Raw genomic sequence first — 115,343 nt, 5'->3', positions numbered from 1 at the left:
GGCTGCATTTCTTGTACACCACTCATTCGCATCATTTGATGGCCTTTTTTCATTTGCCCATTCCCATGACTGCGCTTGCCAGTGCCACACCAAAGGTCGCATAAAATATTGGTTCCTTCCGCACTCTTCAGCCAAATACCCGTACAGCCTAGCCACCACATGGAAACTGTGCCTTCTTTCACAAGCTCATTTTCAATCTCTTCGTTCAAATAGGTCCCCCATTCTGGAAACGTATTTAAAAGCCAACTCTCTTTCGAAACATCATTTACATGTGCCATTCTTATTCCTCCCTTGCTTATTTACACTTTGATTCTAACATATAGAAAAACGCTTTCAATCTAATTTTATGTTAATTTAGCTTATTATATGTTAATTAACCCATAAATAAATGTGATTATTTAATATATATGGTAATGTATAGGGGATATGTTAAAATGAGTTCGAAAGAAGAAACAACAAACACATCGTTGCTTCTCAACAAGTGGTGTGGGATCATCACTTGAACTTGCGAGAAGGAGGCGAGAAGGTTTTTGCTATGCAAAGGCAATCGCAATCTGGATAAACGATGAAAGACAAGAATAGAATAAAGCGCATGTAAGGAGGAAGTATCGTGAAACGTTCCAATGAAGAAGTGAGGCAAAGGAGAAAACAATTGATCGATCTGATAAAAACATCTGGTTTTTCTGATGTGAAGACCCTCAGTCATCAGTTGGGAGTATCAGAGATGACGATCCGCAGAGACTGTACCGTACTGAGTGAGATGGGTCAGATCAAACAAACCCACGGAAAAATCGAATACTGTGAAGCTTATGAAGATGAAGCGCATCCCACCGACTCGATCGAGTACATCAAAGATCGACTGGCCAAAGAAGCGGCTCGCCAAGTAAAAGATGGCGATACCCTTTTCGTCAATACGAGTACTAGCGCCGCTCAAACGTTGCGCCATCTCACAGACAAACGAATCAGTTTGTTGACGAACAATACAAGTGTGATCCAAATGGAACACCATCCAAAATCAACGATCGTTTTAAGTGGCGGCGAAATACGCTATCCTAAAGCGGCCTTGTCAGGGGATATCGCCGTGGAGTCGTTTTCTCATGTTCGTTCTGATGTTACGATCATTGGTTGTAGTGGGTTAGATTTACAGACCGGCATTTCCACTTCAGTGATCCACGAAGCCAAAGTCAATGCGAAAATCATCGAAAATTCTGGCAAGTTGATCGTTATCGCGGATTATCGCAAAATCGGTAAGCAATCCAATTTTACGATTGGCGCAATTGCGGCTATCGATCTGCTGATTACCGACCATTATTCTGATCCCAAAGTCATCGACTTGATTGAGCAACAAGGTGTTCAAGTCATCCAAGTCCCCGTCTAACCATCTTTGTCGCTAAAAAAAGCCCGACAGTTGATCTGAAAAGCCACGCCCTGCTGCCTCTTCCAACAGAAACAGCAAAGCGTGCCCTTCGATCAACCGTCGTGGCTTTTTTCGTTAAACAATCGTACGCTTCAAACGTGCTTTATGGGATGTGCCTCGTGTGAATCAGAGCCGCAGCAACCAAATCAACGCAACAGCACCCACGGTTTGGACGGCTCCAACGGAAAGACCATAGAATAAAAAGCGCGGTCCTTCTTTTAAAAACTTGCGGAAATCCAGGCGCAAACCGATGGCTGCCAACGCCGTTGTTTCAAACCACGTACTGATAAAATGAGCCCCCTCATTCAACCAGCTAGGCAGCGGCAAGAAGCTGTTCAAGATACAGATGGTCAAGAAGCCCAACACATACCAAGGGATTGGCAGCCGTAGCTTACCTTTGCCTTTGGTTTTGGTGGGGGTCTTTGTCGTCATTCGTTCAAAAACAATGACGACGACTGCCAACATGATGATGCGCGCGATTTTAAAGAGCATCGCGTATTTGACGGTGTCGGCATCAATCAAACTAGCCCCCGCCACGACTTGCCCGACGGATTGCAGTGTGCCGCCAAGTAAGGCACTTTTTTGCAATAGATCATCGCCGTATAAGGCCAAGCCTAAAAACGGCAGCGTCAGCATCATCACCGTTCCTAAAAGATTGACCAAGGTGATGATCTGCCCTTTTTCTTCATCATCGGCATCAATGGCTGGTGCGATCGCCGCAATCGCAGAGGCCCCACAGACAGCATTGCCGCCTGCCATCATCAGGCTCATCTTTTGATTAAAGCCCTTTTTTTTCCCTATCAAATAAGCAGCGGTAATGACCAAGCTCATCAGCAGCAAAATAAAGAGAAAGCCCCGAAGACCCATTTCACTGATAGTCTGGAAAGTGACGGTAAAGCCCAGCAAAACCACCGAATATTCTAGGAGACGACTTTCCGCAACCTTCGTCCCGACTTGATAGCGTTCTTGCTTGAACAGTGTATTTCCTAAAATGATTCCTAATAAAATAGCAAGGGTTGCTCCCCCTAATTTTGGCACAGCCAAAGCCATGATTCGGGCGATGACGGCTACCGAAAAGGACAGGAACAAACCGGGAAGTATCAAAGCTGTTTGTCGTTGCTTCATTGCTTTCATCCTTTCATATAACATCCATTATACACAGATTGACCGATCAGTAGGATTTATTGGTATAATAGTTATGATTGAATTTTCTAATGGAAGGGATTGCAATGTTAAAATTACTGGAGACCTTTAAGATGGTCTATGAAACGAAAAATTTTTCGAAAGCTGCCGAATTGCTATTTATTTCGCAGCCCACGGTTTCTGCTCAAATCAAGCAGTTGGAACAAGACCTGGATACACCGCTTTTTTTACGCAATGGTCGCAAAAACGTGATCGCCACGCCCCAAGCAGAGTACCTTTACGAAAAGGCACTGAATTTATTGGATGAGTGGTCGACGATCGCCAGCGAGATCCATACCAACACACAGCATCAAAGCCACTGTGCCCTAGGCATCTCTCATACCTATGCGATGGCCTTGATGCCTGACTTGATGATTGCTTTATACAACGCCTTTCCCACGGTGCATTTTCGGGTATCGATGATGAACTCCGCTGAAGTCTTAACAGCGCTTGAACAACATCAACTAGATTTAGGGATCATTGAAAAACCCTTATCTGCACCAAGTATTTTGCGTTTCCCGATTTTGAAAGATCAGCTCGTCTTAGCCGGTGATCCCCAAACCGGTCCTTGGCTCGTCCGAGAAGCGAGTTCTGGTGTCTACTATTACACTAAGCGCTATCTGGAGGAACAGAACATTCAAGGACCGATCATCGAGATCGCCAGCAATGAATTGATTGTCGCTTTGCTGAAACAAGGCTTCGGCTGTTCGATCCTTTCCAAGCGAGCCGCCCACGGCATTGGCTATCAACTGCTGGATAAAAACTTTGAGCGCCAATTTTACTTAATCCAGCGCAAAGTAGTCACAGAACCAGCCATCGAGGGATTGCGGACCTTCATTCAGGAGTGGTCGCAAAACGATCCCTCACAGGTGGCAAGCGTATAATAACAAACTGATTTTTTGGGGGAACCACCGCCTCGTGGGATTTCTTAACCTTTTCTTACGATTACGCTTCCTCACTGCCGATCTGGTCCGATTGATTGTTTCTTAAGAAATTTGTGCTAAAATGAGGAGTACTGGCTATGGGCTCTAACGTTCCCCTTTTTGAGGGAAACTTAGACCGCCCTTTGACTACTTATGCAGTTCGTGAAGCAAACCAGTAAGAAAGGATCTTGAAATGAACGAACAAATCAAGAACAAATTAGCGCTGCTTCCTGATCAACCTGGTTGTTATTTAATGAAAGATAAAAATAACAAAATCATCTATGTTGGGAAAGCCAAAATTTTAAAAAATCGTGTCCGTTCGTATTTTACCGGCAGCCACGATACGAAAACCGAACGGCTCGTTCAAGAAATCAATGATTTTGAGTACGTCGTTACCGAATCAAATACGGAAGCTTTATTGCTGGAAATCAATTTGATTCAAAAAAACAAACCAAAATACAATATCATGTTAAAGGACGACAAGTCGTATCCTTTTATTAAAGTGACCAAAGAGCGCTATCCGCGTCTGATCATCACTCGTAAAGTTTTAAAAGACGGGGCTTTATATTTTGGCCCTTATCCTGATGCACGAGCAGCCAACGAAACCAAACGGGTGCTGGATCGTCTCTTTCCTTTGCGAAAGTGCGGTCCTTCTCAAAAGCGCCCTTGTCTTTATTATCATTTGGGTCAATGTGTCTGTCCTTATGTCAACAATGTAGACCCCAAGGATTATCAGAAGATCGTTGATCAAGTGAAACACTTTTTCCACGGCGGTCACGTCGATATTTTGAAAGATCTGAAAGAGAAGATGGGCGAAGCCATTGAAACGTTAGAGTTTGAGCGAGCGGCTGAGCTGCGGGATCAGATCCAAGCGATCGATACCGTCATGACGCGACAAAAAATGACCCTGACCGACCTGATGGACCGTGATGTCTTTGGCTACAGTGTCGACAAAGGCTGGATGTGTGTCCAAGTCTTCTTTATCCGTCAAGGAAAGCTGATCGAACGAGAAGTCTCTTTGTTTCCTTTCTACAATGAAGCGGATGAGGATTTCTTGACCTTCGTCGGCCAGTTTTACCAAAAGAATGAACACTTCATTCCCAAAGAAGTCTTTGTTCCGCAAAATGTCGATGCTGCCCCATTAGAAGCGCTGCTGGAAACCAAAGTCCTGCAGCCCCAACGAGGCGACAAAAAGAAATTGGTCGATTTGGCCAATAAAAATGCCCGCATTGCCTTGGCCCAAAAATTTGCGTTGATCGAGCGTACTGAAGAACGGACGATCGGTGCTGTGGATCGTCTAGGCGATGCCATGGGGATCCCGACACCTTATCGGATTGAAGCCTTCGATAACTCCCACATCATGGGAACCGATCCGGTTTCTGCAATGGTGGTTTTTGTCGACGGGAAGCCGTTTAAAGATGATTATCGGAAATATAAGATTCGTACCGCACAAGGCGGCGATGATTATGGCTCTATGCAAGAAGTCATCTACCGCCGATACTCTCGTGTCCTAAAAGAAAACCTGCCTTTTCCTGATCTGATCATCATCGATGGCGGGAAAGCCCAAGTCGGTGCTGCCCAAGAAGTGCTGCATAACCAGCTAGGTTTAGATATTCCGGTTGCAGGTTTAGTGAAGAACAACAAACACAAAACCAGCGAGTTGATTTTCGGAGAATTTTTAGATCCGATCCAGCTGGAACGCAATTCTGTCGAATTCTTTTTGCTGCAACGGATCCAAGATGAGGTCCATCGTTTTGCGATCACCTTCCATCGCCAACTGCGCAGTAAAAACAGCTTTTCTTCCAAGCTGGATGAAATTCCTGGCTTAGGACCAAAACGCAAGCAACAGCTCATGAAAACCTTCAAGTCGTTAAAAAACATCCAAGCAGCTTCCGTGGAAGAGATCCAGCAAGCTGGTATTCCCAGAGCCGTTGCGGAAACTATCTTAGCCAAACTAGGCGATCAAAACCAACCCACTTCTTAAGTCAAAACAAAAACGCTCCATAGCCAACAGTAGCTATGAAGCGTTTTTTCGTTGAAGAACCATTTTGTAAGCCGTTACTTTTTGCGGTGCTGTAACAGATCAGGCTTCATGTCTAACATGGAATAGCCACGAACATCATACCGATTGCGGCTGCAGGAATAGTCCACTGGACGTCCCGATTCTAAATAGATGATCTGTTCTAATTCCAATACTGGATCATCTGCTTGGCACGCTAAATAGGTTTGATCGTATTCATCACTTTTGGCAGCCTGAAAAGTCCGATAAGCACCAGCAAATTTGTAGCCTAAATCTTGCAACAGATAGTCATAGACGGATTCTTCCAAGATCTCTTTCGTCAAACCGCTGACCAGATCCAACGGCATATAGGAATGCTCGAGTATGTATGGATTGCCTTCTAAGATCCGCAAACGGATCACATGGTAGATTGGTTGTTCGGCAGTGATCTGAAGCATCTCTTGAATTCTTGTTGTAGGAAAACAGACTTCAAAGGTGATGACTTGGCTAGTCAACGTCCGTTTTTCTTGTTTCATCTGATAGCTCAGGCCTTTGTATTCTGTCACCGATGAGGTATCTTTGCCCCAAAAGGAATGATTCAAAACTTTGGTCCCTAAGCCGCGCTTTGTCAGCAGCAAGCCTTCCATAATCAGGATATTCACCGCATTTTTAATCGTCATTCGGCTGACGCCAAACTCTTCCACTAACTCTGTTTGATAAGGTAAAAGACTGTCTTTCGGATAAGTCCCGTCCTTGATTCTTTTACGCAGAACATCTGCGATCTCCATATATTTGGGCATTTTGCCACCTCCAAAACGTGTGTTGTATTGATTGGAAAACGAGAAAAGAACCGGCCAAACGAAAAGAGTGTCATCACACCACTGCACCTTCCAATGAAGCAGTGTGATAAGGGGTATTGCACTCTGATCGCGGCCGGATAAGGTCTATTACGTTTGGCGCTTGTTTCTAATCGACTCGATCAGACATTACGCATTTTTTAAACGGCGTGTTTCTTGAATTTGCGCCATTTTCACGAACGGCAAGTAGATAACGATCGACAAGATCAAGTTAACAGCTGCCAAGATTCCGCCAGCAATACTTTGTGTCGACAAAATACCGCCGATGATTGGTGGCGTCGTCCATGGTGCGATGACGGTACTTGCAGGAACTAAGCCAGTTGCAGTTGCAAAATAAGCAGTCGTGACTAAAACAAGTGGGGTCAACACATATGGGATGAACAAGATTGGGTTTAAGACAACTGGCAACCCAAACATCACTGGTTCATTGATCATAAACACACCTGGTGCAACGGATAGTTTTGCGACAGTCATATACGCTTTATGATGACGAGCAACTAAAAAGATCGCAATCAAAAGACCTAGTGTCGCACCTGTTCCGCCGATGTTCACGAAAGAATCAAAGAATGGTTTGTTCACGATATAAGGCAAATCTGTTCCTGCTTCTAATGCTCGTGCGTTTGCTTCGATCGCAGGCACATTGATCGTTTGCATGAACGGGTCGATGATGTTGGCACCATGTAAACCAAAGAACCATAAGAATGCAGAGATAAAACCTAATAGCAAAGCAGCTGGATAAGAGTTTGCCAAGCCCATGAATGGTTGTTGCACCAATTCATAGAAGGACAATACGATACTTGTCACACCAAATGCTTGGAAAATTGCTGTAAACAAAGCAAAGATCGATACGGTGATCATTGCTGGGAATAATGCAGCAAATGAACGTGATACTGCTGGTGGTACGCCATCAGGCATGTTGATGACTAAGCGTGGGTTGCCAGCTAGACGACGGAAGATCTCAGTAGAAATGATCGATACGATTAATGCTAAAAATAATCCTTGAGAACCAAGTCCGGCAGCTGTTAACAAACCATCTGGGCCTGTCGCCATAGCACCTAATGCGAAGAAACTTGCAACTGAGATCGCCCCAGCACCTAATGCGTCTTGATTGTAGCTTTTAGCTAAATTATACGCTACTGTGAAAGCGATTAACAGACCAAGTATTGAAAAAGTACCTGCTGACAAGTTGTTCCCAAAGGCTTGCCATGTTCCTTCACCAAAAATGCCATTCATAAAATCAATATAGGCAGGGATTGGTAAGTTGTTGATCAATACCCCAAAAGAGCCTAAGATCATCAACGGCATCGTTACGATAAATCCGTCACGAATGGCCACTAGATGTCTTTGAGAGCCTATTTTAGAAGCGATCGGAATAAAGTGCTTCTCCATAAATCCAATAAATTTATCCATTGTTTTTTCTCCTTTCAAACCCTAAACAAAATAATGAAACCGATTTCCACTAAAGAATACCACGAGAACGTTTCCATGTCTAGTCTTTTCTTTATCAAAACTGTGCTTTTATTTAACCCAGCTTATCATTTGCAAAAACAGGTGGTTTTTTAATAGAACCCCCCCTTTGAAATTAGCCAGAAAAAATCCGCGATTTTACACAAAAAAGCAATGCTGATCCCTACAGCATTACTTTTTTCATTGTTATTAAAAGCCGTTATTATCTGAAACTTCTTTAAACCAACGACCTGATTTTTTCACTGTTCGTTTAGCATCATTTGCTAAGTCAACGGAGATAAATCCGTAACGGTTCTTGTAAGCATTGGTCCATGACCAGTTGTCCATGCAGGTCCACATATGGTAGCCAACACAATTGGTTCCTTCTTGGATCGCTTGGTGGACATACTTCAAGTGGTCAGAGACAAACTCGATGCGGTAATCATCTTCGATCACGCCATTAGCATTGACGAAACGTTCTTCTCCTTCGACACCCATGCCATTTTCAGAAATGTAGCACTTGATATTGCCATAGTTTTCTCGCGTGTTTGTCAAAATATCATAGATCCCTTTTTCATAGATTTCCCATCCACGATACGGGTTCATTTTCTTGTTCGGCATATCATAGTTATCAAAGTAATCATCAGGCATTGGACTTTTCGCTTGATCGATCGGCGATTCTTTCTTCATGATACGACGAGGTTGGTAATAATTGATCCCTAACAAGTCAATCGTATTTTCGCGAATCGTTTGTAAATCATCAGCTTCCATCGCTGGTACCATATCTAATTCCTTGACGATGGTCACTAATTCTTCTGGGAACGTGCCTTTGACCGCAGGGTCTAAGAAAGAGCGATTAAAGAAGGCATCTGCGATTTGCGCTGCTTTGACATCCTCTGGATCGTTCTCATCTCTTGGATAGCTTGGCGTCAAATTCAAAATAATGCCGATCTCCCCACTAAGGTTCATCTCATGATAGACTTTGATGGCTTTAGCACTCGCCAACGTTTCGTGGAACCCAACTTGGACTGCATGTTTCATGTTGATCTCATTCGGATAATGGAATTGGTAAAGATAGCCGCCTTCAACAGGGACGATCGGTTCATTATGAGTGAACCATTTCTTGACACGATCACCAAATAACGTAAAGCAGGTTTGCGCAAACGCGACATAGGCATCCACGGTCTCTCGGTTCAACCAGCCGCCTTTTTCTTGCAGCGCCATTGGCATATCGAAGTGGTATAAATTCATGAAAGGTTCGATCCCGTTGGCGATCAATTCATCAATGTAGGCATTGTAAAAATCAACGGCTTTTTGATTGACTTCTCCTTTGCCTTGCGGGAAAAGACGACTCCATTGGATCGACGTCCGAAACGTCGTATGGCCGGTTTCTTTCATGAGTTGAATATCTTCTTGATAGCGTGTGTAGACTTGCGAGGTTTTTTCAGGACCTACCCCATTGAAAAATTTCTCTGGTTCTTGCTGATACCAGTAATCCCAGATGCTTGCCCCTTTGCCATCACCTTCAAATACACCTTCTGTTTGTGGGCCACTAGCGGCTGACCCCCACCAAAAGCCTGCTGGAAATTGATAATCCATCTTCATTCACTCCTCGTTTTTTCTTTGCTGCCCTAATCATAAAGGAAGCAGTTACAAAAATCAATCTTTTTTAAAATAAATGTATAGACATTTAAAATAAAACATGATACATTATCAATGTAATCGATTGCAAAAAGAAATTTAAGGAGTGAACTAATAATGAATGGTTTTATGGACAAGTTATCTGAAAAGATTTTGCCCTTGGCGAATGCCTTAGGACAAAATCGCTATCTGACCGTCTTGCGGGACGCATTTATGCTTTCGTTCCCAATCACTATGTTTGGATCGATCGTGGTCGTTTTAAACAACCTGCCCTTCTTCAGTGATGCCACTAAAGGAACATTAGGAACGCTGTTTGGCAATGGGCAAAATGCAACAATGAGTATCATGACTGTTTTCGTTACTTTCGGTATCGGCTATTATTTATCAAAATCATATGATGTGGAAGGGATTTTTGGCGGCGCCGTTTCTTTTGCCAGCTTTTTGATCTTAACTCCTTTCTTTATGACTACTGAATCTGGCGAAACGATCTCCGGCGTGCTGTCTCTTGATCGTCTTGGCGCAAAAGGGATGTTTATCGGGATGATCGCAGCATTTTTAGCAGCTGAAATCTATTGCCGCATCACAAAACGCGGCTGGCAGATCAAAATGCCTGATGGGGTGCCACCAGCAGTTTCTAAATCTTTTGCCGCTTTGATTCCAGCAATTATCACCTTAACGGTATTTTTAGTGATCAATGCCATCATGACGGGTGTCTTCAATGCCAACTTGCATGACTTGGTTTATGAATTGATCCAAAAACCATTGACTGGACTAGGCAGCAGCTTGCCAGCAACTCTATTGGCTTTGTTCTTTGTCCAATTCCTTTGGTTCTTCGGTCTACATGGTCAAATCATCGTCAACTCTGTGATGGACCCGATTTGGAATACATTAATGTTAGACAACTTAGAAGCGTATCAAAATGGGGATGCACTGCCGCATATCGTCACAAAACCATTTATGGAAACCTTCACCGTTGGATTAGGCGGTTCTGGTATGACGTTAGCAGTTGTTATCTTGATGGCTTTTGTATTGAAGAAAAAACAATACCGCGATGTTGGTCGTTTGGCTTTAGCACCAGGGATCTTTAACGTCAACGAACCAGCAATCTTCGGTATGCCGATCGTCTTGAATGCGACAATCCTGATTCCTTGGGTCGTGGCACCTCTTGTGGTAACGACCTTCAACTACTTAGTGATGGCGGCTGGACTTGTTCCTGCACCAACTGGTGTTTCTGTTCCTTGGACCGTTCCAGTGGTCTTCAGTGGTGTCTTAGCAACCAACTCTTGGTTAGGTGGTTTGCTGCAAGTCATTGACGTGGTGATCGTCGGCTTAATCTGGTATCCATTCTTACGTGTTTTAGATCGTCAAGCAGAACCATCGATCGATTAAGCGCAACGGCTGGCTGAATTTTTTCAGTCAGCCGTTCTTTTTATAAAAAAACCAAGGTTTGATTGTCGAAACCGCTTTTTTCAGCTATACTTCTTGCGAGGTGATCAGATGCCAAAATACCAAGAAATTGCCAATATTTTACGCACACGTATCAAAAACAAAACGTATCCGCCTGACAGCTTACTGCCGAATCAAACTGATTTAGTCGAAGAATTCGGAGTCAGCCGGATGACCGTCAAAAAAGCCATCGGTATTTTAGCCATGGAAGGACTGGTTTATTCTCAGCGGGGCGCTGGAACAAAAATATTGAACCACCCATTCTTAAAAAAAGACACCACTGCTTTAACGGTCTATGAAGGCTTGTCAACAGAAATGGGCAAAGCTGGCCGCAAGCTAGTCAGTCAGGTCATCGATTTTCAAGTCGAATTTCCTGACCAAACGATCCAAGAAAAGTTGATGTTGACGGAAGAACAGCCGATCTATAGTATTGTCCGCTTGCGGATTCTTGAAGACCAGCCGTTTATTTTAGAATATACCTATATGCCGGTCCATTTGGTGCCCAATTTAACTCGTGGCCATTTAGAAAGTTCTATCTATCGTTATGTCAAAGAGGAACTAGGGGTCCAGTTTGCTGGGGCCTACCGCACCATCGCCGCTGATAAAAGTACCGCGTACGATCAACAGTATTTGGACTGTAAAGCCGATGATCCGGTCTTAGAGATCGAACAGATCGTCTATCAGAAAAATGGCTCACCTATCGAATTTTCCCGTAGTCGCAACCGTTATGACGTGCGGGCCTACTCTTATTTAGATGTCCAGCACTAAAAAGACCTATCCACGGTTTTCTTCCATCAGAAACCGTGGGCAGGTCTTTTTGTTGTTGCATTCGTTGCTTCGTTTATTTTTTCGCTGAGGGTTGGAATCGTTTCAGCCGCAAGGCATTTAATAAAACGGATACCGAGCTGAAGCTCATGGCCGCCCCAGCGATCATTGGATTGAGCAAGGGGCCGCCGAAAAGATGCAGCACACCCATTGCGACAGGGATGCCTAAGACGTTATAAGCAAAAGCCCAGAAAAGATTTTCTTTGATGTTTTTGATGGTTGCCCGACTTAACTCGATTGCTGATGGGACGTCCATCAGATCGCTGCGCATCAGTACGATGTCTGCCGATTCGATGGCGACATCGGTACCAGAGCCGATCGCGATCCCTACATCGGCTTGGGCTAACGCCGGCGCATCATTGATCCCGTCACCTACCATCGCAACCTTTTGGCCTTTGGCTTGCAGGCCGGCTACTTTGGCGGCTTTATCTTCTGGCAAGACGTCACTGATTACTTCATCGATACCGACTTGTTTGGCGATGGCTTGGGCTGTCCGAGCATTGTCGCCAGTGATCATTGCTACGTACAAGCCCATTTGATGCAACCGTTCAATAGCTTTTCGACTGCTTTCTTTGATAGTATCTGCCACAGCGATGATCCCGATCGCTTCGCCGTCTTTGGCAACATACATCGGTGTTTTCCCTTCGTGAGCCAATTGTTGGGCTTGCTCGATCAGGCCATCGATGGCAACGTTTTGTTTTTCCAGCCATTTCTGGTTGCCTAATAGGACTGGACTGCCAGCAATCGTGCCTTGAATCCCATGCCCCGGAATCGCTTCAAACCCGTCAACTTCTTGCAGGGCGAGGGCTTGCGTGCGGGCTTCGATCACAATGGCTTCGCCTAATGGATGTTCTGAGCCTTTTTCAACAGAAGCCGCCAGCTGCAGCAATTCCGTCGGCGTGTGGTTGCCGGCAGGCAGGAGATCGGTTACGACTGGTTTGCCTTCTGTGATCGTGCCGGTTTTATCAAAGACGATCGTCGTCACGTTTCTAGCTGTTTCTAACGCATCGCCGCTTTTGATCAAGACGCCATTTTCTGCCCCTTTGCCCGCACCCACCATGATGGCGGTCGGTGTCGCTAATCCTAAAGCACACGGACAAGCAATCACTAATACAGAGATCGTAATGGTCAATGAGAAGATCCAGGTTTCTTGTCCTAAGAAAAACCAGGCAAGTCCTGCAAAAACCGCCAAGACCATGACGATCGGGACAAACACACCCGAAACTTTGTCAGCCATGCGGGCAATCGGCGCTTTGGAGCCTTGGGCATTTTCTACTAACTGAATGATTTGCGCTAACGTTGAATCTTCTCCCACATTGGTGGCTTCGTATTGAAACGAGCCATTTTTGTTGATACTGGCGCCGATCACCCGATCACCGACTTGTTTTTCGATAGGTAAGCTTTCTCCGGTGATCATTGATTCATCGATGGCAGAGCGTCCTTGGGTAACGATCCCATCCACAGGAATCTTTTCACCAGGTCGTACGACTAAGATATCGCCGGCTGCGACTTCTTCAATACCCACTTCGACTTCTTCGGCTTGATTCCCGCTGCCGCGAAGCACACGGGCTTTTTTCGGTGCGAGATCCAACAACTTCTTGATGGCTTCGGAGGTTTTGCCCTTTGAGACCGACTCAAGGTATTTTCCTAAGGTCACTAATGCCAAAATAACGGCGGCCGTTTCATAGTACAAGTGCATCGCATAGTGGGTCGTGCCCAGGTAGACCATCACGGTCCCATAAATACTATAAAAGAAGGCAGCACTGGTTCCCAATGCGACGAGGGAATCCATGTTAGGATGGCCTTTCCAAAGCGCTTTGAAACCAGCAATGTAAAAGGCGCGACCGAGGACCATCACCGGTAAGACTAAAATCAATTGAGTGGTAACGAAATTGACTGGATAGGCCATTGGATCTAAAAAGCCAGGGATCGGCAAACCGATCATTTCCCCCATCGTCAAATAGAACAAGGGGATCGTAAAGAGCGCCGAAAGCCAAAACCGTTGCCATAAAGCACGAATCTCTGCCTGTTTTGAATCCGCCTTGTCGGCAGAAGCGGTCGGCAGCTGTGCGTCATAGCCCGCCTCTTTCACGGCAGCTGCGATCTTCGCGGCGGACACTTGGTCTTGTTGATAGCTGACCGTCAGTTTTTCTGTCGCCAGATTGACGGAGGCTTGCTCCACACCCGCTAATTTTTGGACAGCTTTTTCTACTGTTTGGGCACAAGACGCACAGGTCATGCCCGAGATGGCAAAGGTCTCTTGTCTTTGAGAGCCGATCAGTTGATAGCCCGCTGCTTTGATGGCCTCAGCGAGTGTTTCTTCGGTGAGCTGCTGCTCATCATAACGAATATGTAATTTTTCAGTAGCCAAATTGACAGCTGCTTGGTCGACCCCCGCCAGCTTGCTGACTGTTTTTTCGACTGTCTGGGAACAAGACGCACAGGTCATCCCTTTTACCCCATAATTCTTTTCGATCATTGTTTCCTTCCTCCTTGCTTGCTATGCAAACCCATTCACCTTTTATGTTTACAGTTGTAATCTTCTTCTACTTTACAATTATCGTTTACACTTGTCAACGATAATACTCAAAAAAAGGACGTTCTCCTTTGAAGCGGCCCAAAAAGCGAGACTTTTGGTCTACCTTTGGGCGGTCGCTACAGGTGGAACGTACTTTTTTCTAAGAAACGATCACTGCCGTTGCAGGGGTCGTTTCGCTTATTCAGGTATTGGCTTTAGGAGGCTAGCACTCTTGCCCGTTAGTTTTGATCAGCTCTTGGTACCAGTAGAAGCTGTCTTTCTTGTAGCGTGCCAGTGACCCTTCTTGGGTTTCATCTTGGTCGACATAGACAAAGCCATAGCGTTTTTGGTAGCCGTTCAACCAGCTTAGCAAATCAGTGAAGGACCAGGTGCAATAGCCAAGAACTTCCGCGCCGTCGCTGATCGCTTCTTTGATGGCATGGACATGCCCTGCTAAATAATCGATGCGGTATTGGTCATGGATTTGGTGATCGTCTGTTAGTTTATCGTATTCACCAAGTCCGTTTTCCGTAATGATCACAGGCACCCGATAACGGCTAGTGATTCGGCGTAAAGCGATCCGCAGCCCTTGAGGATCGATCTCCCAATCCCAATTCGTCCGTTCCACAAATGGATTTTCAGCTTTTTTGAACATTCCTGGTGTCCCGGTTTCTTCGGAGCTACCTTTTTTCCCAGTGGTGTTCATTTTACCGGCACCGACACCATCTAATGGATTGTAGGCATTCGTTGCTGTTTGGTAATAGTTGATCCCTAAGAAATCTGGTTTTGCTGAACGCAGCAAGTCCATATCTCCTGGTTCGATCGTTGGTGCGATCCCTTGCTCGTTCAAGTAATTCATTGCAGCAATCGGGTATTCGCCCCATAGATAGACGTCTAACCAATAATGCGCCATCAAGTCTTCGGCGTTTTCAGCTGCCAAAATATTTTTCGGGTCGCTGTTGATTGGGTAGTTTGGTGAATAGGCGAAACTTGGTCCGATTTTCCCTGGGATTTTCATCTCATGGAACTTGTTGATCACCGACGCATTTGCCAAATTAGCGATATGATTGACTTCATACATCCGTTTAGGATCGGTCACTCCTGGTGGATGGGCAGCTAAAAGATAGCCTAAAGAAGTAAAGATATTTTGTTCATTCAAGCTGACCCAATAGTGAACTTTGCCGCGAAAGGCTTCAAACAATACCGCCGCATAGTTGGTGAAATCTTCAATGATTTTGCGAGATTCCCAGCCGCCATATTCTTCTTGCAACGTACGTGGCAGATCCCAATGGTACAAGGTCACCATTGGTTCGATCCCTGCTTTAATCAGCTCATCGATCAATGCTAAATAAAAGTCTAACCCTGCTTGATTGACTTCTCCTCGTCCTTCTGGAAAAATCCGTGTCCATGCAATGGAAAAACGATAGGTTTTCAATCCTTGTTCTTTCATCAAGGCAACATCTTCTTTGAAGCGGTGGTAATGGTCGACCGCGACATCTCCGTTCGTTGCTTTAAAGGTTTTGCCTGGAATGCGGACAAAATCGTCCCAAACTGAAGCGCCTTTGCCGTCTTCTTGCCATGCGCCCTCTACTTGATAGGCTGCTGATGCTGAACCCCATAAGAAATCGTTGGGGAATTCTTTTAGTTGTTTATGATCCAATTGTTTCCCTTCTTTCTGTTTGATGATACCCCTTTCTTAAGTATACCGATAATTGCCTGATTTGTCATAAGAAGATTTTGTACCTGTGCCAAGAAAGCCGATGGCACACAAAAAACATCCGTGCAAGCAGTGGGTTACTCCTTGTACGGATGCGGACTAGTTATGGATCATGCGTCAAATTGTGCCTGATAGAGTGCGGCATAACGCCCCTCTTTGGCTACTAACTCTTCGTGGGTCCCTTGCTCTACGATATTGCCCTGTTCCACCACGAGGATCGTGTCGGCATGTCGAATCGTGGACAAGCGATGGGCGATCACAAAGGAGGTTTTGCCTTTCATCAATTTGGTCATCGCTGCTTGGATCAGCAGCTCCGTTTGCGTGTCGACATTTGATGTGGCTTCATCAAGAATCAGCAGATCGGCATCTAACAGCATTGCTCGCGCAATCGTCAATAGTTGTTTTTGCCCTTGTGAAATACCGGTTCCGTCTTCAGAAATCAAAGTATCATAGCCTTTTGGCAGGCTCATAATAAAGTCGTGGATATGGGCGGCTTGTGCAGCAGCTTGGACTTCTGCCATCGTCGCATTCGCCTTGCCGTAGGCCAAATTTTCAAAAATCGTTCCCGTGAACAGCCAGGTGTCTTGCAGCACCATTGCATAGCTTTGCCGTAAGCTGCGGCGTGTCGCTTGGCGGATATTTTTTCCGTCTAAACGAATCGCTCCTTGGTCAGGGTCATAAAACCGCATCAAGAGGTTCACAATGGTGGTTTTCCCCGCTCCGGTCGGTCCGACGATCGCGACCAAGCTGCCAGCTGGTACTTGTAGCGAAAGGTCTTTGATGATGGGCTGCTGTGCTTGATAGCCGAAGGTCACATGATCAAAGGCGACCTCACCAGACACCTCGCGGTATTCGTAGGCTCCAGGAACATCAGAAACTTCCGGTTCTTCATCCAGCAAACGGAAGATTCGTTCTGCCGCCGCCAATGCCGATTGCAAATCACTGAAGATGTTGGCTAACTCATTGATTGGTCCTGAGAATTTTCTGGAGTATAAGACAAAAGAAGAAACGTTCCCGAGTGTCAGATGACCGAACAAAAACAGCAAGGCGCCAAACATACTGATCAAGGACAACGACAGATTGTTGATAAAGTTGATGGAAGGACCAGTCATACTACCGTAGTACTCGGCATTGTAATAGGCATCTACCGCTTCTTGGTTTTTTTCATCAAAACGGCTGATGATCGCTTCTTCTTGGTTGTAAAGCTTAATCGTTTGCTGACCAGAAATAATCTCTTCCACAAAGCCGTTCAGCTCGCCTAATTTGCGGGACCGATGGCGAAACAATGGTTGAAATTTGCTCATCAAAAAGCGGGTCAAAAAGATCGAAGCGGGAACCGTTACGACAAAAATCAGCACCAGCAGCGGCGAAATCAAAACCATCATCACAAACGAACCAATGATCGTCACAAGACTGCTGAGGACTTGAATGGCATCGCTGGCCAATGACGTATTGATGGTATCGACGTCATAACTGATGCGGCTGATGATATCCCCAGTGGCGACCCGGTCAAAATACCCCACTGGCAATTCGGTGATTTTATCAAAAATCGCCTTGCGCATCGCTGCCACCACCCGCTGACTCAAGCGAATCATCATGAGCGAAATCAGATAACTAAGAAGGGAAGAAGCAAGATAAAACAGGAGCATCAGCCCACAATAAAAGAAGACTCGTTCAAAAATGACCTTGCCGGGACCCGGTTGAATAGCATCAATGGCGTACCCGGAAAGCAACGGGCCCACCAAGGCGAAGATGTTGCTGACCATCATTAAAATAGCGGCTGCCAACAGGAGTCCTTTGTACTCGTAGAGATAGCCCCACAAACGCCGGAGTGTTTTCTTGCTATCCTTTGGTTTTTCCGTTTTTTTCTTCGGCATCTTCGGCATCATCGGCACCTCCTGTCTGCCCTTGATAAATGGCTTGGTAGATCACATTATCTGCTAGTAATTCTTGGTGACTGCCAAAACCGTTCATTTGACCATTTTCCAGTACCAAAATTTTGTCGGCATGCTGGATCGAACTGATCCGCTGCGCGATCAAGATCGTCGTCGTCTGTTGAAACTGCTGTTTCAGGACCTTGCGCAACTGAGCGTCGGTCCGATAATCCAGCGCACTGGCGGAGTCATCCAAAATCAAAATTTCCGGATCCCCCGCCAATGCCCGCGATAACAAGACCCGCTGCTTTTGACCGCCGCTTAAATTGCTGCCTTTGGCATGCAGTGGATGAGCTAAGCGCTTGGGTAGTTGATTGATAAACTCCTTGGCTTGGGCGCGAGCCGCCGCTTCTTCGATCTGCTCTTTGGAAAACCGCCGGCCAAAGGCGATATTTTCTTCAATCGTTTCCGCAAAAAGCACGTCTTTTTGTAAGACGACACCGAATAACTGATGCAACTCCGTCGGATCGATGGAGCGAATGTCGCGACCAGCGATGCGGATCATACCCTTCGTTGGGTCATAGAGCCGCAGCAGTAATTTGACGATCGTTGATTTTCCGCTACCAGTCGCACCGATGATCCCTAAGGTTTCTCCCGGCTGCAAGGAGAAATCGATGTCTTTCAGCACCCGGGTACCGTTAGGATAAGTGAAGGAAACTTTTTCAAAAACGATATGCGCCGACTCTTCTTTGACAGGTGCCTCAATGACTTGCATATTTTGCGGGAGGCGCAAGACGGATTGGATCCGATCGGCAGAAGCGAGCCCCTTCGACACGATTACAAAGATGCGAGTGATACTGAGCATGGCATTCAAAATGATCGTAAAATAGGTCAAAAAGGCAATGATGACCCCTGGTTGGGTCAACCCTTGATTGACGCGAAAGGCACTGACGACGATCACCAATGTCAACCCGATATTCAAAAAGAGGTCCATCAGAGGTGGTGTCGCAGCCATGGTTCGATTAGCAGTGGTTTCCGCAGCTACTACGTCTTGATTGACGTGATCAAAGCGCTTTTTCTCGTAATCTGCTTTAGACAAGGCCTTGATCACCCGAGCCCCAGTTACATTTTCTCGGACAGTCCGCACCAACACATCCACTTGCTTTTGCAATGAGGCAAACAAGGGGATCCCCCGTTTTGAGATCGTGACTGCCGCCACTAAAGTGAAGGGCAAGACGCCTACTAAGACCAGTGTCAAAACGGGATCTAATGTAGCAGTGATCATGATTCCCCCTAATAACAGAATCGGGGCACGAATCCCCATCCGCTGGATCATCCCTACCGTTTGATGGATGTTGTAAGTGTCTGTCGTCAAGCGAGACACCAAGGAAGGAATCCCGACTTCTTCGACTTGCGGAATCGACAGATAGGAAACTTTTTCAAATAAATCATGGCGAATACTACCGGTGGTATCGCGAGCAACACTAGAGGCCATCCGATTGGCGATGATATTGGTGACAACTGCGATGATGGAGCAGACCACCATCGCCCCGCCCCAAGCAAAAATCGCTGATACTTGCTTCGTGGGAATCACAGAATCAATGATATACGCCAAAATCCAAGGCAATAGCAAGTCCATCAATGACCCGAAGAATTTGATGCTGACGCCAAGGGAAATGCGGCCGATATAGGGTTTTAAATATTGAGCCAAAAGATTCATTCCATCGCCTCAGCTTTCGCTAAAAGCCGTTGGGAATTTTCTTTGACGATTTCCAGATCGGCGATCAACTGCTGCTGTTGGGCAGCAGAAAAACCTGCTACGACTTGTTCATTCCAGCTTTGAAGCAGCTGTTGGATCTTTGGTTGGACGACAAGTGCTTTTTCGGTTGGATAAACCAGTAATTGTCGTTTGTCGGTGGGACTGCTGGCTCTAGTGATAAATCCTCGTTCTTCTAAGATCGCTAGTTGACGGGCAACATTGCTTTTATTAACAAAAATCTTCTTGGCTAAGGCTTCTTGACTGATCCCCGGTTGACGGCAAATGTTTAAGATATAGGTATGATGCATCCCACCTAAACCAAATTTTTTCAGTTCTTTTTCCCGATAAAGGGTGGCGAGACGGGCAATATGATTGATTGAGCGGATAATGGCTTCCATGAGCACTCCTGCCTTTCTTGGTTCTTCAAAGTGTCTTATCTATTATAAGGAATAATTGTTGCGCACGCAACGATTATTGTTTCTCTCGGAAAAAAATAGGTACACTGTTGCTGATCAACAAAAAAAGAACTTCAGCCCTCTCGCTGAAGTTCTTTTCTTATTCATTTTATTCAGATTCTTTCAATAAAGCTTGTACGACCTTACGACGACGATACAGCTGTCTTGTTTTCCAGCTGATAAAGCCGATGAGTAAAGCGAGCCAAGAAATGATCGTCAGCCATAAAGCTCCGTCGAAAAACCAAGGTGCGTCATAGTCAACGACTAAGACATTCTCTCCTGCTTGCTGTTGGACAGAAACGGCACCAATGGCACTCAAAGAGACATCTTTCTCAGTTAGTGGCTGCTGATTGAGGGTCAATTCAGTATAGCGGTAATTGATGATCGGTAACGCCTTCCACGCCTCTTGATCACCTTGCCAACGTAAAGTAAGTTTCCCGTTTTCTACGGTTTTTGCCACGGTATCATTTTTTTCAATGATTTCTTCCCCGTACAAATTGTACTTGTTCTTCTTGGTCTCTTGATAGAGGGGCAGATAATCTGGGGTAGAACGTTGATACAGCGCTAATGCTAAGGACTTGTCTTTACTAAAATAGGCTTCCTTCAATTGCGCTTCAGATTCCGCCGAGAGATAGGTGTGGTTTCGCAGTGAAACTGCCGCTTCATCGGAGTGCCAGTCCTGCATTTTGACCGTGTTTTGGATCAGGATTTGACCAACACTCAAAACTAAAACGAGGACGAACCAACGCGGATTTGCCAATGGCTTGCCCCGATAATAAGGAACCAGCAGGCACAAACCGACTAAGATCAAAATCGTGGCAGGAACAAAGAACCGAAAAGGGAATTGTAGTAAATTGATCACACCATTGTCCAGACTGCCTAGCCATTGCCAAGGAATAGCGTTCGATGATAAAACGAAAAAGACCGCTGCAGCTGCTGTCATTAATTTGAAGCCGCCGGATAGACGAGGCCATACACGAATCGCACCGCAAAAGAACAAGGCACATAAGATTGGCAGCAGGTACGGAGTCGTCCACCAATAGCTGCTGGTTCCAGTAATGGTATTGTTCTGCATGTTGCGATTCACAAAAGGCGCGATCAACGTGTTACTCGTATAGAGATCCAACATCCCTAACCAAATATTGGCGGTCAGCAGCAAGAAAATCCCGATCGCTCCTGCTAAGCGCAGCACCAATTGTCGTTTTTCTTCGCCGGAAGTTCCAACAAAAAAGGCGCGTAAGAAAAAGGGCACATATAAGAGCACTAACAAGATGCTTGAAAACACATGGATTTGAAATAAGACCGCCACGGAAACCCCTACCGCAAAAGGCCGCAACCGTTTATGTTCCCCTAGTGCGATCAGTGGAATCAGACACAGCGGTAACACGGCTGCTCCCCAAGCAGAAAAGCCCTGCCGCTCAATCCAATACTGGACAGAATAGGTCGCCATAAACAGGATGCTCATCCCCACTGACAGCCAGCCATTGACTCGTAGTTTCTTTAATAAGCCAAACATCGAAAACCCTGCTAGCAGATAGAGCAGCCCATTGGCGAGCAGTTGGTAGGAAAACCACGAAGGACTCAGCAAGACCAGCAGACCTTGGAAATAGGCAAAAAAGGGCCCGTATAATGCATTGACGATACGAGCAGATTGCTGAAACCCGTAGATAGAAAGAAAATATTGAAAATTGCCCTCTTTGATCTGCTGGCTGGTCTCATAAAAACGATTGAAGTGAAAGACCACATCAGAGCCCAAAATCATGCCTTGGCCTAAGATCTGCGGTAATAAAAAAACACCACTCATTGCAATCAGAATCACCACTTGCCAGAAAAGCGGCTTTTGTACTATTTTTTGTTTCAAAAAAAAACCTCCTTGCACCTTTTCGGTACGCTCATAAAAAGAGTACCAGATAGGGACGAGGAGGGGAAAAAGAAAGCTTAGTGAAAAGGGATACATGGTAAAAATTTAACCAATTACTAAACTTTTCTAGGTTTTAGGTGGTCGTTTCTTTGCTTTTTCTCAAATTTATTGGGTGATCGTTTGCCAGCTTTCCAGTAGTTCGCTTAAAAGCGGGACGACCGTTTCTGCAGGGGCTGCCTCTTTTTGGACATTGGCACTGACTAGCTGATCGTACATATAGCCATACAGCTGATCGAGATCTTCAGCAATAGCGCCGCCTTGCTCACGGTCTAAAGAGACCCGTAATTCCAATAAAATATTCTGCGCCTTGACAAATTGCTGATGGGCTTGGCTCAACTCTTCTTTTTCCAATGCGATCACTGCTAATTTGATGTTTTTGATGGCTGCTTGCAACAGCATTTCAATCAGTTTGTTGGGGGAGGCACTCATTACTTGGTTCTGCAGATAGTTGTTTTGCATTTTTTGATAATTCATCTTTTTTTCCTCACTATAAATCAAATTCGACGAAGGCGGCACTGTCTTCTTGCTGCAAATACGTTTTGACAAGATTGTTTTTGCGGTTCAAACGCCCCAATTCTTGTTTGATCTCTTGCTGCTGGGCTTTGACCTGGTCTAGGAACGCTTGATACGCTTGGATCACTTGTTGCGCCAATGCACTGGTTTGTGGACTATGGCTCTGTTCTTCTGCTTGCATGGCTGCTATGACCGCTGCATTGGCTGCCATCAAACGACTGGCTTCTTCGCTGTCGCCGCGCCATTGGGCAAAACCAGTTAAAATCTGATTCAAACGTTCATCTAATGATACGTGTGGCTCCATAGGTTGTTTCCTTTCTTGTTGACGAGGGTTTCTTATGCGAATGAAAAAATGACTGCTTTAATCGGCTATCCTGCCTAGTTTGACGTATTGGCAAACTGATTGCTTAGGTAACTCAGCTGATTTTCAGCCTCCATCATCACGGAGTCTAATTTGGTAAACATTGTGATGTAACGCTCTTTTTTCATTGCTAAAATATCATCAAACCGTGTAATCTGTTTGTTCAAATCCTTGATGGTACTGTCATAGGTCGCAGATTTGGTGGCAATGATCCCTTTATTGGCTGAAGTATTGACGACATAGCTGTTGGCTAATTCTTTTAGCGCTAATGTATAGCCGGTCTCTTTCGTACTCGCAGTGCCATCGGCTTCTTTGGTTTTCGTACTTGCATAAAAGAAGGACTTCACAGCAGCGGGATCTTCCGCTAGGGCTTCTTTTAACTTGGTCGTATCCAGTCCCAATGTACCATCATTATCGACGGTGGAGATGCCTAGCTTATTAGCAGTCAGCTTTGAGCCGCTGACGGCTGGAATGGTGATCAAATTTCGCAATTGAGTCTGTAGACGGGTCAACGCACTGTCTCCCACCAAGGTCCCCGTCTTGTTGTTTTCACTACTAGGATCTCCCACGGTCAAATTATCGCCGATAAAACTCATCAAGCTATTGTATTGATCCACTAATCCTTGTACTGCATCAACGACTTTCGAAGTATCATTGGCTAAAGAAAGCGTCACATGCTCCTCGCTTTTTTTCGCTAACGTCAGCGTGACACCATCGATAACATCCGTCACACTATTGCTGTCGCGGGTGATCTCCATGCCGTCTAGTTCAAAAATAGCCGGTTGGCCTTGCGTCGTAGCCGCAGTTGAACCGATCCCTAATCCTTCGGCGGCATTGCCGTCGATCAAGAAGTTTTTGTCGCCCATTTTGGTATTCGTTAAAATCAAACGGTTATCCACGATGCTCGCTGCAACGAAGGTCGTCTTGCTTTGGCCATTGATCTTAGCTGCCACATCTTTTAAGCTGTCTTCGGCAGTGATCTCGATCGAAGCGGTGATCGGTTTGCCATCTTCATCGACTTCCGAACTGGTCAATGACAGCTGACCACTGACATTTAGGGCCGTTTTGCTGCTTTGAGCTACTTGACTCCCCGTCACCTTCGTGGCGGTTGCTAGTTGGTTGACTTTTAGATCATAGGTGCCTTCTGGAGCTTCCGTTGTTCCTGCAATTGAAGCGATGCTGCTATTGGTGGTCGTCGCTTTTTTCGTTTGATAAGCATCATCTTTTTGTAATGCATCGACTTTTGACAAAAAGTTAGTCAAGCGAGTGCTGATATCACTCCACGCCGTTTTTTGTGCTTTTAGCGACGTGATTTTATTCTCAGCGCGGGTCTTGTTGATCGCATCTGCCGCCAATAATTTTTCAATATCTTCTGAAGTCACGCCAGAATAACTCCCTAGCGTTGTACTGATTCCTGAACTGCTGGTTACACTTGCCATGTTTTCATCCCTTTCGATCGACCGCGATGCCCATGTCATCCCATATTTTCCCAATCACGTCTAGCATGTTGGCGGGCGGGATCTCTTTGATCACTTCGTTGGTCTGCATATCCACTAAACGCACCATCGTACGCCCTGTGCGCTCATGTACTTCATAAGCCAATTTCATATCTTTGCCAAGTAGTCGCTGATTCACTTCCTCCACGGAGGCTGCGATCTTGTGCTGATCGGCTACTGAAAAATAGTGGATCGGCGGTTCAGTTGCCGCTGTCTGTTCCTTTTTCTCCGCCAGTTTCCCCTCTTGGTGTTGCGGCTGAAGGTTGGCGTTCTCTTGATCTAGGGATTCGATCGGACGTGCTTTAGCGACCGACGCAACGGCTTCGATCGGGTGTATTCCTGACATTGGCTGAATATCCATCAGAGCTTCCTCATTTCTAAGCGTTTTTGTGCTACTATGTAAAACACAAGAACTGCGCTTCCCCTAGGCAGTCCTTGTGTCAGTGGTTCACTTGATCAAAAATTATCCTTGTAACAAGCTCAATACGCTGTTAGGCATTGAGTTTGCTTGTGCCAACATTGAAGTTGCTGCTTGAGAAAGGATGTTGCTCTTCGTAAAGCTCATCATTTCTTGGGCCATATCAACGTCACGGATACGTGAGTTTGCTTCAGATAGGTTTTCTTGTGTTGTACCTAAGTTGTTGATTGTGTGTTCTAGACGGTTTTGCGCCGCACCAAGATCCGCACGTTGTGCAGAAACTGCTTTGATCGCTTCATCGATTTTCGTGATTGGGTTGTTTTCAACGCTGACAGTTGCCGCTGCTGCTTTGCCTTCATCAGAAGCGGTAAATGTTGCTAAAGCATCATCGTATGTTTTTTGAGCTGTTGCTTTTGCTGTATCATCCGCAGCTGTATCGATGGCTGTTTGTAATTCAGCAACTGTTTTACCAGCTGCCGCATCAACTGTGCCGTCCGCTGCATATTTTGTTGTAGCATCTGCTTTGAAGGCAGTCGCTACTGCTTTATCTTTTGCTGCAGCAACAGCTTTGGCATCGCTTGTGTCAATGGCTTGTGTTAAATCTAAGCCTTTTACTTTCAAGGCAGATGAGCTCATGTTGTTGATTGAAACGCTCATTGTTTGGTTTGCGTTGGCACCGATTTGGAAAGTGAATGATTTCGCATCATCGCCTTCACCAGTTAACAAGCTTTTTGTATTGAATTCAGTGGTATTGCTGATACGGTCGATTTCATCAGACAATGCAGTGTATTCTTTGTTGATCGCACTGCGGTCGTCATCACTTAACGTACCGTTTGAACTTTGAACCGCAAGGTCACGCATACGGCCTAAGATGCTGTGGGTTTCATTTAATGCACCTTCTGCTGTTTGGATCAATGAGATACCATCTTGTGCATTACTTTTTGCTTGTGACAAACCGCCGATTTGGCCTTTCATTTTTTCAGAAATTGCTAAGCCAGCTGCGTCGTCCCCAGCTTTGTTGATGCGTAAGCCTGAAGATAATTTAGACAAAGAATTGCTTTTAGAAGCATTTGCTGCCGTTAGGCGTGAGTAAGTATTCAATGCTGAAACGTTTGTATTGATTCTCATGTGTAGTTCCTCCTAATTTTTATTCGCTAAGGTTTCCCTCTGCTACTATTTATCGGAAGAAACCGTTCAGGGTTAAGCCTTTTTTCTAAAAAAAATAAAAAACTTTTGCTCCCGTCAAAGAACAAAAGTTTTTTGGGTTAATTTAAATAATCTAGAATGGACATCTGCATGATCTTTGTTCCCATTGCTAATGTTGAGCGGTAGGCAGTCATTTGATTTTGATATTCCATATACTTTTCCGCAATATCGACGTCTTGTTTGTTGGACAGTGTTTCGGTCAAGTTCAGCTTTTCCGTCTCATTTCGATCAGCTGCCGCCTCCAAGCGATTGTAGAGGGTGCCGATCTGCGCCCGTACATTCACTACATTGGTGGCATGCTGGTCATGAGCGGTTAAAAGCTCGCCCCCTAAGGCATCTTTATCATCACTGCGCAACGCAGACAATAAATCATTGAAGTAGGTGCTTAAATTTTGAGGATCCGTAGCGGTGCCCGTCTCGTTCATCAGTCGATCACCGCTGGCTAACAGATCCACCGAGACCCCGTTTGCGATTTCTCGGGGCAAGTCTTCACTGGTGCCATTGTATTTGATACCGACGATGGCGTCATTTTCTTTGACGATCTCAAAAGGCGCCGTCGTCGTATTCGTTCCGCTAAATAAATAGCGGCCATCAAAGTTGGTATTTAATGATTCAACGATACCTTCGATCTCTTGCTCGATCTCTGAACGATTTGCGCCTAATTCCTCACTGCCGGCTGTCGCATTGGCAGAAGATTGAACCAATGAGCGAATCCGCAGCATCGAGGTACTGACGCTTTCTAAAGTAGAATCTTGGGCTTTTGTCCAAGAAATACTGTCTTTGATCGTATTATTGTAGGTTTTGTTTTGATTTAACGACACATTGAGATCCATGATTTTTGAAACCAGCAGTGGATTATCCGAGGACTTGCTGACTTCTTTCAAGCTCGATAGCTGATTCAACGTGGATTGGACTTTGGAGGCGTTGGTTCCTAGATTTCGTAAAAAATCATTGTAGGTGATTGAATTGGAAATACGCATGTTCTACACTCCTGTTCGATTGATCAATGTGTCTAACATTTCAGAAACGACCGATAATATGCGGGCATTGGCCTGAAATCCTTGTTGGAAACGAATCACATCTGACATTTCTTCATTTAATGAAACACCGGACACCGATTGATTTTTGTATTCTAGTTGATTCAGCAGCGACAATTGGGCACTGACCGTATTGTCGGCTTGCTGTTTTGAGATCCCGTTTTTGGTGACGATGCTGTTAAAATAGCTGCTGACACTCATGCCGGATGCTGCATTGGCAAACGTCAATGTCTCAGAATCAAAAGAAGCGATCGTCTTTTCTGACAACGGGAAATCCAATTTGGCACTGCTGAGTTTGGCCATTGCAGCAGCTCTTGAACCATCTCCTGCTGCATTGCTCGTTCCGCCGGTCACCAGACTTGGGTTATCTAACAGTGCTTGGCTGACCCGAATCGTCGTCGCTGTGCCGGTATCATCTTGGCCGATCTCAAATAGTCCGCTTGTACGAGAAGCGCCGCCGGTAAAGACCATGTTCATGGCTTGCGCGATCGTCGTCGTAAAGTTGTTCAATTCCGTCAAGCGGCTGCCGATTTCACTAGATGATGCTTGCAGGCCACCGATCGCCCCTTCTTTGATCGGCAATTCTGTATAGGCGGTGTCGCCATTGTCGGTGGTTTTCGTCAACAAGACGGTTCCAGCTGGATAAGACCCCGTGATGGTTTCGGCAGGATTCAAGGCGTTGCCGTCTTTGGAAACCAAGGCGCCTGTGTCGCTTTGTCCCACCACCACACTAAGGGTATTGCGTTCCTCCGCACTTAAGATCGTCTGTCCGCTCATGGATACAAACCCACGACCATACTGATCGGTCTTGGTTTCGATCCCTGCTAGACCCGAGAGATCTTTCAACAGACTGTCTCGACGATCTAAGAGATCATTGGGTGTCTCACCACTCGTCGTCAACCCATAGATTTGTTCATTCAAGGATTGCAGCTGCTTGACCTTCTCATTGAAGTCCAGCGCGGATTTTTCGATGGTATCCAGCGTATCGCTTTGCAGCTGCGTCATTTGTTTGCCCATTTGGTTGATGGTATCGGCAAATGTACTGCTGTTTTCCAGCACAAGGGTCTTAGACGTATCCAGTTCAGGATTGTTGGCTAATGCGGTCCAAGAATCAAACATCGTTGCCAGCTGTTTGGACAGTCCGTTGTCAGAAGGCTCATTCATTAAACTTTCCAGCTGTCCTAATATGTCTGCTTTTTGTTCATAATATGTATAGGTAGAATTGGCATTGCGTACTTGTCCAATGACAAAATCATCGACGATCCGTTCGACACTGCCGACTTTCACACCCATACCGATGCTGCCGACACCCGCTAAATGATAAGACGCTTCGGCTTGCAAGTTGACTCGTTGTCTTGAGTAGCCGTCTGTATTGGTATTTGCAATGTTGTGGCTGCTGGTTTGCAACGCTGCTTGATTGGCGGTCATGCCCCGGGTTGCGGTGCCTAATGAACCGAATAGTCCTGTCATAGAAGTACTCCTTACATTTTTTGATCGATGATCGCTGTTGAGACTGCTTGTTTTTCTTGGTATTTCGAATACGTATTTGCCGGTGTCTTGATATTTTCTTTGACTGCATCCATCAAAACGGTTTGGAAACTAATGGCTTGCTCCGTCAGCAGGAGATTCTCGGCTTGCTGCACTTGGATCTGGCGGATGAGTTCTTTAATCGCCACTGAAAGAGTTCCTTCATACGTGGAAAAAACGGGTACGAAGGCGGTTTTTTTCTCGACGAGTTCTGGTAATTTTTCTGCTTGATTTTTGATCAAGCAGGTCTTTTCTTTTTGCAGCAACCGCAAGAACTGCTGTAGCTGACGCTCAAATTCCCGTTCTGTCATCTAGTCGACCTGCTTTTCATCTTGCTGCAGCATTTTATCGGCGATTGTTTCGGCAGATATTTGGTAGGTGCCTTCTTTGATCGCTCGTTTCAATTCTGCCACTCGTTCACTGCGACTGGCTGTTTGATTGGCACTCTTTTGAATGGCTTGAGCTGTTTCGGACAATTGAACATCGACGGTTTTTTCTGTCTGAGCAGCAGTTGGCTTTTCTTGTTTGACCGCTTCACGTTTGATGGCCTTGTCGCTGTATTCTGCGTAACCTCTTTCGATTTTCATAGGTTCTCCTCCGTTCTCATTCTTCTACCCTCTACTATCGGTCAAATCACAAAAAAGTTAAACCCATATGTTTAACTTTTTGCGATTTCTTCAAATTAATGCAAATTGTGGATGCGTTGTTTTTGCGAAAGAATGTTGGTGATCCGTACGCCGAAGTTTTCATTGATGACCACGACTTCCCCAGTGGCGATCAGTTTGCCGTTCAACAAAATCTCTAGCGGTTCATCCGTCAGTTTTTCCAACTCGATGACGGACCCCGTATTGAAAGATAAAATGTCCTTAATGGTTTTTTTGCTGCGGCCTAACACGACACTTAGATCCAATGGCACATCAAGAATCAAGTCCAAATTGTCCCCATCGCTCACCCCGCTAGAGGCCAATGTTTGAAACGCCGGTTTGCTGACTTCAACGGGTTTTGATGTAGCCGCCGGTTCAGGGGTAGGCGCAGCAACGGGTGACGTTGGCTGCGGTGTTGGTGTTTCTCGAGTAACGACAGTCGCTTCATCGGACAGCATCGCACTGGCGATATCGTTAACCACCGGATCCGTAAAGATCTGCATGATTTTGCTTTCGATCAGACCTTCGACGCGCAAAGAAAATGAGATACAATAAATCTCTTCCTCTGCCTCGATCCCGCTATACTCAATGTTTTCTGGTGTCTCCCATAGTTTGACGATCGGCGGTAAGATATCCACTTTACGGCTGATCATCGTCGCCATCGAAGTCGAGGCAGTCCCAATCATTTGGTTCATGGCTTCTGCCACAGCACTTAGCTCTAATTCCGTGAATTGGGTGTTGCTGGTTTCACCGGTTCCCCCCATCATCAAATCAGCGATCACGATGGCATCTTTGACTTCTAACAGCATCAAATTACTGCCTAAAAGGCCTTCTTTAAATTCAACTGTCGTTGCTACTTTTGGTGCAACGAGGTCGTTTAAGATCTCACCAAATTTGATTTTAGACACCCGGGGAGTCGTGATGCTGACCCGACGATCAAGAATGGAAGACAACGTCGTCGCCGCTTGCGACATGGAGATATTGCCAACTTCGCCGATAATGTCGACTTTGACTTGCTCTTCTAATCCTTGCGGCTGGGTTGGGGCACTTTGATTCAACAATGCATCGATTTCTGCTTGGGATAAACGTTCACTCATAGTTCTTGCTCCTCTTCTAACTTGTCTAATAATTCAATGGCTAAATGGTCCTCTTGCTTCCCAGGTTTTGCTCGGAAGTAAGGTTTTCCATCGATGAAGGTCTCTAATGGTTCAGTAATTTTTTTGTCTAGTTTGATGACATCGCCTTCTTCTAAGTGGAGAAACTCAGAAAGACTCATTTGAGCATGGCCCAGCAGAACTTCTAGATTCAATCCGACCCCATTCAAACTTTTTTGCAACTCGCGGCTATCGTCTTGGTTGACTGGCTGATTGCTATCAAACCAATTGCGGAAACTTAATTTATCAATGATCCCTTCAAAGAAGACATAGGGGATACATAGATTGATAAAATGTTTCACTTCAAAAATTTTGATAGTAAAGGTCACTAACACGACGGGTTCGTTGGGCGACATGTTTTGCATCAATTGCGGATTCGTATCGATTCCATCCAAAACCGAATCCAAGGCAACGATGTCCTTCCAAACATTTTGGTAGACCCGTACAAATTGTGCTACTACTTCTTCCAAGATCGCTGTTTCAATATCAGTAAAACTTTTTTTCTCGCTAAAATCCATTTCGATCGGCTTGTTTTGATAAACATCCAATCCGCCGCACAACAACTCCACCAACATCATACACAGTTGTGGGTTCATCTCGATCATTTGGATCCCGCTCAAAGGCTGCGAATGAAAGAGCCCCAACAAAGTAAATTTTGGTATCGAATGGATAAATTCGTCATAACTGACTTGTTCGATAGCTGCCAACTGCAAAGAAACATTGGTCCGCAGTTGGGTAGAAAGCATGCTGCTGCTCATCTTCGAGAAATCCTCGAAGATCATGTGCAGGGTATTGACGTATTCTTTCGACAGCTTTGTTGGTCGGCGAAAATCGTAGGCTTTCACTTTGGCTTGTTTGTCTTCTATCTCAATAATTTCTTGATCGATCTCTCCGCTGCTCATCGCATTCAACAATAAATCAATCTCTTGCTGCGTCAATACCTGATCCACACTAATCCCCCATTTTTTTAAAAAATCATGTGATCGATTTGAATCACACTGGCTACTTTTTCACCGATCGTCACGACCCCAACGGCATGTTCTGTCTCTTGATTGCTTAGTTGGATATCGTCTTCGGTGATATCAAGAACTTCAATTACTTCTTCTACGAGGACCCCTTTGGTCTCCTCTTGCTTCTTTATGATCAATATGTTTTTTTCGTAGGCTGGTTCCATGATGGGAATCAATTTTGCCAAACGAATCACCGTTACGACAGACCCCCGCAGATTGATCAACCCTTCCACCCACTCTGGTGCTAAGGGCACCTTCGTAAAAGAAGGGGCATCAATGACCTCGTCCACCGAGTCCGCCGAGATCAAATAGTACTGCTGAGCCATTTTGAAAAGAATCATCTGCATGTCGCTATCCTCCTAGGCATTAGGCAAAGGCTTTGTCGATGGCAGTGATTACGCGGTCCGTGTCAAAGGGCTTCACGATAAAGTCCACCGCACCGGCGCGAATCGCATCCATCACCATTCCTTGTTGTCCCATGGCACTGCACATTACGACTTTGGCCTGCGCATCAAACGTGCGGATCATTTTTAATGCCTCTAAGCCATCCACTTCTGGCATCGTGATATCCATAGTCACTAAGTCTGGTGTCGTTGCTTGGTATTTTTCAAAAGCCTCTTGGCCATTTTGGGCTTCCCCCACGACTTCATAGCCGTTTTTTTCTAAAATATCCTTTAATTTCATGCGCATAAATACCGCATCATCCACAATCAATACTTTTTTTGACATTGTATTTGCCCCTTTCAAATTCCTAATGAATCAAATATGTTTTCTAGTACACCGATTTCTGGAATCAAAAATAACGATGCCTCTAATGTTTCTTTGGCGTAGACGAACTCATTACGGATCACCATCACCTGCTCATCATACTGGGCCATCGCCAAATAGATGGAGCTGATCGCTGCGCCAAAGAAATCATAGCTGGCGCTTGGTAAAGACGCACTCAGCTGAGTTTCCAATAGTTGGCCGATCGCGATCAAAAAAGAATTGGTAAGAATGTTAGTCAACTCGTTGATGACCGATTGCTTCAATTCTTCAGACGGATCGATTTCTTGGATCATCAACTGACGCAATTTTGCGGCGGATTCATCCGTTAAGACAAACAAGAAGATCCCTCGAAACGCCCCTTCGATCTGGCTCATCACCACATGAACTTCTTTGTCTTCCGCCATGATCTGCTGATACAGGTCCTCATAAGCTAGAATCTCGACTTCCGGTACCCGCATATCGATCGGTTGTTGGACGAGCTTTGATAAACTCGTCGCAGCGTGACCACCGCCGATATTGATCAGTTCTTTTAGGCCATCGATCTGCAGCGCTGTATAACTCATAAGCGGTCATCCTTTTTTTCCTGACAGATGGCATGAATGTCTAGGATCAGTGCAATCGAGCCGTTACCCATAATCGTTGCTCCTTGATAGCGATTCAGCTTTTGCAGCAGCGGATCGATTTTCTTGATGACGATTTCTTGCTGGCCGATCAGTTCATCTGCCAAAATGCCGTGAAATTGCTGGTCATTGTTGACGATGATGGCGAATTTTTTCTCAGATGGATCGCCTTCGATCGCTAAGAGTTGATCGGTCCGAACCAAGGGAATCAACTCCTCTTGAAAACGATAGACCTCATCCGAGACCGTCTGGATGATCTCTTCTTCTTTGACCATCACCACGCGTTCGACGAGATTTAATGGGATCGCAAAGGTTTCTGCTCCGACACGAACCATCAACGCTTGAATGATCGACAGGGTCAATGGCAATTTGATCACAAACTGCGTGCCTTTATTCGGCTGACTCTTCATTTCGATCGTGCCCCCTAATTGGGTGATCTTCGATTGCACAGCATCCATCCCGACACCGCGCCCAGAAATATTGGTCACTTCTTGCGCCGTTGAAAAACCAGGATGGAAAATCAGCTGCTGCAACGCTTCATCGGAAAGGCCTTCCGTTGCTAAGCCTTTCTTTTCAGCACTTGCTTTGATTACTTGCGGATCAAGGCCTTTGCCATCATCCTCTAAAGTAATGATCACGCGATTGCCTTCTTGGTAGGCCGCCAAACGAATCGTACCCTTGCGCGGTTTGCCCAGTTTTTCTCGAACATCGGGTGCTTCGATGCCGTGATCGACAGAATTACGCAATAGATGGACCAGAGGTTCACTCAACTCAGAAACCACTGTTTTATCCAATTCCGTTTCTTCCCCAAAAATGACAAGTTCCATTTCTTTTTGCAGTTCATTGGATAAGTCCCGAACCATTCGCGGAAAGCGACTAAAGACGACATTGACTTGCTGCATGCGGATCCGCAAGACCAAATCTTGCAGCTCAGAGGTCAATCGTGAAACTTGCTCTAAGGGGTCTTTGACTGCTTCGATATTTTCCCGCTCACTGACATCCTCTAATTGATTGCGATAGACCACCAATTCGGACACGAGATCCAAGAATGAATCTAAGCGATTCAAGTCGACTCGGATCGATTGATTTTGGGCGGACGCATGATGCGCGGGCGCCGACGATTTTTCTTTCGTTTCTGTTGTCGCTTGCTGAAGGGCAGGAGTCTCTGACTCTTGGGTCGGCGCTGGTTGAAGTAACTCTTCTGCCTCCTCCAACACAGCGGCTGATGGATCAAAAGGTGCCACCACGAAGGCTTCGATCTCACTATTGCTGGCGATGTTTTGCTCGACATCAGCCAGTGTTTGCTGCGTCAAATACAGCAGTGAAAAATCTGATTCAAAGGTGCCTTCTTCGAGTGTTTGGGCATCTGGTTCTGTATAGAGAACATCCCCTGCTTGACCCAGCTTTTCCATGATCAAGAAGGCACGAGCGCCTTTTAACATGGATTGGGCATCTAAGCGAACAGCAATTTGGACCGCTTGATAGCCATCTCCAGCCGCTTGCTCGATCACATACAGATCAGAAGGATCGATCTGTTGAAGCTGTGGGGTTAATGCGCCCACTGCGGTGGGTTTTTGACTTGCTTCTGTCTCGGTTGGTAGGCCGCCAGAATGTTCTGTTTGGTCAAGTTCGGCCAATAAATCGGCAATTTGAGCTGGCTGCAGGTCACGTTCTTCCCGCAGATCCTCCACAAGTTCTGACAGACGATCTAGACATTTGAAAATCAATGAGATCGATTGCTGGGTCACTTGCAAGGTCCCTGTTTTAAATAACTCAAAAATATTTTCCATTTTATGGGTCAGCTGCGTCATGACGTCATAGCCCATCGTTGCCGCCATCCCTTTAAGGGTATGGGCAGAACGGAAAATATCATTCAGCAAGGCGCTATCTTTTGGATCGTTTTCCAATTGCAAGACATGATCATTCAACTGCGCTAAATGATCGTCTGTTTCTTCAAAGAAAAGGGTACGATAGACACTATTGTCATCCAAATGGGTCCCTCCTTTACAAAATTATACTTTTTGATAGATAAACGAATCGATTTTCTTGAGACCGAATTGTTCCGCAAAATTGATCGTTTCTGTCGCTCCCGTAAACAAAATGCCCCCTGGCACCAATGCATCGCTGAATTTTTGATAGACGGCATCCCGAGCATCACTTTTGAAATAAATCGTCACATTACGGCAAACGATCACATCAAAAGGCCCATTGTACGGGTCTTTCAAAAGATCGTGTTGCTTAAAATGAACCCGCCGTTTGATTTCTGGTTTGATCTGAAACTGGTTCTTTTCTTTTGCATCAAAAAAACGGGTACGTTCTGCCGCTGAGACATTCCGCAATTCGTGGTCTCGATAGAGTCCTTGCTTGGCTTTTGCCAAAATTTGCGTATCGATATCGGTAGCCAAGACATTGGCTGCGGCAATTTGGTTTTTTTCTAGCAGCATCGCGATCGTATAGGGCTCTGCCCCAATCGAACATGCGGCACTCCAAATTTTGGGCAGAGTGGTTTTCGGGAGAACAATGGTTTTCAAGACGCGTTCAAAGGCGTCAAACAGTTCTTTGTTGCGATAAAATTCCGTTACGTTAATGGTGATATGGGCTAAAAAAGCCGCCCGCACCCCTTCATCGCCTTCGATCAATTGCTGGTATTCCCTCAACGTCTTTGCCCCGCTGTTTTCCATGATCGTAAGGATGCGGCGCTGCATTTGATTTTCTTTGTATGCGGCTAATGGAATCCCTAATCGGCGATCCACCCACGCATTAAATAAGGCAAATTCTTCTTCCATCTTCTTCACCTGACCATCTGTGCAATTTTTGCTTCAATGCCCTGCAACGGCAGGACTTCATCCACGACTCCTTGTTCAATGGCATACCGCGGCATTCCAAAGACTGTACACGTTTCTTTGTCTTGAACGATCGTATAGCCCCCAGCCGCTTGGATCTGTCGTAAGCCAGCGGTGCCGTCTTTTCCCATCCCCGTCAAAACCACTGCCGCTAGTTGCGGGCCATAGTAGTCAGCAGCTGAGGAAAAAAGATAATCGACGGTTGGCCGCGTCCCATGACGTTTTTCTCGCTGGTCCAGCTGCAAGTGCCCTTGTTTGACCGTCATGTGGTAATCCCCTGGACAAAGATACACTTGATTTTCGATCCGCATGCCATCGACTGCTTCTTGTACTCGGACGGTTGTCTCTGTGTCTAAGCGCTTTGCAAAGGAAGCCGTAAATCCCGCAGGCATATGCTGAACAATCAAAATGGGACAACGCAAACGCGCAGGCAAACGGCGGATTATCCCCAGCAAGGCACGCGGTCCGCCTGTTGAAGCACCAATGACTAGCGCATCAAGTGATACCGGCAAGCTGTTTTGCGTCAGCTTAGTGGGCTGGGCAATCGTTGGCATCAGGGTTTGAACCGTGCCGGCCTCATGATCCATCGCCAAAATTTTTTGATGAAATTCAGCGATCCATTCTTTTTCGATCATCGATAGACTGACCGGTTTTTCGACAAAATCTCGGGCGCCTAGCGCCAATGCCTCAATCGTGGTTTCTTGATTGGTTAATGAACTAAGCATGATGACGGGAATGGCTGATTGCTGTTTCATCCTCCGCAAGGTCTCTAATCCGTTCATCACTGGCATCTCCACATCCATTACTACCAAATCGATCGCTTCTTTGGTCAGATAGTCCAATGCTTGTTTGCCATTGCGGGCAGCGACGGTCACCTCGATATCAGGCAACTGATTCAATAAATCTGTCACTACTTTCCGCATGAATGCCGAATCATCGACGATCATTACTTTTTTCATGTCCCTGTACTCCTTTTACAAATAAACGATTTCTTGTTTGACTTGCCGAACCATGGTCTTGAAATCCTGAAGATCTACGATCATCGTTCGACCAGCGCTGCCGCCAACATGTTTGGCTACGATCGGAATGTTTAGCCGAGCCAAGACTTCCTCGACGGCTTCAATATTGCGCTGACCAATGTTGCTGGCAGCGTTAAGCGTCTGGAACTGAAACATATTGGCGCCGCCAACGATTTTCGCTTGAAAGCGAGGCCGACGGATCTTTTGTTCCAGCTCAGCCACCATCGCCGGCAATGCCAAATCCGCAAACTTCTCGGGCTTGATTTCCCGCTTGTGCAAAAAAGGCTGACTATCTGGCAGCATAATATGACTCAAGCCGCCGATATGACTGGCTTCATCGTAAATGATCGTGCCGATGCAAGAACCTAAACCCACCGTGATCAAACGCGTTGGCGCTTGGGCGATCTTATACTCCGAGATCCCCACATGCAGTTCCTCATTCACGGTCATCATTGTCATCGTCATTGGCGGCTGCCAATTCCTCTGTCTGATAGGCGTCTAACTCCGCCGTCATCTCAGCGGCTTGTTCATAGCTGAAGAGAAACGGCAGTTCCAATGCCAGCACAAGTTCATCGTCTTTTTCCAAAAAGGCTTCGATATAGTTTTGCTTGAGTCCTGACGTATTTAATTCCGCATTGCTGGGACTTTCAACTAGCGGTAAAATGCCGACGATCTCTTCCACGTAAAGGCCGATCGCCTGCTCTTGCCAGTGACACAACAAGACCACATTTTGCCCAGTTTCCGGCGTAAATTCATCAAACAGCTTTTTGCGGATGTCAATGATCGGCACCATTGCCTCTTCAAAAGGCTGGATCCCCAACACGAAATCCGCCACTTCCGGCAGCTGTGTAAAAGAAGCAGCCTCAATGACCCGTACCACATAGTCGATACGCAAGGCAAAGAGTTGTTGATGACTTTTAAATACAACGTATTGTTCCATTGGCGTCACTGCTCCTTTTTAGAATTTGAAACTATCCACTTGGAATTTAAGGATAGTGGCGATCGTTTCGATCTCTTGCACATTCCGCTCAAAGTCTTCGATGACTAAGTAGAAGTCCTCTAAGTTTGCCGTTACTTCTTGGGTGCCGGCAGAGGTTTCCGAAACAGCAGCCGAAATGTTGCTGACGGAAACTTGAACCATGTCTTTTTTCTCAACGATCCCGGTAATATGGGCTTCCACGGCTTGAATACTTGAAACCAATTTTTCGACAATATCAGAGATCTCATTGGCTGACTCGATCGCTTTGTTGATATTGTTGGTTTGTTTTTCGCCGCTTTCAAAGGAATCCGTCACTGCAGAGACCACTTTTTCCGATTTTTTGCGGATCGTTTCAATGATCGAACGAATGCTTTTCGTTGATTGACTGCTTTGTTCCGCCAAGCTGCGGACTTCTTCCGCAACGATGGCAAACCCTCGGCCCGCTTCTCCAGCTCGAGCTGCTTCGATGGATGCATTCAATGCCAGTAAGTTGGTCTGATCAGAAATGTCATTGATCAACTGAACGATCTTACCGATGCTTTGGACATCTTCGTTCATGTCGTTCATGCTTTCCACTAATTCCGCTTGGTTTTGCCGTTCGATCTCCCAGCTTTCAAATACATGGAACATCATTTCTGAATTGTGGACATTGCTGCTTTGGGATTGACCGACATAGCCGTTCATCAATTCGATCTCTTTGTGGATCTCTTCGATACTTAAGGCTAGCTCGTCCATATCAAAGGAGGTTTGTTCCGCTTCGGAGGCTTGTGAACTAGTGGCATCTGCGATGGCATTCATCGTCTGACGCACATTTTCAATTGAATTTTTGGCATTTTTTGAGGTTGTCGTTAGGCCGCCTACCATTTTTTCCATTCGGCTGCTTTCTTCGTGCATGCCAACGATCACCGCTTTGAAGGTGTTTAAAACCCCTTGAAAACGATTTTGAACTTGCCCAAAAAGAGAGGTCTGGTCGCTGCTGCCGATCTCATCGATATGCGACAGATCACCAGAACCAACTGCTTCTAGTTCTGTCAACAACGTATCCATGCCCGAGTGGGTCTCTTTTTTTACCAAATAGGTCATTCCTACTAACACTGCGATTTCTAGCAGCAATACGATCACTGAAAAAATAAAGAAACTTTTTGCTGCTTGTCCGTCTCCGTGGGTGCGGATCACGAAGAAATAGCATCCTAATAATACGATCAGGGTAAATCCTAGCGGAATCAACGCCGCCAAGCGGATTTTTTTGATGATAGCTTGTACCTTCTTCTTCATAACAGTATCCTTTCCTATGCAAAATGATCAGTCGTGCTGTTTATCAAGATTCGCTCTTCACTTGATAATCGTTGGGTCACTCCTTCTTTATCCGATTATGAAAACAATCTTCTAGTTCTTTAATCGGATCTTTTGCTAGAAAAGTTAAGCATCTTCACCAGACATATGTATCTTTTGGATCAGCAAAGCGCGTATAGCCGCCTTGATATTCATCACGAACCAAACGACCGTTTTGCAGCTCGACTACCCGATTACGGACCGTATTGACCATCGTGCTGTCGTGGGTCGCCAAGAGGATCGTGGCACCGACTTGATTGATCCGCAAGAGTAGTTTCATGACTTCAACGGCTGATTTCGCATCCAGATTGGCGGTGGGCTCATCGGCGATCAAGACTGCTGGCTCTGTGACGATCGCCCGCGCGATCGCTACTTTTTTGCGCTGTCCCACGGAAAGCTCTTCAGGATAGTGATCCTTTTGAGGAAACATACCCACCAGTTGCAGTGCTTTGGCGGTTTTTTCCTGACGCAGCTTACGGGGAGTGCCTAGTACTTGCAGCGCATAGTCAACGTTTTTGGCAACCGTCAGATAAGGAAGCAAAAGGTCTTCTTGTCCGACGATACCGACTTGTCGTCGAATCATATAGAGATGACGGTCTTTGAGTTGTTCCAACAAGACATTGCCGACTTGGATAGAACCGGCCGAAAGCTCTTCTTCTTTCAAGAGCAATTTGAATAATGTCGATTTTCCGGCACCACTGGGACCCACCACATAGATAAATTCTCCTTGAGGGATCGCAACAGAAATATCGGCCAATGCCAACGTACCATTGCTGAATTTTTTACTGACCTTGGTTAAGCGAATCATGTTCTTTCTCCTCTAATCTGTAAAACGATTGATCACGGACCACATCTCATCAGCAGTCTGCATGGCTTTCGTATTCAATCCATACGCACGCTGGGTCGTTAACAAGTCTGTCATGGACGTCGCTAGATCCACCGTCGACTGTTCTAACTGTCCTTGCAAGACGCTGCCAAAGGCTGCTGGATTGGTTTGCGAAGTAAGCAACGCTTGATCACCGGCACGGTACAGTTGGTTGCCCACTGGCGTGATGTTTTCTGTATTCGTCGGCTGATAAAGGGTCAGCTGCCCCAACACGCGAGTCTGACCATTTTCTTCCGTCGTCAGCTGACCGCTGGCATCTATTGCGATTTGCTGCGCATCTGGCCACTGAGGGGTTGGTACGTTTGTGGTCATTGCCACAGGGTACCCTTCACTATTGACTAATTGCTTGTTCTCACTTAAATGAAAATTGCCTGCTCGACTCAGCAGCAATTGACCAGTTTGGTCCCGGACCCCGAAAAAGCCGTTGCCTTGGATCGCGAGATCTAATGGCTGAGCAGTGCCCGCCAGATTGCCTTGGGCAAAACTGGTAGTCGTAGTCGCTTTTGCCCCCATTGACGCACCATATTGGGCGGCGTTGCCATTAAATAGCATTTCTTCTGCACCGATGGCATTTTCCATCAATGCTTGAAAATGGGTCGTTTGTGCTTGGTAGCCATTGGTATTGACGTTGGCGATGTTGTTGGCTGTCGTGTCTAAGTTTGTCTGCAAATGATTCAACCCAGAACGGCTGATTCCTAATAATCCACTGATATTCATTGACTCATCCTCAAATCTTTCCTAATTCGTTGACCGCTTTTTGCAATGTCTGATTCGTTGAACTCAAGGCTTTCTGATTGGCTTCAAATTCGCGAGAAGTCTGGATCATCGCCACCATTTCATCGGCAACCGCTACATTGGCTTGTTCTAAGGCACCTTGCTGGATCACGGGTGCATTCACAGTGGTTCCTGCTGCGCTGCTAGTCACGTAGTTTTGACCATCTGTAGTCAATGCTTCTTGGGGGAATGTTTGGATCTGAAAGTTCGCTGGTCCTAAGGCGCTGACTGCTTGTCCATTGGCACCCAAGACAAGATAGCCTTCTTGTGTCACGTATTGATTCTGCTGATTGACAGTAAAGTCGCCATTTCTCGTATACAACCGCTGACCCGCATTGTTTTGAACGACAAAGTAGCCTTCGGAAAGCAGTGCAAAATCGCTGGCTTGTCCCGTCTGTTTGACAGCACCTTGGTCTTGACTGATGGTACTGCCTGCCAATTGGGTCCCTAAAGACAACCCACCGATATCACGGCGGGTATCCGCATTGGGCCCGCTTTGGTAATTATGCAATGCCACTTCATCTAGCGCCGACTGGAACAAAGTTTTTGCTTGATACCCTGTTGTATTGACATTGGCAATATTGCCGCTCGTCGTCTCTTGTCGCTTTTGTAATAATGAAATGTTCCGTGATAAGACATCCAATCCTCGAATCATGCCAGTTCCTCCTCAATCAATGTGCGCAATTTGGCAATCGTTTTGCCGTGAATTTGTGAAACTCGTGGAATCGAGACTTCTAAGATTTCAGCGATTTCTTTTAACGTCAGTTCCTCGGTATAGTACAAACTTAAAATCAATTGTTCCCGTTCCCCTAATTTTTTGATGCACGCCACCAAGGCGGTGCGTTTTTCTTCAGCGACCAAGGTATCTTCGACATTCTCGGCTGGATCCCGAACCATATCTTTTAAGGTCATGCCTTCTTCTTGGTAAGCAAACAAGGTATCTTCCAAAGAGACGCTGGCTAAGTAGTGCAGACTCTCATAAATATCCGCTAGTTGACTTTGGTTGATTCCCAGCTGTTTGCAGATCTCGGTGTCGGTCGCTTCTCTTTTGAGGCTTTGCTCCAACTCTTGCCGTGCTTGATAAAACTGATTGACTGCCGCCATTTTGTATCGGGAGATTTTGGCGTGCTTGCGTACTTCATCAATAATTGCCCCTTTGATGCGAATCGCTGCATAGCTTTCAAAAGGAACTTTTTTTGAGGGATCGAATTTCCGCAAGGCATCCATCAACCCAATCACCCCAATATTGTAGAGATCGCCTGATTCATAATCGGCGGTTTTGATAGACAGGCGCTGAACCACCCGTTCCACTAGCGGCAGATACTTGATGATCTCCGCTTCTCGATCGACTTCATACATCGGCGATACCCCTTCCTAAGAAAATTCTGCTTAAATGTCAATACTGCCCACCGTTTCGATCGCAATTTCATTGGGAATCTCATTTAGAGAAAGAACGGCGATATCTGGAAAATTAAAAACGATCATTTTTTTGAATGCTAACCGGATCTTAGGCGATGCCAGAATCACGAAATTGATATTTTGAGCGATCGCCGCATGTTGGATCCCACTGATGGAATCCAACAGCTTGGTCACGGTATCTGGTTTTAAGACCGGGTACGAGCCAGTTGCGGTTTTTTGGATACTTTGAGCGATGATTTCTTCTAGTTTCGGCTGGATCACCGCCACTTGCAGCTCGTGGTTCTCATTGGCATACTTGGCAGCGATCGTCCGTTTCAGTGCTTGGCGAACATATTCTGTCAAAACTTCTACGTCTTTCGTGACAACGCCGTAATCGGCTAAAGTTTCTAAGATCGTTGCTAAGTCATTGATGGGAATTTGTTCATCCAATAAATTTTGTAAAACTTTTTGGACCTCGCCGAGCCGCAAAATATCGGGGATCAATTCATCGATCACGACATTGTACTGCTCTTTGATGCCCTCCAATAATTTCTTGACTTCTTGGCGACCTAACAGCTCTGGTGCATGGGCATAGATGATTTCTTTTAAGTGTGTTGCGATCACGGTCAACGGCTCGATAATCGTAAACCCTTGCAGATCCGCCATCTCCTTATCGGATTCATCGATCCACATAGCATCCAGATGAAAGGCTGGTTCTTTTGTTGCGATTCCTTGAAAAGGAAACGGCTCTTCATTCGGACTGATCACCATGACTTTATTCGGGTAAATATCGCCGCGGCCGACTTCGTTGCCGCGGATCTTGATCACGTAATCATTGGCATCCAAGTAGAGGTTGTCGCGAATACGAACGGGACTGACTAAGATCCCTAATTCTCTAGCACTCTGTTTACGGATCGCCACGATGCGGTTCATCAAGCTGTTGTCGATCGAACTATCCACGATAGGGATCAGACCATAACCGATTTCCACTGAGATTGGTTCCACTTGGAAGGAAGCCACGGAATCGTCTTCTTCCTGTGCTTCTTTTTTGCGTTCCAGTGCCAATTTTTGTTCCCATTGTTTTTGTTCCACTCGCTGCTTTTCTTCTTTTTGCGTCACCAGAAAGCTGGCTGCGAAAAGGCCTAAACCAATCAACACAAAAGGCACAAACGGAAACCCAGGAACTAAGGCTAAGACGAAGAGAATCGCCCCCACGATCCGAAACAGTTGGGGATTACGCATCACATCTGCCGCAATATCCAAACCAAAGGAACTATCGTTATCGGAACGAGTCACGATCACCCCAGAAGCAATCGAAATCAATAAAGAGGGAATCGAGCTGACCAAGCCATCCCCGATCGCCAGTTTCCCGAATTGGGCGAAGGCTTCCATGACGGTCATTTGTCCCCCCATGGAGAAAATGATCGCCCCGCCGACTAAATTGATGACAGTGATCAAGATCCCTGCGATCGCATCCCCTTTGACAAACTTGCTGGCACCATCCATCGAACCAAAGAAATCAGCTTCTCGCTGCAGATCTTTTCGTCGTTTGCGGGCATCCGCTTCCGTGATCAAACCGGCATTTAGGTCGGAATCGATCGCCATTTGCTTGCCGGGCATCGCATCCAATGTGAAGCGAGCAGTCACCTCGGAGACACGCCCTGCACCATTGGTCACGACGACTAGCTGAACCACCATGATGATCACGAACAAAATGATCCCCACGATGTAATTGCTGCCGGCAACGACATTGGCGAAGGCATCGATCACGTGTCCGCCATTTCCTTGGGTCAAGATCAAACGAGTGGAAGATAGGTTCAAACCTAAACGAAACATCGTTGTGATCAGCAACAAGGTTGGAAACGTAGTGAATTCCAACACTGATTTGGTAAACAGGGTGATCAGTAAAATGTTGATCGCGATCGTCAAATTGATAATGATCAAAATATCTAATAATGCACTCGGTAATGGAATAATAATCAAACCAATAATAGCTAGGACGATCACCGAGATTAAGATATCCGCCAGACCAATGCCTTTTTTCGGTTTTGAGGCAGCCTCATTCATTTTTGTTCCTCCTGTTTCCTTAAATCTTGCCGCGTTGGCTTTCTTCTAACTGATAGACCAAAGCGATGATTTCGGCAATGGCTTCATACATTTCAACAGGGATCAGATCCCCGGGTTCTACTTGACGATAAAGGGCTCGTGCCACTTCACGGTTTTCGATCTGTGGGATATTTTCTTTCAGGGCTTCTGCTTTCATCCGCTGCGCCAGCTGATCTGCCCCTTTGGCCAAGACCCGCGGCACCCCTTCACTGCTGGCATCGTAACGAATCGCAATGGCGAAATGGGTCGGATTGGTGATCAAAACCGTCGCTTCTTTGACGTTGGCGATGGCATTTTGGGTCATCGCACGGTATTTCGCTTTGCGCTGTGCTTTGACTTGCGGATCACCTTCCATTTGCTTGAACTCTTCTTTGACTTCCTGCTTGCTCATCATCAAGTTCTTACGATGGCTATAGCGTTGGTAGCCGTAGTCGACTACGGCCAAAATGATCAAGAAAATCGAAATCTGTAAAAACAATTCTTTGGCACGCAGCAGCATGAACAGGATCGTTTTTTCCAACCCCACTTCACTCAAACCAAGTAAAACAGGGACGGCGGCTAAAAATTGTTGATAGCACAAGTAGACGATCACGCCGAATTTCGCCAATGTTTTGCCTAAATTCATCAACGAGCGCAAACTGAATTGCTGCTTGATCCCGCTGATGGGGTTCAGCTTTTTAAAATCTGGTTTGATGGCCTTGCCGGAAAACAACAGACCGACTTGGGCATAATTCGTGATAAGCCCGACTCCGAGCGCGACCAGAAAGACGGGCGCACACAACAAAAGCAGCAGCAAGATACTCTGCACCCCCAGTTTCGGCAGATCCGCCAAACTGGTTTGATAATCAGCCAGCTGCGCCAAACTTCGGGAAAAATAAGGCAAAAAAGAAGCGGCGAAAAACTGCCATAAAGACAGGATCAAAAACGAGAAGACCAATAGCGAAACAGCTGCTGCTAATTCCTGGGTCTTAGGGACCTCCCCGCGTTTGCGGGCATCCCGCAGCCGCTTGGCACTAGGTAGTTCGGTTTTGCCATCTTTTTCTGCCATCTTCTCACCTCCTGCTGGCTACCTGTTACTTTATTGAAAGGACTCGATAAACTCCTGCAAATAGCGGACCGTATCTGGCAAGTGTTTGCCTAAGTACGAAAGGACATTGGGTAGTAGCAAGAGAAACACCACAAAACTGATGGCGGTTTTCATCGAAAGACTCATCATCAAAATATTGATCTGGGGAATCGACCGAGAAATCACACCTAGCACCAGGTCCACCAACAGCAGCGCAATGATCATTGGTGCCGCAAGATTAACTGCCATCACCATCATTTGGCTGAAAAGTTTGACGATGCCTTCAACCGTCGTTCCTTGGATCACCACAGAGCCTAAGGGCACGATCCGAAAAGACAACAGCAATGCTGTGATCAGTCGATGATGCAGATCAAGTCCAAAAAACACAGCGATCGTCAGCCAATAGTACGTTTTGCCATACTGGGAAGAGGCGATTTGCAACGTCGGATCATAGGCTTGCGCCATCGAAAAGCCTACTTGAAAGTCGATCAGTTGACCCGCAATTTCCACACCAGTAAAGACCAGCTGACTCAAATAGCCCATCGCCATCCCAAACAGTACTTCCTTGATGACGAAAACCGTCAGCATAAAGAGGGAAAGCTCGGGAATCGCAGGTGCCGTCGGCAGACATAGGACCGTCAACGCCATGCCGATCACGATTTTTGCCAGTGACGGAAAATTTTGCTGTGAGAAGATCGGACAAAGGACGACAAACGCCAATATTCGACAAAAAATCAACACCGTCGCTTGAATCGGCGCCATCAGGTTTCCTCCTTACATTGCCGCAATCATCTTGAAGATCATTTTGGTAAAATTCAACAAGAGATTCAGCATAAAATTCCCCGCCAAGATCAAGGTCAAAAAAATCGCTAATAGTTTCGGCACAAAGCTCAACGTTTGTTCTTGGATTTGGGTAGTGGCTTGAAAAATACTGATCACCAATCCAACGAGCATGCCGACCAATAAGGCAGGGCCAGATATCGCTAAAATTCGAAGAAAGGCTTCCCTTAGCACATCAAGTACCATTTCTACTGTCATTTCCTCTTGGCTCCTTTCTTAGCGGCTATTGAAAGCTCTTGATCAGCGACTCCACGATCAGATACCAGCCATCCACTAAAACAAATAGTAAGATCTTGAAGGGCAGTGAGATCATGATCGGCGACAGCATCATCATCCCCATCGACATCAAGATACTGGAGACGACCAGATCAATGATCAAAAAGGGGATAAAAATCAAAAAGCCGATACTGAAAGCCGTTCGTAACTCACTGATAATAAACGCCGGTACCATAACGGTCAGAGGAACATCGTCAGAAGAATGATACTTTTCGGTCTCCCCATCAGCTTCCGCAAACAAGGCAATGTCTTTTTCCCGTGTCTGTACCATCATAAAGGCCTTGATCCGTTTTTCTGAGCGGTCAAAGGCTTCGGCTTGGCTGATCTCTTGTCGATCAAACGGTTCAATCGCTTGCTGGTAGACGTCGGTATACACAGGTTTCATAATAAAAAATGTCAAGAATAAGGCCAACCCGATCAACACTTGATTGGGCGGGTTTTGCTGTGTACCTAACGAACTACGCACAAAGGACAAAACCATGATGATACGAGTAAAAGAAGTCATCATGATCAGCAAGACTGGTAAAAGGGAAAGCAGCGTCAGCAACAAGAAAGTATTGATCGTATCACTTGAGCCATTCCCATTCGACAATAAATTGTTGATGGTGGAACTGACGTCTTCCGTGTCTAGCGCAAATGCCGTCTGCGGAAGCATCAGACTGCTGAAAAGGACCGCAGCCATGATCTTGATATCTCTGCCTTTGATCTTCATTTTTGCTTGCCTCGTTTTCCAGCAATTTCCGCCTTGGCTTTGTTTAGCCATTCAGAAAAATCTTTGCCAGCTTGCACTTGGGTGCTTTCTAGGCTTTGCTGTAAAAAAGCGGCCGTTTCTTCTTGCGTCAACTCTTTGATGATCTGATTTTGCTGTTCAGAAAAGCTCATGACGTAACATTTGTCCATGATTTGGACGATCCCGATCGAAGACGACTTGCTGACGGCGATTTTTTGCAAAATACGCAACTGGTGATTGTGCTGGTTCGTGTAACGATTCAAATATTTCAAACTAATGTTGATCAAATAAAGAATAAGCAGCAAAAACCCAATCATTTTGACCAGCGATAAAAATGTTTCCATCAACATGCCTCTTTCTATTGGATCACTAAATCCGTCACATAAACATCCTTGGCGATTTCTGATCCGTATTCCTGATTAATTGTTTCTTTCAATGCTTTTTTTAAATTCGGTACACTTTCGGCGGAGCTCAAAATACCGCTGGCCTTTTGTTGGCGCAATAAGTTTACGACGCTGTCACGAATGACAGCCACATTTTTCGTGGCTTCCGCGCTTTTTTCCTCATCCGCCACTAAAATCGATAAATTGACCTTCATGTATTGCTGCTCTTGGTTGTCTTCTTTTGCCAGATTGACTAAAAATTCATCCAATGCCACGATCGCTTCGTCTGAGGAGATTTTGCTGCTGTCTTTTGCTGTTTCAGCAGCTGCTGTTTTTTCCCCCGTCAAAAAGTGATTCGTCACTAAGGTTCCGCCGATACTGCCGCCGACTACCACGATCAAGAGGATCGGCAGTAAAACAACCATGTTCAAGCCTTTTTTCTCTTTTTCTGCTTTTGGTACTTTTTCTTCTTTTGCCATCTTTCCCACCCTTACGTTTTCACTTGGTTCGAATGGATCACCGTATGATACTCGATCACCCGCTGCGCAACTTCTTGCGCAGCTTCCGTCACCACTAAGGTTTTGCCGTCTGTCAGTGTGATCAATGTATCCGGCATTTCTTCGATCCGATAAATCAATGTTGGATTTAAATAGAATGGCTTGCCATTCAATGCGGTCACTAGAATCATGGTCAAACTCCTCTCAACGATGAAGCGTCACGTTCTTAACGTTTTAGATTCAATAATTCTTGCAGCATTTCATCAGAAGTCGTAATACTTCTTGAATTTGCTTGATAGGCACGGCTCGCAATGATCATTTCGGTAAATTCTGTCGAAAGATCGACATTCGACATTTCCAAGGCACCTGCTTGCAGCGTTCCCGCTCCATTATTGCCGGGGCCTGCAACGATCGCATTTCCTGAGTTGCTGGTTTGGATATAGTTGTTGCCGCCGACTTTTTCTAAGCCTTCTGGGTTATTGAAGGTTGCGACACCGACTTTTCCCATCACAAAGGTTTGATTGCCGTATTTTGCCAACACTAAGCCATTGGCATCGATTGCCATGGAGTTATAGGTCAAGGTTTCCCCATTGACGGTCAGTGTGCTTGGAATCGACAAGGGAGATACCGCACCTTGTCTGCTCAATGCCGTGTTTTCATCAAAGTTGTCATCATAGACAACTGGTTGACCGCCATTGACTGAACGACCTAAGACTTGCATCCCATCACTATTGGTCAAGGTTCCGTTGCTGTCGCGAACAAATGCGCCATCTCGTGTGTAATAGGTTTCGCCATTTGCTCCTGGTCCTTGTACCATAAAGTAGCCTTGTCCGCTGATATAAAAATCCATGCTGCGACCAGTCGATTGCGGGGCACCGACTGTATTGATGGTATCGATGGAGCCCGTCTGAACCCCTAAACCGATCTGCGTTGCATTGATCCCGCCTAAGCCGTTGCCTGGTGCAGTTGCGTTAGACATCGTTTGGCTCATCATGTCTTGGAAAAGGACTCGACTTGATTTGAACCCGACCGTATTGACGTTGGCGATATTATTTGAAACCACGTCCATTTTCGTTTGAAGATTTTTCATTCCACTGACACCTGAATATAATGATCGTAACATGCTTATTTTCCTCCTTATGGTTGGCGTATTTTCCTCTGTCATTCAGAAAATACTTGCAGCCCCTTTTCAGTCCAGCTGCTATTTGATAAATGTGGCGCTGTCAATATTGGTGACGGTGTGAAGCTCATTCATCCCCATCGCCGTAATGATGGTTCGTGAATGGACATCGGCGATCAAGCCCATATCTTTGTAAACAAGCAGTGATTCTTTGCTGCCTTTTTCCGCTAGCTCGCTAAGCGCCGTTGAAAGGGATTGGTAATCATCGTCTTGTAAGGTCAATTCCCTTGCGGTCAAACGCTTTTGCGCATGGTGCGAGACTTTGATGTCGTTTTGTTTTTGTTCAAGCATTGAAGAGAAGGCTTGTTTGTCCACGGCTTTGCGGGGATTTTGATAAGGCTCCCCGGCAACTTTTTGCAGCCCCTGTTGAATCGTCAAACTCATTTTGCTTCGCCGCCAATCTCTTGGATCGCACTCATACTGTATTCTTTGCCATTTACGACGATCGTGGCGTAGCCATTGGCAAAGCGGACCTTTTCGATGGTTCCTGACAATGTTTCTGTGCCGTCCATCAGAGTGACTTGTTTATTGATCAAGCTAAAAGCTTGCTGCTGTTGCTGTAAAATCACCGAGGTCGTCAACGTTTCGCTCAATTCATTCAAGCTCTCTAAGGTCGTAAATTGAACCAGTTGCGAGATATAGTCGGTGCTACCACCACCAGAAGAATCGCTGCCTCCCATCGATGGGTTGCTCATAGATGCTGCTAAGATCTTCAAAAAATCATCCATGGAGATATCTGAAGATTTTTTTGTTTGCGTTAATGCCGATGTATTGGCAATACCTGCCGCAGCTACTGTAATTTCATCTGCCATAGGTCTCCTCCTTTACACTAAAATACTGATCGCATGATCGATCGGTGCTAATTGCTGCTCTTCTTCAACCGTATTGCTTTGATGAAATGGCTTTTTGCTTTGTCCTTTTTGAGCCTGTAAAAAACGCTGTTGGTTTAACTGACTGTCACTTGCCATCATACTGCCGGCAAAGGATTGATTTGACAGCGGACCAGCCTGCTGGACAGAAGCTAACGTAGGTTCTTTGATTGCTAGGATCGGCTGCTCTTGCTTTTGCAAAACTTGCTCTAGCTCATGCTTGATGGACAGCAATAATTCTTTGGCTTGCGGCTGCTGAACGGTCAGTTCTAAGCGGCTGCCTTGGGCATTCGTTTCTAGAGAAAGCTGGATCGTGCCTAATTTCTCGGGAACGAATTGCAACGTGATTTTTTTCTCGCTTGACGTGCTGCTCGTTTGGACGAGTTGGGCAGTCGCTTTTGCTAAGGGCAGAGCCGCTTGCTCCATACTCGCTTTTGTTGGCGCTAGTCCTTGCTTGGTCAAAAGGGGAGAAACATCAAGCAGCTGCAGTGCTGGTGCCGCTATTTCATTGTCGGTTGCTGCTGAAGAAGCAATGGCTTGTGCAGAAACAGCTTCCGCTTTTTTGGCGACTGTTTCATTCGTGCGTTGCAAGGTGCTAGTCGTATCCGTCGCTTGGTTGGTCACTGGCGACACTTGATTTAATGGTCCCGTTTGGCCCAATTGCGCGGTCCCTTCGGTGGACTGTTTCAGCTGTGCTTCTGTCGTTTGCGCAATCGCGGCTTGTGTTACTGAATCGACTTCCTTGATTTCCTTGAAAGGAGCGATTTCTTTTGCCGTGGTCTGCTCCTCGCCTACTAAGTCTTCTGGCAAAGGTGTTTCAAGCGTTGTTGCTGCGGCTTCACTTCTGTCATTTGTCATCAAATCCAGACCTTCAAGCGTAGACTCGGAGGGGTCGATGACTGTGGTGGCTACGTCTATTGGTGCTAAAGCTGCTGTGGCGCTCGTTTGGTTCTGCTCCGTCGTTGCCATTGATGCCTGTGGCGCTTCTTGAACCAAGCCTGCAAAAGGTGCCTGGCTGATTTGGCTCATTCCTGGCGCGTGTGTCGTTGCAGGTTGTTCGACTGCTGGAGTGATTTCTGGCTTTTGTGGCAGATGTTCCATACTGCTGGCAACCCCCATTTCTGGTGCGGCGGCGGTTTGCTCCGACATACCTGATGGTTCGAAGGATGCTGGCAGATTGCTTGCGCTCTGTTCCGTCAGCTGTTGCATCAGCAAACTGAAGACTTCTGGTGACGCCTCCGTCTTTTTTGATTTGCTACCGACAGGTACAGCGGTTGCGGCACTTGTTGTGATCTCTTTCATTGTTCACCTCCTCTCAGCTGATGCTTTGAAACCAAGGTCGTCTCATCACTAAAACCATTAGTGCTTTAAGAAAATAAGGCGCGATTGCCGAACTCATCCAATTGTTTTTGCTCTTCCAATTGCTGTTCATAGGTGTATTCAGCAAATTGTTTTTCTCGCAGCTTTTCCACGATCTTGCGTTCCTGCTGCGCTTCTACCACCACCGATAAAGACTCTGCCAATTCTTGCTTCACGTGAAACATTTTGTTCTGAACCTCATCGATGGTGGCATTCAACGCAAGCAAATAGCGTTGTTGCACTTGCATCCGCCCAATGGTCATCTCATTGACATCAAAAAGCTGGGCTTTTTCCTGTGTCAGCGTATTCAGGTGCTGTTCTTGCTGAATCAACAATTGTTGTTTTTGGGCGTAAGCGCGTTTGGCTTCTTGCTCAATGGTTTTTCGGTGATCCAATACTTTTTCTAAGGAAAAGTGAAATGCTTGCATAGCTGCTCCTTTATGATCTGTTTTACATGGTCGAACGCTGGCGCTCGATCAGCGCTTCTTCACTGAACAAATGCGCCAGTTCAAAAATCGTTTGTTCAAATGGGATCCGCTCATCCACTTTTTGCTGTAAAAACCGCAGGATGGGGTGATGCAGCGCGATCGCTTGGTCGGTCAACGCATTGCTGCCGCTTTTGTAGGCACCGATATCGATCAAATCCTTGGCCTCTGCATAAACGGCCATGTTTTCTTTTAGTTCCCCCGCATGTTTATGCTGTTCCTCAGAAACAAGGGTCTTCATCAAGCGGCTGAGGCTGTTTTGAATATCGATGGCAGGATAATGATTTTGAGCGGCGATTTTTCGGGACAACAGAATATGTCCATCAAGAATTCCCCGCACCGCATCAGCGATCGGTTCATTCATGTCATCCCCTTCTACCAAGACAGTATAAAAGGCCGTGATCGAGCCTTTGTCCGACATCCCACTGCGTTCTAACAACTTCGGTAAAGCTGTAAACACAGAAGGGGTATAACCTTTGGTCGTCGGCGGCTCGCCTGTCGATAGACCGATCTCCCGCTGCGCCATCGCAAAACGGGTCACCGAATCCATCATCAATACGACTTTCTTCCCTTGATCGCGGTAATACTCAGCGATCGCTGTTGCCACATGAGCCCCTTTTAATCGTACGAGGGGCGGCATATCGGAGGTAGCACAGACAACGACCGACTTGCGGTAACCTTCTGGGCCTAGATCATTTTCAATAAATTCTTTGACTTCTCGTCCCCGCTCGCCGATCAAGCCGATCACGATGACATCGGCTTCGCAATAACGAGCCAACATCCCCAATAAAGTACTCTTACCGACCCCGCTGCCGGCAAAAATGCCGATCCGTTGGCCAAGGCCGACGGTCAAAAGACCATCGATCGCCCGGACACCTGTCGGCATGATCTCAGCGATTTTTTGACGGCGAAAGGGGTCAGGAGAATCTTGACTAACTGGATATTCTGGCGCACTTTCCAGCTCCAGCGCCATATCTAACGGTCGCCCTAGTCCATCTAAGGTGTGCCCTAGCAGCGTATCATCGATTTTTACCGTCAATGATTTGCCAGTTGGCCGCACCAAACAGCCCGGTCCGATGCCTTCTAGCTGATCAAGGGGCATCAGGAGCACGGTTTTTTTCACAAAGCCTACGACTTCAGCTAAGGCTGTATGTGTCTTGTTTTGCAATGCGACTTCACAGATTTCCCCTATGAAAACCGCCAGCCCTTCGACTTTGATCAGCAGACCTACGACTTCGCTGACTTTGCCGTAGGTGGTAAAAAACGGCTGTGCTTGCGCCGTTTTGCGCAGCGCTGTGATCGGTAATTCAAACGTCATTCCTTCACACTGCTTTCTAGAAATTGGCTCAAAAAGCGAGCGATTTCTTTCCTCAGTTCAAAAACCACCAAGGCATTTTCAGATTCGATACAAAAATCGTGTTCCGCCAAGCTGTCATCTGCCATGAGTAAATAGCGAAACCCGCTGATCGTCTGCTTTTTGGTTTCCAACAATTCTCGCACCCCTGCAAGATGCTGCTCTTGGCTGCGAACAGTCACAAATTGATCGGGTTGTTCAAATTGCCATAGCACAGACTCCACAAAAGGCAGGAAGCCTGCTTGCTCATCTGTAAAACGTTGATTGATCAAGGCTTCAGCGATTGCCGTGCCATAAGCGATCATCTCTTGCTTTTTCTCTGAGCGAAAGGCGTTGATTTCAGAAACGGCTTCAGCGACATTGGCTTGGGCTTGGGCCATCAATGCTTGCGCGGCTTCTTTGCTGGCATTGAGTCCTTCTTGATAGCCTTGTTGAAAGCCGTCTGCTTGTCCTGCTTGAAAGCCTTCCGTTCTCGCTTCTGCTAGAATTTGCGTTGCTTGTTCTTGTGCATCGGTCAAAATCTGCTGCTTCAAGGCTTCCATTTGCTGCAGATGCCGTTCCTGCTCCAACTGGCGTGCACGTCTAGCCGCTTGCAGTTCTGGGTCTAAGCTTGGTTTCTCAATCGGCGCTTTGATGGTCGTATCCGTCAAAATACTGCGCGCAGCTTCGGTCGTTTTGACCGCCTGCTGCTTCAATAAACTGCTATTTGACCACTGCATCTTGGTCGCCCCTTCCGATGTAGATCTCACCGGTTTCATCTAGCCGTCGAATCACAGCCACCACACTTTGTTGGGCTTCTTCTACAGCAGATAAGCGGGTAGGACCCATAAATTGAATTTCTTCTTGCAGATTTTCCACCGCCCGTGATGAGAGGTTGGAGAAAATAAAGTTCTTGATGTCATCGGTCGTGCCTTTAAGCGCTAAGACTAAGACATCGTTTTGAACATCTCGTAAGACTTTTTGAACATCCAAGCGATCGAGGGTCACGATATCCTCGAAAGTAAACAAGCTGGATTTCACTTCGTTGGAGAGTTCTGGTTGCCGCTTTTCCAAGTCGTTCAAAATGTTCTTTTCGGTGCTGCGGCTGACTGAGTTCAAGATCTCAACCAGAGTATGCACACCACCGACATTTTCCGTATCGTTCTCAATGTAATTCGAGAATTTGTTCTCGATCACTTTTTCGATCCGTTCGATCACCAAAGGCGACGTACTGGAGATCGTCCCGATCCGTTCAGCGATCTCCACTTGCAAATGATCGGGAAACTGCGACAAGACGCTGGCCGCTTTGTCCGGCTGCATGTAGCACAAAATCAACGCTACCGTTTGCGGATGTTCACCGATCAACAGATTGGTCAACTGTTGAACATCGGCTTTGCGAGCGATATTAAAGGGCCGTTCCCGCAGCTGAATCTGAGTCAATACGTCAATGACTTCTTTGGCTTTTTGAGGGCCTAATGCTTGGTTCAGCAAATTTTTGGCATAATCGATCCCGCCGTCTAAGACATATTTGCGAGCCGTTGCGGTATGAGAAAATTCCTCCAACACTTGATCCCGCTCTTCGGGACTGACAAAGTCGATATTGGCGATCTCATAGCTCACCTTTTGTATAAATGATTCTGGCAGCAGCTTCATGATCTTTGCAGAGGTATCTGATCCTAGAGAGATCAGAAGAATCGCTGCTTTTTTTACCCCGTCTATTGTATCCATGGCTGCCCCCTTATTTTTCTTTCATCCAAGCTTTGATCAATTCCGCCGCTACTTCAGGATTGCTTTCGGCATAATTTCTAGCCGTTTGATCCAATGTTGGTTCTCCTGAATGTTCTGCTGCGGCTTCTTGTGTGGATGCTTCTGGCACCGCTGGTTTCGTTTCAGCAGACCGATTGCCGACACCGCCAAAAACGACTTCTTGTGCAACTGACGGACTTGTACCTGTGCTAACTGCTGACGGTTGTGCAAAAGTGACCATTTCCTCCGTCACATCGACTTCCAGCTCGTCTTCTTTACGACGACGTCGGATCACGCCAACGATCATTAAAATCACTAAGAACAAGGTCAACACGATGCCGCCGATGATGGCATACTTGAGATAACCTTTGGCAGCTGCAATCGGTTCATTCCCTTGCGGATCAACGGCTGGATCAACCTCTGCTTGGGCAAAGTCAAATCCTTGGATCGCGATTTGATCACCACGGTCATTGTCATAGCCGACGGCACTAGCAATCAACTGCTGCAATTCTGCTTGATCCGCTTGCGAAAGGTTCGCATTGATCACGATCGAGCTGGTCATTCGTTCGATCATGCCAGGGGCCGTAATGGTCGTGGTGGTCTCGGTATCCAATTCGTTTTCCACAGAACGGCTGTAGGAATTGTTTCCCTCTCCATCCGTGCCCGTCACATTGGAGACATTGTCATCCACCGTCCCTGTTTGGGCTTCTTGGACGGTCCCTTGCGAACCAGCAGCCTGCACTGTCTCACTCTTGATCTCTGGGTCATCATAAGTAACTTTCTTCCGCTCGATCGAGTCAAAATTCAAGTCTAAATTGATCGACACTTGGAATTTGTCTGCGCCATAGATCGGTGTCAGCAGCTTCGCTACTTTTTCTTCTAGTGTTTTTTCATAGGAATCTTTGATGGCAATGTATTTATTGTTCAGGCCACTTAATTGACTGGCTTCATCTTCGGTTCTCGTCAAGGTATTGCCCGCACTATCAACGACTTTTACATTTTCTGGCTTCAGCTTTTCCACTGCCCCTGAAGTCAAGGTAACGATCCCTTGCACGGACTCGTCTGAGATCTGCTGATTTTTCAAGGTCAACACGATAGAAGCAGTTGGCGCACTTTCCTCAGAAGAAAAGACACTTTCTTCTGGCATCACGAGTAAAACTTTGGCGGATTTGACCGCATCGATCGACTCGATCGCCCGTTGCAGTTCGCCCGTTACTGCCCGCTGATACATGATCTTGCGGTCTTCGTCGGTTGTCATCATGTTGGCATCATCAAATAATTCAAAGCCTGTACTGGTATTTGGTAATTTATTGTCCACGGCAAGATTGATGCGGTATTCATCGACTTGGTCCTTGTCGATCAAAATAGTCGTCCCATTGTCGGCTAATTTGTAGGCGATCTGCTGTTCCTCCAAATCCTTGCTGATCGTTCCCGCATCGGCATCGCTTAGATCCGTAAACAAGATACCGTATTCAATTCGCGTATTTAAATAATACACAGCTGCTGTGATTCCGAGAACGCTGATAACGGAAAGAACAACGATCATTTTCTTTAAAGAGCTTTGCATTTGCCAACGGTCTTTGAGTTGTTCTGTCCATTCTTTCACTTTATCCATCATTTATCCTTATTCCCTCACCCACTGCTAAAACTGCATATTTTTCACGTCATTGTAAGCTTCTAAACACTTGTTTCGTACTTGAACGGCTGTTTGTAGCGCCAGTTGCGCCTCCGTCATGCGAATCATCACATTCCCTAGATCGCTTTCATCGCCGGTGATCAAATTTACAGTATCTTGATCCATGACCGCCGTTTTTTGATTCAACTGATCGACCGCATGGGTCAAGTAAGAAGAAAACTGATTTTCCTTGGCGCCTGCAGCACTGGTCTCGTTTGAAGCAGCCCCCGTGCCTAGTGTCCGCAAAACGTTTTGGTAGTCCGTTAATCCTGTCGTTAAAAGTCCATCCATTTTCTCGTTACCCCTTTGATATTTCTAATGCTTTTTTCAAGATCGTTTTATTCATTTCTGAAGCAGAAACATTGGCTTCGTACGTTCGAACCGCTTGCAACATTGCCACCATTTCATCGGCAATATCCACATTTGATTGACCGACATATCCCTCATCATTCGCAGCGGGATTGGTAGGATCATAGGTCAGTTTTTCCGTCTCATCGGCAGCGATCCCCGTCACTTTGACACCGTATGTAGCCGGTGTTCCTTCGCGACTATTTTTTAAATTTTCTGAAAAAAGAATACTCTTTTTTTGATAAGCAGCGGTTGTTTGTGTTTGATTCGTATTTACATTTGCGATATTGCTGGAGATCGTATCTAGTTTTAACCGTTCCAATGCTAGACCGCTCGCGTTGATCGTTAGTCCATTAAACATACCCATTTGTTTTTCCTGCGCTTTCTATCAATTACTCAATACAAGGTTCATCATTTGCAAGCGACCGTTGACTTGTGCGGTCAATGCACTGTAATATAACCCATTGGCTGCTTGATCCAACATCTCCACTTCAAGATCCACGTTATTGCCGTTGTCTTTGATGCTGGTAGTTGCATTTTCAGTGATTTTCGGTTTTACTTGAGAAACTGACGCTTCGGTTGCAGCGTCCGTCCCTGATGAAGCGAGTGCCTGCTTTAATTCGCTTTCAAACATGATGCGTTTTGCTTTGTACCCATCCGTGTTGACATTGGCGATATTAGACGAAATCAATTCTGCGCGTTGGGCAGAAACGTTCATGGCTGTTTTTAATAAATCATAGGTATCCAACAATAATTGCTCCTTCCACCTTCTGTACCAAACGTTTTTTTCAGCGATGGAACAGAAACAAATATATTTATTTATTTTTTTGTTATAGATTAAAAAAACAAGAAGACGTGATGTCATTATAGTAGAATTATTTTTATTTTACAATTTGATTTTTACAACTTTACGGATATGACATTTAAGTTACAACCATGTTATGTTATTTGTTAAACACTGTTTCATCGCAATTTCGTCCCCAGTTATAAAAAGTAAACGATCGATATAAAGCGTTTTACAAGCATATCTATGCCTTTTGATCAAAATCAGTTTTTTGATAAAAAAACAAGCATTATTCGAAAAATTGATTAAAACATTTTCATTTGTGCTGAATGACATGACAAACCCTGAGAAACGCTTCACGAAAAAAAACGGTACCATCTATAAATATTCACAAAAATTGCAAGCTGTACCATTTCAAAAATTTGCCGCAACTTGTCCAAAAAACAACAAAAAAAGAAGAAGTTGAAAATTTATTTTAGTTATTTTTAGGATTATTTTTTTTTGCTATTAAGAATGATTTTAATTCACCGATAAAATAAATGAGGGTTTAAAACCTGGAAATAGAATTTAGGAGGACGCAACAAATGGATTTTTTCTTGCTGATCGGTATTATTTTAGGATTGATATCTGTGGTGGTTGGGATGATTGTAAAAGGTGCCAATGTGGCCGTTTTGATCAATCCGGCAGCCGCGATCATCATTTTCGTCGGTGTGATCGCAGCCGTTATCAATTCATTTCCCAGCAGTGATATCAAAAAAATCCCGAAGATCTTCGGCGTTCTGCTGAAAAATAAAGAATACGACTTAAAAACAACCATCAATACCATCGTTGAATTAGCCAACCAAGCCCGGCGCGATGGTTTGTTATCTCTTGAAGGTGCCATCCAAAACTTAGAAGATCCTTTTTTAAAAAAGGGCTTGGAAATGGTGGTTGATGGCATCGCTGCCGAACAGATCCAAGAAATCATGGAAAATGAGATCTATGGGATCGAAGAACGGCATCGCATCGGCTCGGCTATTTTTAAAACCGCCGGCACGAGTTCCCCGACCTTAGGGGTGTTAGGAGCCGTGATCGGGCTGATTGGGGCGCTAGGTAATTTAGAGGATGTAGAGGCACTGGGGCACATGATCTCGGCGGCCTTCGTGGCGACCCTTTATGGTATTTTCTTCGGCTATGTCCTGTTCATTCCCTTTAGCTCACGCCTAACCTTGAAATCGGAGCAAGAGGTCCAAATGATGTCGATCATCGTGGAAGGGGTCTTAGCGATCCAAGCCGGACAATCGCCGAAAAGTATTGAGAAAAAATTATACAGCTTGATCGATCCGAAAAAACGGCAAGAACAATTATAAAGGGTGAAGCGACATGAAGCGAAAAAAGAAACATGAAGAACATGTAGACGAAGCGTGGCTTTTGCCTTACTCGGATATGTTGACCTTACTGCTGGCTTTGTTCATCGTCATGTTTGCCATGGCGAAAGTCGATGATGAGAAGTTCCAAGAAATCAAAAGCGAATTTGGCACCATCCTTTCCAGCCACCACAGCAATTCATCTGTGATTGGGTCGGTGATCGATATGGGCGAGACCACGCCGCGAAAAAAAGCCGCCACTTCTGCCGAAGCACAAGCGCAAGAAGCAGCGGTTCGGACCCAACTGGAAAATCAGCAACTAGAAAAAATCAGCGACCAGCTGTCACAAGAGCTGGCAGCTTCTGGCTTAAAAGAGCAGACAGAAGTCCGCTTGGAATCCGATGGCTTGCATATCACGCTTGCCAGCAGTATCTTGTTTGCCTCTGGCAGCGCCGAGATCACGGACACCACTCGTCAGTCACTGGATCTGCTATCGGACTCACTGAAAAAACTAAAAGCCAACAAAATCGTGATCGCTGGGCATACCGATAACGTACCTGAAAAAGGCAATGGCCGCTACCAATCTAACTGGGATCTTAGTTCCGCTCGGGCCATTACCGTTATGGAGTACTTCATCAGCAAAGGCGCTGTTTTAGAAAAAAATGCTGCCATCCAAGCCTTTGCCGATACCGAACCGAAGGCCGATAACAACACCCCCCAAGGCCGCTCGGAAAACCGCCGCGTGGAGATGATCATTCAGCGGACCGAAACGACACAATAGCCCGTAATAAGGTTTTATAAATATCATTATGAAAAGCCAAGATGAGCAACATTCGTCTTGGCTTTTTTGTAGTCTCCTCCTCAACAAACAAAAATCACTCATCAGCCATTCTTGCGAATAGCTGATGAGTGATTTTTTTGCTTGATTTATTTCTCCACTTCAAAACGATTGGTCAATCGCTTCAACTCTTCTGCAATGTCTCTGAGGTCTGCCACATGGTTGGTAAATTCATCCATGGTTGCCAAGACTTCTTCTGCATTTGCGGAAACTTCTTGTGTGCCAGCGGCATTTTCTTCCGTTGATGCGGAAATGTTTTCTAAGTTTTCCAGTACACTGTTTTGAATATTTTCGATACGGGCACTGGCTGCTTCAATATGATGGATGCCTTCGATCATATAGCTACTGCGTTGGAAAACTTCTTTTGAAGATGAGATCGCTTCTTTGATCAAGTTGGTTTGGCGAACGCCGCCTTTGACAGACGCCGACGTTTGTTTGACCATTTGACTAGACTGCTCACGAATTTCTTCAATGATCGCTTCGATCTCTTTGGTAGAAGCTTTGCTTTGTTCCGCCAATTTACGGATCTCAGCAGCCACGACGGCAAAGCCTTTGCCAGACTCGCCAGCACTTGCGGCTTCGATTGATGCATTCAAGGCTAGCAAGTTGGTTTGGTAAGAAATATCGTTGATGACCCCGATGATCGAGTTGATGTTTTGGATACTATCATTCATTCCCGTCATATTCGACATCAAGCGCTCCATCTGTGCCAACTCTTGTCGCCAACTGTCATCGACTTGATCCATGATCGTTAAGTTTTCTTGATTGATCTTCGTAGATTCTTGCGACTTGCTGCTCATGCCGCCAACATTTTCTCGTAATTCTTTCACGACTTGCGACAGATTTTGCATTTGTGACACGCTGTATTCTGTTTCTTGGGCTTGAGCACCGGTCACTTCAGCTATCCCCGTAATGGTTTGAGAGACTTCTTCTGTCGCAATATTGGTTTGTTTTGACAATTCTAATAAAGAATCCGACATTCCTGCGACACTGTTGCTTTCTTTTTGTACTTTTTGGATCAATGCACCCGTGCCTTCGATCATCACATTGTAATTGTCCGCCATTTGCTGGATCTCATTGCCTGCTTTGTCTGGATATACAACTCGGCGTGCCAGTTGATCCCATGTCCATTTTTCGCCTTTGGCTCGTTTGGTTTTGCTCATCTTCTCTAGTTTGCCTTCACCGACTTTTCTAAAGTAGCGATTGAAGCAATCGATGATCGCTGCGACTACTTTGATCGCGGCATACGAAACCAGTCCTACAAAGAGCAGCATCAAGATCGTAACGATAATCGTGGTGCGGACTAACGCCCCTAACTCTTTGTCTAGATCACTAGCTTTGACTTCGGAGTACGCCCAAACATTGGAATCAGCAGACTTGTCATACAACACATCATTGACTTTATTCGAGTCGCCTAAGCCAACCATGCCTGTCGGATCTTTGGCGTCTTTGATTTTTTGGAACACTTCTTCTTCTTTGATATTCTTACCGATTTGCTTGGTATTTTTTGAGGTCACGATGACCCCAGATTCTGAAACTAAGGTGACATTCCCAGTCCGCCCTACGGTAAAGGAAGACAAGATGTTTTGAATGCTTTCATAGGAAACATCGACGCTTAAAACCCCCACTTGATTATGGGAATTTTTGACCCGGATCGAAGCCGACGTCACAAATTGATTCGACACCGTATCTAAATAAGGTGCTGTCCAATACACTTCTCCTTCGGCTTTCACGGCCCCTTTGTACCACGGCCGAATTGTAGGCTTGTAATCATCCGGTAAGGGATTGAAGGTCACATACTCATCATCTTCTGTCCCAAAAGTTACTGCTAAGAAGCTGTTGCTCCCAGCAATCGCTAAAGAAAGATCTGAACGGATACGTCCCATGCTGAATTCTGTTTTCATCGCTGGCAGTTCAGCCATTGATTTCAATTTGCTTTCCGTCGATCGGCGCAAACTCTTTTCTTCCGCCAAGATCAAATTGACGGCACTTTCTTTGTTCAAATCATTTCGTTCAATCAATAAGTTCTTGGTGGTTAAATAGGAACTTGTCAGCATGACAATGATCGGGATCCCCGCAACCAGCATCAAGGTGATCATCACATAAATTCCTATCGTCTTTTTTCTTTTTTTCACAACTGTGCCACTCCTTCATTTCCAATTTCACACGATCCACTGAAGACTCGTCCGTAGACGACCCTTAGTAAGGATAATCGGTCATTTCTTTGAATATTTAAGAGGATTCATTGTCAGAAACGGCTGCAAGCGCATTTTCTTTTTTGCTAAGGCTTACAGTTGCTGTTGTAACGAATAGAAAAGCTCCTCAGTCATCAAGGAGCGTTGCGACTGCATAAAAATAGCCAGTACGGAAGTTTCCGCACTGGCTGTAGGGTCCCTTTAATAGGACCGCTTCTATTGCCTATAATTCTTTGATGACGGCTTTTTCTTCCGCCGTCAAAGCGAAATCAAAGAGCGCTAAATTTTCGGCTTGATGTTTTTCTGAATGGGATTTCGGAATCACGATCACCCCACGCTCGATTTGGTAACGCAAGACCACTTGGCTCCAGGTTTTTTGATGCGCTTCCCCGATTTGGGTCAAGGTTTCCCGTGCCGCTTCCGAAATCCGGGAAAGCGGACCCCAGGCTTCTGGAACTACCTGATTGTCTAAGGAATACGAGATGATCGCATCATTCCACTTGCCTGGATGCGATTCGATCTGATTGACCGCTGGTTTGATCCGACTGTTTGCCAATAAATAGCTGAGTTCTTCTTCTTGGAAATTGGACACCCCGATCGCTTTTAAGACTCCTTTATCGACATAAGCCTCAAGAACCGCCCAGACAGCGGCGATCTCTGCCAAGTTGTCCCACGGATGATGGATCAAATAAAGATCGATCGATTCCGTCTGCAAGGCTGCTAAACTCGCTTCGACAGACGCTTTCACGGCAGCTGCATCTTGCGTATGCTCTGGTTTGCCAGGAATCTTAGAAGTCAGGAAAAATTCGCTGCGGTCAATCCCGCTTTCCTTGATGGCTTTGCCAACCACGGCTTCGTTGCGGTAAGAAATCGCCGTATCAAAATGCCGATACCCAAGCTTGATGGCAGTCAATAGCTCTGTCGTATCATCATTGATCGCACCTTGGTATTCTCGGTTTTCTTTCCCAAATGTATTCGTCCCGCTGCCGATCACTGGAATCTGAATGCCGGTATTCAATTCAATCGTTTCCATGCGGCTTCCCCCTTTGTGTTGTTTCTAGTCTATCAAAAAAGCAGGAGTAAGGGGAAGAAAAACTCTTATTGCCGCTAAAAAACGGGGAAAAGCACAAAACGCATGTTCAAGCAGCCCCTCCTCCGTTATACTGAGGGTAAGATACGAAACACCCAAATAAGGAGGGTTACTTTTGAAAAAAACACTGTTTTTTCTTTGTGGATCACTGACATTCGGTTTAGGTACTTTAGGAATATTTTTGCCTTTCTTACCTACAACCGTCTTTTACTTGCTGACGGCTTATTTCTGGCTGCGGAGTTCCGATACCTATTATCAACGCTTAGTTCAATCAGAAAATTATCAAAAATACATTGAAAAACCACTCGTACAAAAACAGCTGAGCACCAAGGCAATGGTTCGGATGTTTGCCATGATGCTGGTAGTCTTTGCAATTCCTGCACTGCTGATCCCTAATCTGCTGGTACGTTTCGTCCTCGCTGCCATCTACCTCGCCCATGTCATTGGGATCACTTGGTATTTAAAAGGACGCAAACCTGCGATCCAAAAAACGGATCAGCCCCTGTAAGGACAAAGCTGTACGTACACACCGTAATCCACCAAGCAAGTGAACCTTGCTAGTGGACTGCGGTGTATTTTTTCTCCTATTTTAGCGGGTGCTCACTGACGCCTCTTCGATGATGGGGGCTGATTGGGCGATCGCTAACCAAGCAGCAGGGATCCGGTATGGGGAACAAGAAACATAGTCGATGCCGATCTCTCGCAAAAACGCAATAGAATAGGGATCGCTGCCGACTTCGCCACAAACACCGATCGAGTGCTCTGGCTGCCGATCTCTTACGCCGGCGATCGCTTGACGCATCAACGCGCCAACACCTACCTGATCTAAGTGCTGGTAAGGATCTTCTTGTAAGATCCCCGACTGCAAATAGGCTTGGATAAAGCTGCCGGCATCATCCCGCGAAAAGCCAAAGGTCATTTGGGTCAAGTCATTGGTACCAAAACTAAAGAACGCCGCCTCTTCAGCACACTCCCCAGCAATCAAGCACGCTCTAGGCGTCTCGATCATCATCCCGATCTCGATGTGCAACGGTTGCTGAAGGGTTGCTTCTGCTTGAGCGATCACCTGTGTCAAAGTCTCTTTCAACACCTGCAGCTCTGCGGGCAAACTGATCAGGGGCAATAAGATCGCCGCCTCTACCTCGACTCCTTGCTGCCGCAACTCCACAGCCGCTTCACAAATCGCCGCTGTTTGCATTTCATAAATTTCTGGATAGCTGAGTCCTAAACGGCTGCCGCGATGCCCCATCATAGGATTGACCTCTTGCAGTTCGTCAATTCGCCGCTCGATCACTGCCAATGATTTTTTACTGCGGCGGGCCATCTCAAGGCGTTCATGCTCATGGGGCAAGAATTCATGGAGTGGTGGATCTAATAACCGAATCGTGCATTTCTTTCCTTGCGCGGCCTGCAGCATTTCTTGGAAATCGGCTTTTTGATAAGCCTTGATCTCAGCCAAAGCCGCCAATCGTTCCGCCTTCGTTTCTGCCAAGATGACTTCCCGCATTTTCCACAAACGCGCTTCCCCAAAAAACATATGCTCCGTCCGTGCTAAGCCGATGCCCGCTGCACCAAAGGCCAGCGCAGCCTCAATGTCATTTTTCGTTTCCGCATTTGCGTAAACCTTTAGATCTGCCTGGGCTTGTGCCCACGTCAAAAGCTGATCCAGCAAAACCCGCTCCTGTACACTGGTCATAGGCAGCTGCCCTTGATACAGTTTGCCAGTGCTGCCGTCTACGGAAAGTACGTCACCTTCTTCAATCAGCAGCTCGCCGCAGCGGGCCTGTTTCAAAAATGCATCGACACTTAATGCATCGCACCCTACCACACAGCAGACCCCCAGACCACGGGCGACCACCGCCGCATGAGAAGTCATCCCCCCACGAGCGGTAATGATCGCTTCACTCACCACCATGCCTTCAATATCTTCAGGTGAGGTTTCCTGCCGCAGCAGCAGGACTTTTTCTCCTGTGCGGCTGGCTTTTTCCGCCGCCTCTGCAGTGAAATAGACATGTCCTGAAGCTGCCCCTGGACTAGCCGGCAAGCCCTGCGCAAAAGCTTCGGCTTGATGCAAGGCTTCGGGGGCAAATAACGGGTGCAACAATTGATCGATCATTTCTGGTGTGATTCGGTCTAAGGCTTGCCTGATGGTGATCCGACCTTCTGCGACCATATCCGTTGCAATTTGCGCTGCCGCAGCGGCGGTTCGTTTGCCGTTTCTTGTTTGCAAGACAAACAACTGGCCGTCATCGATGGTAAATTCAATGTCTTGCATGTCTTGATAGTGATCCTCCAACCCCTCAGCCAGTTGCTTTAGTTCCTGATAAATCACAGGATGTTGTTGCGCCAACGCTTGGATCGGTTGTGGTGTACGAATGCCAGCAACCACATCTTCCCCTTGAGCACACACTAGAAATTCGCCGAAAAGTCCCGGTTCCCCGGTTGCTGGATTGCGGGTGAAGGCGACACCCGTCCCACTATTAATCCCGCTGTTGCCAAAAACCATTTCTTGAATCGTTACGGCAGTCCCTAGATCGTCAGGGATCCGATGGAGGGAACGGTAGGTCTTAGCCCGTGGGTTATTCCATGAGCGAAAAACTGCCGTGATGGCTGCGAATAATTGCTGAAACGGGTCTTGGGGAAACGCTTCTTGGGTATGTTCCATATAAATACTTTGAAACACGCGGCAGATCATTTGCCAGTCATTGCCGGTCATCATTTGGTCTGACACATAATTCTGCCGTTTCTTATAATCTGTCAAATAGGCTTCAAAGTGTTCTTTTGCTACACCTTTCACCACATCCCCATACATCTGGATCAAACGGCGGTAACAATCATAAGCAAAGACGGGGTCCCCCGTCTGCTGAGCCAACCCTTGGACGGTTTCATCATTCAACCCAAGGTTTAAGATCGTATCCATCATCCCTGGCATGGAAAACTTGGCACCACTGCGGACAGAAACCAATAACGGCGAGTGCAGTCCGCCAAATGTTTTGTTCCTGCGGACTGCCAATTCTTCGATGGCAGCTTTGACTTGCTTGATGATCGCCTCAGGAAGAACCTGTTCTTCTAAATAGGTCAGGCAAATGGTGGCCGGGACGATAAATCCCTGAGGAACAGGCAAACCCAAATTGGTCATCTCCGCAAGATTTGCCCCTTTCCCGCCTAATAATGCTTTTTGCTCTTTCGTGCCTTCTGAAAACCATACGACTGCTTTTTCCATCATGTTCCTCCTTTTAAATGTTATATACTATTTCGATTAATTAGCAGTATATAGTATGACACATTTAATCGTCAAGCCAAAAAAAGAAAACTTTTAAGGGATTTATCCTTTTTAAAAGAGAAGGATTGCCTTTTCATTCGGAAAATCATATAATCAATAGCATAGCACATAAAAGAAAGAAGGTGACACATTGGAATTAAGCCAAAGACAAATGAAAATCATTGAGATCGTCAAAGAGCATCAGCCGATCAGTGGGGAGACCATTGCGAAGCAGTTGGGTTTGAGCCGCGCAACCTTGCGGAATGACTTATCGATTTTGACCATGACCGGTTTATTAGACGCCCGACCGAAAGTCGGCTATTTCTATACAGGACAAACCGTTGAGCCTTTGCTTTTCGAAAAACTCTACCATACCAAAGTTGCAGAAGTCATGATCCCACCGTTGCTGATCTCACAAACGGTCTCCGTTTATGAAGCAGTCACGACTTTGTTTATGTACGATGTCGGTTCCCTCTATGTCAAAAATGACCAAGACGAACTGATTGGGGTACTCTCCCGCAAAGATCTGCTGCGCTTTGCGATCAGCAATGCCGCACCGGAAAAAACACCCGTAGCGATGATCATGACTCGCATGCCAAACATCGTGACCATCACACCGGAAGAAACGATCTTGACGGCTGGTACGTTGTTAGGACGACATGAAGTCGATACCTTGCCAGTGGTCGATCCACAGGAACCAAAAAAAGTCATCGGCAAAATCACGAAGACGCGGCTGATGAATTACTTTATTCAAGCAGGCAATGACAGTGACAACACACACTTTTAGGGGGCAAAAACAATGAAGAACGTTCGAATATATTTGATTTCAGATTCCGTAGGCGAAACGGCACAAAAGCTGATCGCCGCCGTTTCCGCGCAGTTTCCCACGATCGACCTTTCAGATATCCAGCTCTTTCCCTTTACTAATGATGAAGAGAGCTTAGGCGAGATCCTCAAAGATGCCTTGCTAGACAAATCGATCGTCGTTACCACCTTAGTCAATAAAGAATTAGTCGCTTTTGTTGATGCCTTTGCCAAACGGACTGGCTTGCAGCATGTCGACTTTATGTCGCCCTTGACCACGATGCTGGAAAAAACATTCGGTGTAGAAGCCGTCCAAGAGCCTGGTGCCTTGCATCGCTTGAACCAAGCATATTTCAGCCGGGTGGCCGCGATGGAATTTGCGGTGAAATACGACGACGGCAAAGACCCACGGGGATTTCTCGATGCTGACTTTGTCCTATTAGGGGTTTCGCGAACCTCAAAGACCCCATTGAGCCTATACATGGCAAATCGCGGCTACAAAGTGGCGAATCTGCCTTTGATTCCTGAAGTCGCTTTGCCAGCCGAAGTGCACCAAGTCGACCCACGGAAAATGGTCGGTTTGACTACGAATCCAGAATCCCTTACGGAAATCCGGCGGTCCCGGATGCATTCATTGGGCTTGAAAGAAGAAACCCATTACACCAATTGTGAACGAATCGAAGCAGAATTAGCCTACGCGAATGAATGGTTCAAAAAGCTGAACATTCCGGTGATCGATGTCAGCAAACGCTCCATTGAAGAAAGCGCGATGCTGATTGAAGAACAAGCCAAAGAACAGGCCCATGTTCAATAAAGACACCTTGGCAAACCTGACCGAGATCATCAACTTGGAAGCCATCCAGCAGCTGCCGAAAGCTACCGAGCATTTTGTCAGCGATCTGCATGGCGAATACGATGCCTTTGACCATATTTTGCGGAATGGTTCTGGCAGTATTCGAGAAAAAGTCGAGACTTTGTTTACCGGTGTCTTGACGAAAGAAGAACAGACCGAACTCTGTTTTGTCATTTATTATCCAGAGGAGCTACTACAAGAACAGGCCTGGACCCCTGCCGATTGGCGCTTGAAGATGGCACAGCTAGTGAAAGTTGCCCGCTTTACTTCCAGTAAATACACACGCTCCAAGGTACGCAAAGCATTGCCGACTTCTTTTGCTTACATCTTAGAAGAACTGTTGTACCAATATGATGCCGACTTCAATAAAGAAGCTTACTATCAGGCGATTTTTGATAAGATCATTGAATTAGAGGCAGCCCCGCTTTTTTGCCAAGAACTGGCGTACTTGATTCAGCGTTTCGTAGTGGACCATCTCCATGTCTTAGGCGATATCTATGATCGAGGACCGGCGCCAGACAAAATCGTCGATCGCTTGATGACTTCGCCTTCACTGGATATTCAGCTAGGCAACCATGATATCTTGTGGATCGGTAGCTTTTGCGGCTCGCTGCCCTGTTTGGCCAATACGATCCGCATCGCTGCTCGCTACGGCAATCTGGCATTATTACAAGATGGTTATGGGATCGATCTATCAAAAGTACTGGCTTTTAGCCAAAAATATTACACAGAAAATGCCGGCTTTTATCCGCAAAAAACAGTGGACCCTTTATCAAGCCAGCAAAAAAAAGCCGCCATGCTTTTGCAGCAGGCATTTGCCATCATCCAATTCAAAGTCGAAGCAGCCGTGATCCAGCGGCGCCAGGCATTTGCGATGGCAGAGCGCTGCTTATTGCATCGCTTGTCTCAAGATCGACAACAAATCCAGCTAGACCAGACCTATCCTTTGATCAACGGCTGTTTTCAACTAGTAGATCCCGATGATCCTTACCGTTTGACAGCCGAAGAACATGAAGTATTGCAAGATTTGCTGAGCCAATTTCAACGCTCGCCCCGCTTAGCTGCGCATATGCGCTTTTTGGTCGAGCATGGCACATTGTACCAGCGCTTCAACGACAACCTACTGTATCACGGCTGCCTGCCTTGTCGGGAAAACGGCGATTTCCTGGCCTTTACTTTCCAGCAGCAGCCCTTAGCAGGCAAAGCGTTGATGGACTTTTTTCAGCAATGTTTGCAGGAAAGTTTTGCCCAACCAGAAAACCAAACAGACCTTGCCACCGATATGATCTGGTATCTTTGGTGTGGCGAAGGCTCTTCCCTCTTCGGCAAAAAAGCCATGAAAACCTTTGAGCGCTACTTTATAGCAGATCGCAACACTCATACGGAACAAAAAAATGCCTATTATTCTTTAAGGGAAAACGAAGACTTCTGCTGCCGTGTCCTAGCTGCCTTCGGTCTGCCGCCGACAGGCCACATCATCAATGGCCACACCCCTGTCAAAGTGCGTAAAGGCGAGACGCCCATTAAGGCAAATGGTCGTTTATTGGTGATCGATGGCGGACTCTCTCGCTCCTACCAATCCGTCACAGGCATTGCTGGTTACACGCTGTTGTCAAATTCCTTCGGCATGACCTTAGCAGCCCATCAACCCTTTACAGATCGCCAGCAAGCCATCCAGCAGCGACGTGACATCGTCACTCAGAAAAAAATCGTCGTGCGGCAAACGGAAAGAACAACGGTAGGCCAAACAGATATCGGCAAGCGGCTGCAGCAAGAAAGCCGAGTGCTTTTTGAAGAATTAAAAAATCATCCGATCCCTTGACGAGTCATTCGTCAACCAATCGGATGATTTTTTTTTACAGTCCTTTGGAACTATGAAAGGCTTTGAGTTTTTCCAACGCCTGCAGCACAATGATCAAGACCAAGATCGCTAACGCCAAAAAGAGCGTTTCTAACCCTTTTCCTTGCGCTAAAAGCAGCTCTCTTAAAATTGCTGTGATACTGATCAAAATCAAGTAACGCACCGGAATATGGTGACCTTCTTTTACGTAACGCAATAACATCAAAATAATTTCCAGTAAAATAAACAATGTCGCGATCTCTTCGATCAATAAAGAAAGATCGCTAACTTCATGCAGTGGGATCACATGGACAACGATTTTGTAGATCGCTTCCGCCATCACCACCAAAACCAACAGAACCAACAGTCCTAACATAATATCAACCACAACACTAATCAATTTTTCGAAGTGCTTAAAATACTTTCCCATAACACCCCTCCTCGCACTTATTATAGCGAAACTACTCAGAATCACTTTATGATATGCTTGCAAGTGCAGCTTTTTTTATGGAGGCAGTGAATAAAAACGTAAGACAGCTCTTTTCTGTTCCAGCAATCCTCCAAAAAACCTTCCTCTTTGCTACTTTTTGAAGTCTCAGAGTGAGGAATCGCGCATCCTTCGTGCGCTTGGTGTGTTCGTGGCTCTGACCATAAGCAAATAAAAAAGCTAGGCACAAGGCCTAGCTGAAATGGTCCCTTTAGATGAGACTGATTTTTACAGTCAGGCTCAGTGAGCCCCTTCGACTGTTAGATCAACATTTTCACTCGTATCTTCCGCGGCTTCGTCGTCGCTATTGGAGGTTTCTGAAGACGGCTCAGTCGATTCACTGCTGGAGCTGCTTGTTGTAGTACTGGTCGAACTCGTACTGGAAGAGCTTGAAGAACTGCTGCTAGCGCTACTGCTAGACGTATCGCTGGTGGTGGTTGATCCGCCACTCGGCGCGGTACTCGAACTGCTTTCGCTACTTGCAGAAGTGCTGACGCTAGGCTCTGTCTCTGCTTCACTTACGGAAACAGACGTGCCTTCATTTGTCGACGCTTCGATCGAGCGACTAGTCGTTGAAGACGATGTGTAAGAACTAACACTGGCTTCATAAAAAATCTGACTGGAATCAGAGGTTTCTTCGATACTGCTGCTTGCTGTCTGGTAAGGTGGCTCGGAGGAACTACTGGAAGAATCTCGTACAAAGGGCGCAGCCACAAAGGCATTGGCGTCTTGATTGATCGCCACACTCAAAAAAACCGCAACAAAACAACTGACTAATGCCGACTGCATATTGAACTTGAATTTCATCGCACTCCCCATCCTTTCCCCAAAAATGTGGTTGGCTCTTCCGACAACGCTCTATCTCATTCTTATATTATACAAAAAAAAGCAATCGTCAACAAATTAAGTTTTATTTTCAAAGATGACAAAGACATGAATGCCCGTTGCGCAACAAAAAAAGCCCGAGGGCGACGGTCGATCACCTGCGGGCCCATCCCTTCACTAAGGGTTGGCAGGTGCGACGGATGCTTGTTCCTCTGGCTTTAATGATTCCTTTATTGTTTAACCCCTTCTATTTATAAGTTACGCAGATGGTTGGGGTCATGGATCGGTGCTTCAATATCGCTGTCTCCCATGCGGGGCGTTGGATGGACGGACTCATCTGGCATTGCTATTTCGCCTGGTAACGGTTGATCGATGATCGGACCAGTATCTGCATCACGATCGGTTATTTTGTCCATCGGCTGATAATCGTAGACGCCGACAACGAGTTTGTCTCGTTCAAGGTCATCACGATAACCATATAATGGATCATGCTCATCATGCCTATGATCGGAATCGCCGAAAGAAAAAGCATCTTTGATTTTTTCCCAAAGCGAACGATCTTCATCCTCACTAGCTGCCTGCTCCACTTCCACATCATCGATGGATTCTAACCCAAATTGATCGATGACTGTTTGATTGGCAAACAGCACGATATCCTCTTTGCCATAGCCTTCGTTTGTCAATTGCTCAATAACCGGTAATACTTCTGTTCGAGTGTCGTAACTGCCAATAATCGTTAGGTTTCTGTTGTGCATGTGAAATCCTCCTTATTTTGTGTACGCTTCGATCGTTCTGGTTCTGAAGCAATTCTTTTAAAACTAGCAATTTCTATTGCTTCTTTCATTCTAACGCAGGGTTCTATGATTGACCAAATAGTTTGATTGCGCTTACGAAAAAAAAGTAGTTTCTTGAAAAACCGCTAATAGCTTAGTAAAAGCTTGATCCATCATAAAAAACCGCGTGAGCCAATGGCTTGCACGCGGTTTTTTTGCTTGTTACTTGGAAACGATCAGTTTTTGACCGACAAAGATCGTATAGCTGCTGTTGATGTTGTTCCATGATGCGAGTTGGCTGATGCTGGTGTTGTATTTTTGTGCCAGTGACCATAAGCTGTCCCCTGATTTCACCGTGTGCGTCTTCGTTGAACTGCTGCTGGTATTCGTATTAGAAGACCCACTGCTAGCAGACGTCAAGTAAGCACCACTGACCCAGCCTTTGCCAGAAACATAATACCATTTGTTCGTGCCATTGACGGTCGTCCCGGTTTTTGTTGCGGTAACCGTGACGGTTGCTCCTTTACTTAAAGAACCAGTAATACTACTGCTGGTAGAAGCATCGGAACGAACATTTAAAATCTCGGTGGTTTTCATTTGCTGATTTGTGGTTGTTGAACCGTTATTATTGGAAGAGCTGCTGGTTGTTGTCAAGTAGGCACCACTGACCCAACCTTTGCCAGAAACGTAGTACCACGTTTTATTGCCTTCCACTGAAGTGCCGTTCTTTTTCGCTGTCACGGTAACGGTCACCCCTTGACCAAGCGTTGTCACGACACGGCTGCTGGTAGAAGCATCGGAGCGGACATTCAATGCGGCCGTCGTTTTCATTTGTTGATTGATACTTGAACCATTGTCTTCTTTTTCCGCTTCAGAAGCATTATTGTTGGTCACTTCAGTAAGGTAGGCACCGCTGACCCAACCTTTGCCAGAGACATAATACCAATTTTTGTTGCCATTGACTGATGTGCCGGTTTTCATGGAAGTGGCAGTAAAGGTCGTGCCTTTGCTAAGTGACCCTACCACTGATCCGCTAGTGGACGCGCTAGAACGAATATTCATCGCTTCCGTCGTCTTCATTTGCTTGTTGATCGTCGTACCGGAATTGCCATTGTCAGAACCGGTGTTGCCTGATCCGCTATTGTTGTTTGAAGAGTCGGTCGAAACCTTCGTCAAATACGCGCCGCTGACCCAACCTTTGCCAGAAATCTTATACCACGTGGTGTTGCCATTGACGCTGGTGCCGGTTTTGGTCGCCGTTGCCGTAAACGTCGTATTAGCTGCTAACGAACCAGTAATAGAGGCACTGGTGGAAGCATCGGAACGAATATTCATAGATGACGTGGTTTTCATCTGCTGATTGATCGCTGTTTCATCACTGACGATCGTTTCATTGCTATTGCCGCCACCTGTGTTTGAGCTGCCAGTATCATATTGCGTTAAATTATACGTACTGATCAAATTGTTTAATTTGCTGGCATAAGAAGTATCGGTTGCATACCGCCCTTGTAGCCAAGCGGTTGCTTGCGTGTAAGAGGTCGTATTGCTTTTCCATGCACCGCTGTAATAGTAGTTGCCGCTAGAAAAACTCGTGTTGCGCAACACATATGCATTGTCTTCAAAAGACTCTTTTAATGATGGGTATTTCCGAAACTTAGCGCTGATCAAATAATAATTGCCAGAACCATCATCTTCATAGGTATCCATCGTCACGTATTGGCCGTTGTAGCTGCCTTTGATCCCAAACATATTGTTGGCCGTGGTCGTCAAAGTCGAGGCGCCCCAACCAGATTCCAAAATCGCTTGTGCCATCATAACAGAGGCATACAGATCGTTTGCTGCCGCCACTTCCGTTGCATAGCCGCAAATCTGACTGATAAAGGCAGCCGGATCGATCGTTGCCCGTGAAAATAATGCCCGACTAGTCAAATCAGAAAGGGCTGATGGTACTTCATCTGCTTCTAAGACATCATCACTAGCGACTGTTGTGCTTTCTGTCGTCGCTGTTTCTGATCCCTCAGTAACTGCTTCAGCTCCTGACTCCTCTGTTATTTCCGAAGTTTCTTCGGTCACAACAGGTGCTGTCGTCGATTCTGTCGTTTCCTCAACCGGCGTGCTGTCGGTTTCTGGTGTAGTGTTTGTTGTTTGTTCAACGACCTTAAGGTCATTGCTGGTTGCTGTCGTTGCCGTTTCAGCCGCATGCCCTAAGGTCGGGATAAACGTTGATCCCGCTACTAAAGTAGTAGCCATCGTAATACTTTTTTGGGTATATTGCGTGCGCTTCAAGCGCTTTTCTAAGCGGCGTCGTTCTTTACGAATTGTCATTTAATCCCTCCGTCGTATTAGCCTTTTTTTATTGTAACACGATTTATTAAAAAATGGGGGGTTAAGATGAAAAAACAGTGAAATCAACGAGATAAATTCTTGCTATGAAACAGTTTTCTCTTTTGCTTCATCAGCCAATACTCTGTTCTAAAAAAAGAAAAAAGAGTTGTTTTAGCACCAAAAAAGCAGCCTTTATCAAAAAGACTACTTTTGGTGAATTGTTATTTAATAACAGGTGCGGGCTTTTTGGCTTTTTTTAGCACCGCATAGCCTATGTTGAGAACAAGCCCAAAAACGGCTAAGAAAATTGCCGTATAGAAGGCTTTTGTATAATCTCCTTGGTTACTTTCTGCGATTGCTGCTGCCACTCTGGGGCCAAAGAATGCCGCCGTAGAATAACCAATAAAGACGATTCCATAGTTGACCCCTTGATTGATCGGTCCGTAATTTTCCATAACGATCGATGGGAAAACCCCCATCACGCCCCCGAAGCACAGTCCTAAACCGATGATCCCGACAGTGAAGATCACAGTTGTTTGACCAAGCGTCAATAAGAATAAGGACAATGCCACCACGCCATAGATAATCATCAACGTATTCGTCCGACCAATTTTATCAGAAACGGTGCCCCAAAGGACACGACCAAAACAGTTGCTCAATGAGTACAAGCTGACATAAAAGGCAGCGGCAGCGGCCGTCAAACCAAACATACTTTGCCCGATCACTGAGGCGTTGGAAGCAATCATCAAACCTGAGAAAGCCCCTACCCCTAACATAACAATAATCAAGTAAAAAGTTGGTGTCTTCAGCATGTCCAACCAATTTAGATTGATTTGAGGACCATTTTTTCCTTGATCCGCTGGTTGCCAACCTGCTGGACGGTAATTTTCTGGTGCTTTACGAATAAATAGACTAGCCACCAAGACGATCACGATATAGGCAATTCCTAAAATCCGAAACGCCGCTAAGACATCTTGTGATTCGATCAAACGATTCGCAATCGGTGCGGCAATAATCGCTGCCCCACCCATACCTGCTGTGATCAAGCCCGAAGCCAGTCCCCGTTTATCCGGGTATAACCGAATCGTATTGCTTAAACAAGCCGAATAGGCAAAGCCTTGCCCTAAACCAGCAAAGACTCCATAAGTCAGGTACAGCATAGCGGGTGAGTTGACCAAACCCGTCAGGAAGAAACCCGCTCCGAACAACACGCCTCCACCAGCGATGACCCATCTAGCGGCTCCTCGGTCTGTCAGCAAACCACCCAAAATCATGGTAATCGGGCCAACTGCGGCATTGATGGTAAAGGCTAGCATGATTTCTTCCATGGACCAACCTTTTAATTGACTAAGAGGTCCTGCAAAAACACTAAAGGCGTAAACAGCGCCCGTACACAGCAACACTGCGGTCGAAGCGATCAGAATCAGCCAGCGATTGATTTTTGTTTCCATTTTTTCTCTCCTTTGTTTTAAGCATGTTACTTTATTCACATGTTTTTTCAAAAGCTAGCGCGCGTGACGAGTCACAACGCGCAAGGCTTTTTATTCGAGATGTTCTGCGACTGCTGTCTTTCCAGCAATCCGGCCAAAAGTAAAGATGTCTGTCAACGAATTGCCGCCTAAGCGATTGCCGGCATGGATCCCCCCAGCAACTTCTCCTGCTGCATATAGTCCTTCAATGATTTGATCTTCCTTCGTCAACACATGGGTTTGCGGATCGATCTTCAATCCTCCCATCGTGTGGTGAACCGCTGGTTTTCTTGGTGTGGCATAGAAAGGCGCTTTTTCCACTTTCAAGTCGAAAACATCTTTGCCAAACTCTGGGTCTTTCCCAGCATCCACATAGCTGTTGTATTTCGCAACGGTCGCTTCTAAGACGGTTGGATCGACATTGATCTGCTCTGCCAGGCCAGCCAAGGTCTCACTGCGGAACAGCGTACCAGCAGCTACTTGCTTATCGATTTTTTCTTGGCTCGTGTTATAAGCGGTTTTCTTGATCTCTTCATCCGCGATCAAATAGAACAATCCGCCATTATCGATCGCCGCTTGGGTCAATACATCGCGGCTTTCGTACTCATTAACAAAGCGCTCACCCTTTTGATTGACCATCACAAAGTTAGCTGGCGGCACTTGCAGCCCACTGAATAAAGCCCCTGTGTTCGGATCAGATACGGGCATCATTTGTGAAAAGCCCATGCCAACAAGGTCCGCGCCAGCACTTTCCCCTAGTTTGATCCCGTCACCAGTGATCGCTGGTGAATTTGACGTTTTGATATCGTCTTCGATCTCTGTCCAATAGGTATTGTATTGTTTCAACATTTTGGTGTTCGCTCCGAACCCGCCGGAAGCCAAAATCACTGCTTTGGCATGGATTGTGATTTTTTGACCGTTACGGCCTTCCCCGATGATTCCAGTAACCTTACCATCTTCGATCAATAATTCTTTGACAGGCGTATCGGTTAAGATCGTTCCGCCATGTTCTTTCACGAATTGATGCAAAGCCGATACAAAGGCATACCCTTCGTTTTTGACTGGTTTATGCCCACGGCGCCATTTCGCTCCTACTGGCATATCGACATTGTTCATATCAAATTCTACGCCGATTTCTTCTAACCATTTCACTGAGGCCAATGCTTGATCCGTCAAGATTTTCACTAGCTCGTACTTCCCATAGATCGGTTGCCCATTCAAATCTTTGCGTTTTCCGCCTAGATAAGTTTGGATTCGATGCCACAAAGCAGAATCAAACAAGTATTCTTTTTCTGGCGTCGTTTCTGAAAGATACGCAGTGATTTGTGCCTTCAAAGCTTTGAAGTCTGGCAAGTATTCTGCATCGATGTCTTGTTCATCGATCGTCAGCACTTCTTCTAAAGCACTGCGTTCGCCAGGCAATGCGGAGAAGCCGTTTTGCCATTTTGGATCCGCAGCATTCATCGGTCCGCCAGTACGTACGGTATTGCCGCCGATCGCTGGGAATTTTTCTACTAAGATCACGTCTTTATTGGCTTGCAGCACACTGGCAGCTGCACTCAGACCTGCGCCGCCGCCACCTACGACAACGACGTCGGTAGTATACGTTTCATCTTCTGTTTGCAAAGCACTGGCGGCTTTTGGACGTTTGCGCAAGACATCTGGGTTCGCACCAGCCATTTTCACGGCTTTTGCTACCCCATCGACGACACCGTTACTAGTAACCGAAGCACCAGAGATCGCATCGACATTTAAGGTTTGCCCTTCAATGATCTCTTGAGGGATCCGTACGAAAACGACATCAGCGATCCCTTCTGATTCACCAGACGTATCGATATCGATGGCTTCGATCCGTTCTTCGCTCAATTTGACGACCATTGGTAGATCCCCGTTATGTCCTGGTGCTGTGACGGTATATTCGCCAGGCTCATAAACGACTTCTTCTGGTACGTTCAACAAATTAGCGACTTCCGTAAACCGAACGAACTTGCGGAAACAGCTTTCCAAAAAGTCGATCGTTCGTTGATCTTTTAAATTGCCTTGTTCATCAAAGGCTTGATGCGCACGTCCCAACAAGAACTCATTTCCTGGCATGACTGTCGCATTGACACCTGGAGCGTCAAGGATTTGGCGCAAATGAAGCTGTGCTCGGGAGGAGCCTTGCACATCGTAGGATGCGCCGACGATCATCACTGGTTTGCCATCAAAGGGATGGAGATTGAAGGAGAGCCATTCCAAGACGCTTTTCAATGCGGAAGGAATCGAATGGTTATGCTCTGGTGTCGCAATGATCACCCCATCGGCTGCTAAAATCTTGCTATTTAACCGTTGGATCACTTCACTATTGGTTTGATCTTGTGTTTCATTGAACATTGGAACATCCTTGATTTCCAGCAGTTCAATTTCTGCTAGGGCAGCAAATTCTCGCTGCATAAACGCTACTAATTGGCGATTGGTCGATTTTTTGGCGTTCGTTCCGATTAGGCCGACAAATTTCATGACTAGTTCCTCTCTTTCTTATGCTTGTTCCCACGAAAATTTCTTTGCTCGTTCTTTAGCCGTTGAATATTCACTGACCAGACGGTTCGTGATTTCGACGAACAAGACAAATTCATTGAAACAGTCTTCTAGTTCGGCAACTTTTTCGTTATCGATCAAGTTTCCTTGTTCATCGAAGGCTTGCATGGAATGCCCTAACAAAAATTCCGCACTCGGCATGATTCGGGCTTTTACTTCAGGCGCATCTAAGATCTGACGCAAGTGGGCTTGGGCTCTCGATGAACCTAATGCACCAAGAGAAGCACCCGTGATCATCACTGGTTTATCGATCAAAGGCCGCGTCGTATAAGAAAGCCATTCGATCATGCTTTTTAACACCGCTGGGATCGAGTGGTCGTATTCTGGTGTACTGATGATTACCCCATCTGCTGCTTCGATCTTCTCTGACAAGGCTTGGACTGCCGCTGGTGCCGTCCGATCTTCTGGTTCATTAAATGCCGGCAGATCACTGATTTCGCAAAGTTCGATCTCCGCTTGGTCACTAAAATGGCTTTGAATAAATTGCAGTAAGCGACGGTTGGTCGAACGCGTCGAGTTGGTTCCTACGATTCCAATCAATTTCATTATCATCTCTCCTAATTGTGAATAATTTAACATTTATCAAAAAATAAAAAGTTTTTGACTATTGGCTTTGATTTCTTTTTTCAATCGTTTCTCAAGTTGTTTTTTACGACCTACTGAGATGAAAGGCTTCTTCCTAAACAAAAAAAATCTTCCCCAAGTACCCATTAAGTGTACGGCTGAAATCTTTATTTGTGAAATATTTATTTAATTATCCATCGATAACAAATTTGTTATAATGAGAAAAATGACTAGGAGGACAACGCGATGGCACTTAAAGATTCCCATCTGATGCTGCAATACCTCGATACCTTGTTAAAGCATAGCAACTACACCAAAGCCGCCAAAGATCTCTACATTTCACAGCCTTACTTGACGCAAACCGTGAAACGAGCCGAGCAAGAGCTGGGGACCCCCATCATCAATCGGCAGCCGGGGCATTTTCAACTGACGGAAGCTGGTAAAATCTATTATCAATATCTAGAAACCTTGGAAACAGAGTCTGCCAAATTGAAAAGTCGGCTGTCTTGGTATACCGCGACCGAGAAGCGTTCTTTGCGCTTAGGCATCCTACCAAGCCTTGGGACTTACCTGCTGCCGCTCTTTTTGCCCGCGTATTATGAACACTATCCCAACGTACATTTTTTCTTGCGGGAAGACCTGCCGAAGCACAATGAAAAACGCCTGCTGAATGGGCAGCTAGACTTTTTTATCGGACAAAATCCTGAGACGATCGCACCGAATCTAACGGTCCACAGTACCAATCAAGAACGGTATCTAGCGATCATTCCGCCTTGTTCTTCCCTGTATCAACCAGAGAAGCGGTATTTAGCGCCTGATTCATTGGCCGTCAAAGACTTGCTGCAAAGTCCATTGATTTTGACCGCCAGCGGCTCGGCGATTCGGCGCCAAATCGATCAATTGCTGCAAAAATACAAAGTAGAGGCGACGGTTCTCATAGAAAGCAGCAATATTTATACAGCAGCGGCATTGGCAGAAAACAACCTTGGGATTGCGATCGTACCAGAAAGCGTGCTACAAGCAGCGACCGCGACCCCTTTTAATCTTTATCCAATGCCAGAGGAACTCTTGTCCCTCACCTATTTTATTGCCCACCAAGCCGAACGGGCATTGTCAAACAGCGAAGCCGCCTTGATCGAGACCTTTTTGCACCACGTCTAACTTTCTTTTTTTACAAAAAAAACAAGCAGCGATCACCTATATTCCTAGGTAGTCGCTGCTTGTTTTCATTCTGCTGTTGGCGTTTCGATCAAACGTGCTAATTCTTGCGGATAGATCAATTCACCTTGTTTGGTAATGACTAATCCAGTGATCCCTTCTAACGGCGCCAGCTCCTGCAAGATGGCTGGTGGCTCTTTGCCGAATAAGCGGGTCGTCCAAATCTCTCCATCAACCGATTTGTCGGATAGAATCGTGACACTGGCAATGGCTGACTCTAACGGATAGCCCGTTTCTCGATCAAAGATATGATGATAGGTCTTGCCCGCTACCTGATAGGTTCGTTCATAGATCCCTGATGTAACGACTGACTGATTGTGTACCTTCAACGCGGCGACAAAATTCCCTCTTGGCAAGAAAGGGTTTTGGATCCCAATCCGCCAACAGCCATCTTGATGGCTCGGGGCATCGCCGTAAGTCACCACATTGCCCCCAAGATCGATCAAAGCGGCTGTGACACCGACCTGCTTGAAATACGCCATCAACAAATCAGCAAAATATCCTTTTGCCACAGCCCCTAGATCAAGCTTCATGCCGGCTGCTAACCCGACGGTCTGCAGCGTTTCATCCAAAACGATCTTGGCGGGATCAGTCTTTGGCAGCAGTTCAGCGATTTTCTCAGGCGTTGGTAGATGGGCATCTTGAAACCCGATTCGCCATTCCTGCACTAAAGGACCGATGGCAATATTTAAGTAGCTATCTTTTGGCAAGCTATGGTTTTTCCCTAGTGCGATCAATTCAACCAATTCCGGTGTGGCGGCGATCGCTCCTTGTCCTGCCTGCTGATTGATCTGCATCAACTCAGACGTAGGGTCATTGGCACTAAAACGCTGTTCAAAGGCCACGGCTCTTTTCGCTGCTTCCTCTAAGATCACTTCTGGGGTTTCATGCTGCACCCAAATCGTGATCACCGTTCCCATTCCCTGTAACACTCGTTGACCTTCTGCCATTGTCCTTGCTCCTTTGTCCTCTTCTTTTGGCTATCATAGCAGTTTCTGGGAGAAAAAAGTAGTCTGCGGGATGCCGCCACTGCTTTTTTTGAAAAAAAAACTGCGAGGTCACCCTCGCAGTCTGCTGTCTCTATTGCTCAATGATAAAAGTCGAAGCGGCCTTTCGCCAATACTTCTTTGACCCCACCGGTTTGGTACAAGGAACGGTCCATAATGGCTTTTTTCACCACGGAAGCGGGATAGCCTTTGATGCCCATTTTCCCTACTAAGCCAAAGGCATGGGTATTGCCGATAGACGCCACTGAACCTAATGATTCAAAGTGGAAATCTGTTGGTTTTTCCCCGTTCATTTGACGTAAGATATTTTTACCCGCATGCTGCCCCATCTTCAAAGCGATTTGAGCCGTTGTTGGATACGGGCGATTGGTCGCTGGGTCCATGACTGCTGAAACATCACCGACAACATAGACGTTACTATGATCAGGGTCTGTTAGGTCTTGATTGACCATCACACGACCACGACGAGCAGAAAAGTCTGATTCAGCCATCACATGGCTGCCGCTGACGCCTGTGGTCCAAACGATGGTTTTGGCTGATAATTCAGCTGTTGCTCCTGTATCGGCATCATCTTGATAGACAACGACACCCGGTTTGATTGATTTGATGGGTTTACCAGTCAGGAAGTTCACGCCCCATTTAACGAGATTTTTGATCCCATAATCCGATAGTTTTTCATCAAACATCGGTAATAAACGAGTCACTGCTTCGACACAATACAGTTTGATGTCTTCTGGCTTGACGCCTGCTGCTTTCGCAAAGGTTTTACGGTTTTCCACCAATGAACCTAGCAATTCGATTCCGGTAAAACCAGCACCGCAGACAACGATTTTTAGGTAGTCAGGATTTTGTGTTTCTTTGTATGCCTTCATTTGTTTCAACAAATGATGATAGATGTTTTCTGCGGAGTCGACATCCACCATTTCCAACGCATGCTCCTCGACACCAGGGATCCCAAATGATTCTGATTCAAAGCCTAACGCCACGATCAAATAATCATACGTGCACGTGGACTGATCTTTAAAAACGATCACTTGCTGGTTACGATCGATCGACGCAACTTCCTTTTGAACAAAGCTCGTCTTTTGGGGACGAACGACATCATTGATGGGATAGCAAATGCGGTCTCTTGGTTGCGTACCAGCCGCAACTTCATGAAGATCGGTTGCCTCATAATGATAATCGTTTTTGTCGATCAATGTGATGTGAAACGCTTCTTTTGCTCCTTGCAGTACGTGCAATGCTCGCAATCCAGCATACCCTGCTCCTAAAATGACAACTTCCTTCATGTTTCCTTACTTCCTTTCTTTGCTGTAAAAATTATAAAATCAAACCAATCGCAAAACACAGCACTTGTACGCATGCTCCGACCGCAAGGATCCGAACGGCACAAATGAAGGTCTCTCTTTTGATTTGTTTTTGCATAAATCGTTTTGTCTGTTGCCAGACAAAGGGCGCCGCGAAAAAGGTCAGAACCAGTGACCAAGGCGCAATGTTGAGAGCAACTGAGGCAATGATCGCAACAAACGCCAAGACGTTCATCACGATAAATAATTTCAACGCACGGGCTTTACCAAGGTAATGCACCAGCGTATAGCGCTCATTTTTTTCATCCTCTTCCAGATCACAAATGTTGTTTGCCAGCATCAAGTTGGCGATCCATAATGTGTTGGGTAATGAGATCAAGAAAATACTGCCAATCGTGGCAATGTTCCATTCAAAGGTTTGATAGGCATTGAGATAGACACAGATCAATGAGATCATAAAGCCCATCGTAAAGCCGGAAAAGAACTCGCCTAAAGGCAAACTAGAAAGCGGCCGTGGACCAGAGGAATAAAAGATCCCGACTAGGTAACAATACAGCCCCATCCAAAAGAGCGGCCAGCCAACCACCATTGCCAAGGCGATCCCCATGGCAGCGGAAAGGATGATCATGGAGACCATCAACCAAAAAACCAATTTGACAGACAATTGTTCCCGACCAATGATATTGGTTTTTTCTTTGTAATCATGCCCTTCTGTGGCATGATGGTAATCGTTGTAGTTATCTAAAATATCCACCGCCATATTGAAGATCAGCATGGCAATGAAATACAACAAGACATAGCCAAGATGAATCGTTTGATAATTGTACCAGCTGTAGCAGACACCAATAAAAAATGGCAAAATACTGGCGGTTTTTGCTTTAAATTCGACAAGTTCTAAAAATACAGGTAGCGTCACAACTTCACCTCCTTTAGTGAGTGCATTAAACTAGTCAATCACGCCCCTTTACGCTAGAATAAGGGCTGAATGACTGTTAGAAAGGGTTATACTATGTTTGACTTTTGGATCGATTATCCGACGATCGAACAACGATTGAAAACCGTATGTTCCATCATTGAAGAACACGTTACTGTTCGTAACAAAGAGATACAAGATGTTTTGATCGACTTTACTTATTCAGGTGGAAAAATGCTGCGGCCAGCGCTCTTTTTTTTATTTGCTGACTTAGGCGATCCCCATTATAAAAAAACCGACCAATTAACAAAAATTGCTGCTTCTCTAGAAATTTTACACATGGCCACTTTGATCCATGACGACATTATTGACGATTCGCCGCTGCGGCGCAGTCAAATCACTGTTCAAGCCAAATACGGCAAGGATATCGCGGTCTACACGGGTGATCTTCTGTTCACCCAATTTTTTGAGCTTTTGATCGAAAGTATGAATGGCTCCCCGTTTTTAAAAACCAACGCACAAGCCATGAAACGACTCCTTTTAGGTGAACTTGATCAAATGCACACTCGCTACAACATCCATGAATCGATTGACGACTATCTGCAAAGCATCAACGGCAAAACCGCTGAACTGTTTTGGCTCGCTTGTCTAGAAGGCGCTCATTTTGGCGGCCTCGACACAGAAAACCAAGAACGAGCTGGTGAGATCGGTCGCAACATCGGGATCGCCTTTCAAGTATTCGACGATATTCTCGACTACACCTCTGATAGCGGCACCTTGAAAAAACCGATTCTAGAAGATTTGGCGCAAGGGGTCTATACCTTGCCGCTGCTATTTGCCAAAGAACAGGCACCTGCAGCATTCGCTCCTTATTTGAATAAAAAAGCAGCACTCTCCTTGGCAGAAGCCCAAGAAGTTGCGGATCTTGTCGTCCGTTACGGCGGTGTCGAAAAAGCGCGCGCTTTCGCGGTCACCTACACGCAAAAAGCCTTAGACGACATCGATCTGCTGCCAGAAGCACCTAGCAAGGCCAAAATTCGTTCATTAACTGAACTGCTCTTGCAGCGCAATTACTGAGCCATAGCGCAATGATAAGAAAAGCGTCCATCACTGATTGATGGACGCTCTTTTTTATCGTCGTCCTTGGTCAATGGCCAATAAGTGTTGAAAATGTTTATTTTCTGCGGCCAATTCGGCAGGTGTTCCGCTCATGGTCAACTGACCATCTTCAATAAAAAGCACACGATCCATCATCGAAATTCCTTGCAAGTGGTGGGTGATCCAAATGATCGTTTTGTTCTCCAGCACTTGGAAAAAGGTTTCAAGTACGCCTTGCTCCGTGATTGGGTCTAAGCCGACGGTTGGCTCATCCAATAAGATGATTGGGGTGTCTTTTAGCAAGATTCGCGCCAATGCCAAACGATGCCGTTCTCCACCAGAAAAACGCAAGCCGGCTTCATCCACCATCGTCGCCAAACCATTAGGCAAAGCTGCCACCATTTCTTTCAACCCGACTTGCTCCAGTACGCGCCAGACTTCTTCTTCCGAAGCCGACTCATTGCCTAGCCGAATATTATTCAAGACGGTCGTATGGAAAAGATAGGGACTTTGATTGATGACACCGATCAAGTCACTGATTGACTCACTCAATGCCGTCACTGGCACGTCATTTAAGGTGATCGCCCCTTGCGTCGGTTGCAGATCGCCTCGCAACAAGGAGGCAAATGTACTTTTCCCAGAACCGCTGCGGCCAAGGATCGCTAGTTTTTGATGTGCAGGAATCGTTAGATCCAGCCCATGAAGCACTTCTTTGCCTTCAGGATACTGAAAATGCAAGTCCTTGACTGTGATCGACACGAGGCCCGTCACTTCAGGTACTAACGGTTGCTCCATGGAGACCTCTTGGCGATTTTCTTCTGGCAATGCATTGAAGCGATCGATGGAGTCTTTGTACCGATTGGTTTCTTGAGCAGCTGACGGTAATGGCGCAAATGCATCAACTAAAGGAAAGACACACAGGACAAAGGCAGCGATCCAGTTGGCTGCTCCTCCGTGGTTACCTGGAAAGCGAATGCTGGTCCAAAGCAGCAATGCGACAGCGATCACCCCAAAGATGCTTTGTAAAAGAAAATCACGCCGGCGATCAAAGGACAGCATCTGTTCATCCACCGCCCGCAACTGCGTTTCCAGTTCCTTATGGGCAGCCACGTACTCGCTCCCTCTTTGAGAGAAGACCCAATCAGAAACCCCTAATACATTATCCGTCAGTGTCGTATACAAGTTGTTTTTCATATGTTTTTGCTTTTCTTGCCGCGCGCCGTTGATGATCACCGACCAAAGTGGCAAGACAAAGACGATGGTTCCTAATAGCAGCAGCATCACCAAAGCAAACCACCAAGAAAAATAGCCGAGTCCAATGATCAAGAACGCATACAAGATCCAAGCGATCACGGTAGGAAAGATCGTCCGCAAATACAGGTTTTGAATATGGTTGATATCTTCTGCCAATAAGCCCAAGATATCCCCCGTGCGATGCGCTTGCTTAAAGAAGATCGCATCTTTTTCTACTACGTTGTACAATTTCAAACGTAAATTAGAGGTCATGCGCAAGACCCAGCTATGACTGGTCAACCGTTCCAAATAGCGAAAGACTGGACGGCCGATCCCAAACGCTCGGGTCAGTACGATGGGGATGTAAACCAATAGAATGTTTTCTGGGATCGATGCCGAGCGGCTGATCAGGTACCCCGAATTAAACATCAGTGCACCGCCACAGAAAAAGGTCAAGAAGCCTAGGAATAAGGCCAACGCCAAAACGTTTTTGTATTTTGACAAGAAAGGCTTGACCCAGGTATCGGTTTTCAATGAGCGCAATAAGCCGATTTTATTCAAGCTGTTCCCTCCTCATTCCATTGACTAGTTCTGTAAAAGCACCTTGCTTTTGCTGCAGTTGTGTCAAGGTGCCTTGTTCCACGATTCTTCCTTGATCCATCACGATGATTTCATCCATTTCTTCCATCCAGTGCAAGCGATGGGTTGCAAAAAAGACTAACCGGTTTTCCATCAGCGGCAGCATCCGTTCCTTTAAGGCAACTTCAGTTTCAATATCCAAATGTGCCGTTGGTTCATCAAACAAAAGAATCTTTCGTTGCTGATCTAAGAAGGCACGGGCTAAAGCGATCCGTTGGGCTTGTCCACCACTTAGATGCCGTTCCCCTTCTCCTAACATCGTGTCCAACCCTTGCGGCAGCTCTGCCAAAAGCTCAGTCAAGCCTGCCACTTCAATGGCTTTCAGTACGGCTTCTTTGGTAGCTGTCGGCTGATAAAACGCGACATTTTCCTGCAAGGTCAACCGATAGATATAAGGATTTTGCGGAATATAGATCAGCTGTTCTTGCCAGCTTGCTTGGCGAAAGGCCGTGGTTTGGGCTCCTCCAAGAGTGATCTCGCCACTGTCTGGCACGAGAAAGCCACTCAAAGTATTGATCAAGGTAGACTTGCCAGAACCGCTCAGACCGATGATCCCGATCTTTTTGAAGCCAGTCACGTTCAAGTTGATATCCCTCAAAGCTGCTTTTTCCTCGTAGGAAAAAGCCAGCTGATCAATCGTTAACTGGGCGTCTTCCTGCCAACGAGGCACCGTTACTGCCGGTACTTGGGCTTCCGGCTGATGCAAGATCTCCGTCACCGCAGTCATCGCATTTTTCCCGTCTAAGGTTGCATGATAATCACTGGAAAAGTCGCGGATTGGCAAGAAATATTCTGGTGCTAAAATCAAGATAGTTAACGCCGGAAACAGCAAGATCCCTTCATTGATCAGCCGCAAGCCTAGCAAGACTGCCACGACGGCAATCGATAAGGTCGTGAAAAAGTCTAAGGCGAAGGTCGATAAAATACCGACTTTTAATGAAGCCATCGTCGCTTTCCGAAACCGTTCGCTGGAAGCAAAGATACTTTTGCCATATTTTTTACTGACCCCAAACAATTTCAGCGTGTCGATCCCTCGCAAAGAATCGATGAAATGATTGGACAATAATTGAAACGTCCGGTATTGTTTTTCCGCTTTGCTTTGGGCGGCATAGCCCAAGATGATCATAAAAATGATGATCAAGGGGAACACCAACAGCAAGACCAAGCCGGATTCCCAATCCAGATAAAAAACGAGTGCCAAAATGACCCAAGGAATGATCGACATATTCATGATTTTGGCAAGAATCAATTTCAAGTAGTTTTCGACTTGGTTGATCCCTTCCAAGACCATCGTTGTTACATTTCCCGTCCCTTGCTGTTGTGCGATCTGAGGACCGACACGAAACAATTTCTCCAATAATTGATCCCGCAGATCGGCAGCTTGCTGGTAACTGTAATCATCGAGTCTTTTGGAACGGAAATAGATAACGGCTTGCCGGGCGATAAACGAACAAAAGAACAGCAGAATCCAGCCCCACTGTTCCTCTAATGGTCGTCCTTCCCATAAGCCAGTGATGGCACGTGCCAATCCATACGCCTGCCCAATAATGAAGAGCGCCTGCAGGAACGAAAGTCCCGCAAGCAGCCCTAAAAGTTGTTTCATTCCTGGGAGCTTCATGATTTGTTTATCAATCATTTATACCCCTCCAACGCCTCCGTATGACTGATCCGCTTACGGAAGATATAGTAACTCCAAGCCGTATAGGCCAAGACGAAAGGCAAGATCGTCAGTGAAAGATAACTCATGATCTTCAATGTGTAGCGGCTTGAAGACGCATCAGCGATCAACAGGTCATAGCTTGAATCGATCGAACTGATCAAGACTCTTGGGAATAACCCTGTGAAGATCAATGCCACCAAAGCGATCAACGTCAAGCCGCTCGCAATGAAAGCCATCATTTCTTTGCCTTTAAAGACGCCGATATTTGCAATCAGTGTCAGTACAACGATCACAAGCAACAAACCAAGCGTTGTCGCAAAATGATTCTCAAAGAAATCCGTTTGGAAGTAAAGCATCACAGCAAAGACGATTAAGCCTGCATATAGGATGCCATAAAAAATACTTGCATAGTTGCGTGCCCGTGCCCGAATCGGACCTTCCGTTTTCAAAGCGATATAGTTTAATCCGTGCAAGTAGCACAACAAGGTCAACGCGATCCCGCCAACGATTGAAAAGGGATTGACATAATCCGTAAAGGTTGCGGTCATGTTGCCATCTTCACCCAAAGGCATTCCTTGGATCATGCTGACAAACATCAGACCGAAGAAAAACGGTACGATCGTACTGCCGATCGTCAACGTCCAGTTCCAAATGTTTTTGTGTTCTTTCGGGAAGTTCGCTCGAAACTCAAAGGAGACACCACGAATGATCAACCCAACTAAGATCAACAGCAAAATCAAATAAAACCCGCTGAACAAAGAAGCATACCAGTATGGAAACGAGGCGAACATCGCTCCGCCGGCGGTCAATAGCCACACTTCATTGCCATCCCAGACAGGCCCGATCGTTTTAACGATCTGGTCTTTTTCCTCTTCATTGTGAGCCAATGTCTGCACAGACATCCCCACACCAAAGTCAAACCCTTCTAAGAAGAAGAATCCGGAAAATAAAAGCCCAATCAACGTGAACCATAGTAATTGCAGACCGGTCATCCTTCAAACGCCTCCTTATCAAATGGGTCTTCGTACCCATCTTGGTTGTCTCCTTGGCTGATTTCACCAAAGGCTTCTTTTTCAGGTCCATGATCCATTTCCCGTTTCACAAGATAGACCATTGTTCCGCCTAAGCCAGAGAATAAGAGGAAGTAAACGATATTTGAGATCAAGAGAGAGGTCACGGAAACGTTTGGTGACACACTATCTTCGATCGTAAACAAGCCGTAAACCGTCCATGGGTAACGCCCTAACTCCGTGATCAGCCAACCAGCTGTATTGGCAATAAATGGGGTGAACAAAGTGATTGCCACTACCCAAAGTAACCAGCGTTTTTCAAAGAGCCATGGTTTCTTCTTACGCGTAAAATACAACCCCAGACCAGAAACCAACAGCATCAAGGCACCAAAACCAGCCATGATCCGAAAGCTCCAAAAGAGTGTGTTGACCGGCGGGTAGTAATTACGGTCGCCGTAGGTTTCAATCAATTGCTGATTGACCGTATCCATCCCATCGATTGAGCCGAAGGGTTCATTGAAGGCTAAGATACTCAACATATATGGAATCGAAATACCGAAGACTTGGTGATGTTCCGCTTCATTCGCCCAAGCAACGACAGTCCAAGCCGCAGGACTCCCGGTATCTTCATAAGTTCCTTCCATTGCGGCAAATTTCATTGGTTGTTCTTCAACCAAGTATTTCATTTGTTCATCCCCGGCTAGCAAGACGGTGAATGAGCCGAACAATGCCACCGCAAAACCGATCCGCATTGATTTTTTGAAGAAATCGCGGTCAATGTCTTTGTCTTTCTTCAATAGACGAAAAGCTGATAAACCAGCAACAATGATCCCGCCCATCGTGATGGCTGCGGTGATCACGTGTAAAAACTCATACCACACTTGTGGATTTGCCAATAAAGCACCGAAGTCAGTCATTTCTGCCCGGCCATTGTTCAAGGTATACCCTACTGGATGCTGCATAAAACTATTGGCAGCTAAGATCCAAAACGCCGATAGCATCGAACCAAGCGTCACCAACCAGAAAAAGGTGGCGTGCAGCTTCGGACTGACCCGATCCCATGTAAAGATCCACAGTCCTAAGAACGTCGATTCTAAGAAGAACGCCAACAAAGCCTCCAAAGCCAAGGGCGCACCAAAAATATCCCCGACAAAACGAGAATAGTCTGACCAGTTCATCCCAAATTGAAATTCTTGAATGATCCCTGTCACGACCCCGACAGCAAAACTTAATAGAAAAATATTTCCCCAAAACTTCGTCATCCGGCGATATTTTTCATCTTTTTTGATCACATAAAATGTCTCCATAATTGCAACGACGACACCAGTTCCGATCGAAAACGGTACAAAGAAAAAGTGAAAAATCGTCGTCATCGCAAACTGGATTCGCGCTAGTGTCACAATATCCATCCTACATCCTCCTATTTCATAAAAAAGTGCATTAAAATAATTCTAAAGAAAGAAAAATTCCAACTTCGAATATACTCCTCTAATCAGTAAAAAAGAAGCAAATTGCTTGCATTTACTGATTTTTAATCACTTCCTCTCCGATTCTTAAACATAAGGCGCTTTCATCAGCGGAATATAGCTTTTTAGGGCTCTTCCCACCCGTAACGAGTTCCCTCAGAAAGCAAAGGATCACTCAATAAAATTCCCGGGAAATCCTCCTTTAAAACAAACGTGCTTAATGACTGATACATGGAAAACGTGGTCTTCATCCCTAATCTTTCCAATTGATCTAACGTTTGTTGCATTAAGTCCGCCGCTTTTGGCTTGTTTTGTTTTAATAGACATGTCCAGCCTTCAAAAAACGGCATAAAGATCGCTTGCTCAATGTGTTCTTTTTCATAAACATGATCTCGCCATAAATGAAAGGTCTTTTCCGCATAATCCACCTCATCAAAAACAGCAAAGACGGAAAACACCGTCTCAAACGTGTTGTATAGAATATCTTTGTTGCCGGGGATTTTTGCAAAGCGCTGACTCTTTTTGATGGCGATCGTCAAACAACGCCAAAGCAAAGCTGGCTCCATCGAAACTGCTACGCGGGCAAATAGCCGCAGCTCATAAACACCCCATGTATCGGTATTCAGCAAGTAATGTTTTGCAGAGTCCAAACAATAATTGTGTTTCGGGTACGCCTCCTGGATGGGCACCCCTTTAAAAAGCTCCTCTTTCATCAAGTAGTCAAAACGGATCAGTTGTAAGAAGTGGTCCAGCTCCAAGGAGTAATGTCGTTGAAAGTAGGCGGTCAGCTTTTGATATTTCTTTTTTAGTTTAGGTACTTCATCAATAGATTCGATCCCCATCGAACGGACATAGTCGACCATTAGCTTTTGAGCCTCCGAATGATGCTCCCCCGTATGCAGCAGTTGAAATTCGGCAAAACTCACTTCTAGTTTATCTAGCAAACGATGAAATCGTTCGCAGGAAATCGTCGTTTTGCCATTTTCAAATTGCGATAACAAAGACATCGACAATTGTTCGTCCACTAATTCCTTCAATAGTAAGCCTTTGCTTTTGCGAAGCTCTTTCACTGTCGCACCATAATTGTTCATTTCTTCACCTTCTTTTTCAATATATTGAAATAAGCAGTTGCTTTTCCCGAAGAGCCTTTATAGTTGAATTATCTTATAGAAACGAGGGAAAAGCTATGGATACCCATGTAAAAAAGAAAATGCTTCACGTGAAACATTTACAAAAAAGTTTCAAAGACAAAACCGTTTTGAAAGAGGTTACTTTTGACGTCACTCCTGGCGAAGTATTTGTCTTACTAGGATCAAACGGCGCTGGAAAAACCACTTTAGTCAAAATTTTGTCCACTATCCTGCCTTTTGATCAAGGAACCGCGCTGATCGACGGGATCAACTTGACTAAAGATCCAGCAGCGATTCGCGAAAAAATCAGTCTGACGGGGCAATTTTCCGCCGTCGATCAAGAACTAACCGGACGAGAAAACTTGCTGATGATTGCTGCCTTGCGCCATGTCAAAAACAAACAGTTGATCGTCCAACAGTTGTTAGAGCGTTTTGATTTGGTGGATGCCAGCAACAGACTCGTCAAAAATTATTCTGGTGGCATGCGACGGCGCTTAGACATCGCCATGAGTTTTATCGGCGAACCTGACCTGCTCTTTTTAGATGAACCGACGACCGGGTTAGACCCGCAAAACCGCTTAGCCACATGGCACATGATCAAAGAGATCGCCGCTCAAGGACGAACGATTTTCCTGACGACCCAATACCTAGAAGAAGCTGAATTTTTAGCAGACCAAGTCGCCATTTTGCATGAAGGGAAAATCATCTTGCAAGGAACACCAACGGAAGTTAAAGCACTGCACCCTTCGCAAACGATGGAAATCAGCGTATTGACAAAAGAACACTTGCAAACCGTGCGTCAGCATCTGTCTGATTTTCCGCTGCAAGTCAATGAGTCCAGTCTCTCTCTGGCATTTCCCGTCAGTCAAGACTTCCAGCATTCCTTCACGCTGTTGCAGGAACTCAATCAACTACCGATCACCATCACCAGTTTTAATCAAAAGAATGCTTCTTTAGAAGATATTTTTCTAACACTTGTCCAAGGAGGAAACCAATGAAAGCAATTATAGAAACCAACACCTTATTCAAACGCAACCTCTTGCTATCGATTCGCAGTATGGAGACTCTGCTAAGTGGAATTTTGACCCCAGCGATTTTAATGATCCTCTTTGTCTATGTTTTTGGTGGCGCTATGAACGTCGGTGATACCTCTTATGTCGATTTTGTCGTTCCCGGTGTCCTCGTCCAATGTATCGCCCAAAGTGCTTCCTCCGTTGGGGTAACGGTGACGGAAGATTTGAAATCCGGCATGGTGGAACGGCTGATGACCTTGAATATTTCTAACTCAGCCTTTTTAAACGGCCATGTCTTCGCCGCGACCCTTCGGAGCTTGATCAGTACCTTGGTCGTATTGATCGTTGCCATGGTCATCGGTTTTCGCCCTCAAGCCACAGTTGCTGGCTGGGGGCTCGCCTTCCTATTGATCTTTTGCTTCACCTTCGCTTTTACTTGGGTCTCAGTTCTGGTTGGTCTCATCGCCAAAAGCCCCGAGACAGCTACCTTGTTTACTGTCTTGATCACCCTGTTGCCCTACTTAAGCTCTGGTTTCGTCCCTACGGAAACCATGCCGCGCCCGTTAGCCATTTTTGCTGAATACCAACCAATGTCGCCGATCATCCATTCTTTGCGAGGGCTTTTGTTAAACTTGAAAGATACCACCTTGATCAGTGCCTTTAGCTGGTGCGGCGGTATCGTAGTCGTGAGCTGGTTCTTGGCACGAATGCTTTATCAGAAACGGTTACGCTAATGACGCCGGCTCCCTTTTCTGACTCTCTTATAAAAAAAGCGGCAACGATCAAGCTTCTGCTTCGTCGTTGCCGCTTTTTTTAATCGAGGACTTCTCCGTTAGAAGCCGTCACTTTCTTATACCAGTCAAAGCTGGCTTTTTTGTACCGTTTTCCTGAACCATTGCCCCAATCATCTAGATCCACGTAAATGAACCCATACCGCTTGCTCATTTCTGATGAGGAGCAGCTAACAAGATCGATCGGTCCCCAAGGATAGTAGCCGATCAGTTCTACGCCATCATAGATTGCTTCTTTCATTTGTTCAATGTGCTGTTTCAGAAAATCAATGCGATACGTATCATCGATCGTTCCTTCTTCATTCAATGTCTCATAAAAACCCATACCATTTTCTGTGATCATGATCGGCAATTGGTACCGATCATAATACTCATTCAAAGCAATCCGTAACCCAATTGGATCAATCGCCCAGCCCCAGTCATTGGCTTCTAAATAAGGGTTAGGCGAAGCTGCGTCTTCTTTCCCGTAGTTTTCACTATGAATGATCCGCGTGTAGTAATAGGAGAAAGAAACAAAATCGACCGTATGCTTGAAGTCCGCTTCATCGTTTTCCCCAAATTGAATCTCGATGCCGTTTTCTTCAAAAAAGCGATAGGCATAATTCGGATAAGTTCCCCGCGCAAGTACATCTGAATAATAATATTCCATTTGATTATTTTTGAGAGCACTCAGAACATCCAACGGTTTACAAGTAGCTGGATAAACATTGCCATAATAAGACATCATCCCAATTTGAAAAGAAGGATCAATTTCTTTCCCTACTTTGATCGCTCTCGCACATGCTACCAATTCATTGTGAACCCCTTGGTACTTAGCTTGCTTCAGATTGTCTACTCGGTCAGCGGGAATACCAAGGTGGTTAAACGATTCATGGGTAATCAAGTTCATTTGATTGACTAAGATCCAATATTTGACTTTTCCTTGGTAACGCTTGAATACGACTTGCGCAAAATGAACAAAGAAATCAATCAGTTTTCGATTTGACCAGCCGTCATAAGCCATCGCTAAATGGATCGGCATTTCATAATGAGACAAGGTGATCAAGGGTTCCATGCCGTTTTCAAAGATACAATCGATCAATTCGTCATAAAAGCGCAACCCTTCTTCGTTGGGCGTTTGTTCGTCTCCCTTTGGAAAAATTCTCGCCCAGCTAATAGATGTTCGAAACGAATTCATGCCTGTTTCTGCCAAGAGTGCCAGATCCTCACGAAATGTATGGTAAAAATCGATCCCATCCCGTTTAGGGTAACGCCCTTCTTGATCATTTAAAGCAAATTCAACGTCTGCCGTCGTTATTTCTTTGTTGCTTTTCTTTTTTATATCGATATCATTACGAAAGCGATTGATGTCTGCCACGCTCCAGCCTTTTCCCCCTTCAAGATAGGCCCCTTCTAATTGATTTGCGGCAACTGCACCTCCCCAATAAAAATCGGCAGGAAATTGCTTCTTATTTTTCTTCATGTCATTGCTCCTCTTCTAAAAATTTGATTGCTCATCTCATAGACTTATGCTTCGGTTTGACCTTCTTCAAGCACTAATTTGCGCTCGTAGGCCTTGAAGAAAGGATAATAAATACCCAAATAAATCAAGAAATTCACCACAACTAAGACAGCACCGCGAATGCTGGCTGTTGCGATCACTGCTGAAAAAATACTCGGAACCGTCCACACAGCCGCTAATGGATACGCCATTCCGGGAACAAGATTGGACACAAACGCGAAATAGGTCACGAAAGTGGTCACGATTGGTGCCACGACAAAGGGAATCGCCAGTGCTGGATTTAAAACGATCGGCAACCCAAACAACAACGGCTCATTGATGTTGAAGACCCCAGGAATAAAGCTGAGACGACCAAGCTGTTTTAAAAATTTTGATTTGGAGAAACACATCATTGCGCAAAGTGCTAAGGTTCCTCCGCCACCACCGATCCATAAGAAAGTAAAGATAAACGGCTGTACCCCCAGATTAGGAATCGCTTGTCCGGCTTGTGCTGCTGCCATATTTGCTTCAGAATTGACTAGCCAGATCGGCAACATCACCGTCGCTAATATTTGCGGATGAATCCCGAATAGCCACATGATACAAGTCAATCCTACATAGACCAAGGGTGCTGCTAACGAGTTGGAAGAAACACTTAATAAGGGTGTGATCAAACTTGCAATCAGGGCATTGATGTCAAAGCCAATCAAGTGAACAATGATCCAAACGATCGTCATTGAAAAAAACACGGGAATAATCACTTCAAAACTGCTGCTGACATTCGTAGGGACTTGCTCTGGCAGTTTAAACCCGATATTGTATTTTTTACAAAGGCGCATGCACTCGACTGCTAATATAGCGGTCAAAATACTGGCGAACATGCCTTCTCCTCCAAGATATTGCGTAGAGATAAACGTTCCTTCATCTAAAGAAGTGAAGGTCAATGTAGTAAAAAAGGTAAAAATTGCAGAAACGCCCCCTGCCAAACTATCCAGTTGGTAGCTTTGCGCTAATCGTGCGCCGATGCCAAAAGCTGCATAGATCGAAAGCAGTCCCATACTCATATTGAAGGGAATGATCAGTTTTGCCACTAAGTCGGGATGATTGCCCATAAACGATACATAGGATTGAGGCCATGGAATGTACGGTATCAATAAAAAGATCGATCCGATCACTGTGATTGGAATCGTTGCGATCAATCCATCGCGAACAGCACTCAAGTGACGTTGATTAGAAAGTTTCATCATTGGCGGCATCACTTTGGTTTCAATAAATTGCATTAATTTATCCATCAGTAAATCCTCCTAAGTTTTTTAAGATATATCTTAACTTGAATATAAGCGCTTTCTCATAAGGAAACAATAAAAGCTATTTTCCAAAAATGGAAAATAGCTTTTTACGTTTACTCTTTTCTCATATTCATAATCATAAAAATCATCCATAGATGAAGCACTTTTTGCGAGTAATAATTCGATGACATCAATGGAACGACCTCTTTAAACAAGACACGCTCTTCAAAGAGATTACTTTGAGCGGCTTGCTCGCTGAACGTCAATAAAACTTTCTGACAGGCCGTTTTTTCAAGCAAATAGGCCTTTTTATCGATCCAGCTGCCGGTTAGATTGATCACAAAACAAATATCTGTTTCCCGCAATACTTGATCAATCAGCTGATCTTCCGCATTACGGTTTACTTCAAAAACGATATAGCCCATTTGACTAAGCAGTTCCCGCAGGAGATTAACAACCGAAAAAGAATAGCTGTTACCCAAGATCGCCACTCGTTTTTTTCGTTTCATTTCTTCTGCGATCCGTGTGCATTGGTGTTGATCAAATTGGTCAAAAATCTGTTTTTGGACCATGTACTCTCGGGCTAAAAATTGGTCAACCATTTCAGATACTTTACTCTTTGTATCGAGATTCGCTAGCATCCCTTCAAACATCGTATTTGCTAAATGGTATTCTTGTTCAAAATAAATCGTGAGGTCATTACGCATTTCTTTAAAACTAGCATAACCAAGTTTCTTACAAAATTTAGTGATACTGGCAGGGGTCGTCTGTGCAGCATAGGCGATTTCTTCAATATAGATCGCAGGAAATTCATCGATTCGCTCAATTAAAAGTTTTGTTATCAAAAAATTCAAATCGTATTTTTTGCATTTAAATAGATGTTCATTTAAACGAATGTATACTTGACTTGTCGTTTTCATAGCGACCACCTCACTTGCTTATTTACGCTGCCGGTTTCTTCTATCTTAGCATAGGCATCCATTTCTTAGAACCTTTCACTTATTGTACTTTTTAATAGAAATCAAAAAAAGAGTCCGCCTACGCGCAACTCTTCGATTCAGGTCCCCAGTTATTTCATTAACTGCTTTAACTATTCATAAAAATTTTCATGGGTGCCACATAACAAGACTGGAATCACTTGGTCATCGATCACATCATAAGCAATACGATAGGTTGTCCCTGCATACTTAAAACCCTTCGACCAGATTTCAGCTAAATCGCCTGTTTTTTGATCGCCGCTATACGGTTCGACAGCTATTTCATCATAAATGACATGAAGAAACTTTTGTTTCAGCGGTTTCTCCTTCAACTTTTTTAAATAATTCACTACTTGTCTAGATGGAATCCCCTCATAAGCCAATTTCAGTTGCCAACTCCTCTTTGGTCATTGCTTTCCCGTCGGTAGCAGTATCCTTTGCAATTGTCTTAAATGAAGAAATCAGCTTACTCTTACGCGCTTTAAATTCGGATAAAATATCTTCGTGTTCGTATCCCTCATTAATAATATCAGTCAAGATATCTTCACTGAAATCATCGAATGGTTTTACCGGTTCAATAAATTCATACAAGATTCCATTTTCTACGAGCTTTGCTTCTACTTCCACACCATTGGGAATACCAAAGTCTTTGGGCACCGTCAACATAATGGAATTCCCTTGTTTTCTTGTTTTCGTAATCATCGTTGCACTCCTCTCTCTGTTTTTGTAATTACTCTGTAAGAACATTATATCGTAATCGAATGTAATGACAAGTAATGCCGAAAGCTGAGTGTCAAATTGAGAAAATAAACCGTCTGATCGCATTCGCTCAGACCTTCAATGATGTTCAGATCGACCATCCATTTGCAAAGTTTCCCGAGTACCAAGTCTTGCGGCACCGTAAAAGCGGCAAATGGTTTGGCTTGCTGATGACTGTAGAAAAGCAGAAATTAGGCCTGGAAGGAACGGGAATGATCGAGATTTTAGATGTCAAAGCAGCGCCCGAAATGGTTTCGATCATCAATCAAAGTCACGGCTATCTACCCGCTTATCACATGAATAAAAACCATTGGCTCACCGCATTACTAGATGGCTCTGTATCAGAAAAACAACTCCAATCTTTGTTACGAGACAGCTATGAACATACCCGTTAAACCCAAATATCACAAAAAACCGATCAACGATGCGCCAGTATAGGAGCACCGTTGATCGGTTTTCTTTTATAACGGATCCTGCGTCATCCGTGAGTCTAACGAAACACTTAGGCCAACTCTTCTCCGTTTGTTGCAATAACTTGTTTGTACCAATCGAAGGATTTTTTCTTGGAACGATCCATCGTGCCGTTGCCTTCGTCATCAAAGTCAACATAGATAAAGCCATAGCGTTTGCTCATTTCGCCTGTTGAAGCACTGACAAGGTCGATACAGCCCCATGGCGTGTAGCCGATCAAGTCTACGCCATCAGCAATCGCTTCCCCCATTGCTTCAATGTGGCGGCGCAAGTAATCGATACGATAGTCATCTTCGATCTTACCTTCTTCGTTAAAGGTATCAATGGCTCCTAAGCCGTTTTCCACGATAAACAACGGTTTTTGATAACGATCATACAATTCATTCAACGCGATGCGCAGCCCTTCTGGGTCGATTTGCCAGCCCCATTCACTTGCTTCTAAGAATGGATTGCGGACGCCGCCTAACAAGTTTCCTTGCACTTCATCGGCTTCTTCTGTGGTGATATCCACGGCAGAAGACATGTAGTAGCTGAAGCCAACATAGTCAACAGTATGTTCAGCAATCAAGGCTAAGTCTTCTTCGGTAATCTCAAGATCCTCTTTATTGACGCCGTGTTCTTTGTACAAACGATCCGTAAAGGATGGGTATTTTCCACGTACCTGCACGTCGGCACAGTAGTAGTTGAAGGCTTGATTATGGATCATCGTCGCCACTTGGTTGACTGGGTTCGCATCAATGCTGTAAGTCGTTGCATAAATGATCATACAACCGATCTGTAACTCTGGGTTTAATTCATGGCCGATTTTGACTGCTTTACTGCTGGCAACAAATTGGTTGTGCCACGCTTGGATCACGTTTGTAAAGTCGCTGGCACCCGTGCTGTTGACCATTCCTTGACTCAATGCAGAGAAATGGAAAGCAGAGTTGATCTCATTGAAGGTCATCCAGTATTTGACTTTGCTGTGGAACCGTTCCAAGACGACTTTTGCAAAACGCTCATAGAAATCGATCAATGCTCGATTTTTCCAGCCACCGTATTCTTTGGCTAAATGCAAAGGCATTTCATAGTGGGAGATCGTAACCACTGGCTCGATCCCGTATTTCAAACATTCATCGATCAGCGCATCGTAAAATGCTAGCCCAGCTTCGTTTGGTGTCGTTTCATCGCCTTTTGGAAAGATACGTGTCCAAGCGATAGAAAAACGATAGCTCTTGAAGCCCATCTCTGCAAACAACGCAATGTCTTCTTTGAAACGGTCATAATGGTCGATCCCGCGATGATTTGGATAAGTGTATTTGTCCTCATCGATCGTCCAATCAAACGTATCACTACCTAAAATCGCTAAACGCTGTTTGCCGCCAGGCATTGCATCCGCCACTGACAATCCTTTGCCATCGCGATCGAACGCCCCTTCTAATTGATTCGCTGCGGTCGCGCCGCCCCATAAGAAATTTTCTGGAAATTTTGCCATTTGCTCGTTCTCCTTTTGTTTTCTTTTGATAAACCTACCTAGCTGGTTACTGAAAAATCTCCGATAAAAAACAAAAAACCTAAATAAGAGCCGCTGCTAAAACGAGAATAGCGCTTTCTTATTTAGGTCTTGCCTGATCGAGTCAGTAACAATCCACGTGGGTTTTCTTTCTTTAACTATAGCACTAACTCATTGGCTTGTCATCATAAAATCGGTTTCTTTTAAACCGTTTCCCCCGTTGCATCGATACTTTCAGTTTGTGGGTGACCCTCCGCTTGCGCTGCTTCTGCTTCGGTTTTTAATTTTCCTTTATCTAAGACTTTAACAAAAGGAATGTACAGCAAGCAGCCTGCCAAAACGCAAACGACTTGTAGAACTGCGACCTGCCAGCCTCCAGCTAGAAACCCATTTAGAAAAATCGGTGTGCCAAAGGGAACTTGTACGCCACTAAGTCGTGGAACGATCCCACTCCAGATCGCTAGGTACGCCACAAGCACTTGAACCAATGGTGTTAATATGAACGGAATCGCCATGATTGGATTCAAAATCAGCGGTAAGCCAAAAATCACCGGCTCATTAATGGTGAACAATCCAGGAACGGCACTTAGGTTAGCGACTGTCCGTGATTGTTTTGATTTCGCCAACAGCAAAATAACGATAATCAATGACAATGTTCCCCCAGCCCCACCAATACCAGCAAACAAATCATAAAACGACTTGCTCAAAATATTTGGCAGCTCGGAACGAGCAACACCGCTAGCTAAAGCATCCATATTTTCTACATCCATTGGTAAGTACAAAGCGGTGACAAAGCTACCCACCACCAACGAACCATGGATACCGAAGAACCATAGCACCATTTGGATCAGTACAATAAATAACAACGAACCGACACTAGAAGACAAGCTTTGCAGCGGCATTGCCAAGATTTGATAGATGAAATCTGAAAATGAGCCATAAGAAGTAAAACTGAATGCCCAGCTAATGACGATCGCGGTAAACCCAGAAATAATTGCTGGAATCAAACCGGCGAAGGTATCCGTCACAAATTGCGGCACGCCTGCTGGCATTTTGATGGCGATATTTTTTTCTAAAATAAAGCAGTACAAACGAGCAAAAACTAAGCCGCAGATCATAGCGGTAAACAAGCCTTGAGCGCCGAGTTTGCTCATGTCGAGGGTCGTTGTTTCCTCCAAGGTGACCATTGGCGTCATCATCAAAAAGGCAAACAACGAAACGATGCCGGCAGGGACTGCCGACTGCTTAAATTCTGTCGCTAAACGGTGACCGACAAGAAAGGAAGCGTACACTGAGATAACCCCAACGGTCATACTGTAACCGACGGAAAAATAACCGCCAATATTGATCGAGTTGATAAAATCTGTCCACCCTTGAATCGGCAAAACTGCTAACAACAAGGCGATCGAGCCAATAATGTTGATCGGCAGCGTCGCCATCAACCCGTTTGAAATTGCCTTTAAATACCGATTGTTGGAGATTTTATCTGCAAATACTAATACCTTATCCATATATTTATCCATTTTCTTTTCACTCCTTTATTTGGATGACGAACAATACATCTTCGTGACAATTGTGGGGATGGAAAACAGTGATACCATCAGTAACTGTCAGTTTTGGTTTCAAGAAACGATTGGTGTTCAAATCGATCAATGTGACGGTCGCTGTAGAAAGATCTCCTTGCAGGCGAACTGTTGTATTGCTTGGCAAGTAAAGCAAGGCATCCTTCCTTCCTGCGATAGCTGCCATACGAATCTGTTCATCTGCATCGATCAAGCGCTCTTGGCAAGGCACAAGCTCCTGAATATTTAATAATTCAAATAATTGCTTGATAAAGCCATAATCATCTGCCCCAGGAAAAGACAAAGCTTCTGGCCAAATCATCGGACGATCAAACGCTTCCCCGATTTCTTCCGCAAAGGTTGCCGTCGGGGTTTGCCAACTCCAGATGCCGTGGGCACCGTACGTGATCCCAGCCGAGCCGCCGGCTAACAATGATTGCCATGCTGCTTTGCGGACATCTTTTTGACCAAATCGACCGTATACGTGACGGGCATAGCCCATTTGTTCATAGCAAGGTTCTGAGTTGATGATCGGCAGTTGCGGTTCTCGTTGATAAAAACGCTCTGCCAAATAATAAGGCATATTCAAAAAGGCGCTGTTATGACCTGATTGGTATAAAAATAAGTCCAAATGTTCGACGATAGGTTCAGGGATTTCTTCAAAACGTCCCTTGATATGAATCGTTTTCAAGGTATTGGGCGAATGCTTTTCAAAGAAAGCAAAGGCTTCTAGATACGTATCGATGGTTGGCTGTGTTGGGAAGTCCGTATCGCCACCAATAAAGTAGATCGGATGGAAGGCATCAAACGTCTTAATCACTTTTTGATAGTAGGCCTGGCGGCAATCCTCCGGCAACACGTTGCGTTCTTTGTCCAACTGGCTAGCCCAAGTGCCAGCGACATAGTTTGACCACAAGACAACCAATGCTAAAGTAAAGCCTTTCTCATCGGCAATTTTACAAAGACGCTGAGCCCGTTCGAAATAGGCATCCTCCCAAACCGTAAAATCAAAGACGCCCGCATCAAGGGGAAACGGCAAGCAGTCAAATTGACCACGGCTGCGATCCCATTGCGGTAACACATTGATTTGAAGGGTATTGAAGCCCTGCTCTTTGCGTTTGTCTAAGTAGGTGATCCAGTCATTTTCTTGAATACTAGTAAAAGCACTCCAGCAAGTATCGGCTAAATAAAAGAAATGCTGTCCGTCTCGCAATAAGGTGCGGTTATTTTGGTTTACGGTGATTTTCACGGTGGAGCTCTCCTTTCATCGGCACAAGTTGTGCACTGGCGGTTATTAATCAATATAACTACTGAGCCAGCCTTCGCACAGCTCAAACCATTTGGCGACATGGGCATTGAGGTGACTTGGCTTGCGTGCCGTTGTTCGATCCGCTAATGCCAGTCCGTGTTCGCCTTTTTCAAAAATATGCAGTTCGAATGGAATTTCTGCTTCTCTTAATTTGACCGCCAACTTCAACGAGTGCGCCACATCGACTAAGACGTCTTCCGTCGTATGCCAGAGAAACATCGGAGGTGTCCACTGATCGACATGATGCAAAATGTTCATGGATTGAATGGCTTCTTCCGTCGGTTGTTTACTCCCAAAAAAGCGCTCGTTGGCAGTTAAAGGTGTTTCGATTAGACGAGCGGCAAAGCCTAGCTCATCGATTGGGAAAGCATGCTCTTGATAAACCAATGGGTAGCCAGCGATCGCCAAATTCACTTTCAGTAAGTCACTGCTGACGCCCAACGCTTCTGCCAGCTCAGCATCGTGCCAGCGCGTCGCTAGCTGCAACGCTAGATGTCCGCCTGCTGAAAAACCGCAAACGATGATTTGCTCCTCATCCACCAACCATTCGTGAGCATGCGCACGAATGATTTTGACGGTTTGGGCGGCTTCCATCAAGGCATTGTGGGGAACGTTTTTCACCTGATCACCGGTGGTGTACCATAAAACAACGCTATTTAGCCCGATACTATTGAATTTCAAGGCAATGACTTCCGCCTCTCGATCACTGGTAAAGGCGTAGCCGCCGCCTGGACAGACGATCACTAGCGGTCGTTTCTTGCCGACATTGTACTCTTTGGATTGGTGCAATAAATAGGTATCCACGTAAGCCGTTTGATTCAATTGGATTCGTTGGGTCTCCATATAGTTCCTCCTTTATCCTTCACTAAAAGCAGCTGACTTCTCAATGAACCGTTTCCATTTTTCATATTTCAAACGGATCACGGCCTGTTCGGCTTGCGGAACGATCGTGGTTTGCTGAATAGCTGGTTCATTCATGGTTGGTTTGGCAACAAGCATTGTGCCGATGGCTGAAAATTCTTCGACTTCGCTGACGATGACGGGTTTATTGATCAAAGTCGCCAATAAGCTCATCAAGGCGCGGTTTTTCGAAACACCGCCATCGATCATTACCTGATTAATCAGTCGTTCAGCGACTTCTTCCATCACATCGATCACTGCTTTGATTTGAAAAATGATGCTTTCTAAAACGGCTTTCAACAGCTCATGAGTCGTCGTTGTGCGTTTCATGCCGACAAAGCTGGCAGTCATCGTATTATCCCAAAAAGGGGCACCCATTCCTTGCAATGCTGGGATAAAATAGATGTCTTCTTGACTGTCACTGGTCAGCACTTCTTGGCAGATCTCAGCTACATCTGGCAGCGGAGCCACTTGCTCACTGAACCAGTTGATGGCGTCACCACAGGAACGGATGATGCCTTCTAGCGCAAACGCTGTTTCCTGGCTAGTTTGCCAGCCGACCGTCGTCAAAATGCGGCGATCCCGCAACGTCTGCTCCTGCTGCACTTGCATCATGATCGAACAACCGGTGCCCATCGTGATTTTTACATCCCCAAGGCTTTGACAACCTTCCCCAAATAATGCCGCTTGTGAATCGGCTAAGATCCCTTTGATAGGGATTCCGTGATAGCTACCGAAAACCGTATCAGCAGGTTTGATCGCTGGCAAGTCTGCTAAATGGATGCCAAAAAGTTTGACGAGTTCTGCATCCCAACGGCCCTCTTCAATATTGTAAAACAATGTTCGGCAAGCGTTGCTGGCTTCTGTCGCAAATACTGTCCCTTGCGTTAAATTCCACAACAGCCAGCTATCCATCGTACCGATCGCCAATTCGCCAGTCCCCGACTTTTCTTTGATGGCCGATAATTCTTGGGCCAACCATTTCACTTTGGTGCCGGAAAAATACGGATCTAAGCGCAAACCGGTCTTTTGATTGATCGTCTTTTCCCAGCCTTGTGCCGTCAATTCATCACAAATCGTAGCGCTGCGGTTGCATTGCCACACGATCGCATTGTACAGGGGATTGCCGGTCAATCGATCCCAAGCAACGATCGTTTCTCGCTGATTGGTCAATGACAAGGAAACGATTTGATCTGAAGTGATCGCTTGTTCTTGAAACACTTGTGCCAGCAATTCTTGGACATTTTGCCAAATCTCGAGGGGATCATGTTCGACCCACCCGACTTTTGGATAAATTTGGCGATGTTTTTTATCGTAACGCTGCAGGATTTTCCCTTCTTGAAACAGTAAGAGCTTGGTACCGGATGTACTCTGATCTAAAACAAGCTGATAGGTCTTGTCCATCTTAAGCTCCTAGAAACGCAACCGCTGTTTTCGCTATGGAGGCACCGTCTAATCCATAATGGGCAAACAGTTCTGACGAAGAACCAGTAATCAAGGCTTCATCCGGAAAAGCAATGATTTTTTGTCGAATGTCCGTTTCTTCTGCCAGCGTTTCCGCCACGGCAGCTCCTAAGCCGTTGTATCGGCTGTGTTCTTCCACAGTGATCACGGTGCCTGTTTCTTTCGCCACTCGTTTGACCGTTTCTAAATCAAAGGGCTTCAAGGAATGAACATTTAAAACGGTAGCAGTGATACCTTGTTTTTCCAATAGCTCAGCAGCATCCAACGCTTGGCGCACGGTTTCGCCAGTGGCGAGCAATGCGACATCTTGACCGCTTCTCAGCTCAATGGCTTTGCCGATCTCAAAAGGATAATCTGCAGAATCATAACAATCTTCAACAGGATTGCGACCGAGACGGATATAGGCTGGTTCATTTGAAGCCGCTAAGGCTTTAAACATTTGGATCGTTTCAAAGCGATCTGCTGGCAACAGCACTTGCAAATTAGGGATCGCTCGTGCCACTGCGATGTCTTGCAAGGAATGATGACTCATGCCTAATGCCCCATAGCTGACACCGCCGCTGATGCCTACGAGTTTGACATTTTTATTCGAATACGCGACATCGACTTTGATCTGCTCGATACTGCGCATGCTGAGAAAACAAGCAGGGGATGCAACGAAAGGGCGTTTGCCCATATGGGCTAAGCCGGCCGCAATACTGACGATGTTTTGCTCTGCGATCCCTACTTCCACCAATTGTGTCGGTAATTCCTTGGCAAAAGGTGCTAACGAAGCGGAACCACGAGAATCACTGGTCAACACCGTAATCGCAGGATTCTTTTTTCCTTCTTCAATCAATACGTCGCACATCGCTTGGCGATTGGCAATATTATTTTTTCCCATGAGTCAAAACCTCCATTTGCTGATCAAGTTCGGCAATAGCTTGTGCAAGCTCTTCTGCCGTTGGCACTTTATGATGCCATTGCGCTTGATTTTCGGCTGCAGAATAGCCTTTGCCTTTGATGGTTTTAGCAATGATCAGCTTCGGTTGATTGGGCTGATGCGGTTTTTCTAATGCAGCCACCAAGGCAGCCATATCATTGCCATCAACGATATGCACATCCCAACCAAAGGCACGCCATTTTTCATCTAGCGGCTCCACTGCCATCACATCTTCCGAGGCTCCAGTGATCTGCAAGCCGTTGCGATCAATGATGGCGGTCAAATTGTCCAGCTGGTAGTTGGCAGCCGCCATGGCTCCTTCCCATACCGAGCCTTCTGCTAATTCGCCATCTCCCAACAACGTATAGGTTTGATACGTGCGGTGATCCAGTTTGCCTGCCAAGGCGATCCCTACTGCGACGGGTAAGCCGTGACCTAGCGAACCAGTATTCATCTCAACCCCAGCTACTTTATTGTTTGGATGACCGATCAGTCGTGAACCAAATTGCGAAAAGGTGGCTAATTCTTCTTTCGGCAAAAAACCTTTGTCAGCTAAAACGGCCCATAGTACTTCTGCAGCATGTCCTTTACTTTGGATATACTGGTCACGATCTTGCTTTTGGGGATCTTTCGCATCCACATTCATTATCTGATAATACAGGGCCACTAAAATATCGGTACAAGAAAGATCCGAACCAGTATGACCCGTTTTTGCTTGATAGATCAGCTCTAACACGGATTTTCGAATCGTTAAAGCCTTCATTTCCAGCTCGTTTATTTCCATGATTGATCCCCTCTCAAGTATGCTTTGACGTCTTCTTCGATCGGATCATAAAAATCTGGCTGCACGCCGATATATTTGCACGCTTCGTACAAGATCGGCACCACATTTTTTCTGACCGCCGCAACGTGATGAATATAAGGGCCTTCAACGAGTTTGAATTCCAAGCGATTCAAATTCGCAAATTCTAGATAGAGATAGGTCCCTTGATTGTATGGTCCATCGATCCCTTTGCCGGTGCCCATCAGCAACGAATACTCGCCGTTGTCTCCATCAAAGCGACACAACGTATACTCGTCTTTGATTGCCCGAAAAGCGACTGATCCCGGATAGTCAAAAACAAAATGCCGTTGCGGCAAAATGGGTTTGGTCTCCGCAGTGGAATAAGCAAAAACCCCTAAGTGCTGCAGCAATTCGCCATTCTCGTTTTCTGGATGGCGGCAGTTGACATCCGCAAAGATCGCACGGTGTTCCCCCAACGAAGCGGCTTCGACCAACAGTTCCGAGATCGCCCCATGAACATCCGTCTCACAGACAAAAGGCAGACCTTCTTCTTGTAAAAGCGACAGGGAGGCATACGGTAAAATACCGATTTCGTCTTGTAAAGCCGTCCAACACTGGATGACCCCTGCATTGCAGCCGTAGCTTTCACATAAGTTTTGCAAGGCCACTTTAAGGGCTGCCACCATCTCCAAATCTTTCGCCGAAATTTGGACTTTTGTATTGGTTTCGAAATAATCAATGACTGCTTGCAATTTATCTGGCTGCTGTTCTTTGACTTTCTTGATTTCTTGCACCACTTCTTGGATCGGTACTGGTGATAGCGAGATATTGAAACGCTCCAATAGTTCGCCTTCGTTGCAGATCACGGTCCAAAAATCAAAGGGGCGTGGGCCAACTTGCAAGATTCGTGTTTGTTTGAAGGTCTTGACGACATTGCAGACTTTGATAAAGTCTTGCAAGCCGCGGGCAAATTCCGGTGAATCAATATCAGAATTTTTGACATAGGTGAAAGGTACCTTGAAACGGCGCAAGACTTTCCCGATAGCGAAAAGACCGCATTGCGTATCCCGCAAACGTGAACCGTCGGCGGCTGGTGTCTCGTCTTTGGGTCCCCATAATAAGACGGGAACATCTAGTTTTTTGGCTAGACGAGCACAGGCATATTCCGTACCAAAGTTTTCATTGGCTAGAAAAAGACCGTCGATTTTTGCTGCTTTGAATTTTTCGGCGATTTTTTCAACCCCTTCATCATCGTATAGCAAGCCGTCTTCGTTGATATCTAAAATATCTACATAATCAATGGCCAGTTCGTCCATTTTTTGTCGTGTCAGATTGGCGTACTCAACGGCTGCTTCTGCACTAAATAAATTTCTTCTAGTCGGGGCGAACCCGATTGTTACTTTATCCATAAAACCACCCTTTGCGTTTTAGTATATTTAGCTAAATTTTTATTTCTTCGGCGACTCGTACTACATTTCTGCTCAGAAATTCCTCATCCGTCAGTAAAACGATTTTTTTATCAGGAAAGGCTGCTGCGACTTTCGCTTGATTGAAGCGGGTTTGAGGAGCTAAAATCAAAAAATCATAGTCATTTCCCACCATAAATATTTCTGAAAAAGGCGCGGAATTCACTTGGTAATGCTGATCATCCGCTAGTTGTTCTTTGAGCGCTTTGACGAGCAGTGCGCTGGAGAGCCCAGTTGCACAAAAGAGACCGATCTGTGTCATCTATTCACTTCCTCAAAATGTAATCCCTTACTTTTTACACCTTAAATATAGCATAAGCTAAATATTTTGCAATAGTTTTAGATAAATATTTTTGTTTAATAACTAAAAAAAGACAAAACGCTTGCTAAACGTTTTGTCCTGCTTCTTATTTTTTTCTTACTTGATGCTTTCGCGTTCGACGATCGTCGTGGCGACCAGCATTTTCAGATGGTTTTCATCTTCACTGGTGATTTTCTCGATCAAGCGTCGCACAGCTTGGCGACCAAGGTACACTTTATCTACTTTGACGGTGGTCAGCGGTGGGTTGCAAAATTCCGCCAAAGGAATATCATCGAACCCAACGATGGCCAACGGATGATCGGGGAACACTTCGCGAATGGCTTTCATGGCACCGATGGCGATATTGTCATTGACCGCAAAAAAGGCGCTTGGTAACGGCCGCTGATCGGCACGCAAGGATTCCAAATAGACCTTCATGTCTTGATATGAGCCCTCCAAGGTGGGTTCTACTAAGGCTTCCGTCTCTTCATAATGGATCAGATCATGCTCTTGGATCGCTTGAATAAACCCTTGCTTGCGTTCACGGAAATTGTTGATTTGAAAGGTTGAGTTGATGATGCCAATGTCTCGGTGGCCTTTTTCGATCATCTTTTCAACGATCTCATAGGCGCTGTCACGATTATTGATGGCGACAAAATCAAAGTCCTGCGAATTAAAAATCGTATCTAAAATCACTAAGGGTACTTCCAAATGACGGAAGACTGCTAAATCTTGTTTTTCCAATTCCGTTCCTAACAATAGCAAACCATCTACTAATTCTGGGCGGATCTTTTCGATCGGGTCTTCCTCTGGCGCCAATGTGATATGGGAAATGACCAATTCATAGCCTAACGCGCTGCATTCCATTTCGATCCCCCGGATCAATTCAGAAAAGAAAGGCGTATCCCCTACGACATTTCCTTGTTTATTCATTACGACAAATTTGATTTTTTGGCTTTCCGTTTTTTTAATTTCTCGCTGATCAAAATACCCCATCTCACGAGCGATCTTCAAGATCGCTTGCCGTTTTTGTTCACTGATCCCCTTACGATTGTTGATTGCATTAGAGACAGTTCCGCTGGAAACGCCAGCTTTTCGGGCAATATCAGAGATCACAACTTTCATTTGCTCACCGCTTTCTGCTTCTCATTCTGTTAAAAGTATAGCAAAAGAATTGTTTTTTTACTACCAAAAAAGCTAAAACAAACTAAAATTTTTAGTTTGTTTTAGCTTCTACTTTGATTAGTTACTTTGTTCCGCCAAAATGCAGAAGGACAAGGGGTCGATGGTTATTCTTGGCGCTGCTACGCCGCGAGAAGTGATCCCAGCTCCTTTGGGGTCAGCAATGATGTGCCAAGAAGCATTTTCTGTTGCCGTCGGTAAGTCAAAGGACCAGGTTTCTTCCGTGCTATTGAGTATAACGAATAAAGAACGCCATGGATGCTGTTTGTCACGATTGGGTACTTGATACGCCAAGCGATTTTCATCCTTTGTCTCATAAAAGATCATGCTTTCAGCCGTTTGGGTCGTGGCATCTCTCAATGGTGCATAGGACTGCCGCAATGCCCACAAGCCCCGATACAGCTCGCGCAACTCTTTGAAGGTTTTGGCACGTGACCAATCCAGCTGATTGACTGCCAGTGGCGAACGGAAGGAATTTTCATCGCCTTCTTTGGTACGGCCAAATTCTTCCCCAGCTTGAGTCAGCACTGCTCCTTGGCTAGTAAACAAAATGGCTGCTGCTAGTTTGTTGCGGGCTAAAAGCTCAGGATCAAAACCATAATTTCTTTCCTTCACTGAAGCCTGCATGGTTGCCACCAGTTTGTCCCATAAGGTCAAATTATCATGGACTGAGGCATAGGCGATCACTTGGCGGGGCGATTTTGCCCAGCGCTCGGCGCCTTCTTGTGCGGCAACTTTCGTATTTCCTTGAATCGCCGTTGCCAAATTTGCTGCATAAAAGGTTTGCTTGACTTGCGGTTGACCATTCATTCCTTGAATAAACGCGCCGTCTGTTTCTTCAAAGACATCGCCTTTGATACTGTCTCTTAAATCATTGCTAAAAACCGCAACACCTTCTGACAGTGCCCAAACATTACTTTTATTTGCTGGGATATTCGGCTGAATAATTTGATTGCTGCCGGCATCCCATGGCTCGCCGTATAAAATCACATGGCTGAAGCCGGCATCATCTAGGCGTTGACGCAATTGGTTCATGGTTTCCACATCGATCAAGCCCATCAAATCAAAACGAAAGCCGTCGATTTTGTATTCTTGCGCCCAATATAAAACTGAATCAATGATAAATTTACGCATCATTTTCCGTTCAGAAGCCACTTCATTGCCGCAAGCAGAACCGTCCGCAAAATTCCCTGCATCATCTTGACGGTAGTAATAATCAGGCACCGTCAAATTAAACCATGATTCTTCCGTGATCGCAGTGTGATTAAAGACCACATCCATCACAACGCCGATGGCTTCTTCGTGCAGCGATTGGATCATTTGCTTGCATTCACGAATCCGCGCCTTGGGATCACTAGGATCAGAAGCGTATCGTCCTTCAGGTACATTGTAATTTTTCGGATCATAGCCCCAGTTGTAGGCAGACGAAGTTTCATCATTGTCAAAATCGAAGATCGGCAGCAGATGAACATAATTGATCCCCAGCTCTTTTAAATAGGCCATGCCAGTTGGTTGACTTTCATCTCCCACCAGATGGGTCTTTTTTTCAGTGAAGGCTAAATATTTTCCGCGATTTTCTGGTGAAATACCGCTGTTTTCGGCACCACTGAAATCTTCGACATGTAATTCCCAAATATAGGCATCTGTGATCGACTGCTGACCGACGCCGTGACTTTCCTGCCAACCTTCAGGATCTGTTTCCTTTAAATCAATGATCGCACCGCGGTTTCCGTTGATCCCTACTGCCTTGGCATAAAGATCCATCGCTTCGATTTTCTGCCCATCTCGTTGAAACTCAAAGGTATAAAACAGCTCCTTGACGTTTTCTTCCGTCGTGACTTGCCAACAGTTGTCTTCTTGAACCATTGGCAGCGTCAGCAGATGATCGTCAGTCCCAGCAACACCGCTTTGATAAAGCAATACTGAAACGGCCTCTGCCTCTGGTGACCAGCATTTGAACGTGGTTTGCTGTCCTTGAAAAGTCACACCAAGATCATTCCCGTGATACGTATGTTCTTCTAAAAAACCGATTCTGCGATCGATCGCAATCTTTTTTTCTCCATACTGCGTGTTTTGTCCCATCAAAATTCCTCCATTCAACGTTTCTAACTATAAAAGCCAGTTACTTTTCTGCTATTTCTACCTTCTCATATTTCTTGAAAATTGCCAACAATAACTGACAGCGTGCATACAAAAAACAGCTAAGACCAAAAAAGCAGGCAATGTACATGCTGAAAACCAGCGCATAGGGTGAAAGAAGCATGATGACAATAGGGGCTGCAGTCAGAATATGAAGAATAAGTATTTTAAAAGGGTGCTTTGCGGCGACTTTTATGCTGTTCAAAAGGATCGTTTTGATTCCGCTATCGTAACGTGCGAGTAAGAAAAACGAAACTTGGAAAAATTGAAGCCACATGAACGTACAAATTACTAAGCCTACGGTAAAAAGATCAGGCGTCCCTTTTAGTTGGAAATAATACAACCAATCAGCAGTCAAAAGCCACAAAGAAAAAAGTAGACTGAGCCAGATAAGAGTGCTCTTTCGAAAGCTTTGGCAAAAGACCGACCAAAACTGCTGAACAACAGCCGGTGCTTTTCCTTCTATCAGATCAGTCGCCACTTTAGAACCCGCAGTAATGGCTGCACCGATCGTGAAGAGCGGCAAACTAAAAAACAAGAGTAGTACATTTAATAGGAGCAACTGGCTGAATTTCCAAGCGATTCGTGCGAAGAAGTTTTCTGAATGAAAAAAGTGTATCATGTGGGTTTACTCCTTTACTGATCCGACAACGATTCCTTGAACGAAATATTTTTGTAGAAGCGGATAAATAATCAATAACGGCACCACTGCCACCACGATCTTCGCTGCATTCAGGTTTCGATCAGAGACCGCTAGTAGACTTTGTAGCTGCTCGGAAGTCAAATTCCCGGCTTGTTGCATTGTTTCAGCAATGTTGACTGATAGTGTTTGGATATAGGTCATTAAAGGATAGTTTTCAGTCTTGGTCATATAGATCAGTCCACTGAAAAAATCATTCCAACTACCGACAATACTGAATAGAGAAACGGTTGCCAAACACGGCAAAGACATTGGAATATAGATTCGTCCCAAAATCTGCAGTGGGTTGGCCCCATCGATCCGAGCAGATTCTTCCAATGATTTGGGAATTCCCCGAAAGAAATTCATCACCAAGATCACACTGCCGATAGGGACTGCACTAGGTAAAATCAGGGACCAAATCGTATTCAATAATCCTAGATTGCGAACGACCAAATACGTTGGGATCATGCCGCCACTGAAGAGCATAGCGAAAACCATCACACTCATGAATAATTTTCTCGTTCGAAATACTTTTTTTGATTTAGATAGCGGATAAGCCATCGTTACGATCATCACCAAATTCAGCAATAAAGAGATCACCACACGAATGACTGAAATACCAAAAGAACGCCAAAACTGCTGATCGCTCATGATGCGCTCATAAGCCGCTAAGGTCAGATCTACTGGCCATAGCCCCACAGCATTTGCCGCGACGGCACTGCTGCTGCTTAAAGAAAGTGCCACGACATTCAACATCGGTACTAAACAAGAAAGAGCCAAAACAATGACGATCAAATAAATTACTGCATGCCGTATACTAAATTTTTCTTTCATCTCTTTTTTCCTTTCCTTAAAACATCACTCTGTCAGTCTTCTTCTCCGCAATTTTGTTGGAAGACCAAATCAAGAATAGACCGATCACCGATTTGACCAGACCAACGGCGGTTCCTAAGCTATAGTCTCTACCGATCAGACCGATTCGGTAGACATAGGTATCGATAATATCGCCGCTTTGATACACAACCGGAGAATACAGGTTATAAATTTGGTCGAAGCCGGCATTCAAGATATTAGGCAGCGACAAAATCGTCATCAGCAAAATAAAAGGCATCATCCCCGGCAGGGTTACGTGCCAGACTTTTTTTGACCAAGAAGCACCATCCATCGTTGCTGCTTCATATAATCCCGGATCAATCGAGGTAATGGCAGCAAGGTACACGATTGAACTGTAACCAAAACTTTTCCAAACATCGGTCCCGATCAGCAAACGAGGAAACAGCTGATTACTACCCAAAAAGTTTAATGGTTCTACACCAAAGTTTTGTAAAATCTGATTCACCGTTCCATCAAGACTGAATAAATTGACCACTACTGAAGCCAATATGACCCATGAAAGAAAATGGGGCAAATATACGATGGTCTGAATGGAGCGTTTCATCCACTTTACACGCACTTCATTTAATAGAATCGCAAAAAGAATCGGTACGATCGTATTAAAGACAATTTTCCAGAAAGCGATGAAAATCGTGTTTTTAGTTACTAAGAAAATATCCGGTAAACTGAACAGGTAGCGAAAGTGCTCGAATCCCACAAATTCAGAACCAAATACACCTTTCGCTGGCACATAATCTTGAAATGCCATCAACAACCCAAACATAGGACCATAAGAAAAAATCAAAATAAAAATTATGCCTGGTAAAATCATCCCTAGAAAGAAAAGCTGATCTCGAGAAAACCACTTTTTCTTTTCTTTTTTGCTTTCTTTTTCAACAGAAAGTTCCATTTACTTACTCCTCCATAAATTTTTTGCCTCACCAGCCGCTTGATGAAAAAATTCGAACAAAGAAAAGGCACCTGCAGTCGGTTTTCCTGCATACAACCTTGCTTTTCTTTGTTCGAAAGACGAGTGTCAGAACCGCTGGAGTGGCCGCTTAATTATCTGCTCGCTGATCTACTACTTCTTGCATTTCTTCAAGTATGGCTGTCCCACCTTGGCTATTCCAGGTTTCAACATAGTTGTCGAAGTTTTCCAGGGGTTCTTCTCCAGTGATAAACTTAATGAAGGTCTCTTCCTCCAGTTTCCCTACTTGTGCGCCGTTTCGTTCATTGGCTTTGATCGAATCAAAACGCGGTGGTTTCACTTCATTCAAGCGTCCTTGCTCTCTGATACCGCCCATCACATTATTGACGGCTAAATAGCGGGAGGCATAGCGGGTCCAGTCCACCGGATCAGTTTCTTCAGGGCTATCCAGATATTGCTTGATTTTTTCGGCGTTTTCTTTGATGAAGAAGTTGGAGATATCCTCGATAGATGTTTCGCCAACCGCCGCCTTGGAAGCTTCTACTGCATCATCAATCTCACTATAGGCTTTTAAGAAAACAACATTCCATGGACGAACCGTCCCATCGACATCCACTTTCGCATAGTCATAAATTTCCGGAAACTCGGCTTCAATATCTTCCGAGTTGGCAACTTCACCATAAATCAGATTGATCATCTCCATGATTTTTTCCGGCTCAGAAAAACCTTTGCGCACCACGATGTATTGCCCAGTGCCGCGGTTAGCCACGGCATTGACCCCTCCATCGCCGTTAGCATTTTCAAGGGCATAAGGAACAAATTCAGCATTTGGATCATTTTGTTTGGCTTGTACTAAGCCCCAGTCAGGCATGTGCCAAGGACCAAAAGCGATGCCCGTTTCTCCATTAACCATCATGGCATGGATATCGTCATACGTGCGGGTACCAAATTGCGGATCCATGAACCCTTCATCTTGCCAGTCCTTCAG

The 115,343-nt window shown here is 45.6% G+C and carries 109 protein-coding genes (2 of these 109 cut by a window edge); 16 read left to right on the top strand and 93 right to left on the bottom strand.

Annotated features, from left to right (window positions below):
* Positions 1–278 carry the 5' end (the start) of an L-ascorbate 6-phosphate lactonase gene (gene ulaG, locus IGJ12_RS00810; protein ID WP_005232716.1) on the bottom strand. It extends 787 nt beyond the left edge of the window, so 278 of the gene's 1,065 nt are visible here — the first part of the coding sequence; it begins with the start codon at positions 276–278; its stop codon lies beyond the left edge, outside the window.
* A 332-nt stretch (positions 279–610) separates the two neighbouring features.
* On the opposite strand from ulaG, the gene IGJ12_RS00805 reads away from it, so the two are divergent.
* A complete protein-coding gene (locus tag IGJ12_RS00805; protein WP_005232717.1) occupies positions 611–1,378 on the top strand; it encodes a DeoR/GlpR family DNA-binding transcription regulator in 768 nt (255 codons plus the stop codon).
* Between the two features lie 165 nt (positions 1,379–1,543).
* Here IGJ12_RS00805 and IGJ12_RS00800 read toward each other — a convergent pair whose 3' ends face one another.
* On the bottom strand, positions 1,544–2,566 hold the full coding sequence (locus IGJ12_RS00800; protein WP_430619257.1) for a YeiH family protein: 1,023 nt from the start codon (positions 2,564–2,566) through the stop codon (positions 1,544–1,546).
* 65 nt (positions 2,567–2,631) lie between these two features.
* Here IGJ12_RS00800 and IGJ12_RS00795 point away from each other — a divergent pair, with 65 nt between their 5' ends.
* Both IGJ12_RS00795 and uvrC read left to right on the top strand, forming a co-directional pair.
* Positions 2,632–3,483 (top strand): LysR family transcriptional regulator, encoded by an 852-nt coding sequence (locus IGJ12_RS00795; protein ID WP_005232719.1) that lies wholly within the window; start codon positions 2,632–2,634, stop codon positions 3,481–3,483.
* A gap of 232 nt (positions 3,484–3,715) precedes the next feature.
* Complete coding sequence (uvrC, locus tag IGJ12_RS00790) at positions 3,716–5,506, top strand: excinuclease ABC subunit UvrC (RefSeq protein WP_430619256.1); 1,791 nt, start codon at positions 3,716–3,718, stop codon at positions 5,504–5,506.
* A gap of 74 nt (positions 5,507–5,580) precedes the next feature.
* On the opposite strand, the gene IGJ12_RS00785 is transcribed toward uvrC, so the two are convergent.
* The 3 genes from IGJ12_RS00785 to IGJ12_RS00775 all read right to left on the bottom strand — a co-directional run bounded on the left by IGJ12_RS00785 (position 5,581) and on the right by IGJ12_RS00775 (position 9,423).
* Positions 5,581–6,321, bottom strand: a complete 741-nt coding sequence (locus IGJ12_RS00785; RefSeq protein ID WP_008376546.1) for a GntR family transcriptional regulator — start codon at positions 6,319–6,321, stop codon at positions 5,581–5,583.
* 186 nt (positions 6,322–6,507) lie between these two features.
* Positions 6,508–7,788 (bottom strand): PTS sugar transporter subunit IIC, encoded by a 1,281-nt coding sequence (locus IGJ12_RS00780; RefSeq protein ID WP_005232725.1) that lies wholly within the window; start codon positions 7,786–7,788, stop codon positions 6,508–6,510.
* 246 nt (positions 7,789–8,034) lie between these two features.
* Positions 8,035–9,423 (bottom strand): glycoside hydrolase family 1 protein, encoded by a 1,389-nt coding sequence (locus IGJ12_RS00775; RefSeq protein WP_430619255.1) that lies wholly within the window; start codon positions 9,421–9,423, stop codon positions 8,035–8,037.
* Positions 9,424–9,582: 159 nt separating this feature from the next.
* Between IGJ12_RS00775 and celB the strand changes: the two genes are divergently transcribed.
* Both celB and IGJ12_RS00765 read left to right on the top strand, forming a co-directional pair.
* A complete protein-coding gene (celB, locus tag IGJ12_RS00770; protein WP_005226670.1) occupies positions 9,583–10,854 on the top strand; it encodes a PTS cellobiose transporter subunit IIC in 1,272 nt (423 codons plus the stop codon).
* Positions 10,855–10,962: 108 nt separating this feature from the next.
* Positions 10,963–11,679, top strand: coding sequence for a GntR family transcriptional regulator (locus IGJ12_RS00765; RefSeq protein ID WP_005226669.1), 717 nt, complete (start codon positions 10,963–10,965; stop codon positions 11,677–11,679).
* 73 nt (positions 11,680–11,752) lie between these two features.
* On the opposite strand, the gene IGJ12_RS00760 is transcribed toward IGJ12_RS00765, so the two are convergent.
* From IGJ12_RS00760 to flgB, 50 genes are all read right to left on the bottom strand, one after another.
* Positions 11,753–14,215, bottom strand: a complete 2,463-nt coding sequence (locus IGJ12_RS00760) for a heavy metal translocating P-type ATPase (protein ID WP_016619548.1) — start codon at positions 14,213–14,215, stop codon at positions 11,753–11,755.
* 262 nt (positions 14,216–14,477) lie between these two features.
* Complete coding sequence (locus IGJ12_RS00755; protein WP_005232733.1) at positions 14,478–15,914, bottom strand: glycoside hydrolase family 1 protein; 1,437 nt, start codon at positions 15,912–15,914, stop codon at positions 14,478–14,480.
* A gap of 167 nt (positions 15,915–16,081) precedes the next feature.
* Positions 16,082–17,848, bottom strand: coding sequence for an ABC transporter ATP-binding protein (locus IGJ12_RS00750; protein ID WP_430619580.1), 1,767 nt, complete (start codon positions 17,846–17,848; stop codon positions 16,082–16,084).
* Entirely contained in the window at positions 17,814–19,565 is a 1,752-nt protein-coding gene (locus IGJ12_RS00745; protein WP_429968970.1) for an ABC transporter ATP-binding protein, read from the bottom strand. The genes IGJ12_RS00750 and IGJ12_RS00745 overlap by 35 nt, the downstream gene beginning before the upstream one ends.
* A complete protein-coding gene (locus IGJ12_RS00740; protein WP_430619254.1) occupies positions 19,562–20,002 on the bottom strand; it encodes a MarR family winged helix-turn-helix transcriptional regulator in 441 nt (146 codons plus the stop codon). Before IGJ12_RS00740 ends, IGJ12_RS00745 begins: the two co-directional genes overlap by 4 nt.
* A gap of 166 nt (positions 20,003–20,168) precedes the next feature.
* Positions 20,169–21,920 carry a hypothetical protein gene (locus IGJ12_RS00735; RefSeq protein WP_005232737.1) on the bottom strand — a complete coding sequence of 584 codons (1,752 nt, stop codon included), beginning with the start codon at positions 21,918–21,920 and terminating at the stop codon, positions 20,169–20,171.
* 165 nt (positions 21,921–22,085) lie between these two features.
* On the bottom strand, positions 22,086–22,454 hold the full coding sequence (gene fliS / locus IGJ12_RS00730) for a flagellar export chaperone FliS (protein WP_008376567.1): 369 nt from the start codon (positions 22,452–22,454) through the stop codon (positions 22,086–22,088).
* 13 nt (positions 22,455–22,467) lie between these two features.
* On the bottom strand, positions 22,468–22,797 hold the full coding sequence (locus IGJ12_RS00725; protein ID WP_081117664.1) for a hypothetical protein: 330 nt from the start codon (positions 22,795–22,797) through the stop codon (positions 22,468–22,470).
* A gap of 74 nt (positions 22,798–22,871) precedes the next feature.
* Positions 22,872–24,293: a flagellar filament capping protein FliD gene (gene fliD / locus IGJ12_RS00720; protein WP_016611598.1), complete on the bottom strand. Its 1,422-nt coding sequence runs from the start codon at positions 24,291–24,293 to the stop codon at positions 22,872–22,874.
* 4 nt (positions 24,294–24,297) lie between these two features.
* Positions 24,298–24,711 carry a flagellar protein FlaG gene (locus IGJ12_RS00715; protein WP_159161146.1) on the bottom strand — a complete coding sequence of 138 codons (414 nt, stop codon included), beginning with the start codon at positions 24,709–24,711 and terminating at the stop codon, positions 24,298–24,300.
* Between the two features lie 102 nt (positions 24,712–24,813).
* Positions 24,814–25,896, bottom strand: a complete 1,083-nt coding sequence (locus tag IGJ12_RS00710) for a flagellin (RefSeq protein ID WP_005226642.1) — start codon at positions 25,894–25,896, stop codon at positions 24,814–24,816.
* A gap of 137 nt (positions 25,897–26,033) precedes the next feature.
* Complete coding sequence (gene flgL / locus IGJ12_RS00705; RefSeq protein WP_430619253.1) at positions 26,034–26,954, bottom strand: flagellar hook-associated protein FlgL; 921 nt, start codon at positions 26,952–26,954, stop codon at positions 26,034–26,036.
* A gap of 3 nt (positions 26,955–26,957) precedes the next feature.
* The gene (flgK, locus tag IGJ12_RS00700) at positions 26,958–28,481 is read right to left on the bottom strand and encodes a flagellar hook-associated protein FlgK (protein WP_016619540.1); all 1,524 of its coding nucleotides are present in this window, start codon (positions 28,479–28,481) and stop codon (positions 26,958–26,960) included.
* 11 nt (positions 28,482–28,492) lie between these two features.
* Complete coding sequence (locus IGJ12_RS00695) at positions 28,493–28,849, bottom strand: hypothetical protein (protein WP_016609029.1); 357 nt, start codon at positions 28,847–28,849, stop codon at positions 28,493–28,495.
* Positions 28,850–29,125 carry a flagellar biosynthesis anti-sigma factor FlgM gene (flgM, locus tag IGJ12_RS00690; RefSeq protein WP_016619539.1) on the bottom strand — a complete coding sequence of 92 codons (276 nt, stop codon included), beginning with the start codon at positions 29,123–29,125 and terminating at the stop codon, positions 28,850–28,852.
* A 95-nt stretch (positions 29,126–29,220) separates the two neighbouring features.
* The gene (gene fliY / locus IGJ12_RS00685; protein WP_142437314.1) at positions 29,221–30,279 is read right to left on the bottom strand and encodes a flagellar motor switch phosphatase FliY; all 1,059 of its coding nucleotides are present in this window, start codon (positions 30,277–30,279) and stop codon (positions 29,221–29,223) included.
* Positions 30,276–31,286: a flagellar motor switch protein FliM gene (gene fliM / locus IGJ12_RS00680; protein ID WP_008376586.1), complete on the bottom strand. Its 1,011-nt coding sequence runs from the start codon at positions 31,284–31,286 to the stop codon at positions 30,276–30,278. The genes fliY and fliM overlap by 4 nt, the downstream gene beginning before the upstream one ends.
* A gap of 17 nt (positions 31,287–31,303) precedes the next feature.
* Positions 31,304–31,693 carry a chemotaxis protein CheW gene (locus tag IGJ12_RS00675; RefSeq protein WP_218192992.1) on the bottom strand — a complete coding sequence of 130 codons (390 nt, stop codon included), beginning with the start codon at positions 31,691–31,693 and terminating at the stop codon, positions 31,304–31,306.
* 19 nt (positions 31,694–31,712) lie between these two features.
* The gene (locus IGJ12_RS00670) at positions 31,713–32,075 is read right to left on the bottom strand and encodes a response regulator (RefSeq protein ID WP_003129084.1); all 363 of its coding nucleotides are present in this window, start codon (positions 32,073–32,075) and stop codon (positions 31,713–31,715) included.
* A 14-nt stretch (positions 32,076–32,089) separates the two neighbouring features.
* Complete coding sequence (locus IGJ12_RS00665; RefSeq protein WP_008376598.1) at positions 32,090–32,677, bottom strand: chemotaxis protein CheC; 588 nt, start codon at positions 32,675–32,677, stop codon at positions 32,090–32,092.
* Entirely contained in the window at positions 32,674–34,725 is a 2,052-nt protein-coding gene (locus tag IGJ12_RS00660) for a chemotaxis protein CheW (protein ID WP_430608674.1), read from the bottom strand. The genes IGJ12_RS00665 and IGJ12_RS00660 overlap by 4 nt, the downstream gene beginning before the upstream one ends.
* A gap of 21 nt (positions 34,726–34,746) precedes the next feature.
* Positions 34,747–35,520 (bottom strand): CheR family methyltransferase, encoded by a 774-nt coding sequence (locus IGJ12_RS00655; RefSeq protein ID WP_034878173.1) that lies wholly within the window; start codon positions 35,518–35,520, stop codon positions 34,747–34,749.
* A gap of 5 nt (positions 35,521–35,525) precedes the next feature.
* Positions 35,526–36,536, bottom strand: a complete 1,011-nt coding sequence (gene cheB, locus IGJ12_RS00650) for a chemotaxis-specific protein-glutamate methyltransferase CheB (RefSeq protein ID WP_061053560.1) — start codon at positions 36,534–36,536, stop codon at positions 35,526–35,528.
* Positions 36,537–36,551: 15 nt separating this feature from the next.
* Complete coding sequence (locus IGJ12_RS00645; protein WP_005226629.1) at positions 36,552–37,061, bottom strand: chemotaxis protein CheD; 510 nt, start codon at positions 37,059–37,061, stop codon at positions 36,552–36,554.
* Positions 37,033–37,536 carry a chemotaxis protein CheW gene (locus IGJ12_RS00640; protein WP_005232772.1) on the bottom strand — a complete coding sequence of 168 codons (504 nt, stop codon included), beginning with the start codon at positions 37,534–37,536 and terminating at the stop codon, positions 37,033–37,035. The genes IGJ12_RS00645 and IGJ12_RS00640 overlap by 29 nt, the downstream gene beginning before the upstream one ends.
* Before the next feature lie 18 nt (positions 37,537–37,554).
* Complete coding sequence (locus IGJ12_RS00635; protein WP_005226627.1) at positions 37,555–38,850, bottom strand: methyl-accepting chemotaxis protein; 1,296 nt, start codon at positions 38,848–38,850, stop codon at positions 37,555–37,557.
* 154 nt (positions 38,851–39,004) lie between these two features.
* Entirely contained in the window at positions 39,005–39,715 is a 711-nt protein-coding gene (locus IGJ12_RS00630; protein ID WP_005232774.1) for a cell division ATP-binding protein FtsE, read from the bottom strand.
* A 12-nt stretch (positions 39,716–39,727) separates the two neighbouring features.
* A complete protein-coding gene (locus tag IGJ12_RS00625) occupies positions 39,728–40,510 on the bottom strand; it encodes a flagellar hook-basal body protein (RefSeq protein WP_430619252.1) in 783 nt (260 codons plus the stop codon).
* A 10-nt stretch (positions 40,511–40,520) separates the two neighbouring features.
* On the bottom strand, positions 40,521–41,222 hold the full coding sequence (locus tag IGJ12_RS00620) for a flagellar hook-basal body protein (protein WP_430619251.1): 702 nt from the start codon (positions 41,220–41,222) through the stop codon (positions 40,521–40,523).
* On the bottom strand, positions 41,219–41,926 hold the full coding sequence (locus IGJ12_RS00615; protein WP_015508736.1) for a sigma-70 family RNA polymerase sigma factor: 708 nt from the start codon (positions 41,924–41,926) through the stop codon (positions 41,219–41,221). The genes IGJ12_RS00620 and IGJ12_RS00615 overlap by 4 nt, the downstream gene beginning before the upstream one ends.
* A 30-nt stretch (positions 41,927–41,956) precedes the next feature.
* Positions 41,957–44,032, bottom strand: a complete 2,076-nt coding sequence (gene flhA, locus IGJ12_RS00610; protein WP_005232779.1) for a flagellar biosynthesis protein FlhA — start codon at positions 44,030–44,032, stop codon at positions 41,957–41,959.
* 19 nt (positions 44,033–44,051) lie between these two features.
* Positions 44,052–45,119 (bottom strand): EscU/YscU/HrcU family type III secretion system export apparatus switch protein, encoded by a 1,068-nt coding sequence (locus IGJ12_RS00605; protein WP_016611607.1) that lies wholly within the window; start codon positions 45,117–45,119, stop codon positions 44,052–44,054.
* Positions 45,120–45,149: 30 nt separating this feature from the next.
* Complete coding sequence (fliR, locus tag IGJ12_RS00600; protein ID WP_005232781.1) at positions 45,150–45,899, bottom strand: flagellar biosynthetic protein FliR; 750 nt, start codon at positions 45,897–45,899, stop codon at positions 45,150–45,152.
* A 12-nt stretch (positions 45,900–45,911) separates the two neighbouring features.
* Positions 45,912–46,175 carry a flagellar biosynthesis protein FliQ gene (gene fliQ, locus IGJ12_RS00595; protein ID WP_005226613.1) on the bottom strand — a complete coding sequence of 88 codons (264 nt, stop codon included), beginning with the start codon at positions 46,173–46,175 and terminating at the stop codon, positions 45,912–45,914.
* Positions 46,176–46,200: 25 nt separating this feature from the next.
* Positions 46,201–46,965, bottom strand: coding sequence for a flagellar type III secretion system pore protein FliP (gene fliP, locus IGJ12_RS00590; RefSeq protein ID WP_005232783.1), 765 nt, complete (start codon positions 46,963–46,965; stop codon positions 46,201–46,203).
* On the bottom strand, positions 46,962–47,327 hold the full coding sequence (locus IGJ12_RS00585; protein ID WP_008376622.1) for a flagellar biosynthetic protein FliO: 366 nt from the start codon (positions 47,325–47,327) through the stop codon (positions 46,962–46,964). The genes fliP and IGJ12_RS00585 overlap by 4 nt, the downstream gene beginning before the upstream one ends.
* A gap of 14 nt (positions 47,328–47,341) precedes the next feature.
* Positions 47,342–47,845: a flagellar basal body-associated FliL family protein gene (locus IGJ12_RS00580; RefSeq protein ID WP_008376623.1), complete on the bottom strand. Its 504-nt coding sequence runs from the start codon at positions 47,843–47,845 to the stop codon at positions 47,342–47,344.
* A gap of 11 nt (positions 47,846–47,856) precedes the next feature.
* Positions 47,857–48,054, bottom strand: a complete 198-nt coding sequence (locus tag IGJ12_RS00575) for a flagellar FlbD family protein (RefSeq protein ID WP_005226609.1) — start codon at positions 48,052–48,054, stop codon at positions 47,857–47,859.
* Positions 48,055–48,089: 35 nt separating this feature from the next.
* Complete coding sequence (locus IGJ12_RS00570; protein ID WP_034872091.1) at positions 48,090–48,986, bottom strand: flagellar hook-basal body complex protein; 897 nt, start codon at positions 48,984–48,986, stop codon at positions 48,090–48,092.
* A 78-nt stretch (positions 48,987–49,064) separates the two neighbouring features.
* Positions 49,065–49,427 carry a hypothetical protein gene (locus IGJ12_RS00565; protein WP_005232787.1) on the bottom strand — a complete coding sequence of 121 codons (363 nt, stop codon included), beginning with the start codon at positions 49,425–49,427 and terminating at the stop codon, positions 49,065–49,067.
* A complete protein-coding gene (locus tag IGJ12_RS00560) occupies positions 49,424–49,855 on the bottom strand; it encodes a flagellar hook capping FlgD N-terminal domain-containing protein (protein ID WP_430619250.1) in 432 nt (143 codons plus the stop codon). The genes IGJ12_RS00565 and IGJ12_RS00560 overlap by 4 nt, the downstream gene beginning before the upstream one ends.
* 12 nt (positions 49,856–49,867) lie before the next feature.
* The gene (locus IGJ12_RS00555; protein WP_430619249.1) at positions 49,868–51,214 is read right to left on the bottom strand and encodes a flagellar hook-length control protein FliK; all 1,347 of its coding nucleotides are present in this window, start codon (positions 51,212–51,214) and stop codon (positions 49,868–49,870) included.
* A 65-nt stretch (positions 51,215–51,279) separates the two neighbouring features.
* Complete coding sequence (gene fliJ / locus IGJ12_RS00550; RefSeq protein WP_005226592.1) at positions 51,280–51,699, bottom strand: flagellar export protein FliJ; 420 nt, start codon at positions 51,697–51,699, stop codon at positions 51,280–51,282.
* A gap of 22 nt (positions 51,700–51,721) precedes the next feature.
* Entirely contained in the window at positions 51,722–53,074 is a 1,353-nt protein-coding gene (gene fliI, locus IGJ12_RS00545; RefSeq protein WP_005226590.1) for a flagellar protein export ATPase FliI, read from the bottom strand.
* Positions 53,071–53,829: a hypothetical protein gene (locus IGJ12_RS00540; RefSeq protein ID WP_430619248.1), complete on the bottom strand. Its 759-nt coding sequence runs from the start codon at positions 53,827–53,829 to the stop codon at positions 53,071–53,073. The genes fliI and IGJ12_RS00540 overlap by 4 nt, the downstream gene beginning before the upstream one ends.
* Positions 53,813–54,817: a flagellar motor switch protein FliG gene (gene fliG / locus IGJ12_RS00535; RefSeq protein ID WP_005226586.1), complete on the bottom strand. Its 1,005-nt coding sequence runs from the start codon at positions 54,815–54,817 to the stop codon at positions 53,813–53,815. The genes IGJ12_RS00540 and fliG overlap by 17 nt, the downstream gene beginning before the upstream one ends.
* Before the next feature lie 10 nt (positions 54,818–54,827).
* Positions 54,828–56,450 carry a flagellar basal-body MS-ring/collar protein FliF gene (gene fliF / locus IGJ12_RS00530; protein ID WP_176324010.1) on the bottom strand — a complete coding sequence of 541 codons (1,623 nt, stop codon included), beginning with the start codon at positions 56,448–56,450 and terminating at the stop codon, positions 54,828–54,830.
* Positions 56,451–56,477: 27 nt separating this feature from the next.
* Entirely contained in the window at positions 56,478–56,801 is a 324-nt protein-coding gene (fliE, locus tag IGJ12_RS00525; protein ID WP_015508729.1) for a flagellar hook-basal body complex protein FliE, read from the bottom strand.
* A 7-nt stretch (positions 56,802–56,808) separates the two neighbouring features.
* Positions 56,809–57,225 carry a flagellar basal body rod protein FlgC gene (gene flgC, locus IGJ12_RS00520; RefSeq protein WP_003129038.1) on the bottom strand — a complete coding sequence of 139 codons (417 nt, stop codon included), beginning with the start codon at positions 57,223–57,225 and terminating at the stop codon, positions 56,809–56,811.
* A gap of 21 nt (positions 57,226–57,246) precedes the next feature.
* Positions 57,247–57,606: a flagellar basal body rod protein FlgB gene (gene flgB / locus IGJ12_RS00515; protein ID WP_430619247.1), complete on the bottom strand. Its 360-nt coding sequence runs from the start codon at positions 57,604–57,606 to the stop codon at positions 57,247–57,249.
* A 620-nt stretch (positions 57,607–58,226) separates the two neighbouring features.
* On the opposite strand from flgB, the gene motA reads away from it, so the two are divergent.
* Complete coding sequence (gene motA / locus IGJ12_RS00510; RefSeq protein ID WP_005232810.1) at positions 58,227–58,991, top strand: flagellar motor stator protein MotA; 765 nt, start codon at positions 58,227–58,229, stop codon at positions 58,989–58,991.
* 13 nt (positions 58,992–59,004) lie between these two features.
* The gene (locus IGJ12_RS00505; RefSeq protein WP_194193638.1) at positions 59,005–59,769 is read left to right on the top strand and encodes an OmpA/MotB family protein; all 765 of its coding nucleotides are present in this window, start codon (positions 59,005–59,007) and stop codon (positions 59,767–59,769) included.
* Positions 59,770–59,915: 146 nt separating this feature from the next.
* On the opposite strand, the gene IGJ12_RS00500 is transcribed toward IGJ12_RS00505, so the two are convergent.
* Both IGJ12_RS00500 and IGJ12_RS00495 read right to left on the bottom strand, forming a co-directional pair.
* A complete protein-coding gene (locus IGJ12_RS00500) occupies positions 59,916–61,961 on the bottom strand; it encodes a methyl-accepting chemotaxis protein (RefSeq protein WP_016611618.1) in 2,046 nt (681 codons plus the stop codon).
* Between the two features lie 283 nt (positions 61,962–62,244).
* Positions 62,245–63,054, bottom strand: coding sequence for an aldo/keto reductase family protein (locus IGJ12_RS00495; RefSeq protein WP_005232814.1), 810 nt, complete (start codon positions 63,052–63,054; stop codon positions 62,245–62,247).
* A gap of 172 nt (positions 63,055–63,226) precedes the next feature.
* Between IGJ12_RS00495 and IGJ12_RS00490 the strand changes: the two genes are divergently transcribed.
* A complete protein-coding gene (locus tag IGJ12_RS00490) occupies positions 63,227–63,619 on the top strand; it encodes a YbaN family protein (protein WP_005232815.1) in 393 nt (130 codons plus the stop codon).
* Between the two features lie 81 nt (positions 63,620–63,700).
* Here IGJ12_RS00490 and ppdK read toward each other — a convergent pair whose 3' ends face one another.
* On the bottom strand, positions 63,701–66,334 hold the full coding sequence (gene ppdK / locus IGJ12_RS00485) for a pyruvate, phosphate dikinase (RefSeq protein WP_196043895.1): 2,634 nt from the start codon (positions 66,332–66,334) through the stop codon (positions 63,701–63,703).
* 190 nt (positions 66,335–66,524) lie between these two features.
* Here ppdK and IGJ12_RS00480 point away from each other — a divergent pair, with 190 nt between their 5' ends.
* From IGJ12_RS00480 to IGJ12_RS00470, 3 genes are read left to right on the top strand one after another with little or no spacing between them, the layout of a single operon-like run.
* Positions 66,525–67,160 (top strand): helix-turn-helix transcriptional regulator, encoded by a 636-nt coding sequence (locus IGJ12_RS00480; RefSeq protein WP_005232817.1) that lies wholly within the window; start codon positions 66,525–66,527, stop codon positions 67,158–67,160.
* Between the two features lie 12 nt (positions 67,161–67,172).
* Positions 67,173–67,991, top strand: a complete 819-nt coding sequence (locus IGJ12_RS00475; protein ID WP_005232818.1) for a pyruvate, water dikinase regulatory protein — start codon at positions 67,173–67,175, stop codon at positions 67,989–67,991.
* Complete coding sequence (locus tag IGJ12_RS00470) at positions 67,981–69,852, top strand: fructose-1,6-bisphosphatase (protein WP_430619246.1); 1,872 nt, start codon at positions 67,981–67,983, stop codon at positions 69,850–69,852. The genes IGJ12_RS00475 and IGJ12_RS00470 overlap by 11 nt, the downstream gene beginning before the upstream one ends.
* 34 nt (positions 69,853–69,886) lie before the next feature.
* On the opposite strand, the gene IGJ12_RS00465 is transcribed toward IGJ12_RS00470, so the two are convergent.
* The 7 genes from IGJ12_RS00465 to IGJ12_RS00435 all read right to left on the bottom strand — a co-directional run bounded on the left by IGJ12_RS00465 (position 69,887) and on the right by IGJ12_RS00435 (position 78,872).
* Entirely contained in the window at positions 69,887–70,300 is a 414-nt protein-coding gene (locus IGJ12_RS00465; protein WP_005232820.1) for a phosphate-starvation-inducible PsiE family protein, read from the bottom strand.
* Between the two features lie 297 nt (positions 70,301–70,597).
* A complete protein-coding gene (locus IGJ12_RS00460) occupies positions 70,598–71,164 on the bottom strand; it encodes a hypothetical protein (RefSeq protein WP_430619245.1) in 567 nt (188 codons plus the stop codon).
* A 269-nt stretch (positions 71,165–71,433) separates the two neighbouring features.
* A complete protein-coding gene (locus tag IGJ12_RS00455) occupies positions 71,434–71,937 on the bottom strand; it encodes a general stress protein (RefSeq protein ID WP_430619244.1) in 504 nt (167 codons plus the stop codon).
* Between the two features lie 240 nt (positions 71,938–72,177).
* Entirely contained in the window at positions 72,178–74,280 is a 2,103-nt protein-coding gene (locus tag IGJ12_RS00450; RefSeq protein ID WP_430619243.1) for an SH3 domain-containing protein, read from the bottom strand.
* 221 nt (positions 74,281–74,501) lie between these two features.
* Complete coding sequence (locus IGJ12_RS00445; protein WP_430619242.1) at positions 74,502–75,731, bottom strand: L-lactate MFS transporter; 1,230 nt, start codon at positions 75,729–75,731, stop codon at positions 74,502–74,504.
* Between the two features lie 90 nt (positions 75,732–75,821).
* On the bottom strand, positions 75,822–78,248 hold the full coding sequence (locus IGJ12_RS00440; RefSeq protein WP_194199388.1) for a flavocytochrome c: 2,427 nt from the start codon (positions 78,246–78,248) through the stop codon (positions 75,822–75,824).
* Positions 78,249–78,266: 18 nt separating this feature from the next.
* Entirely contained in the window at positions 78,267–78,872 is a 606-nt protein-coding gene (locus IGJ12_RS00435; RefSeq protein ID WP_008376652.1) for an NADPH-dependent FMN reductase, read from the bottom strand.
* A gap of 264 nt (positions 78,873–79,136) precedes the next feature.
* On the opposite strand from IGJ12_RS00435, the gene IGJ12_RS00430 reads away from it, so the two are divergent.
* A complete protein-coding gene (locus IGJ12_RS00430) occupies positions 79,137–80,051 on the top strand; it encodes a LysR family transcriptional regulator (protein ID WP_430619241.1) in 915 nt (304 codons plus the stop codon).
* Positions 80,052–80,116: 65 nt separating this feature from the next.
* On the opposite strand, the gene IGJ12_RS00425 is transcribed toward IGJ12_RS00430, so the two are convergent.
* The 3 genes from IGJ12_RS00425 to IGJ12_RS00415 all read right to left on the bottom strand — a co-directional run bounded on the left by IGJ12_RS00425 (position 80,117) and on the right by IGJ12_RS00415 (position 83,338).
* A complete protein-coding gene (locus IGJ12_RS00425) occupies positions 80,117–81,058 on the bottom strand; it encodes an FAD:protein FMN transferase (protein ID WP_430619240.1) in 942 nt (313 codons plus the stop codon).
* Positions 81,059–81,195: 137 nt separating this feature from the next.
* Positions 81,196–82,404, bottom strand: coding sequence for an NAD(P)/FAD-dependent oxidoreductase (locus IGJ12_RS00420; protein ID WP_005232831.1), 1,209 nt, complete (start codon positions 82,402–82,404; stop codon positions 81,196–81,198).
* Between the two features lie 31 nt (positions 82,405–82,435).
* On the bottom strand, positions 82,436–83,338 hold the full coding sequence (locus tag IGJ12_RS00415) for a prenyltransferase (RefSeq protein WP_086294333.1): 903 nt from the start codon (positions 83,336–83,338) through the stop codon (positions 82,436–82,438).
* Positions 83,339–83,431: 93 nt separating this feature from the next.
* On the opposite strand from IGJ12_RS00415, the gene IGJ12_RS00410 reads away from it, so the two are divergent.
* A complete protein-coding gene (locus IGJ12_RS00410) occupies positions 83,432–84,412 on the top strand; it encodes a polyprenyl synthetase family protein (protein WP_429967570.1) in 981 nt (326 codons plus the stop codon).
* Between the two features lie 54 nt (positions 84,413–84,466).
* Here the strand turns inward: IGJ12_RS00410 and cydC are convergent, their stop codons facing one another.
* The 5 genes from cydC to IGJ12_RS00385 all read right to left on the bottom strand — a co-directional run bounded on the left by cydC (position 84,467) and on the right by IGJ12_RS00385 (position 91,532).
* Positions 84,467–86,227: a thiol reductant ABC exporter subunit CydC gene (cydC, locus tag IGJ12_RS00405; RefSeq protein ID WP_005232834.1), complete on the bottom strand. Its 1,761-nt coding sequence runs from the start codon at positions 86,225–86,227 to the stop codon at positions 84,467–84,469.
* The gene (gene cydD, locus IGJ12_RS00400) at positions 86,220–87,941 is read right to left on the bottom strand and encodes a thiol reductant ABC exporter subunit CydD (RefSeq protein WP_016611632.1); all 1,722 of its coding nucleotides are present in this window, start codon (positions 87,939–87,941) and stop codon (positions 86,220–86,222) included. The genes cydC and cydD overlap by 8 nt, the downstream gene beginning before the upstream one ends.
* Positions 87,938–88,957 (bottom strand): cytochrome d ubiquinol oxidase subunit II, encoded by a 1,020-nt coding sequence (cydB, locus tag IGJ12_RS00395; protein ID WP_005232836.1) that lies wholly within the window; start codon positions 88,955–88,957, stop codon positions 87,938–87,940. The genes cydD and cydB overlap by 4 nt, the downstream gene beginning before the upstream one ends.
* The gene (locus tag IGJ12_RS00390) at positions 88,954–90,384 is read right to left on the bottom strand and encodes a cytochrome ubiquinol oxidase subunit I (protein ID WP_430619239.1); all 1,431 of its coding nucleotides are present in this window, start codon (positions 90,382–90,384) and stop codon (positions 88,954–88,956) included. The genes cydB and IGJ12_RS00390 overlap by 4 nt, the downstream gene beginning before the upstream one ends.
* A gap of 182 nt (positions 90,385–90,566) precedes the next feature.
* On the bottom strand, positions 90,567–91,532 hold the full coding sequence (locus tag IGJ12_RS00385; RefSeq protein ID WP_061053539.1) for an Rgg/GadR/MutR family transcriptional regulator: 966 nt from the start codon (positions 91,530–91,532) through the stop codon (positions 90,567–90,569).
* Between the two features lie 95 nt (positions 91,533–91,627).
* Here IGJ12_RS00385 and IGJ12_RS00380 point away from each other — a divergent pair, with 95 nt between their 5' ends.
* The gene (locus tag IGJ12_RS00380) at positions 91,628–92,569 is read left to right on the top strand and encodes an ATP-binding cassette domain-containing protein (RefSeq protein WP_430619238.1); all 942 of its coding nucleotides are present in this window, start codon (positions 91,628–91,630) and stop codon (positions 92,567–92,569) included.
* Positions 92,566–93,318, top strand: coding sequence for an ABC transporter permease (locus tag IGJ12_RS00375; protein WP_008376673.1), 753 nt, complete (start codon positions 92,566–92,568; stop codon positions 93,316–93,318). Before IGJ12_RS00380 ends, IGJ12_RS00375 begins: the two co-directional genes overlap by 4 nt.
* Positions 93,319–93,397: 79 nt before the next feature.
* On the opposite strand, the gene IGJ12_RS00370 is transcribed toward IGJ12_RS00375, so the two are convergent.
* The 5 genes from IGJ12_RS00370 to IGJ12_RS00350 form a co-directional block, all read right to left on the bottom strand.
* Positions 93,398–94,837 carry a glycoside hydrolase family 1 protein gene (locus IGJ12_RS00370; protein WP_430619237.1) on the bottom strand — a complete coding sequence of 480 codons (1,440 nt, stop codon included), beginning with the start codon at positions 94,835–94,837 and terminating at the stop codon, positions 93,398–93,400.
* Positions 94,838–94,881: 44 nt separating this feature from the next.
* Entirely contained in the window at positions 94,882–96,147 is a 1,266-nt protein-coding gene (locus tag IGJ12_RS00365) for a PTS sugar transporter subunit IIC (protein ID WP_008376678.1), read from the bottom strand.
* Between the two features lie 110 nt (positions 96,148–96,257).
* Complete coding sequence (locus IGJ12_RS00360; protein ID WP_008376679.1) at positions 96,258–97,064, bottom strand: MurR/RpiR family transcriptional regulator; 807 nt, start codon at positions 97,062–97,064, stop codon at positions 96,258–96,260.
* Between the two features lie 170 nt (positions 97,065–97,234).
* Complete coding sequence (locus tag IGJ12_RS00355; protein ID WP_429966886.1) at positions 97,235–97,504, bottom strand: type II toxin-antitoxin system RelE/ParE family toxin; 270 nt, start codon at positions 97,502–97,504, stop codon at positions 97,235–97,237.
* Positions 97,494–97,823, bottom strand: a complete 330-nt coding sequence (locus IGJ12_RS00350) for an AbrB/MazE/SpoVT family DNA-binding domain-containing protein (protein ID WP_008376683.1) — start codon at positions 97,821–97,823, stop codon at positions 97,494–97,496. The genes IGJ12_RS00355 and IGJ12_RS00350 overlap by 11 nt, the downstream gene beginning before the upstream one ends.
* A 95-nt stretch (positions 97,824–97,918) precedes the next feature.
* On the opposite strand from IGJ12_RS00350, the gene IGJ12_RS00345 reads away from it, so the two are divergent.
* Complete coding sequence (locus tag IGJ12_RS00345) at positions 97,919–98,275, top strand: MmcQ/YjbR family DNA-binding protein (RefSeq protein WP_430619579.1); 357 nt, start codon at positions 97,919–97,921, stop codon at positions 98,273–98,275.
* 107 nt (positions 98,276–98,382) lie between these two features.
* On the opposite strand, the gene IGJ12_RS00340 is transcribed toward IGJ12_RS00345, so the two are convergent.
* The 15 genes from IGJ12_RS00340 to IGJ12_RS00270 all read right to left on the bottom strand — a co-directional run.
* On the bottom strand, positions 98,383–99,825 hold the full coding sequence (locus IGJ12_RS00340) for a glycoside hydrolase family 1 protein (protein WP_005226517.1): 1,443 nt from the start codon (positions 99,823–99,825) through the stop codon (positions 98,383–98,385).
* 221 nt (positions 99,826–100,046) lie between these two features.
* Positions 100,047–101,366: a PTS sugar transporter subunit IIC gene (locus tag IGJ12_RS00335; RefSeq protein ID WP_016611642.1), complete on the bottom strand. Its 1,320-nt coding sequence runs from the start codon at positions 101,364–101,366 to the stop codon at positions 100,047–100,049.
* A 7-nt stretch (positions 101,367–101,373) separates the two neighbouring features.
* A complete protein-coding gene (locus IGJ12_RS00330) occupies positions 101,374–102,654 on the bottom strand; it encodes a DUF4038 domain-containing protein (RefSeq protein ID WP_430619236.1) in 1,281 nt (426 codons plus the stop codon).
* A 45-nt stretch (positions 102,655–102,699) separates the two neighbouring features.
* Complete coding sequence (locus tag IGJ12_RS00325; RefSeq protein ID WP_430619235.1) at positions 102,700–103,557, bottom strand: alpha/beta hydrolase; 858 nt, start codon at positions 103,555–103,557, stop codon at positions 102,700–102,702.
* Between the two features lie 12 nt (positions 103,558–103,569).
* Positions 103,570–105,018, bottom strand: coding sequence for an FGGY-family carbohydrate kinase (locus tag IGJ12_RS00320; RefSeq protein WP_430619234.1), 1,449 nt, complete (start codon positions 105,016–105,018; stop codon positions 103,570–103,572).
* A gap of 1 nt (position 105,019) precedes the next feature.
* Positions 105,020–105,961 carry a transketolase family protein gene (locus tag IGJ12_RS00315; protein WP_430619233.1) on the bottom strand — a complete coding sequence of 314 codons (942 nt, stop codon included), beginning with the start codon at positions 105,959–105,961 and terminating at the stop codon, positions 105,020–105,022.
* A complete protein-coding gene (locus tag IGJ12_RS00310) occupies positions 105,948–106,784 on the bottom strand; it encodes a transketolase (RefSeq protein WP_008376701.1) in 837 nt (278 codons plus the stop codon). The genes IGJ12_RS00315 and IGJ12_RS00310 overlap by 14 nt, the downstream gene beginning before the upstream one ends.
* Positions 106,775–108,193, bottom strand: coding sequence for an L-fucose/L-arabinose isomerase family protein (locus IGJ12_RS00305; protein WP_430617633.1), 1,419 nt, complete (start codon positions 108,191–108,193; stop codon positions 106,775–106,777). The genes IGJ12_RS00310 and IGJ12_RS00305 overlap by 10 nt, the downstream gene beginning before the upstream one ends.
* Positions 108,194–108,224: 31 nt before the next feature.
* Positions 108,225–108,512: a PTS family beta-glucoside porter gene (locus IGJ12_RS00300; protein WP_005232868.1), complete on the bottom strand. Its 288-nt coding sequence runs from the start codon at positions 108,510–108,512 to the stop codon at positions 108,225–108,227.
* Between the two features lie 156 nt (positions 108,513–108,668).
* Positions 108,669–109,676: a LacI family DNA-binding transcriptional regulator gene (locus tag IGJ12_RS00295; protein ID WP_016611647.1), complete on the bottom strand. Its 1,008-nt coding sequence runs from the start codon at positions 109,674–109,676 to the stop codon at positions 108,669–108,671.
* A gap of 117 nt (positions 109,677–109,793) precedes the next feature.
* Positions 109,794–111,815 carry a type I pullulanase gene (pulA, locus tag IGJ12_RS00290; RefSeq protein WP_420657274.1) on the bottom strand — a complete coding sequence of 674 codons (2,022 nt, stop codon included), beginning with the start codon at positions 111,813–111,815 and terminating at the stop codon, positions 109,794–109,796.
* 40 nt (positions 111,816–111,855) lie between these two features.
* Complete coding sequence (locus tag IGJ12_RS00285) at positions 111,856–112,494, bottom strand: DUF624 domain-containing protein (RefSeq protein ID WP_420657273.1); 639 nt, start codon at positions 112,492–112,494, stop codon at positions 111,856–111,858.
* A 6-nt stretch (positions 112,495–112,500) separates the two neighbouring features.
* Positions 112,501–113,388: a carbohydrate ABC transporter permease gene (locus IGJ12_RS00280; protein WP_005232877.1), complete on the bottom strand. Its 888-nt coding sequence runs from the start codon at positions 113,386–113,388 to the stop codon at positions 112,501–112,503.
* Positions 113,389–113,404: 16 nt separating this feature from the next.
* Complete coding sequence (locus IGJ12_RS00275) at positions 113,405–114,337, bottom strand: ABC transporter permease (RefSeq protein WP_008376715.1); 933 nt, start codon at positions 114,335–114,337, stop codon at positions 113,405–113,407.
* A gap of 148 nt (positions 114,338–114,485) precedes the next feature.
* On the bottom strand, positions 114,486–115,343 hold the 3' portion of the coding sequence (locus IGJ12_RS00270) for an extracellular solute-binding protein (protein ID WP_016611650.1). It continues 813 nt past the right edge of the window; the window shows 858 of its 1,671 coding nt (coding positions 814–1,671); the start codon falls outside the window, past its right edge; its stop codon occupies positions 114,486–114,488.

The sequence above is a fragment of the Enterococcus sp. DIV0802b genome (assembly GCF_050543535.1).
In the GTDB taxonomy this organism is placed as follows: domain Bacteria; phylum Bacillota; class Bacilli; order Lactobacillales; family Enterococcaceae; genus Enterococcus_D; species Enterococcus_D entomosocium.
The sequence above is the reverse complement of the archived record's forward strand: the minus strand, read 5'-3'. Positions and strand labels throughout refer to the sequence as shown.

Excerpts from the sequence above, each read along its gene's own strand:
- IGJ12_RS00505 (WP_194193638.1), top strand. The coding sequence starts at position 59,005 with ATGAAGCGAAAAAAGAAACATGAAGAACATGTAGACGAAGCGTGGCTT.
- IGJ12_RS00315 (WP_430619233.1), bottom strand. The coding sequence starts at position 105,961 with ATGGGAAAAAATAATATTGCCAATCGCCAAGCGATGTGCGACGTATTG.
- IGJ12_RS00445 (WP_430619242.1), bottom strand. The coding sequence starts at position 75,731 with ATGGAAACAAAAATCAATCGCTGGCTGATTCTGATCGCTTCGACCGCA.
- flhA (WP_005232779.1), bottom strand. The coding sequence starts at position 44,032 with ATGAATGAGGCTGCCTCAAAACCGAAAAAAGGCATTGGTCTGGCGGAT.
- IGJ12_RS00585 (WP_008376622.1), bottom strand. The coding sequence starts at position 47,327 with ATGGAAACATTTTTATCGCTGGTCAAAATGATTGGGTTTTTGCTGCTT.
- IGJ12_RS00620 (WP_430619251.1), bottom strand. The coding sequence starts at position 41,222 with ATGATTCGAGGATTGGATGTCTTATCACGGAACATTTCATTATTACAA.
- IGJ12_RS00375 (WP_008376673.1), top strand. The coding sequence starts at position 92,566 with ATGAAAGCAATTATAGAAACCAACACCTTATTCAAACGCAACCTCTTG.
- IGJ12_RS00635 (WP_005226627.1), bottom strand. The coding sequence starts at position 38,850 with ATGAAGAAGAAGGTACAAGCTATCATCAAAAAAATCCGCTTGGCGGCG.
- IGJ12_RS00780 (WP_005232725.1), bottom strand. The coding sequence starts at position 7,788 with ATGGATAAATTTATTGGATTTATGGAGAAGCACTTTATTCCGATCGCT.
- IGJ12_RS00380 (WP_430619238.1), top strand. The coding sequence starts at position 91,628 with ATGGATACCCATGTAAAAAAGAAAATGCTTCACGTGAAACATTTACAA.
- IGJ12_RS00430 (WP_430619241.1), top strand. The coding sequence starts at position 79,137 with ATGGCACTTAAAGATTCCCATCTGATGCTGCAATACCTCGATACCTTG.
- IGJ12_RS00765 (WP_005226669.1), top strand. The coding sequence starts at position 10,963 with ATGCCAAAATACCAAGAAATTGCCAATATTTTACGCACACGTATCAAA.
- IGJ12_RS00745 (WP_429968970.1), bottom strand. The coding sequence starts at position 19,565 with ATGAATCTTTTGGCTCAATATTTAAAACCCTATATCGGCCGCATTTCC.
- IGJ12_RS00425 (WP_430619240.1), bottom strand. The coding sequence starts at position 81,058 with ATGGCAGAAGGTCAACGAGTGTTACAGGGAATGGGAACGGTGATCACG.
- IGJ12_RS00655 (WP_034878173.1), bottom strand. The coding sequence starts at position 35,520 with ATGGAAGAAGAATTTGCCTTATTTAATGCGTGGGTGGATCGCCGATTA.
- IGJ12_RS00580 (WP_008376623.1), bottom strand. The coding sequence starts at position 47,845 with ATGGCAAAAGAAGAAAAAGTACCAAAAGCAGAAAAAGAGAAAAAAGGC.
- celB (WP_005226670.1), top strand. The coding sequence starts at position 9,583 with ATGAATGGTTTTATGGACAAGTTATCTGAAAAGATTTTGCCCTTGGCG.
- fliJ (WP_005226592.1), bottom strand. The coding sequence starts at position 51,699 with ATGCAAGCATTTCACTTTTCCTTAGAAAAAGTATTGGATCACCGAAAA.
- IGJ12_RS00475 (WP_005232818.1), top strand. The coding sequence starts at position 67,173 with ATGAAGAACGTTCGAATATATTTGATTTCAGATTCCGTAGGCGAAACG.
- IGJ12_RS00335 (WP_016611642.1), bottom strand. The coding sequence starts at position 101,366 with ATGGATAAATATATGGATAAGGTATTAGTATTTGCAGATAAAATCTCC.
- IGJ12_RS00795 (WP_005232719.1), top strand. The coding sequence starts at position 2,632 with ATGGAAGGGATTGCAATGTTAAAATTACTGGAGACCTTTAAGATGGTC.
- IGJ12_RS00410 (WP_429967570.1), top strand. The coding sequence starts at position 83,432 with ATGTTTGACTTTTGGATCGATTATCCGACGATCGAACAACGATTGAAA.
- cydB (WP_005232836.1), bottom strand. The coding sequence starts at position 88,957 with ATGACCGGTCTGCAATTACTATGGTTCACGTTGATTGGGCTTTTATTT.
- fliS (WP_008376567.1), bottom strand. The coding sequence starts at position 22,454 with ATGAATTATCAAAAAATGCAAAACAACTATCTGCAGAACCAAGTAATG.
- IGJ12_RS00450 (WP_430619243.1), bottom strand. The coding sequence starts at position 74,280 with ATGACAATTCGTAAAGAACGACGCCGCTTAGAAAAGCGCTTGAAGCGC.
- IGJ12_RS00675 (WP_218192992.1), bottom strand. The coding sequence starts at position 31,693 with ATGCAGATGATTCTTTTCAAAATGGCTCAGCAGTACTATTTGATCTCG.
- IGJ12_RS00750 (WP_430619580.1), bottom strand. The coding sequence starts at position 17,848 with ATGCCGAAGAAAAAAACGGAAAAACCAAAGGATAGCAAGAAAACACTC.
- IGJ12_RS00275 (WP_008376715.1), bottom strand. The coding sequence starts at position 114,337 with ATGGAACTTTCTGTTGAAAAAGAAAGCAAAAAAGAAAAGAAAAAGTGG.
- IGJ12_RS00385 (WP_061053539.1), bottom strand. The coding sequence starts at position 91,532 with ATGAACAATTATGGTGCGACAGTGAAAGAGCTTCGCAAAAGCAAAGGC.
- IGJ12_RS00560 (WP_430619250.1), bottom strand. The coding sequence starts at position 49,855 with ATGGCAGATGAAATTACAGTAGCTGCGGCAGGTATTGCCAATACATCG.
- fliQ (WP_005226613.1), bottom strand. The coding sequence starts at position 46,175 with ATGACAGTAGAAATGGTACTTGATGTGCTAAGGGAAGCCTTTCTTCGA.
- IGJ12_RS00785 (WP_008376546.1), bottom strand. The coding sequence starts at position 6,321 with ATGCCCAAATATATGGAGATCGCAGATGTTCTGCGTAAAAGAATCAAG.
- IGJ12_RS00630 (WP_005232774.1), bottom strand. The coding sequence starts at position 39,715 with ATGATTCGCTTAACCAAGGTCAGTAAAAAATTCAGCAATGGTACGTTG.
- IGJ12_RS00280 (WP_005232877.1), bottom strand. The coding sequence starts at position 113,388 with ATGAAAGAAAAATTTAGTATACGGCATGCAGTAATTTATTTGATCGTC.
- IGJ12_RS00295 (WP_016611647.1), bottom strand. The coding sequence starts at position 109,676 with ATGAAAGTTGTGATCTCTGATATTGCCCGAAAAGCTGGCGTTTCCAGC.
- IGJ12_RS00470 (WP_430619246.1), top strand. The coding sequence starts at position 67,981 with ATGTTCAATAAAGACACCTTGGCAAACCTGACCGAGATCATCAACTTG.
- IGJ12_RS00370 (WP_430619237.1), bottom strand. The coding sequence starts at position 94,837 with ATGAAGAAAAATAAGAAGCAATTTCCTGCCGATTTTTATTGGGGAGGT.
- fliD (WP_016611598.1), bottom strand. The coding sequence starts at position 24,293 with ATGGCAAGTGTAACCAGCAGTTCAGGAATCAGTACAACGCTAGGGAGT.
- IGJ12_RS00715 (WP_159161146.1), bottom strand. The coding sequence starts at position 24,711 with ATGGATATTCAGCCAATGTCAGGAATACACCCGATCGAAGCCGTTGCG.
- pulA (WP_420657274.1), bottom strand. The coding sequence starts at position 111,815 with ATGGGACAAAACACGCAGTATGGAGAAAAAAAGATTGCGATCGATCGC.
- fliG (WP_005226586.1), bottom strand. The coding sequence starts at position 54,817 with ATGGATACAATAGACGGGGTAAAAAAAGCAGCGATTCTTCTGATCTCT.
- fliR (WP_005232781.1), bottom strand. The coding sequence starts at position 45,899 with ATGGCGCCGATTCAAGCGACGGTGTTGATTTTTTGTCGAATATTGGCG.
- IGJ12_RS00435 (WP_008376652.1), bottom strand. The coding sequence starts at position 78,872 with ATGAAATTGATTGGAATCGTAGGAACCAACTCGACGCGTTCGACCAAC.
- IGJ12_RS00390 (WP_430619239.1), bottom strand. The coding sequence starts at position 90,384 with ATGGATATTGTGACACTAGCGCGAATCCAGTTTGCGATGACGACGATT.
- IGJ12_RS00800 (WP_430619257.1), bottom strand. The coding sequence starts at position 2,566 with ATGTTATATGAAAGGATGAAAGCAATGAAGCAACGACAAACAGCTTTG.
- IGJ12_RS00300 (WP_005232868.1), bottom strand. The coding sequence starts at position 108,512 with ATGACACAGATCGGTCTCTTTTGTGCAACTGGGCTCTCCAGCGCACTG.
- fliY (WP_142437314.1), bottom strand. The coding sequence starts at position 30,279 with ATGAGTGAACGTTTATCCCAAGCAGAAATCGATGCATTGTTGAATCAA.
- fliI (WP_005226590.1), bottom strand. The coding sequence starts at position 53,074 with ATGACGTTTGAATTACCGATCACAGCGCTGCGCAAAACGGCGCAAGCA.
- IGJ12_RS00760 (WP_016619548.1), bottom strand. The coding sequence starts at position 14,215 with ATGATCGAAAAGAATTATGGGGTAAAAGGGATGACCTGTGCGTCTTGT.
- IGJ12_RS00340 (WP_005226517.1), bottom strand. The coding sequence starts at position 99,825 with ATGGCAAAATTTCCAGAAAATTTCTTATGGGGCGGCGCGACCGCAGCG.
- IGJ12_RS00495 (WP_005232814.1), bottom strand. The coding sequence starts at position 63,054 with ATGGAAACGATTGAATTGAATACCGGCATTCAGATTCCAGTGATCGGC.
- fliE (WP_015508729.1), bottom strand. The coding sequence starts at position 56,801 with ATGGATGGACTTTTAACGACAGGATTAACGGACTACCAAAACGTTTTG.
- IGJ12_RS00670 (WP_003129084.1), bottom strand. The coding sequence starts at position 32,075 with ATGTCAAAAAAAGTATTGATTGTGGATGATGCGGTATTTATGCGCATG.
- IGJ12_RS00440 (WP_194199388.1), bottom strand. The coding sequence starts at position 78,248 with ATGAAATTTGTCGGCCTAATCGGAACGAACGCCAAAAAATCGACCAAT.
- cydD (WP_016611632.1), bottom strand. The coding sequence starts at position 87,941 with ATGATTGATAAACAAATCATGAAGCTCCCAGGAATGAAACAACTTTTA.
- IGJ12_RS00625 (WP_430619252.1), bottom strand. The coding sequence starts at position 40,510 with ATGAATATCAGTGGATTATTAGGAATCAGCCGTTCTGGGTTGAATCAT.
- fliF (WP_176324010.1), bottom strand. The coding sequence starts at position 56,450 with ATGGATAAAGTGAAAGAATGGACAGAACAACTCAAAGACCGTTGGCAA.
- IGJ12_RS00320 (WP_430619234.1), bottom strand. The coding sequence starts at position 105,018 with ATGGACAAGACCTATCAGCTTGTTTTAGATCAGAGTACATCCGGTACC.
- IGJ12_RS00640 (WP_005232772.1), bottom strand. The coding sequence starts at position 37,536 with ATGGAACAATACGTTGTATTTAAAAGTCATCAACAACTCTTTGCCTTG.
- IGJ12_RS00420 (WP_005232831.1), bottom strand. The coding sequence starts at position 82,404 with ATGAAGGAAGTTGTCATTTTAGGAGCAGGGTATGCTGGATTGCGAGCA.
- IGJ12_RS00605 (WP_016611607.1), bottom strand. The coding sequence starts at position 45,119 with ATGGCAGAAAAAGATGGCAAAACCGAACTACCTAGTGCCAAGCGGCTG.
- IGJ12_RS00555 (WP_430619249.1), bottom strand. The coding sequence starts at position 51,214 with ATGAAAGAGATCACAACAAGTGCCGCAACCGCTGTACCTGTCGGTAGC.
- IGJ12_RS00540 (WP_430619248.1), bottom strand. The coding sequence starts at position 53,829 with ATGCAGTGGTCAAATAGCAGTTTATTGAAGCAGCAGGCGGTCAAAACG.
- motA (WP_005232810.1), top strand. The coding sequence starts at position 58,227 with ATGGATTTTTTCTTGCTGATCGGTATTATTTTAGGATTGATATCTGTG.
- IGJ12_RS00565 (WP_005232787.1), bottom strand. The coding sequence starts at position 49,427 with ATGAGTTTGACGATTCAACAGGGGCTGCAAAAAGTTGCCGGGGAGCCT.
- IGJ12_RS00360 (WP_008376679.1), bottom strand. The coding sequence starts at position 97,064 with ATGAAAACGACAAGTCAAGTATACATTCGTTTAAATGAACATCTATTT.
- IGJ12_RS00365 (WP_008376678.1), bottom strand. The coding sequence starts at position 96,147 with ATGGATAAATTAATGCAATTTATTGAAACCAAAGTGATGCCGCCAATG.
- IGJ12_RS00665 (WP_008376598.1), bottom strand. The coding sequence starts at position 32,677 with ATGAGTTATACAGCGCTGCAGATCGATGGCCTAAAAGAACTGATCAAT.
- uvrC (WP_430619256.1), top strand. The coding sequence starts at position 3,716 with ATGAACGAACAAATCAAGAACAAATTAGCGCTGCTTCCTGATCAACCT.
- IGJ12_RS00350 (WP_008376683.1), bottom strand. The coding sequence starts at position 97,823 with ATGATTACGAAAACAAGAAAACAAGGGAATTCCATTATGTTGACGGTG.
- IGJ12_RS00615 (WP_015508736.1), bottom strand. The coding sequence starts at position 41,926 with ATGTATGAAGTCGATCGAGAAGCGGAGATCATCAAGTATCTGCCGCTA.
- IGJ12_RS00645 (WP_005226629.1), bottom strand. The coding sequence starts at position 37,061 with ATGACGATGACAATGATGACCGTGAATGAGGAACTGCATGTGGGGATC.
- cheB (WP_061053560.1), bottom strand. The coding sequence starts at position 36,536 with ATGAAAAAAGTAATGATCGTCGATGATTCGGCATTCATGCGGAAAGTA.
- IGJ12_RS00575 (WP_005226609.1), bottom strand. The coding sequence starts at position 48,054 with ATGATTCTAGTGACCGCATTGAATGGCAAGCCATTCTATTTAAATCCA.
- ppdK (WP_196043895.1), bottom strand. The coding sequence starts at position 66,334 with ATGGAAAAAGCAGTCGTATGGTTTTCAGAAGGCACGAAAGAGCAAAAA.
- IGJ12_RS00325 (WP_430619235.1), bottom strand. The coding sequence starts at position 103,557 with ATGGAGACCCAACGAATCCAATTGAATCAAACGGCTTACGTGGATACC.
- IGJ12_RS00465 (WP_005232820.1), bottom strand. The coding sequence starts at position 70,300 with ATGGGAAAGTATTTTAAGCACTTCGAAAAATTGATTAGTGTTGTGGTT.
- IGJ12_RS00570 (WP_034872091.1), bottom strand. The coding sequence starts at position 48,986 with ATGTTACGATCATTATATTCAGGTGTCAGTGGAATGAAAAATCTTCAA.
- IGJ12_RS00740 (WP_430619254.1), bottom strand. The coding sequence starts at position 20,002 with ATGGAAGCCATTATCCGCTCAATCAATCATATTGCCCGTCTCGCCACC.
- IGJ12_RS00695 (WP_016609029.1), bottom strand. The coding sequence starts at position 28,849 with ATGACAGAACGGGAATTTGAGCGTCAGCTACAGCAGTTCTTGCGGTTG.
- flgM (WP_016619539.1), bottom strand. The coding sequence starts at position 29,125 with ATGAAAATCGAAAGAGGTTACGCAGAATACAGCGACAAGGCCATCAAA.
- flgK (WP_016619540.1), bottom strand. The coding sequence starts at position 28,481 with ATGACAGGACTATTCGGTTCATTAGGCACCGCAACCCGGGGCATGACC.
- IGJ12_RS00725 (WP_081117664.1), bottom strand. The coding sequence starts at position 22,797 with ATGGAGCCACACGTATCATTAGATGAACGTTTGAATCAGATTTTAACT.
- IGJ12_RS00775 (WP_430619255.1), bottom strand. The coding sequence starts at position 9,423 with ATGGATTATCAATTTCCAGCAGGCTTTTGGTGGGGGTCAGCCGCTAGT.
- IGJ12_RS00455 (WP_430619244.1), bottom strand. The coding sequence starts at position 71,937 with ATGCACAACAGAAACCTAACGATTATTGGCAGTTACGACACTCGAACA.
- IGJ12_RS00285 (WP_420657273.1), bottom strand. The coding sequence starts at position 112,494 with ATGATACACTTTTTTCATTCAGAAAACTTCTTCGCACGAATCGCTTGG.
- IGJ12_RS00310 (WP_008376701.1), bottom strand. The coding sequence starts at position 106,784 with ATGGAAATAAACGAGCTGGAAATGAAGGCTTTAACGATTCGAAAATCC.
- IGJ12_RS00710 (WP_005226642.1), bottom strand. The coding sequence starts at position 25,896 with ATGAGAATCAATACAAACGTTTCAGCATTGAATACTTACTCACGCCTA.
- flgL (WP_430619253.1), bottom strand. The coding sequence starts at position 26,954 with ATGCGTATTTCCAATTCAATCACCTACAATGATTTTTTACGAAATCTA.
- fliP (WP_005232783.1), bottom strand. The coding sequence starts at position 46,965 with ATGAAGATCAAAGGCAGAGATATCAAGATCATGGCTGCGGTCCTTTTC.
- IGJ12_RS00305 (WP_430617633.1), bottom strand. The coding sequence starts at position 108,193 with ATGGATAAAGTAACAATCGGGTTCGCCCCGACTAGAAGAAATTTATTT.
- IGJ12_RS00460 (WP_430619245.1), bottom strand. The coding sequence starts at position 71,164 with ATGAAATTCAAGTTCAATATGCAGTCGGCATTAGTCAGTTGTTTTGTT.
- flgC (WP_003129038.1), bottom strand. The coding sequence starts at position 57,225 with ATGGGTATGTTTAATGGACTAACGATCAACGCGAGCGGTCTAGCATTG.